Annotated in this window: 92 protein-coding genes and 2 tRNA genes (2 of these 94 cut by a window edge); 50 read left to right on the forward strand and 44 right to left on the reverse strand. The window is 52.8% G+C overall.

What is annotated here, in order from left to right:
- Nucleotides 1-343, forward strand: the 3' portion of a protein-coding gene (locus JWJ90_RS01400; RefSeq protein ID WP_205225385.1) for an ABC transporter permease. The gene continues 929 nt to the left of window position 1, outside the view; the window shows 343 of its 1,272 coding nt (coding positions 930-1,272); the start codon falls outside the window, past its left edge; the stop codon is at nt 341-343.
- A 143-nt stretch (nt 344-486) separates the two neighbouring features.
- Nucleotides 487-768 carry a phosphopantetheine-binding protein gene (locus JWJ90_RS01405; protein WP_205225386.1) on the forward strand — a complete coding sequence of 94 codons (282 nt, stop codon included), beginning with the start codon at nt 487-489 and terminating at the stop codon, nt 766-768.
- On the opposite strand, the gene JWJ90_RS01410 is transcribed toward JWJ90_RS01405, so the two are convergent.
- The 16 genes from JWJ90_RS01410 to JWJ90_RS01485 form a co-directional block, all read right to left on the reverse strand.
- On the reverse strand, nt 755-1,897 hold the full coding sequence (locus tag JWJ90_RS01410) for a beta-ketoacyl-ACP synthase III (RefSeq protein WP_205225387.1): 1,143 nt from the start codon (nt 1,895-1,897) through the stop codon (nt 755-757). The genes JWJ90_RS01405 and JWJ90_RS01410 overlap by 14 nt on opposite strands.
- Before the next feature lie 3 nt (nt 1,898-1,900).
- The gene (locus JWJ90_RS01415; protein ID WP_205225388.1) at nt 1,901-3,202 is read right to left on the reverse strand and encodes a B12-binding domain-containing radical SAM protein; all 1,302 of its coding nucleotides are present in this window, start codon (nt 3,200-3,202) and stop codon (nt 1,901-1,903) included.
- A gap of 41 nt (nt 3,203-3,243) precedes the next feature.
- Nucleotides 3,244-4,302: a radical SAM/SPASM domain-containing protein gene (locus tag JWJ90_RS01420; protein WP_205225389.1), complete on the reverse strand. Its 1,059-nt coding sequence runs from the start codon at nt 4,300-4,302 to the stop codon at nt 3,244-3,246.
- A gap of 2 nt (nt 4,303-4,304) precedes the next feature.
- Nucleotides 4,305-5,795: a B12-binding domain-containing radical SAM protein gene (locus JWJ90_RS01425; protein ID WP_205225390.1), complete on the reverse strand. Its 1,491-nt coding sequence runs from the start codon at nt 5,793-5,795 to the stop codon at nt 4,305-4,307.
- Nucleotides 5,792-6,610 carry a 1-acyl-sn-glycerol-3-phosphate acyltransferase gene (locus tag JWJ90_RS23130; RefSeq protein WP_205225391.1) on the reverse strand — a complete coding sequence of 273 codons (819 nt, stop codon included), beginning with the start codon at nt 6,608-6,610 and terminating at the stop codon, nt 5,792-5,794. Before JWJ90_RS23130 ends, JWJ90_RS01425 begins: the two co-directional genes overlap by 4 nt.
- Nucleotides 6,611-6,612: 2 nt before the next feature.
- The gene (locus JWJ90_RS01435; RefSeq protein ID WP_205225392.1) at nt 6,613-7,857 is read right to left on the reverse strand and encodes a beta-ketoacyl-[acyl-carrier-protein] synthase family protein; all 1,245 of its coding nucleotides are present in this window, start codon (nt 7,855-7,857) and stop codon (nt 6,613-6,615) included.
- Nucleotides 7,858-7,877: 20 nt separating this feature from the next.
- Nucleotides 7,878-8,132, reverse strand: a complete 255-nt coding sequence (locus JWJ90_RS01440; RefSeq protein ID WP_205225393.1) for an acyl carrier protein — start codon at nt 8,130-8,132, stop codon at nt 7,878-7,880.
- 210 nt (nt 8,133-8,342) lie between these two features.
- Nucleotides 8,343-9,233: a lysophospholipid acyltransferase family protein gene (locus tag JWJ90_RS01445; RefSeq protein WP_240194695.1), complete on the reverse strand. Its 891-nt coding sequence runs from the start codon at nt 9,231-9,233 to the stop codon at nt 8,343-8,345.
- Nucleotides 9,230-9,928: a glycosyltransferase family 2 protein gene (locus JWJ90_RS01450; RefSeq protein WP_205225394.1), complete on the reverse strand. Its 699-nt coding sequence runs from the start codon at nt 9,926-9,928 to the stop codon at nt 9,230-9,232. The genes JWJ90_RS01445 and JWJ90_RS01450 overlap by 4 nt, the downstream gene beginning before the upstream one ends.
- Nucleotide 9,929: 1 nt before the next feature.
- Nucleotides 9,930-11,639, reverse strand: coding sequence for a DegV family protein (locus tag JWJ90_RS01455; RefSeq protein ID WP_205225395.1), 1,710 nt, complete (start codon nt 11,637-11,639; stop codon nt 9,930-9,932).
- Complete coding sequence (locus JWJ90_RS01460; RefSeq protein ID WP_205225396.1) at nt 11,636-13,000, reverse strand: class I adenylate-forming enzyme family protein; 1,365 nt, start codon at nt 12,998-13,000, stop codon at nt 11,636-11,638. Before JWJ90_RS01460 ends, JWJ90_RS01455 begins: the two co-directional genes overlap by 4 nt.
- A complete protein-coding gene (locus JWJ90_RS01465) occupies nt 12,997-14,265 on the reverse strand; it encodes a B12-binding domain-containing radical SAM protein (protein ID WP_205225397.1) in 1,269 nt (422 codons plus the stop codon). Before JWJ90_RS01465 ends, JWJ90_RS01460 begins: the two co-directional genes overlap by 4 nt.
- 7 nt (nt 14,266-14,272) lie before the next feature.
- Nucleotides 14,273-15,076: a hypothetical protein gene (locus tag JWJ90_RS01470; RefSeq protein WP_205225398.1), complete on the reverse strand. Its 804-nt coding sequence runs from the start codon at nt 15,074-15,076 to the stop codon at nt 14,273-14,275.
- 20 nt (nt 15,077-15,096) lie between these two features.
- Nucleotides 15,097-15,696 (reverse strand): outer-membrane lipoprotein carrier protein LolA, encoded by a 600-nt coding sequence (locus JWJ90_RS01475; protein ID WP_205225399.1) that lies wholly within the window; start codon nt 15,694-15,696, stop codon nt 15,097-15,099.
- The gene (gene fabG / locus JWJ90_RS01480) at nt 15,693-16,430 is read right to left on the reverse strand and encodes a 3-oxoacyl-ACP reductase FabG (protein WP_205225400.1); all 738 of its coding nucleotides are present in this window, start codon (nt 16,428-16,430) and stop codon (nt 15,693-15,695) included. The genes JWJ90_RS01475 and fabG overlap by 4 nt, the downstream gene beginning before the upstream one ends.
- A 10-nt stretch (nt 16,431-16,440) precedes the next feature.
- Nucleotides 16,441-16,875, reverse strand: coding sequence for a hotdog family protein (locus JWJ90_RS01485; RefSeq protein WP_205225401.1), 435 nt, complete (start codon nt 16,873-16,875; stop codon nt 16,441-16,443).
- A gap of 316 nt (nt 16,876-17,191) precedes the next feature.
- On the opposite strand from JWJ90_RS01485, the gene JWJ90_RS01490 reads away from it, so the two are divergent.
- The 11 genes from JWJ90_RS01490 to JWJ90_RS01540 all read left to right on the forward strand — a co-directional run bounded on the left by JWJ90_RS01490 (nt 17,192) and on the right by JWJ90_RS01540 (nt 27,904).
- Nucleotides 17,192-17,458, forward strand: a complete 267-nt coding sequence (locus tag JWJ90_RS01490) for a phosphopantetheine-binding protein (protein ID WP_205225402.1) — start codon at nt 17,192-17,194, stop codon at nt 17,456-17,458.
- On the forward strand, nt 17,455-19,620 hold the full coding sequence (locus tag JWJ90_RS23705; RefSeq protein WP_205225403.1) for a beta-ketoacyl synthase N-terminal-like domain-containing protein: 2,166 nt from the start codon (nt 17,455-17,457) through the stop codon (nt 19,618-19,620). The genes JWJ90_RS01490 and JWJ90_RS23705 overlap by 4 nt, the downstream gene beginning before the upstream one ends.
- Nucleotides 19,617-20,963, forward strand: a complete 1,347-nt coding sequence (locus JWJ90_RS01500; protein ID WP_205225404.1) for a lipid biosynthesis B12-binding/radical SAM protein — start codon at nt 19,617-19,619, stop codon at nt 20,961-20,963. Before JWJ90_RS23705 ends, JWJ90_RS01500 begins: the two co-directional genes overlap by 4 nt.
- A gap of 365 nt (nt 20,964-21,328) precedes the next feature.
- Nucleotides 21,329-21,664, forward strand: coding sequence for an ApeI family dehydratase (locus JWJ90_RS01505; RefSeq protein WP_205225405.1), 336 nt, complete (start codon nt 21,329-21,331; stop codon nt 21,662-21,664).
- A gap of 19 nt (nt 21,665-21,683) precedes the next feature.
- Complete coding sequence (locus JWJ90_RS01510) at nt 21,684-21,950, forward strand: phosphopantetheine-binding protein (protein ID WP_205225406.1); 267 nt, start codon at nt 21,684-21,686, stop codon at nt 21,948-21,950.
- Nucleotides 21,951-23,018, forward strand: a complete 1,068-nt coding sequence (locus JWJ90_RS01515) for a radical SAM family protein (protein WP_205225407.1) — start codon at nt 21,951-21,953, stop codon at nt 23,016-23,018.
- Between the two features lie 16 nt (nt 23,019-23,034).
- Complete coding sequence (locus JWJ90_RS01520; protein ID WP_205225408.1) at nt 23,035-24,033, forward strand: radical SAM protein; 999 nt, start codon at nt 23,035-23,037, stop codon at nt 24,031-24,033.
- A gap of 6 nt (nt 24,034-24,039) precedes the next feature.
- Nucleotides 24,040-25,299, forward strand: a complete 1,260-nt coding sequence (locus JWJ90_RS23710) for a beta-ketoacyl synthase N-terminal-like domain-containing protein (protein WP_205225409.1) — start codon at nt 24,040-24,042, stop codon at nt 25,297-25,299.
- Nucleotides 25,300-25,329: 30 nt separating this feature from the next.
- The gene (locus JWJ90_RS01530) at nt 25,330-26,595 is read left to right on the forward strand and encodes a beta-ketoacyl-[acyl-carrier-protein] synthase family protein (protein ID WP_205225410.1); all 1,266 of its coding nucleotides are present in this window, start codon (nt 25,330-25,332) and stop codon (nt 26,593-26,595) included.
- Nucleotides 26,595-27,071 (forward strand): acyl-CoA thioesterase, encoded by a 477-nt coding sequence (locus JWJ90_RS01535; protein WP_205225411.1) that lies wholly within the window; start codon nt 26,595-26,597, stop codon nt 27,069-27,071. The genes JWJ90_RS01530 and JWJ90_RS01535 overlap by 1 nt, the downstream gene beginning before the upstream one ends.
- The gene (locus JWJ90_RS01540) at nt 27,050-27,904 is read left to right on the forward strand and encodes a hotdog family protein (protein WP_205225412.1); all 855 of its coding nucleotides are present in this window, start codon (nt 27,050-27,052) and stop codon (nt 27,902-27,904) included. The genes JWJ90_RS01535 and JWJ90_RS01540 overlap by 22 nt, the downstream gene beginning before the upstream one ends.
- Nucleotides 27,905-27,940: 36 nt before the next feature.
- Here the strand turns inward: JWJ90_RS01540 and JWJ90_RS01545 are convergent, their stop codons facing one another.
- Complete coding sequence (locus JWJ90_RS01545) at nt 27,941-28,330, reverse strand: hypothetical protein (protein ID WP_205225413.1); 390 nt, start codon at nt 28,328-28,330, stop codon at nt 27,941-27,943.
- 102 nt (nt 28,331-28,432) lie between these two features.
- Between JWJ90_RS01545 and JWJ90_RS01550 the strand changes: the two genes are divergently transcribed.
- From JWJ90_RS01550 to JWJ90_RS01570, 5 genes are all read left to right on the forward strand, one after another.
- Nucleotides 28,433-29,170, forward strand: coding sequence for a glycosyltransferase family 25 protein (locus tag JWJ90_RS01550; protein WP_205225414.1), 738 nt, complete (start codon nt 28,433-28,435; stop codon nt 29,168-29,170).
- Nucleotides 29,167-32,235 carry a methyltransferase domain-containing protein gene (locus tag JWJ90_RS01555; protein WP_205225415.1) on the forward strand — a complete coding sequence of 1,023 codons (3,069 nt, stop codon included), beginning with the start codon at nt 29,167-29,169 and terminating at the stop codon, nt 32,233-32,235. The genes JWJ90_RS01550 and JWJ90_RS01555 overlap by 4 nt, the downstream gene beginning before the upstream one ends.
- Nucleotides 32,235-33,044, forward strand: coding sequence for a polysaccharide deacetylase family protein (locus JWJ90_RS01560; protein WP_205225416.1), 810 nt, complete (start codon nt 32,235-32,237; stop codon nt 33,042-33,044). The genes JWJ90_RS01555 and JWJ90_RS01560 overlap by 1 nt, the downstream gene beginning before the upstream one ends.
- A 136-nt stretch (nt 33,045-33,180) precedes the next feature.
- Nucleotides 33,181-34,533 (forward strand): tetratricopeptide repeat protein, encoded by a 1,353-nt coding sequence (locus tag JWJ90_RS01565; protein ID WP_205225417.1) that lies wholly within the window; start codon nt 33,181-33,183, stop codon nt 34,531-34,533.
- Between the two features lie 28 nt (nt 34,534-34,561).
- On the forward strand, nt 34,562-35,707 hold the full coding sequence (locus JWJ90_RS01570) for a hypothetical protein (RefSeq protein ID WP_205225418.1): 1,146 nt from the start codon (nt 34,562-34,564) through the stop codon (nt 35,705-35,707).
- 148 nt (nt 35,708-35,855) lie between these two features.
- Here the strand turns inward: JWJ90_RS01570 and dmeF are convergent, their stop codons facing one another.
- Nucleotides 35,856-36,821 carry a CDF family Co(II)/Ni(II) efflux transporter DmeF gene (dmeF, locus tag JWJ90_RS01575; protein WP_205225419.1) on the reverse strand — a complete coding sequence of 322 codons (966 nt, stop codon included), beginning with the start codon at nt 36,819-36,821 and terminating at the stop codon, nt 35,856-35,858.
- A 401-nt stretch (nt 36,822-37,222) separates the two neighbouring features.
- On the opposite strand from dmeF, the gene JWJ90_RS01580 reads away from it, so the two are divergent.
- A complete protein-coding gene (locus JWJ90_RS01580; protein WP_205225420.1) occupies nt 37,223-38,011 on the forward strand; it encodes a DUF4197 domain-containing protein in 789 nt (262 codons plus the stop codon).
- 111 nt (nt 38,012-38,122) lie between these two features.
- Here JWJ90_RS01580 and JWJ90_RS01585 read toward each other — a convergent pair whose 3' ends face one another.
- On the reverse strand, nt 38,123-38,893 hold the full coding sequence (locus JWJ90_RS01585; protein WP_205225421.1) for a TatD family hydrolase: 771 nt from the start codon (nt 38,891-38,893) through the stop codon (nt 38,123-38,125).
- 277 nt (nt 38,894-39,170) lie between these two features.
- On the opposite strand from JWJ90_RS01585, the gene JWJ90_RS01590 reads away from it, so the two are divergent.
- Nucleotides 39,171-44,300, forward strand: coding sequence for a RecQ family ATP-dependent DNA helicase (locus JWJ90_RS01590; RefSeq protein ID WP_205225422.1), 5,130 nt, complete (start codon nt 39,171-39,173; stop codon nt 44,298-44,300).
- Nucleotides 44,301-44,451: 151 nt separating this feature from the next.
- A complete protein-coding gene (locus JWJ90_RS01595) occupies nt 44,452-47,481 on the forward strand; it encodes a DEAD/DEAH box helicase (RefSeq protein WP_205225423.1) in 3,030 nt (1,009 codons plus the stop codon).
- 177 nt (nt 47,482-47,658) lie between these two features.
- Here JWJ90_RS01595 and JWJ90_RS01600 read toward each other — a convergent pair whose 3' ends face one another.
- Nucleotides 47,659-48,996 carry an alanine/glycine:cation symporter family protein gene (locus JWJ90_RS01600; RefSeq protein ID WP_205225424.1) on the reverse strand — a complete coding sequence of 446 codons (1,338 nt, stop codon included), beginning with the start codon at nt 48,994-48,996 and terminating at the stop codon, nt 47,659-47,661.
- 452 nt (nt 48,997-49,448) lie between these two features.
- Between JWJ90_RS01600 and JWJ90_RS01605 the strand changes: the two genes are divergently transcribed.
- On the forward strand, nt 49,449-50,417 hold the full coding sequence (locus tag JWJ90_RS01605) for a calcium/sodium antiporter (RefSeq protein ID WP_205225425.1): 969 nt from the start codon (nt 49,449-49,451) through the stop codon (nt 50,415-50,417).
- A 44-nt stretch (nt 50,418-50,461) separates the two neighbouring features.
- Here JWJ90_RS01605 and JWJ90_RS01610 read toward each other — a convergent pair whose 3' ends face one another.
- From JWJ90_RS01610 to JWJ90_RS01625, 4 genes are all read right to left on the reverse strand, one after another.
- Nucleotides 50,462-51,166 (reverse strand): anaerobic carbon-monoxide dehydrogenase catalytic subunit, encoded by a 705-nt coding sequence (locus tag JWJ90_RS01610; RefSeq protein ID WP_205225426.1) that lies wholly within the window; start codon nt 51,164-51,166, stop codon nt 50,462-50,464.
- 1,014 nt (nt 51,167-52,180) lie between these two features.
- Entirely contained in the window at nt 52,181-52,681 is a 501-nt protein-coding gene (locus JWJ90_RS01615; RefSeq protein WP_205225427.1) for a NifB/NifX family molybdenum-iron cluster-binding protein, read from the reverse strand.
- A gap of 417 nt (nt 52,682-53,098) precedes the next feature.
- Nucleotides 53,099-53,512, reverse strand: a complete 414-nt coding sequence (locus JWJ90_RS01620; protein ID WP_205225428.1) for a GFA family protein — start codon at nt 53,510-53,512, stop codon at nt 53,099-53,101.
- Between the two features lie 125 nt (nt 53,513-53,637).
- Nucleotides 53,638-54,768 carry a GTP pyrophosphokinase gene (locus JWJ90_RS01625; protein WP_205225429.1) on the reverse strand — a complete coding sequence of 377 codons (1,131 nt, stop codon included), beginning with the start codon at nt 54,766-54,768 and terminating at the stop codon, nt 53,638-53,640.
- A 376-nt stretch (nt 54,769-55,144) separates the two neighbouring features.
- On the opposite strand from JWJ90_RS01625, the gene JWJ90_RS01630 reads away from it, so the two are divergent.
- The 3 genes from JWJ90_RS01630 to JWJ90_RS01640 all read left to right on the forward strand — a co-directional run bounded on the left by JWJ90_RS01630 (nt 55,145) and on the right by JWJ90_RS01640 (nt 57,929).
- Complete coding sequence (locus tag JWJ90_RS01630; protein ID WP_338032273.1) at nt 55,145-56,086, forward strand: IS4 family transposase; 942 nt, start codon at nt 55,145-55,147, stop codon at nt 56,084-56,086.
- A gap of 67 nt (nt 56,087-56,153) precedes the next feature.
- A complete protein-coding gene (locus JWJ90_RS01635; protein WP_205225430.1) occupies nt 56,154-57,422 on the forward strand; it encodes an IS256 family transposase in 1,269 nt (422 codons plus the stop codon).
- 39 nt (nt 57,423-57,461) lie between these two features.
- On the forward strand, nt 57,462-57,929 hold the full coding sequence (locus JWJ90_RS01640; protein ID WP_338032274.1) for a transposase: 468 nt from the start codon (nt 57,462-57,464) through the stop codon (nt 57,927-57,929).
- Nucleotides 57,930-58,183: 254 nt separating this feature from the next.
- Here JWJ90_RS01640 and JWJ90_RS01645 read toward each other — a convergent pair whose 3' ends face one another.
- The 4 genes from JWJ90_RS01645 to JWJ90_RS01660 all read right to left on the reverse strand — a co-directional run bounded on the left by JWJ90_RS01645 (nt 58,184) and on the right by JWJ90_RS01660 (nt 59,646).
- Nucleotides 58,184-58,879: a hypothetical protein gene (locus JWJ90_RS01645; RefSeq protein WP_205225432.1), complete on the reverse strand. Its 696-nt coding sequence runs from the start codon at nt 58,877-58,879 to the stop codon at nt 58,184-58,186.
- Nucleotides 58,880-58,944: 65 nt separating this feature from the next.
- The gene (locus tag JWJ90_RS01650; protein ID WP_205225433.1) at nt 58,945-59,136 is read right to left on the reverse strand and encodes a hypothetical protein; all 192 of its coding nucleotides are present in this window, start codon (nt 59,134-59,136) and stop codon (nt 58,945-58,947) included.
- 342 nt (nt 59,137-59,478) lie between these two features.
- Nucleotides 59,479-59,556, reverse strand: a tRNA-Glu gene (locus JWJ90_RS01655).
- A 14-nt stretch (nt 59,557-59,570) separates the two neighbouring features.
- A tRNA-Lys gene (locus JWJ90_RS01660) sits at nt 59,571-59,646 on the reverse strand.
- 339 nt (nt 59,647-59,985) lie between these two features.
- On the opposite strand from JWJ90_RS01660, the gene rdgC reads away from it, so the two are divergent.
- The 10 genes from rdgC to JWJ90_RS01710 all read left to right on the forward strand — a co-directional run bounded on the left by rdgC (nt 59,986) and on the right by JWJ90_RS01710 (nt 72,930).
- A complete protein-coding gene (rdgC, locus tag JWJ90_RS01665) occupies nt 59,986-60,591 on the forward strand; it encodes a recombination-associated protein RdgC (protein WP_205225434.1) in 606 nt (201 codons plus the stop codon).
- A 126-nt stretch (nt 60,592-60,717) separates the two neighbouring features.
- Nucleotides 60,718-62,658 (forward strand): tetratricopeptide repeat protein, encoded by a 1,941-nt coding sequence (locus JWJ90_RS01670; RefSeq protein ID WP_205225435.1) that lies wholly within the window; start codon nt 60,718-60,720, stop codon nt 62,656-62,658.
- Between the two features lie 84 nt (nt 62,659-62,742).
- Nucleotides 62,743-63,285 carry a hypothetical protein gene (locus JWJ90_RS01675; protein ID WP_205225436.1) on the forward strand — a complete coding sequence of 181 codons (543 nt, stop codon included), beginning with the start codon at nt 62,743-62,745 and terminating at the stop codon, nt 63,283-63,285.
- A 24-nt stretch (nt 63,286-63,309) separates the two neighbouring features.
- A complete protein-coding gene (gene gatB / locus JWJ90_RS01680) occupies nt 63,310-64,737 on the forward strand; it encodes an Asp-tRNA(Asn)/Glu-tRNA(Gln) amidotransferase subunit GatB (protein WP_205225437.1) in 1,428 nt (475 codons plus the stop codon).
- An 11-nt stretch (nt 64,738-64,748) separates the two neighbouring features.
- Nucleotides 64,749-65,486: a RadC family protein gene (gene radC / locus JWJ90_RS01685; RefSeq protein ID WP_205225438.1), complete on the forward strand. Its 738-nt coding sequence runs from the start codon at nt 64,749-64,751 to the stop codon at nt 65,484-65,486.
- Nucleotides 65,486-66,637 carry a radical SAM family heme chaperone HemW gene (hemW, locus tag JWJ90_RS01690; RefSeq protein WP_205225439.1) on the forward strand — a complete coding sequence of 384 codons (1,152 nt, stop codon included), beginning with the start codon at nt 65,486-65,488 and terminating at the stop codon, nt 66,635-66,637. Before radC ends, hemW begins: the two co-directional genes overlap by 1 nt.
- Before the next feature lie 364 nt (nt 66,638-67,001).
- Nucleotides 67,002-68,621: a fumarate hydratase gene (locus JWJ90_RS01695; protein ID WP_205225440.1), complete on the forward strand. Its 1,620-nt coding sequence runs from the start codon at nt 67,002-67,004 to the stop codon at nt 68,619-68,621.
- A gap of 254 nt (nt 68,622-68,875) precedes the next feature.
- Complete coding sequence (locus tag JWJ90_RS01700) at nt 68,876-69,547, forward strand: LOG family protein (protein WP_205225441.1); 672 nt, start codon at nt 68,876-68,878, stop codon at nt 69,545-69,547.
- Nucleotides 69,548-69,657: 110 nt separating this feature from the next.
- Complete coding sequence (locus JWJ90_RS01705; protein WP_275889049.1) at nt 69,658-70,155, forward strand: nitroreductase family protein; 498 nt, start codon at nt 69,658-69,660, stop codon at nt 70,153-70,155.
- Nucleotides 70,156-71,145: 990 nt separating this feature from the next.
- Nucleotides 71,146-72,930: a PKD domain-containing protein gene (locus JWJ90_RS01710; protein WP_205225443.1), complete on the forward strand. Its 1,785-nt coding sequence runs from the start codon at nt 71,146-71,148 to the stop codon at nt 72,928-72,930.
- 88 nt (nt 72,931-73,018) lie between these two features.
- Here JWJ90_RS01710 and JWJ90_RS01715 read toward each other — a convergent pair whose 3' ends face one another.
- The 4 genes from JWJ90_RS01715 to JWJ90_RS01730 form a co-directional block, all read right to left on the reverse strand.
- Entirely contained in the window at nt 73,019-74,341 is a 1,323-nt protein-coding gene (locus JWJ90_RS01715) for a (Fe-S)-binding protein (protein ID WP_205225444.1), read from the reverse strand.
- Nucleotides 74,342-74,343: 2 nt separating this feature from the next.
- Entirely contained in the window at nt 74,344-75,738 is a 1,395-nt protein-coding gene (locus JWJ90_RS01720; RefSeq protein WP_205225445.1) for an FAD-binding oxidoreductase, read from the reverse strand.
- 428 nt (nt 75,739-76,166) lie between these two features.
- A complete protein-coding gene (locus JWJ90_RS01725) occupies nt 76,167-76,889 on the reverse strand; it encodes a FadR/GntR family transcriptional regulator (protein ID WP_205225504.1) in 723 nt (240 codons plus the stop codon).
- Nucleotides 76,890-77,251: 362 nt separating this feature from the next.
- Nucleotides 77,252-78,946, reverse strand: coding sequence for an L-lactate permease (locus tag JWJ90_RS01730; RefSeq protein ID WP_205225446.1), 1,695 nt, complete (start codon nt 78,944-78,946; stop codon nt 77,252-77,254).
- Nucleotides 78,947-79,545: 599 nt separating this feature from the next.
- On the opposite strand from JWJ90_RS01730, the gene JWJ90_RS01735 reads away from it, so the two are divergent.
- The 4 genes from JWJ90_RS01735 to JWJ90_RS01750 all read left to right on the forward strand — a co-directional run bounded on the left by JWJ90_RS01735 (nt 79,546) and on the right by JWJ90_RS01750 (nt 86,137).
- Entirely contained in the window at nt 79,546-80,094 is a 549-nt protein-coding gene (locus JWJ90_RS01735) for a lactate utilization protein (protein WP_205225447.1), read from the forward strand.
- Nucleotides 80,094-82,244, forward strand: coding sequence for an L-lactate dehydrogenase (quinone) large subunit LdhH (ldhH, locus tag JWJ90_RS01740; RefSeq protein WP_205225448.1), 2,151 nt, complete (start codon nt 80,094-80,096; stop codon nt 82,242-82,244). Before JWJ90_RS01735 ends, ldhH begins: the two co-directional genes overlap by 1 nt.
- 412 nt (nt 82,245-82,656) lie before the next feature.
- Nucleotides 82,657-84,768: a phosphate acetyltransferase gene (gene pta, locus JWJ90_RS01745; RefSeq protein WP_205225449.1), complete on the forward strand. Its 2,112-nt coding sequence runs from the start codon at nt 82,657-82,659 to the stop codon at nt 84,766-84,768.
- A 160-nt stretch (nt 84,769-84,928) separates the two neighbouring features.
- Entirely contained in the window at nt 84,929-86,137 is a 1,209-nt protein-coding gene (locus JWJ90_RS01750) for an acetate kinase (protein ID WP_205225450.1), read from the forward strand.
- Between the two features lie 126 nt (nt 86,138-86,263).
- On the opposite strand, the gene JWJ90_RS01755 is transcribed toward JWJ90_RS01750, so the two are convergent.
- The 5 genes from JWJ90_RS01755 to gltB all read right to left on the reverse strand — a co-directional run bounded on the left by JWJ90_RS01755 (nt 86,264) and on the right by gltB (nt 95,609).
- Nucleotides 86,264-87,463 (reverse strand): hybrid sensor histidine kinase/response regulator, encoded by a 1,200-nt coding sequence (locus tag JWJ90_RS01755; RefSeq protein WP_205225451.1) that lies wholly within the window; start codon nt 87,461-87,463, stop codon nt 86,264-86,266.
- Complete coding sequence (locus JWJ90_RS01760; RefSeq protein WP_420828894.1) at nt 87,460-87,915, reverse strand: response regulator; 456 nt, start codon at nt 87,913-87,915, stop codon at nt 87,460-87,462. Before JWJ90_RS01760 ends, JWJ90_RS01755 begins: the two co-directional genes overlap by 4 nt.
- Nucleotides 87,885-89,465: a sensor histidine kinase gene (locus JWJ90_RS01765; RefSeq protein ID WP_205225453.1), complete on the reverse strand. Its 1,581-nt coding sequence runs from the start codon at nt 89,463-89,465 to the stop codon at nt 87,885-87,887. The genes JWJ90_RS01760 and JWJ90_RS01765 overlap by 31 nt, the downstream gene beginning before the upstream one ends.
- A 263-nt stretch (nt 89,466-89,728) precedes the next feature.
- Complete coding sequence (locus tag JWJ90_RS01770; protein ID WP_205225454.1) at nt 89,729-91,144, reverse strand: FAD-dependent oxidoreductase; 1,416 nt, start codon at nt 91,142-91,144, stop codon at nt 89,729-89,731.
- Nucleotides 91,145-91,160: 16 nt separating this feature from the next.
- Nucleotides 91,161-95,609, reverse strand: coding sequence for a glutamate synthase large subunit (gene gltB / locus JWJ90_RS01775; RefSeq protein ID WP_205225455.1), 4,449 nt, complete (start codon nt 95,607-95,609; stop codon nt 91,161-91,163).
- Between the two features lie 244 nt (nt 95,610-95,853).
- On the opposite strand from gltB, the gene JWJ90_RS01780 reads away from it, so the two are divergent.
- The 8 genes from JWJ90_RS01780 (at nt 95,854) to JWJ90_RS01815 (ending at nt 105,117) form a co-directional block, all read left to right on the forward strand.
- Entirely contained in the window at nt 95,854-97,152 is a 1,299-nt protein-coding gene (locus JWJ90_RS01780; protein ID WP_205225456.1) for a CBS domain-containing protein, read from the forward strand.
- Nucleotides 97,153-97,377: 225 nt separating this feature from the next.
- Nucleotides 97,378-97,722: a TonB-dependent receptor plug domain-containing protein gene (locus JWJ90_RS23480; RefSeq protein WP_205225457.1), complete on the forward strand. Its 345-nt coding sequence runs from the start codon at nt 97,378-97,380 to the stop codon at nt 97,720-97,722.
- Complete coding sequence (locus JWJ90_RS23485; protein ID WP_205225458.1) at nt 97,682-97,900, forward strand: TonB-dependent receptor plug domain-containing protein; 219 nt, start codon at nt 97,682-97,684, stop codon at nt 97,898-97,900. Before JWJ90_RS23480 ends, JWJ90_RS23485 begins: the two co-directional genes overlap by 41 nt.
- On the forward strand, nt 97,878-99,386 hold the full coding sequence (locus JWJ90_RS01795; protein ID WP_205225459.1) for a TonB-dependent receptor domain-containing protein: 1,509 nt from the start codon (nt 97,878-97,880) through the stop codon (nt 99,384-99,386). The genes JWJ90_RS23485 and JWJ90_RS01795 overlap by 23 nt, the downstream gene beginning before the upstream one ends.
- Nucleotides 99,387-99,460: 74 nt before the next feature.
- The gene (locus JWJ90_RS01800) at nt 99,461-99,673 is read left to right on the forward strand and encodes a hypothetical protein (protein ID WP_205225460.1); all 213 of its coding nucleotides are present in this window, start codon (nt 99,461-99,463) and stop codon (nt 99,671-99,673) included.
- Nucleotides 99,674-99,723: 50 nt separating this feature from the next.
- Entirely contained in the window at nt 99,724-101,757 is a 2,034-nt protein-coding gene (locus JWJ90_RS01805) for a TonB-dependent receptor plug domain-containing protein (protein WP_205225461.1), read from the forward strand.
- Nucleotides 101,758-101,777: 20 nt separating this feature from the next.
- Nucleotides 101,778-102,311, forward strand: a complete 534-nt coding sequence (locus tag JWJ90_RS01810; RefSeq protein ID WP_205225462.1) for a YfiR family protein — start codon at nt 101,778-101,780, stop codon at nt 102,309-102,311.
- A gap of 4 nt (nt 102,312-102,315) precedes the next feature.
- The gene (locus JWJ90_RS01815; protein WP_205225463.1) at nt 102,316-105,117 is read left to right on the forward strand and encodes a response regulator; all 2,802 of its coding nucleotides are present in this window, start codon (nt 102,316-102,318) and stop codon (nt 105,115-105,117) included.
- A 40-nt stretch (nt 105,118-105,157) separates the two neighbouring features.
- Here the strand turns inward: JWJ90_RS01815 and JWJ90_RS01820 are convergent, their stop codons facing one another.
- Nucleotides 105,158-105,499: a histidine triad nucleotide-binding protein gene (locus tag JWJ90_RS01820; protein ID WP_205225464.1), complete on the reverse strand. Its 342-nt coding sequence runs from the start codon at nt 105,497-105,499 to the stop codon at nt 105,158-105,160.
- Nucleotides 105,500-105,502: 3 nt separating this feature from the next.
- Nucleotides 105,503-106,138, reverse strand: a complete 636-nt coding sequence (locus JWJ90_RS01825) for a hypothetical protein (RefSeq protein ID WP_205225465.1) — start codon at nt 106,136-106,138, stop codon at nt 105,503-105,505.
- A gap of 224 nt (nt 106,139-106,362) precedes the next feature.
- Here JWJ90_RS01825 and JWJ90_RS01830 point away from each other — a divergent pair, with 224 nt between their 5' ends.
- From JWJ90_RS01830 to JWJ90_RS01840, 3 genes are all read left to right on the forward strand, one after another.
- Nucleotides 106,363-107,742, forward strand: a complete 1,380-nt coding sequence (locus JWJ90_RS01830) for a DEAD/DEAH box helicase (RefSeq protein WP_205225466.1) — start codon at nt 106,363-106,365, stop codon at nt 107,740-107,742.
- Nucleotides 107,743-107,968: 226 nt separating this feature from the next.
- Complete coding sequence (gene typA, locus JWJ90_RS01835; RefSeq protein WP_205225467.1) at nt 107,969-109,768, forward strand: translational GTPase TypA; 1,800 nt, start codon at nt 107,969-107,971, stop codon at nt 109,766-109,768.
- Nucleotides 109,769-110,344: 576 nt separating this feature from the next.
- On the forward strand, nt 110,345-111,202 hold the full coding sequence (locus tag JWJ90_RS01840; RefSeq protein ID WP_205225468.1) for a hypothetical protein: 858 nt from the start codon (nt 110,345-110,347) through the stop codon (nt 111,200-111,202).
- A 43-nt stretch (nt 111,203-111,245) separates the two neighbouring features.
- On the opposite strand, the gene JWJ90_RS01845 is transcribed toward JWJ90_RS01840, so the two are convergent.
- From JWJ90_RS01845 to glgX, 5 genes are all read right to left on the reverse strand, one after another.
- Nucleotides 111,246-111,686: an NUDIX domain-containing protein gene (locus JWJ90_RS01845; RefSeq protein WP_205225469.1), complete on the reverse strand. Its 441-nt coding sequence runs from the start codon at nt 111,684-111,686 to the stop codon at nt 111,246-111,248.
- A gap of 74 nt (nt 111,687-111,760) precedes the next feature.
- Entirely contained in the window at nt 111,761-112,339 is a 579-nt protein-coding gene (locus JWJ90_RS01850; protein ID WP_205225470.1) for a 5' nucleotidase, NT5C type, read from the reverse strand.
- 73 nt (nt 112,340-112,412) lie between these two features.
- Entirely contained in the window at nt 112,413-113,240 is an 828-nt protein-coding gene (locus JWJ90_RS01855; protein ID WP_205225471.1) for an OB-fold nucleic acid binding domain-containing protein, read from the reverse strand.
- 114 nt (nt 113,241-113,354) lie between these two features.
- Nucleotides 113,355-113,894, reverse strand: coding sequence for a GDSL-type esterase/lipase family protein (locus tag JWJ90_RS01860; protein ID WP_205225472.1), 540 nt, complete (start codon nt 113,892-113,894; stop codon nt 113,355-113,357).
- Nucleotides 113,895-113,901: 7 nt separating this feature from the next.
- Nucleotides 113,902-115,343, reverse strand: the 3' portion of a protein-coding gene (gene glgX / locus JWJ90_RS01865) for a glycogen debranching protein GlgX (RefSeq protein WP_205225473.1). It continues 643 nt past the right edge of the window; the window shows 1,442 of its 2,085 coding nt (coding positions 644-2,085); its start codon lies off the right edge, out of view; its stop codon occupies nt 113,902-113,904.

Here is a 115,343-nt window from a genome sequence, read left to right on the forward strand (position 1 = left end):
CCCATGGAATCTTCTCCTGCCTATCTGCACGAGCAGCCTGGCTGCCTGCGGTTTTGGCGTCTGGCTCGGTTCGATTTGTCGTTCGTATGAGCAGGCCTCCACTCTGGGGGCCACGGCCGTCGTTGCTGCCGCGGCCATGGGAGGTATCATGGTCCCGGTGTATGCCATGCCACCCCTGATGCAGCAACTCAGTATACTCTCCCCTCTCAACTGGGCCATTACCTGTTTTTCCGATGTATTAATTCGAGGAAATCCTTTGGCAGCGACGTTGAACGACCAGGGGCGGCTTTTGGCCTTTTCCCTGATCATGCTGATTCTCTCCTGGAAAAGAGCGTACAGATGAGGTAAGAAGCCTGTGGTAAAATTGTTTATATCGACTTGACTATACTGATAAAATTGTAATTGACGAAAGCTTAATGGGGTAGGGTAAGCGCGAACAAAGCGTCGATACCCCTTCTTTCTTTTTTGGGGAATACAGCACGACTTATGGGATTAGATAACCTCGAACACGAACTTCTTGAGGCAATCTGCAGTACATGTAACTTGCAGGATGTCGATATTGCATCCATTCAGGCTGATGCCCCGTTGATCGGGCCTGATTCAGCTTTGGGGATCGATTCTCTCGATGCTTTGGAAATTGTCGTTATGGTGCAAAAAGAATATGGTGTTCGCATTGAATCAGAAAATTCCAGCCGTATCGTCCTGGAAACGGTGGCAACTCTGGCAGCCCATATCCGCACGCATTCGCCGCAGCTTACACCACAGTAAGTAAGATATACCCCACTGAAAACCGACCACTTTCCGGAATAAACCCCAAAATACGTTCTCCAGAACGGAGCCGACCCGAATGCATGAGTTCCTCAAGCATGATATAAAATGAGGCGGCACCGGTGTTGCCCTTGCTGCTTAAATTGGTAAACCAGCGTTCCTGGGGAATAGAAAAACCGATAGCTTCAAGCTGGCGGGCAAGTGGCTCGCGGAAATAGGCTGAAGAGTAATGCGGTAAAAACCAATCAATTTGGTCCGGCGTTAACCTGTGCTTGGCAATGATGGGCGGCAGAGCAGTGCCAACCAAAGCAGCCAGCACCTCACGATTGAGCAGTTTGGCATCCTGCTTGATCGTGAAGATCCCTCCTGAATAAAGATTTTTCCTCAGATTTTCACGCCAGCCAACAGTGCGACCGTTGGGTCCTTTGCTGCAGCCAGCATACATGCACGTCTGCAGATGGTGCGCCTGGGAGCTCAGCTCTATCCAGTCGATCCTGAGGTTGCAGGCTCCACGTGGTTCCGGCTCAATGAGGGCGGCTCCCGCACCATCGGAAAGCATCCAACGCAAAAACTGTTCCTCAAAAGAAAAGGCCGGGTGGCTGGGCTCGTCCAAGCCCTGGTCGGTTTGCTGGCTGCAAACTCGGTTGAAGAAGTCCGTGCGCATGTAGGATGAGGCCAGTTCGGAACCTGTTGTTACAGCAAAACTAGCTGAGCCCAGTGCAACCGCCATGGCGCCGTACTTCAAGGCCATTATCCCGGAGAGACAGATTCCGGCGGTGCTGACAACCTCGCAGGGAAACTCGCCCAATTCACCATGGACCATGGAGGCATGTCCCGGCATGAGCTGATCCGGAGAAGAGGTCCCACAGGCCAGGCAGGAGTTTCCCTCTTCACTGGTAACATCGAGTTTACGGATTGCCTCGGCTGTCAACTGGGCATTGGTGTACGTCGGGGCACCGCTGTTCTTGTCTATGGCGTAATAGCGGCTTGTTATGCCGTTACTGGTGAGGATCTTTGTTTTTGTCCGATTGGAAATGCGATCAACCGGACCAAGATAGCGTTCGATGTCGTCGTTTGCTACAGGATCACCAGGAAGAAAAGAGGCGAGATTGGTAATGTATACGTTCATCACTTATATATGTGCGTGGCGATGGCTTTGGGCTATCAGCTCTGCATAGGCGCTGTAAAACCGATGCTCGTCAAGACGGGTCGGGGTGACGGCATTGGTCAGGGTATAATAATCAAGGTTGTGGTTGACGATCTTGGGGCGAAGTGACGCATGGAGGGGCGTTCCCGGCAGCGGGGTCATGACCGTGATCATTGGCAGGTCAATGGGGTGGTTCTGCAGATAGTGGCTGAGCTGATCAAAGTCATGCTCGTCGTAATCCGGATCGATGATGAAGTCCCCCACAATGGTGATGCCCAACTGATGCAGAATGGCGATTGCCTCGGTGTTCATTTTTGCCTTATTTGCCTTGTGCATGGAGAGCAGGCTGCTGTCGTCGATGGCCTCAAAGCCTATGATCACCGCCCGGAGTCCGGCCTTCTTCCAGAGCTGCAACATTTCAGGGTGGCGGACCACCGTATCGGATCTGATGTCGGCGAGAAACTGTTTGTTGAGCTGAGCATCAATTATGGCATGGGCCAGGGCCGTTGCTCGCTCGATGGAACCAAAGGTATTGGCATCAACAAGCCGAATCACGGGTATATCCTGCAGCAGGGCTAGATCTCGAACAACCGCCTGCGCTGATCTCACCAGGTACCTTCCCCCAGTTTGGCCTGCTATCGAGCAAAACGAGCATGCGTGGGGACAGCCGAATGCCGAGGCGACAAAACCCATACGAATCCCGAGTTTTTCCAGGATATAGTGGTCTCGGTACGGCTGGACGAGATTAAATGACGGGGGACGTTCCTCAACCAGATCCGCCTGGGTGGCAGGCGTTTGCTTCAGCGCCAATGCTTTTCCTGGGGTGACACGGTAGATCCCCCTTGGGAGGACTTCCTGGTTCTCTGTCCCCTTATCAAGCAAGGTGATGAGTTCGCTAAAGGATTGTTTGCCGAGGCCACGAACAATATAATCGACTTCCCTGCGGTTGAAAAAATTGGGGTCGTTGCTGGCATGGATGCCGCCGACAACAATGATCGCATCGAAGGTTGCACGTATTGTCGAGGCAATCTGGACGACGGTATTTGCCTCGCAGGTTACCCCCGTGATGCCGACAACATGCGGCGTATGTTCTTGCAGTGCAGTCAGCAGCCCATCAGGTTCTGCCTTGAGGTCGACCAGGTGGACGGAGTGCTCCAATAGATTGCCTGCAAGTTCCTCAAGCCCAAGCGGCTCTCCCCGAAAAATTTGTTTGATCGAAGTGATGCCATAGCGTTCTTCGGGAATACTGCGGCCACTATCAGGCGGATTGATTAAGAGAATATTCATACAGGTACAGTCATGCAGGCCGCTCAGCTGCCAGGAGTCCTTTATGCATTCGTTTTGGGCCGCAGAGCGCAGGCCGTTTCCGGATTTTTCCAGCAGGTGGGATCCGAGGCCAGGTAGTCACCGGTCATTTGGTAGGCGGCGCCACGGCAACCATAGCATTCTTCACTTTTTTCACAGGTTCCACAGGGCCCCTTAATCGTCGTGCGATAATTTTTCAAGTTTTGCACAATCTCGCTGTTTTTGAGGATCTCAGCAAGCGGCTGCTGGCGAATATTGCCCAGAGCAATGGTCACCCCCACGCAGGGCATCACATCACCACGCGCGGTGACAACGCAGGAGACCTGATGCCGCATACAGCGATTGCCGACCAGGGGTGGTTGCGGTTCCCAATCCCTGCCGAATTGTTCCCAATCAAGGGTAGAGAGTTGGGCGAACAGATCGTGGAGTTCCTGAGGACTCACCTCAAGCCAGCTGTTTTTCAGCGCATTGGCCTGGGGGGTGAGAACCTCAAAATAGGGTTCGATGTCGTGCTCCCGCAGCCATTGCCACAGGTCGACCAACTCCCTCAGGTTCGGCTGACAGATTACGGTACTGGCAGCGAGAAAGAGCTCGGCTGAAGGATAGCCCACGCGCTGCAACCGTTGCATTGCCTGGTTTATGATCGCAAAGGCCCCTTTTTTTCCAGCCAAATGGTCCTGGATGGCAGTATCCCTTGAATTCATCTTCACCACGACCCGTACCCTTTCCTCCGCCAAGACCTGTGCAAGCTCATCAGTGATGCCACTGCCGTTGGTGAAGAGTTCAATCTCTAAATCCAGGGAGCCGAGAAAGCGTATCATTTCTATGAGATGAGGATAAATAGAAGGCTCTCCCCCCAGGATGATTATTTTGCGGGCACCCAGTGCCCGGGCCTGGAGAATGACCTCTTTGATTTCCTGGCGTGACATCTCCTCTACAACCGAGGTCTGCTCTTCCACATAGCAGTATGTGCAGCGGAAGTTGCATTTGCGGCTGAATTCGATCTCCATGGACAGGAGTCGGTCGGCAGAGGCCGCGGCTCGTATCTCCTCTTCGGTGAATTCCAGGTTGTAGAGCTGCATAGTTAATATCCTTCAAGATCCATGAATGTATTGATCCTTTCCCAACGTTCGACTTCCCGTTGGTAGCGTCCCTCCCAACCTCCTTTGCGCATGATCCGCCAGTAGTGCATCTTGAGAAATGGCTTAAAGGCAAAGCGCCAGATCGAGGTCCAGAGTCGACCTTGTTTACGGGCCGGTTCCGGCGGATTCCACCAGCCGATAACCTGTTGCCGTTGCAGCCAGAACTGGTATTGCAAGGCCTCTGCACTCAGGAACTTGGTGCGGACATTGGCCCAGAGACCGCTGTATTTTTTGTAGTTGTTCTGGTTGTCGATCAGACCCTGTTCCAGGAGTTGCTGTCGCATTCCCGTCTTGGGATAGGGGGTGAGGATCTGGCAGTAGGAGGCATCGGCACCGAGTTCGACGAAAAATTCGTAATTTTCCCGGATCGAATCCTCGTCATCCTCGGGAAAACCGAAAATTAAGCCGCCAATGACCATCAACCCGTATTTATGACAATTTTCGATTGCCTGTTGCGAAGCGGCGACGATATCTCCCTTGCCGGCTGCACTCAAGTTTTTCTTTGAGCCGTTTTCTATGCCGAGAAATACGGAACGAAAGCCAGCCTGGGCCATCTTGGCAACCATGGATTCGTTGGTGGCCATGGAGATGCAATCTGCCTGAACCACCAGGTTAAGGCCCTTGTAGTTGCGAGCGATGATGGCCTCGCACAGTTCCATGACTCGGGACGGGTTGAGCACTATGTTGTCATCGGTGATGAAGACCCAACGCGTTTTGCGGTTATAATAGATGTCGTCCAGATCTTCCAGCACCCGACTGATGGGGTAGGTACGAAAGGTACGGCCGTACATATGCTTCATACTGCAAAAGTTACAGGAGCGAGTGCAGCCCCGTGATGTCTCAAGCAGCTCGATCTTGGAGTAGATGATATGGTAGCCCCAGGTCAGGCGGCGCTTATCACGAATCGGCAAACGCAGCGTACTCAGGTCAAGATTCTCGCCCCTTGGGTTATGCACAAACCTGCCTTCCTCTTTGTGGGAGAGGGAAGGGATCTCCTTGAGCTGGTCGTTTCCTGCCAGGGCATTGACCAGGCGACGACAGCATTCTTCACCTTCCCCACGAACGATGAAATCGATCCACTGGGCTTCCGGCGCGCTGGCGATCTCTTCGGCCATCAGGGTGGCATGATACCCCCCCAGGGCTATTTTAGCCGTGGGACAGATCTCTTTGAGGAGATGAGCTATTTTTATGCAGGTATCGTACTGCCAGGCCATGGCCGAAAGTCCGATCAGGTCGGGCTGGATGCGGTTAACGACTTTAGTCAGGTATTTTTTGATTGAGTGGCGTTTGCGGATCAGATCAATCAGAAAAACCTCATGCTCGGGATCGATGTTCCCGCCAACACAGGCAATGCCGTGATTAGGCATGTGCACCGCCATCTCGTGGATGATAATAGGCACCACGTCCGGCATGGAGATAAGAAGAACCTTCATCGTATGCTCTTTGAAGAGAAGGGGGGAGTGGGTGAGGGCGTGGCGACATCCAGAACGGAGTGCGCCACGCCATCTTCCATGGCCTGACGAATCCGCTTGCCAAGATCAGCCAGGCTGGATTGCATTTCCTCCACCGGGATTGTTTCGACCAGCTGGAGTTGAATAACGTTTTTGCGACTGGCTGCAAACCGAAAGACGCCCGGGGTAAACAGCCGTTCCGTGTTTGTGACGACAAGGACATGTAGGGGAACGTGAAATTGACGCGCAATCTTCAGAGCCCCCGGGTGCAGGGGCTTGATTCGTCCATCCCGACTTCTCGTACCTTCGGGAAAGACAAAGAGATTGCCTCCTGCCGCAAGGTATGCGGGCATGGTTTCCATACGGGAGAGCAGCAGATGGGCAAACGGCCCGCTGGAGGTGGATGGCAGGTACCCGGCGGTTCGAATGACCCTGCCAAAGATGGGCAGGGTAAAAAAAACAGATTTGACGACGGTGATCGCGCGGTCAAGATGGGCAATCAGCAGCAGGGGATCCAGGTAGGAGCGGTGGTTGCAAACGATTACCGAACCGCGAAGGGTGGCTATGCGGCTATCGATCTTCCACTGCTGTTGCGGGGCGATGGTCTGGAGCAGGTGAAAAAAAACTTGGTAGAATCGACGGTTGTAGCGCTGGAATGCAGCCTCTTTGTTTGAGGAAAAGAGTCCACTGAGGAGATAGCGCGGAGCAAAGAGGAGCAGGAATCCCAGGGTGAAATAACACCAGCAGGCCAGGGTCACAGTGAGGTCGAAGACGGTGTCCGGACTCCAACGCTGCACGTTTAATTGACCTCGAGACCGTTGCGCACCAGCAGGCAGGTGTTGACTCCGCCAAAGGCGAAATTCTGGATCGAGGCAATATGGGTCCTGGCCTCAATGACCTCTGGCGTATACTTGAGCCGGGCACAACGAGGGTCCACCTCTTCCAGGTTCAGGGTGGGGGCGAGAAAGCCTTCTGCCATCATGTAGAGGGTCATGATCAGCTCTATGGCGCCGCAGGTCCCCATGGTGTGTCCGGTATAGCTTTTCAAACCGGTGACATAAGGATGCTGGCCATAGACCGCTTCGATTGCCTGGGTTTCAATAATGTCGCCCATCTTGGTGGCCGTGGCGTGGGCGCTGATGTAATCAACGGCCTCCGCTTCGATGGCTGCATCGGCAAGAGCAAGGCGCAGGGTGTCGGTGATGCCCTGAAGGTTCGGCAGGATCAGGTCGCCTCCGTTGTTATTGCAGGCAAAGCCAATGACCTCGCCGAGGATGGTCGCGCCTCGTTTTTTGGCGGACTCATACTCCTCAAGCAGGACGGCGGCGCCGCCTTCTCCCACAACCAGGCCATCGCGTTTTTTGTCAAAAGGGCGGGGGGTGGAAGAGGGGGAATTGTTATAGGCGACCGAGCAGGCAAGGAGATTATCAAAGACCGCCACGGTGGTTGTATCGTATTCGTCGGCGCCACCGCAGAGCATGGCATCCTGCATGCCGTACTTGATCATTTCATAGCCAAAGCCAATGGCCTGGCTGCTGGTCGTGCAGGCGGTGGAAGAGGCGATGACGCGGCCGGTGATGCCAAACATGCGGGTGATGTTGACGGCGGTGGTGTGCACCATGGAGCGAAGATAATCAACGGCGCCTATGGAGGAAAATTCCGTTTCGAGATTCTGAAAAAAGGTTTTGTAGATTTCCCGTTGAACCGTTGGGCTGCCGTGGGTAGAGCCAAAGGCGACGCCCAACCGACCGGATTCGATGAATTCTTTGGAAAGACCCGAGGTCGCCAGCACATCCTTGGCGACCTGGCAGGCATAATAGGCCACCGGGCCCATGGTTTTGCGCTGCGAACGATTAAACTCGTAGGCGATCGGGTAATCGACGGTGCCAAAGACGCGAGAGTGAATGTGACCGCTCAGGAGTCCGTCGTCACGCAGGGGCTTGACACCGGAGATACCGTGGCGGAGACTCTGAACAATGGCTTCCTGACCATACCCGATCGGGGTGATGGCGGAGCAGGCAGTGATAACGACGCGACGTTTCATTGAAAAAATGCGGCGCCTACTTAAGCGCGACCCTGCTGTATCCTTTCCAGATAGTCAAGGATATCGTTGATTGTTCTGATCTCCATCGCTTTTTCCTTTTCTTCGCGGGTCAGGGAAAAGCCGAGGATCCGTTCGATTTTACCGAGCAATTCGATAGCGTCGATGCTGTCAAAACCGTGGTCGTCACGGAGATTATCATCCAGTCCCGGTTGCTGAAATTCGAAATCCTGAACAAGGATTGTGAGGATCTGCTCCTGCAGTACATCTCTAGTCATGGTTCTATTTTTTTAGACGAATCTTGAGTTCTTACGTTTTGTGAGAAAACGGCAATTGTACGAGCTAAAATCTGAAAAAAATTGAAATACTACTCCGAATTCCGCCAAAAAGAAAAGAAAATTCTCCTTGACGCTCTCTCCCTCTTTGAGCAGAGCAAAAGAGCCCGCTGGTCAGTCCAGGAACCGTCTGAACCTGATGAGAAATCCGGGTTAGGGAAATTCGTTGGGATCGTGGAAAAAACGCTCAAAGTGATACCATTCGCATGGATGGGCCAGCAGGGCCGACTCCAGGAGATGAGCGTACTGTTGGGCGGCCTCGACAATAACTCTGTGCCGCTGTTCCCGGCTCTTGCTTGTAACCCAGATAGGTGCGGAAAACGTAAAATGATAACGGTTGCGGCCGGTGCGAAAGGCAAAAAAAACAATGATGGGTGCTCCGGAGACCAGGGCAAAGACAAAGGGCGCCTCCGCAACATAGGCCCTATGCCCCAGTATATTCACCGGGATTTGGCGCTGATCTTCTCGCCAGCTTACATCTCCTGTCATGGAAACGAATCCTCCCTGCCGTAATACGCGTAATCCTTCGACCGCGGTGAAGGGGGATCCTTTGCCCTGATCAACGCCGATGATGGAGACGCCCGCCTGTTGCAATTCCTGCTTTTGTCGCCGTTCCACGCCTTCTTTTTCCTTGATACCCATATAGAGTAAAAGCGCGGTCTTCTGGCTTTTGCACATCAGCATTCTGGCCGCCATCTCCCAGTTGCCCAGATGGGACATAAGCAGTAAGGCGCCTCCCTGGCCGCTGCGAGCATACAATGCTTCTGCCCCGGTTGCGGTATAGGTCGGCGAGAGCCCCCTGTTGTTGAGAAAGCGATCAACATGGATAGTGGTGAAATTCTGGTATTGGCGAAAAGTGCACCAGATGTGAAACCAGCGGCTTCTTTGGGGAAAAACAAGACCGTAGAAGCGGCGACTCTCTTTCACCCTCGGGGAGAAGAGGAAGTAGCCCAGGGCAATGAAGCGCGCCACCCCGGTAAAAAACCAGGTGCCAAGCAGCAAGGAGAGGTGCACCAGGAAGGTGTAGGGATCAATGCGCATCATTTGCGGTCCAAGCCGAAGATGCGGCTGCAGATTAAACGGCAGAAGGTATTTGAATTGCGCAGAAAATCGCGCCAGGGGCGAAAATGACTGACACGAACCCCTTTGGGCTGATAGACCACGGAGACTGGAGCTTCGAGAGTTGCAATGCCTCGTCGTTGAGCCCGGACCAGTACTTCCACCTCAAACTGGTAGCGTCGGGCAACCACACCAAGTTCCAGGGTTTCCGGGAGCGGGTAGAGGCGGAAGCCTGATTGGGAATCCGCTATCCAGGGGCCACCGGATACCCAGACCCAGAAGTTGGAGAAGCCCCGGCCAAAGCGACTGGTCCAGGGAACGTGGCCCCCATCCATGCCTTGGCGCTTACCCACGACGATCACGCGGCCCTCTTTTTGAGCGCACGCAAGCAGGGGCCATGCGTCTGCCGGATCATGCTGTCCGTCGGCATCAAGGGTGAGCGCGTAGTCGTATCGGCGGGCCGCCTCGGCGAATCCGCTGAGCAGGGCCGCGCCCTTGCCTTGGTTGTGTGGATGATGCAGGACCGTGATGTCTTGTTGTTGCAGCAGTACTTCGGCGGTCGTATCGGTTGAGCCGTCGTTGACCACAATAATCGGTAATCCCAGGGAGCGGGCTGCGGCGATCACGGCCTGAATCTGTGGTCCGTGGTTGTAGACCGGAATAACGATAGCGGCATCCATCTTAGTGGCTCTCGGCAAAGGCTAAGGACCAGGTGCCCGGTCCCATATGAACCCCTGAGGTCAGGGAGAGGGGAACTCGCAGGATTTCTGCCTCTGGCAGAAGGCTGTGTAAGGCCGGTTGTACGTGTTCTTCAACCCAGGTTTCGTTGTCTGAATACTGGAGCAGGAGCACGGCACGGTTGGGCTTGATGATTTCAAGGTTGACCTTGTCGAGGGCAAAGTCGAGTTGCGCCTGCTGACTGCGGACAACGCCCATTTTTTTCACGCCCACAGGGGTTGGGCTGATAACCGGTTTGAGCCCCAACAGATTGACAAAGAGGCCGCTTGCCCTCGACACGCGCCCACCGGCTGCCAGGTAGTGCAGGGTGTCGATGAACACGTATTCCCGACAGGATTGAATCAGAGAACGGGCATAAGCCTTGACCGCTTCGCTATTCTCTGTCTGTTTTGCCAGGCGTGCACAGAGCAGTGCAATGAGACCCAGACGTCCCGAAGCGGCACCTGTGTCCAAAAGCGTCATTGGCTGTGTCCTGCCCTGTTTCCTATGCCAGGCACGCGCCACCTCGTAGTTGCCGGTAAAGGCTGAGCCAACGCAGAGGTAGAGGGTTTGGCCAAACTCCTCGCATACGTTTTGGTAGCGTTGATGCCGTTCTGCCAGGGAGGCTTGGGCCGTGGTGAGTCGCTGTTGTTGCCGCATCAGGCGATAGAGGTCTTGAGGACTACAGAGGCTTTCCGGTATGGCCTTGTCCCCATGGATGATGTAGCTGTCAAGCAAGCTGATCCCGTATTGTTGGGCCAGTTTTCTGGGCAAAGAACCGGCGGCATCGGTCATAATGTGCAGGCAACCAGGAGGGGGGGCTGTTTGCGTGGAGGGTAGGTCCTGGTGCAGTGGTTGAGCCGAGAAGTGAGCAACCTCTCCCAGCTCGGCCAGTTGCCTCTGCAGCCTTTGCGGATCAGGCGTGTGGATATGTATTTTGAGGCTTGCCTGCTTGGGAACGACCACCAGGCTCTCGCCTAGCTGGGAGAGGGAGGTTGCATCTAGAGGGGCTTCGTTGGCCGGAGCAAGGAGCACATCGACACAGTACGCAGCACTTGCCGGTGGCTGATATGCTTCTTTACAGGTAAGGCGGTCAGGAAAGAGGGTGAAGAGTGAAGGGCTGGGAGCTTCCAGTGGGATCAAGCTGCGAAAAAAAGCATCGAAAAAGATGTACATGCCAAGAGCCCCGGCATCAACAACCCCGGCCAAACGGCAAGTTTCCTGAAGTTTGGTCGTGTCGAGTACGCTCTGGTGGAGGGCTGCAAGGATGGTGTCTCCGCATGTGGCATCAAGGCTCCGGCGGGATGACAGAACCTCTGCCAGGGATGCAAAGACTGAGAGCATGGTGCCCTCTTTGGGATCGGCAACCGCCTCCCGTGCCTTGCTATATCCTGCAGTAACGCGTTCAGGCAACTCTTCAAGACCTGTCATTGTCAGAAGGGGGCTGAAAAATGCCGCCGCAATGTTGCCGGAGTTTCCTGTCGCAGAATGGATGATCTGGGCTGCGAGCTGTTCGTTATCCTGGCTGCAGGTGCGAAGAGGGCTTAAGCTGATGCGAAGGTTGGCACCGGTGTCGGTGTCAGCAACAGGAAAGACATTGATGCGGTCAAGCAGGTCGGACCAGGCGCTTAAGCTTTCGTAACCAGCACAGAATGCTTCGTGCAGAGGTGTCATGCGGCAAAAAGGCGGAGGACGGCCTCTCGGTCAATCTTGCCGTTGTCCTTGACAGGAAGACGTTCAATAATTTTGACGGCCCGTGGCAGGGCATAGGGCTCGAAGCGGCTCGTCAAAGCCTCCCGAATACGGTCAACTTCAAGGCCTAACGTTTCCACCAGGGCGACGATGCGATGCCCGCGGCCACTGGTATCAGGGAGTGCAAGCACCAGGCAGTCGGAAACATCGGGCATGTCCTTGATTGCGGTTTTGATCTCCTCCAGGTCGACGCGTTTTCCTCCCACCTTGGTGACGGAATCGCTGCGTCCCTTAAGCTGAAATCCCTGTGTACCGTCCGCCTCGACGCGATCACCGGTGCGAAAGAAGCCTTCCTGGCTTAGCTTCAGGCTGGGAGAAAGATAGGGAGAGCGGATCAGGAGTTGTGCATTGTCTATCTGCCAGTTGATGGTGGCATAGGGGGTAAAACCCGTTTCACCACGGGAACGGTTGCGCAGGGCGATGCCGCCGGTTTCGGTGGAGCCGTAGACCTCGACAATGCCACTGGGGTTGCAACGGCAGAACTCGGTGTTGTCGCTCAGATCGAGCATGCCCGCAGAGGAAAATGCAAGGCGGAGTGAGGGGGACAGGGCCCCTTTTCCCCGCAGCACCCGATAATGGGGCGGCACACTGACAAAGATGGTGGCCTCATGTTCTCGAACGGTACGCACGATTTCTTCGGGAAAGGAGGGCATGGAGGGGACAACCGCTGCTCCGGAGACCAGGGGCAGGAGTACAGAGTAGAGCAAACCGTAGATATGGGCGGGGGAGATGGTGGCGACAATGCGGTCTTGTGGAGTAACCGTGAAATGGTCTGCCAAAAACAAGGCCTCGCCCAAAAGGTTGGTGCCGGTTTTGGACCAGAGCTGAGGTGTGCCGGTGGAACCACCGGTGTAGAGACGGAGCAGTTCCTGTTCTGGCCGCAGGTCGGCCAGCAGGGTATAGTCTGCCTTTGCTCCTCCAGGCGGGGAGATTACCTCCATCTCGGGGGGCGGAGCTTGATTGGAGTCGACAAGCGCCAAGCTGCAGCCTGTTGCCTGATTGAGCCCTGCCAGCGCCTGTGCGGAAAAACTGTATGGTAGCAGGACGATGGGGCCACCGGCCAAAGAGGCGAGGATTGCCGCCGCAATCAGGGCGCGATTTTCGGTCGCCAGGCAGATCGTCTCCCGCTTTTCAGTCTTTCCTAAACGGGTTTGCAGCCAGGTCGCCATCCCATATACTTCGCCAAAGGTTACGCCACCGTCGATAAATGTTTCTGCCGCATCAAAGGGACGGGCAAGCAGGTGGGTAAGGTCCGGGCTGTAACAGGGGCGGGCCGAGTTCATCGTCCTCTTTGCTCCTTGCCAAAGGTTTGGCGTGCAAGTTCACGGTTTCTGGGCCTGAAGGTGTTGTCTGCCATTTCCTTGCGGACCACCTGCTGAAAAAGCTTGGCCATCTTGATGTTCTGCGATTCGTCCTGGTAAAAACTCTCCCAGGCGTAGGCGAGCAACTCCAGCAACCGCTCCGGCGACATATGCTTGGGTTGGTAGACAACTTTGTCCGCTGAGTACTCATCCCAGTCTGTGGAGAGAATGCGATTTTGACGCTGGAGGTCTTCGTAGGCTTTGGTATGGGGAAAGGGGGTGAGCACGGTGAACTCGGCCAGGTCCAGTTCTATATCAAGGAGGAAGTCAATCAACCGCTTGATGGAATCCTCGGTGTGGTTATCCAGGCCAAGCAGGATTGTTCCCTCGACCCCGATGCCATGGTCATGATAGCGTTTAATCCGCTCTCGAATATAGTCAGAGGTGTCGAACACCGCCTGGTAGACATACCAGGCACCGGCTTGGGCGGCGAGATCCAGCACCTTGGGCTTGTCTTCGATGGGGTGACAACACCATTTCTTTTTCAGGGGAATCATTTCCCGAAAGAGATCGAGTTCCCAGTCCGTGTTCTGGGCAAGGGAGTTATCGACCAGAAAGAGCCGGTTGTTGTCGATGGCCTCCAATTCGGCGATGGTTTTCTCAATGGGGCGCGGGCGAAACTCCCTGCCACCTAGATAGGCGACAGCGCAGGGATAGCAATGGAAGCGGCAGCCTCGCGAGGCATGGACCAGATCGACCATCTGCACCCCCTTGTGATTATAGAGGGGGCGGTTGAGAATATCGCGGCGTGCTGTCCCCACCAGGTTGATGTCAGGGCGTTGATCAAGAAAATTATAGCAGGGTTTGAGATCCCCCTGGTGGAAATCGGTAAAGACCTCTTCCATGCGTCCTTCGGCTTCTCCAAGAAAGACGGCGTCGGCGTGTTGCATGGTCTCTTCGGCATGGAGCATGGTAGCGATTCCACCAAAAATGACCTTGATCCCCTTGGCTCGGTAGGCGTCGGCAATGGCCCAGCCGCGCTTGACCTGCACGGTTAACATCATTGAAATACCGACAAAGTCGACCTGCTCGTCAATGTCCAGCGTTTCCAGGTTCTCGTCAACAAAGTCCACATCCACGAAGTCTGGCAGGGCGGCGGCAAAGACCACCGGGCCGTGGGGGGGCAGATGGAACTCGGTTTGCTGGGACAGTTTGGGCCATTTTGGATAGATCAGGCGAAATTTCATGGCAGGTTCATGGCCGGGCGGCCGGTAAGGGCTCGGCAGTAAGCAAGCGAAGGTTTAAGGTGTAACCGGCTCTTCCCAGACCGGTCAGGGTCAGGTTTTGGGCCAGTCGGCTGTTGTCTCTTTCGATGCAGGATCGAGCGTTCACGCTACGGGTTAGTACTGGGAGAGCACCGTCTGCCTTTGGCCTCAGAGCGTAGGTGGAGAGTTGAAAGCAACCGGCTGCGTCGGGGAGAATATCGGTTACTCGCTCTTGGTCTGTGTAGCGGCATAGTGGTTCCCCCTGAACCAGGCGACCGGTGCTGGCTACGCCTAATGGCATGAAAAACAGCGTTCGAATATCCGCGATGAGGCCTGCTGCAAAAGCCGGGCTGTCAAAGGGGGGCAGGGCGCGAAGAACCTCCAGGGAGCCGTCTTGTGCTGAGCTGGCCTCAAACAGGGTCAAGCCTTCAATGCTCAGCAAGGCGCAGTTGAGTGTGCTTCCCGCAATCGTCAGCACCCCCAGGGCATTGCCGTTGGTGCCGTCGGCGAGCTGGAAATGGATTGTGTGGGTGAGTTGCCAGTGCCCCTGAGGGAAGAAAACTCTGCAGCGATCGGCCAGGCCTGCAGAGGGCAAGGTCGCCATCTGCGGCAGAACCTTTGGTCTGAGCTCACCACAGGATGCAAGGAGAACGCAGAGCAGTGGCAGGAAAATCCACCATCTGTTAATCCACGGGTTGCGTCCGCTCCCTTTGTTCTTTTTTGCTAGATTGCTGCAATCTGCGCGATCTGCATGCACCATGAAAAACGTGAGGGCCTGAGAAAAACGGTTCATAATCATCACCCTGACTGTGATCAGGGGGTGGTAAAACGTTCCGCCGGGATGTCCTGGTTGACAACCACCTGGGAAAACGTGATCACCGTGGATGATTCAGCCGATTCGACAATGGTAACCCGGTCCACCACACCTTTTTCCTGGCCCAGGTGCAGTTCAATGCGTTGAATAACCGTTTCCATGCCCGGGTCTTTGGGGCTGAGGATCAGGTCCTCCGGCCCGCTGCGCCGGACGGAAAAGAGCGGGTTGTCATTGAAGCGGCCATCAAGCCAGCTGCCGATGTCCTGAAGAATAATCTGCATGGTCCCCACGCCAGCCCCATTATCCTGCTCAAAAGATCCATCACGTTCGATGCGTTTGTCGATATGACCATCGTGGAGGAGCAGCACTGAGTGGATGGGCTCCTGATATTCCCAGCGAAGCGATTGAGGCGCTTGAAACAGCAACGTACCTCGGGAGATCAGGGGGCGGGCCAGAATTCGCAGGTGTTTTTCCTGGGTGAAAACAGCCTGCACCGAGCGCAGTTTTGTGGCAGTGCTGTTTATTGTTGCTGCATGGCAAAGCATGCTGTTGGCACTCAGCAGGCTCAGTACAAGCACCAGAGCCGCGAGCTTGTTCACAGCATGCCACCGTTCACCGAGACAACCTGGCCCGTCACGTAGGAGGCCGCCTCCGAGCAGAGGAAGGCAACCACCTGGGCCACCTCTTCAGGTCGGCCGATGCGGGCCATGGGAATTAACCCTTTGATGTGCTCCTTGGGGGCCTTGGCTATCATTTCGGTCTCGATTAATCCGGGAGCGACAACGTTGACCCGGATGCCCATGCGGGCGACCTCTGAGGCAACAGTCTTGCTTGCGGCATTGAGCCCTGCTTTGGCTGCGGCGTAATTTGCCTGGCCCCGATTGGGCATGAGTGATGCCGCAGAAGAGATGGAGACAATGGAACCGCGTCTGGCTCGAACCATATGTTCCAGCACCGGGCGGGTCATGTTGTAAAAGCCGTGTAGGCTGGTCTCGATGACACCATGCCAGTTTTCAGGCGGCATCATCATGAAGAGACCGTCAGCCAGCGTACCGGCGTTATTGACCAGGATATCGATGGAGCCAAGCCGCTTGGCAATGTCTTCGATTGCCGCCTCTGCAGCAGCCAGGTCCCGGACGTCAAACTGATAGATCTCACCCCGGCCACCAGCCGCCTCAACTTCTGCCAAGGTTTGTTGGGCACCGTCTAGGTTGCGCATATAGTTGATAATGACGTAACAGTCGTGTTGCGCAAGTTCGGTACAGACGGCGCGTCCTATTCCGCCGCTGCCGCCGGTGACAATGGCCACCTGAGAGTTGTTCTTTGTGCTCATTCTGTGTTCTTTAGGCTTGGAAGAGTTGAAGAACCACCGAAGCCACAAGCTGGCCATCCTGGTGGAGTTGGCTTTCGACTTCTCGGAACTTATCGAAAACGAGGGTGTTCTTGGCGCTGGCCTCAATGCTGCCACCGAGGGGGAGATGATCGACAAAAAAATCAGCCCGTTTCACGGCGACCAACCAGCCCATCTGATCGGAGTCCAGACCTCGGTTTTGGATCCTGTCCCAACCGTTACAGACTCCTGCGGTCTGGGCTGCCAGCTCAACGCAGATCAGGGACTCTGCACCATCGGGGCCGGTGAGCGGCCAATCGGCACTGACCCTGCTCAGGGTCCTGGCCTGGACCGTATCCACCTCCAGCACCTCATCAATGAGCAGCATCCCGTCCCGATGGGGCAGGAGATCCTCAAGGCTTAACTGCGCGAGTTCCATGGCATTCATCTGTTTCTCCTCAATGTTGGCAGGTTCAAACCACCCGGCGCATGGACTTTCCGCAGTTTCAACCAAAGGGAAGCTCTTCTTTCCCCAGGACCTGGATTCCTGAGCATGTTTAGCGGTCTCGGATTCAGGCACGAATAAATAGTGAGTCTTGGTGACAAATGGGTAAAAACATATATAATAATCCTTTTTTTTGCATCATTGCATTACTTTTTCATTAACTCGTGTCCGTCCGGAAATTCAGGATGGGCACCAACTCATGGCTCATTTTCCCCAACGAGCCGATTGCTTACCGAGGCCAGCGTACGTGGACAGCACGATGAATGAACTGATTGAAGAATTGAAGACCAAACTGATCGAACTGCTCAACCTTACCACGCTCACCCCCGAGCAATTCGATGCCCAGGCCCAGCTGGTGGGTGGGGAGCTTGGCATTGACTCCATCGACGTCTTGGAGATGGTGGTCATGGTGGAACGAGACTATGGAGTCATGATCAACTCCCAGGAGGTCGGTGAAAAAGTCTTTGCCTCCGTGGCATCGCTTGCGGCCTACATCGAAGCAAACCGGGCCGGAGGAGATGCGTGAGCCAGGGAGCTGTCTTTATTGCTGCCGCTGGAATTGTCAGTCCTTTGGGCTGCGGACTTGAGGAAACCGATGCCGCCTTGCGGGCCCAGCGATCTGCTATCGCCCCTCTGGACGTTTTTTCTCTTCTGCAGGGAACGCCTTTACCGACTGGTCAGGTCAAGTCACTTGCCAATACAGAGTCGATGCCTCCCAGGGCGCATCGCCTTGCCCGAAAAGCCGCAGAAATGGCCATGGCCGGGCAAGCGCAACCGCCGGATACCATTGTTTTGGGGTGTACCACCGGCGGTATCCTGACCACGGAGGAGCTTCTCCGCCGACAGGAAAGTTCTCCTGCGGCATATCAGGCTCACGGTCTGCAGAGTCTGGCAGAAGATATCGCTACACTCTGCCAGTGTTCAGGCCCAGCCCTGACGGTTTCGACAGCTTGTTCTTCGGGGGCTGTGGCTATTGCCCTGGCCCTGAATTTGTTACGCACCGGTCAGGCTCGGCGGGTTCTCGCCGGTGGCGTTGATTCGCTCAGCCGCTTGACCTACTACGGTTTTCACTCGCTCCAGCTGGTCGACCGAAATGGTTGTCGCCCCCTTGATGTCACACGGCAAGGGCTTGCGGTTGCCGAGGGCGCAGGTATGCTGCTCTTGACAATCGATCCGCCCGAGAAACCTCTGGCAATGCTTCTAGGCGCAGGGCTCTCCTGTGACGCCTATCATCCCACCGCTCCGCACCCCGAAGGCAAGGGGGCGAGGGCAGCCATGGAGGCGGCACTTGAGGATGCGGGGCTTACTCCGAGTGACATCGATTATATCAACCTGCATGGTACTGGCACCCCGGACAACGATCTGGCCGAGACCCGTGCCATAAACGCACTTTTTTCCCCACCTCCGCCACTCTCTTCCATCAAAGGTGCCACCGGGCATAGTCTCGCCGCATCAGGGGCTATCGAGGCCGTGGTCGCCTCGCTCTGTGTCTCTCGCGGACTGGTGCCCGGTACCGTTGGTTGCACCCAACCGGACCCAGCCTTTGGCATTACCCCGCAGATGAGCTGTGTTGAGCAACCGGTGGGGACAGTTCTCTCCAATTCCTTTGGCTTTGGCGGCAACAATGGCTGCCTGGTCATCGGTGATGGGAAAACCCAGCATTCCACGACGGTACCTCAGGCAAGTGGGTACCTTGCCGTGCATGGCAGTGGCTGCCTCACTGGAGCGGGGCTGTTGCCGGTCACCCTGCAGCACCTGCAGAAGGGCCTGTCCGCTGCAGGTTTGCTGCCGGACGCATTCCTGGCTGAGCATCTACCCCCCAGGCTCATTCGTCGGGTCAAGCGTCTTGCCCGTCTTGCCCTTTTGCTTGGACAGGAGGCGGTTGACGACACCCAGGGAAAAGAGAATCCTGCCGCTGTTTTCATGGGAACCGGCTGGGGTGCGTTATCGGAAACCTGGGATTTCCTTGATCGGTTAACCTCTTCCGGAGAACAGTTCCCCAGCCCCACCGATTTTGTCGGCTCGGTTCACAACAGTCCTGCCGGACAGGTGGCGGTGCGGCTTCAGGCCAGGGGGGCCAATGTTACAGCCAGTGGCGGCGATTACTCCTTTGAACAGGCTCTGTTCACGGCCCAGACCTTGTTGCCTGCGACGGGGCAGTCGGCATTGCTTATCGGGGCGGATGAAGGCCATGCCCAGTTCTCCCGCTTGCTTGATCGATCCGTTGAGACCGGGAACCTTGCCGATGGAGGGGGCGCCCTCTATGTGAATCGAGACTGTGCGCAGGCCCGATGCCTGGCTCGTCTTGCCTTTTACGGTCGCGGGGGAGGGCATGATCTTCCAGAGCAGATGCTCGCAGCTTTGGGCGGGGTGGATTCCCTGCGACAGCAGCCGTTGCTTGTGTTTGCCGGGATACCGGCAGCCGACCGGGAGGTGGGGGATGAGCAGCTGAGCCGATTTTTGGACCTGGTGGGTGAGAGCACACCTGTTTGGCGCTACCGGAGTTTTACCGGTGAATTTGCTTCGGCCTCAGCTGTGGCAGCGGTTATGGCGGTGCAGTCGCTTGAGGCGGGCGCTTTCCCCGGTTCTTTGGTCGGAGGACAGGAGGTGCCGCTGTCTACCGGAAGCAGGATCCTTGTCCTGGGGACCGGTCAATGCCTCACGGCCATGGAGTTTCAACGGCCGTGAGAATTCTGCTTCTCTCTCCCAATACGCTGATCGCTCCCTATCCGGTCTATCCTCTGGGGTTGGATTATGTGGCTGCTGCACTTGCAGCTGAGCATCAGGTCGAGATAGTGGACTTTCATGTCGTTGACAGGGCGGCGCTGGCAGCGCTGCTGCAATCGTTTGTGCCTGAGGTTATAGGTATTGCCTGCCGCAATATTGACAACACCGATGCCACCGATTCGTTGTTTTTGCTGAAAGAGTACCGGGAGCTGGTGAGCTGGCTTCGCGACTGCTCCTCTGCGGTCATTGTCTGTGGCGGCAGTGGCTTTACCATCATGCCGGAGCGGATCTTGTCTTTTTTGGGTGCCGATTTTGGTATTGTTGGCGAAGGCGAGCGTTTCGCGCTTCTGGTTGATGCCCTGGCCGAGGGGCGCAATCCCGCTGCAGCTGCAGGGGTTCTTTGCGCTGGCGCTCACATGGAGCCGCCGCTCCCCTGGCAGGGGCGGATGGTGCGCAGGCTCCCCTCGACGGGAAGGCAGAGCAACTTCTACCTGCGGAATGGGGGAATGCTCAACCTCCAGAGTAAGCGAGGCTGCTCCTTTTCCTGCCTCTATTGCCCCTATCCCCGCATTGAAGGGCACGTGCACCGTTTGGTGGACCCCGACGAGGTGGCCCGTGTTGCAGTGGGGCTGCAGGAAGCAGGAGCCCGCTATCTTTTTATTACTGACTCGGCCTTCAACTCTGATGTGGAGCATAGCCTGGCCGTGGCCAAGGCCTTTCAGCGGCATGGCCTGTCCATCCCGTGGGGAGCCTTTTTTGCGCCAATCGCATTGCCTTCTCAGTATTTTGAGGTCATGGCGGCTGCCGGTTGCAGGCATGTTGAATTTGGTACGGAATCTCTCTCTGCATCAATGCTGAGAGCCTACCGCAAGCCCTTCCGGCCACCGGAGGTGTTGGAGGCTCACCGGCAAGCTCGATCAGCCCGGTTGCATGTCGCCCATTACTTTCTTCTGGGGGGGCCTGGAGAGAATGCGGCCACCGTGGAGGAAAGTCTTGATCTCATTGAGCAGCTGAAAAAAACCGTTTTCTTCTTTTTTATCGGGATCAGGATCTATCCCGGAACCGGCCTGTATGAGCAGGCCTTGGCCGAGGGCGTCATCGACAGGGAAACGGATCTGCTTCATCCGTTTTTTTATTCCCCCAAGCATATTACCCTGGATGCGATTGAAGCCCAAATCAGCCAGCGGGCCGGGCAAAGGAGAAACTGGCTGGTCGGTTCTGGCGGTGAAACGGCTTCAACGGTCATCCAGACCCTGCATCAGCGGGGAATGATCGGGCCTCTCTGGGAGTATCTGGCCGAATAAAACCAGATCTTTGGGCCATTTTTCTTGCTAGATGTGAAGAGAAGCATAAGGCGGCTCACAACCGTTTCGAAGACAGTCTCTCTCAAGAGAACTGAAGAGGCTATTTTGACACCTTGTATGAATCCGTGACAGCGTGTGATCGTTTGACAGTAGATCAACTTGAATAAAAGAGGATGTATGTATAATCACACTCCCTGTTCAGCTTCACCCGCCACCCCTTGGGGCATCATTGGCACGCCATATCCATTGTTCGTAACACGCCGATAAAGTGTGCTTTAATCGACATGTCACTATCAACGAAACTGACGCGCCGCTGAATGCTCACGGATTCAGATTGACATTTTACCTGGACATAAAATGATATCATGTGGTATTTGCTCCTTGATTTAGAAAAGCCTGCACCAGAGGAAATTCGGGCAGGGGTGATCGTCAACCACGACTCGCCTTGGTTTGACGGTCATTTCCCCGATACCCCCATTTTGCCGGGTATTGCCCAACTCAAGATGGTTGCCGATGTCATTGCGCAAGCACGGCAGACGCCCCTCTTCATCAGACGCTTGAATCGGGTGAAATTCAAACGGATTATCAAGCCGGGAGAACAGCTCGATATCCACGCCAAGGGCTCTGGCGACCTGTATTCGTTTCGCATAACTCATAACAAAGAGGATGTCTGTTCCGGCATGATGTCCCTTGATGTTTAAAAGCACACAGAAATAACTCATGAACACTACTCTTGATCAAACCATCCTTCGTATCGCCGAAATCATCATCAACGAACTGAAACTGGAAGATGTAACCCCGGAAACCTTTGACGCCGATCTTGACCTGGTTGACGAGGTGGGCATCGACAGCATGGACCTGGCGACCATTGCCTTGGTGATTCGCGACGAATTCGGTGTACGGATTGACGAGGACGACTATCCTAAACTGACCACCTTGCGGATCATCGGCGGGTATATTGCCGGGAAACTCCAGGGCGACGAATAAATGTCCCGTCAGGTGCCGCAGGCAGCGAGCTGGAAGTTCGCCGATATTATTGCGATTCCAACTGTCCGGGATCGTTGGGAAAAGGTCAGGAGGTACTTTTTTCTTCGGGAATCCACCTATGATATGACCCATCGGTGCAATATTCGCTGCGATGGGTGTTATTACTTTAACGGCGAAAAACAGTTCGCCCTCGAAAATGGTGATCCCGCTGCCTGGCGAGAGCTGATGGTGGCTGAAAAAGAGCGCGGCATCACCTTTGCCGTTCTTGCCGGTGCCGAGCCTTCTCTGGTACCCGAGTTGTGCCGCATCTGTGCGGACACGATCCCTCTTGGAGCCATCGCCACCAACGGGCTGAAGCCCCTCCCCCCGGAGATTGATTACCGCATCCACATTTCCGTTTGGGGCAACGATGCCAGCAGCAAGGCCGTGCGTAAGGCCGACGATATGCTCAAACGGCAGATGGCCAACTACCACAATGATCCCCGAGCGGTTTTTGTTTATACCTTTACCTCGCAGAATATTGATGAGGCCCAGGAGGTAACCGAAGAGTTGGCCAAGGGAGGGCAGAAGATAACCTTCAACATGTTCTCTGCGCCTGAAGGGTACAACGGGCCCTTGCGGCATACACCTGAGAGTCTGGCCAAAACAGGGGCTATGATGACCCAGCTGTTGACCCAGTATCCCGAGGCGGTGCTTTTTTCCCACTACAATGTCGTCGCCCATACCCATCGTTTAGGGTTGCATGCGCTTTACTCCTGTTCCTACCCGAGAATGAATCCGTCGGCCAATGTTGGGCTGGGCAAATCGTTTCGCCAATACCGGACCGATCTGCAATGGGATCGTGCCGCCGCCTGTTGCGTCCCGGATACCGACTGTGCCGATTGTCGACATTATGCAGCAGGAAGCGCAGTGGTTACAGCCCGAATGTACCGCCACGCTTCCAATCCCGAGACGTTTTCCGCCTGGCTCGATTATGTCGACACCTACCTGGCGGTCTGGGTCCAGGGATACGAAAAAAGTCCCAATCTCTGTGACCATGCCGTCACTCCTCCCTCAGACGGTCAATAGAGGCAACGTTACTCGTATGAAAACAGTCAGTTCACTTCTTAATCCTCAGTGGCACGAGCGTTATAAACGTATTTCCAAACTCAACATCCGCAGCTCCATCTATGATGTCACCGACCGCTGCAACCTGCGCTGCAAGGGCTGTTTCTTCTTTTCTTCAGATGAACACAAGGCGGCTTCGGAAGAAAAGGATGTGGCCAAATGGCATGCCTTTGTCGAGAGTGAAATGGCGCGCGGCGTGAATCTGGCCATTCTCATTGGTGGCGAGCCGACGCTGTGTATGGATCGGATCGAGGCTTTTTATACGCGTTTGCCCACCTTTTGCGCCACCAACGGCATTATCAAGGTCGATCGAGACCGGTTTCCCGATCTGATGGTCGGTATTTCCCTCTGGGGGGATCGCGAGGACGAAATTCTGCTGCGGGGTAAGGATACCTTTGCCATTTCCAGTGCGAACTATGCAGGAGACCCCAACGCCTATTACCTCTACACCATCACGCCGAAGCAGCTGGGGAAGATCGAGAATAACATTCGCCGCATCAAGGATGTCGGGCTCAAGGTCCATATGCAGCTGCTCTCTAACGACGAGGGGGTCGATGGTTTTTCCTGGCAGCCCGATGAGTTGGTTGCGGTCCGGGCAGAGATGGACCAGATGCTGGACAGTTATCCTGAGACCGTGATCTCTTCGAAGTATTACCACCAGGTGATCACCACCGGTACTATGTGTGGACGCACCTTTGGTTGGATGGAATGCCCTTCGGTCACCGATCCCATTGATAAACGTAACCCCCGGCCTAAACGATTGACCAACTTTATCCGCTGGGCATCAGATCTCAAGACCATGCATCGTTGCTGTACCTCCGAAACCCGTGACTGTTCCACCTGTAAGGATGGAGCGGCGCATATGAGCTGGGTCATGGTGAATAAGCGTGCCCATATGCAAAGCAGCCAAGATCTGCAGAACTGGGTCGAGGTCTACGAGATGTTTGCCAAGCTGTACCGGTTTATTCCTTGGTAGTTTTTTGTGCAGTTTTCGGAAGGAAAAACAGCCGTTATCGTTGGGTATGACGTCATTTCACCCTTGGGTGGCGATTTTGAGGAACAGTGGCGCAATGCAGTAGCAGGTCGAAGCGGTGTTGGCCCTCTGACCCGTTTTCCGCTCACTGAGAGCTTCCCGGTACGCATTGCTGGAGAGCTGCCAGAAATTGACCATCTCGACTACCCCTTTCTCACAGCCCGGCACCAGGCGGCCTGGCATTCCCCCATCTTTAAATACGGAATGCTGACGGTGGCTCGTGCCCTGGAGCAGAGCGGTATTCGTATCGATGCCGACTTGGCTCCGCGTGTTGCCATAACCTACAGCTCCGCGGTCGGCGGCGTTGATGCAGTGCTCACCGCAGACCGCCGCCTCCAGGCGGAACAGAAGCTGCCCCACCCCTACGCCAATCCCAACTCCTGCATCAATATGATTGGCGGCAAGATCTCCATGCTGACCGGAGCCCAGGGACCAATCCTTTCGACGATTACCGCCTGTGCCACCGGCCTTAGTTCGATCCTTGTAGGGGCCATGCTGCTGGCGCAGGGGCGCGCCGATGTCGCTCTCTGCGGCGCGGTTGACTGCTCGTTGGTTGAGCCGATTCTTGCCGGATTTCACACCATGAACGGCGCCTACTTCCCCCAGAAAGGAGAAGAAAACGATCCGCCGGAATGCGCCAGTCGACCTTTTTCCGTGCATCGTCGGGGATTTGTTGTCTCCGAGGGGGCAGGGGCGGTCATTCTGACAACCAGAGAATTTGCCGCTGCCCATGGCCTGCACCCTAAGGCAGAGCTGGCAGGGTGGGGCATGACCTCTGATGCCCACCACTTCGTTATGCCAGCCGAAGCCACGGTCCGGCGGTGTATGCTTGAGGCGCTTGCCGATGCCGGGGTGAGCCCCGCTGATATTGGCGCAATCAATGCCCATGCCACCTCGACCAAGGCCGGGGACCGGGTTGAATTCGATGCGCTCCACAAAGTCTTTGCAGGTTCCTTGCCGCCGGTGAGCGCCAATAAATCGCAACTCGGGCATGCCATGGGGGCCTCCAGTGTCATTGAGACCATCCTTACGCTTCGTGGCATGGAAGAAAACCTCATTTTACCCACGATTAATTATCAACCCGATCCCGAGATGGAACTGGACTGCGTTGCCCAAGGTACGCGATCGCTTGTTCAGGAACATGTGCTGAAAAATGCCTTTGGGTTTGGCGGCTGTAATGCTTGCGCGGTGTTGAAAAAAATTGATTGAAAAACACCGACTGAAAAGAGATACACCATCATGAAGGCACCGCTGAATCGAAAAGTCGTCGTTCTTGGCTATGGGGCCGCTTCCGCCCTGGGAAACACATTTGCCAGTACCTGGAAAGGGGCTGTGGCCGGAAAGGCTGGGTCCCGGGTCCTGAGCCGCTGTGAGGTTGAAACCCGCAGTCGAGTGGTCGGCGAGATACCGGATTGGGACTCAAGCACCTTGCCCTATGTCAGCAGAAAGGATGCATCACTCTGGAACGCGGATTTTGTATTCCTCACCATGGAGATCTGCCGCCAGGCACTGGAAGATGCGGGGGTGGTGATCGACGAGCAGGTCGGGGCGCGCACCGCCTGCCTGATCGGCTCGGCGCTCAACGGTTCAGACGCCTACCGGATCGCCATGGATAACTACACCCGCTTGGGGCCGACCAAGGTCAGTCCCTATCTCCTGCCCAACCTTTGCGCGAATCTTCCTGCCGGTAAGGCCGGTATGCTGCTTGGCTTTACCGGCCCGATTTTTTCCCCCCAGGGAGCCTGCGCCTCGGGCAACCACGCCATTGGTATTGGTGCCCGCATGATTCGAGACGGAGATTGCGACTTTGCCCTGGCCGGAGGGGTGGATACCTGTCTCATTCCGGAGATTATTCTCGGCTTTTCCAATATGTTGGCCACCATCAAAGTCGGTCCCAAGGACCGTTCCTTTGAGGATCCAACCCAGGCCTCTCGACCCTTCAGCATCGACCGCAAGGGGTTTGTTCTTGCCGAGGGGGCAGGAGTCCTGGTGCTGGCGGCTGAAGAGGTTGCCCGAGCCCATGGGCTGCTTCCCAGGGCCGAAATCGCCGGGATTGGCTGGAACTCGGATGCTCATCATTTCACCCGCCCCAATGAAGAGACGGTGACCCGGGCCATGCAGGATGCTCTGGAGGATGCGGAAATAACGGCCGGTGATATTGGCGCGATCAATGCCCATGGCACCTCGACCCCCACCGGTGATACTACCGAGGCCCAATGTTTGCGGACGGTGTTTGGCAAGCAGCTGCCGAAAATCCCTATCTCGGCCAATAAATCACAGGTTGGCCACAGCCTTGGCGCCTCGGCCGCGATTGAGGCTGCGCTGGGGATTGAGGCTATGCGTCAAGGGCTGGTTTTACCGACGGTCAACCATATCCCCGATCCGGCACTTGCCGATTTGGATGTCGTGCCCAATCAAAGTCGCAGGCATGCCCACGAATTTTTTCTGTCGAACTCCTTCGGGTTCGGGGGCACCAACTGCTGTATAGTTTTCAGAGGTCAGTAATGCGCCCTAAACCTTTTGTTCCCGAGCCTCATGAGCGTCCATCCTACGTACGCGACACCAAAACCGGATTGGTCTGGCATCGCTGCGAGCTTCGCACCTTGTATGCGGACACGGATCGTTCTCAGGTTGTGTATCATGCCAATTACCTGCGGTATTTTGAGTTTGGTCGCGCTTCGCTGATGCGCGAGGCAGAGTATCCCTATAAAGATATTGAGGAGAGTGGCTACATCTACCCCATCATTAAAACGGAGCTGAATTACCATTCGCCGCTGTTTTATGACGATTTGATGTATATCCATACCCGCCTCACCCGGCTGGAGCTGGTGAAGGTGCAGTTTGATTACCTTATCACCAAGGCTGATGATGGCGAGATTTGCTGCACGGGTATGACCCGCCACTGCGCAGTCAATGCCAAACATATTCCCGTGGAGATCGACGAGAAGACTATCGCCCTGTGGAACCAGTTTCCCAGCTGATGGCCACCACCCGGATAGATCACAGGCTCACCATTTTTCCCTGGATGGGCGATCACTGTTTTGCCGGTCGTACCGTCCTGGCAGCCGTGGAGGCCATGCAGCTTCTGGCCACCTGTGTACAGGCAGCAGATCCCCAGATGGGAGTGGGGAACATGGACGATGCCCGTTTTGCCAAACTTCTTGCAATTCCACCATCTGCGACCACGATGAAGGTTGTGGTTGAGCTGGAAAATCTGGAAAAAGAAGGAATCCGGGCCCGTTTGCTCAGCCGGACACAGGGAAAAGTCATGACCCGGCTGGTCAGCCATTGCGAGTTGAGTTTTATCAGGCAGGCACCACCCGTTCCTGAAAAAGACGTATGGGCGGAGACGCCTTGTGCCAAGGCATCACTGAGTGTACCTGTAGCAAAGATTTACCAGGAACTGGTTCCTTTCGGCCCTGCCTACCGAACCCTGCAAGATAAGCTCTTTCTGTCTGCAGAGAGGGCCTGGGGAAGTCTGCTGGCATACGATCCGGGAGAGTGTACTGCCACGCCGATGGGGTCTTCCTTTCCTTTGGACGGAGCCATGCATGCCGCCTGTGTGCACGGCCAACGCTTGGTTGATTTTGTTCCTTTTCCTGTGGGCTTTACCAGCCGCCATGTCGTCAAACCGACACGGGCGGGTGAGTTCTATCGAACGCAAGCAGAGCTTCAGTCCTTCACGGCTGACGAACTCATCTATAATATCTTCATTGTTGACCAGGAGGGAGAGATGCGGGAATGGGTGCAGGCATTGCGGATGCGGGATGTGAGCCAGGGGCGGATTAAACCTCCGGCCTGGATCAAGGCTTAAGGACCAGTAGCGACAGACCTGAATCTAGATTGAGTTTCAGCGGGGCAGCTCGGGTCGATGGCCCGGAAAGGCCCAGGCCAGGCAGCGTTCCACCAGCACACGGGCCAGCCAGCGACAAAAGATCAGGGAGTAGGTGGCGCCGGAGAGATACATTCCTCCAAGAAAGACAAGATGGGAAATTCCGTAGACCAGGGGACCACCAATAACGACGATCCAGGGGGTCTGCCAGTGCAGGGAAAGTATCCCCAGAGCGGTAACCGCGGGCCAACCGAGCAGAGAACCCAGGATGATGAGCATGACGCCGAGCAGCACCTTGGCCGTGGGTTTTTCACGAAAAGCGGAGAGATCAGCCTGTTCGGTGATTGCGGAGCGCACAAAGTTGGTGGACGCAACCCATAGAATCCATTTGGCACATACCTGTTTCATCTTTTTCTGATGAGCCTCAACAACAAGAAAGGGGAAAAAAATTTGGACGCTTTTGCGGCTGCCCAAAGAAATAGTATATCCCAGAGAGAATGGTGAGGCAAGATGGGAGTAGAGCGTGACAGGGAAAGCCAAGGAGACGGCTGGGATTTTTTTGATGCCATCTACTGCATTACGCTGGAAAGCCGACCTGATCGCATGCAGGCCGCCAAAGAGCAGTTTGCCCTGGTCGGGCTGGCGGCGCGGGTAGAGTTCATTGTCGTGGCACGAGACGAGGAAAATCCCGAGCGCGGCATCTTCACCTCTCATCAGCTGTGCCTCAGGAAAGCGCTCACTGCGGGGGCACGCCATATTCTCATCTTTGAAGATGACGTTTTTTTCCGCAAGTTTGACCACGAGCGACTCAGGAACGCCTGTCAATTCCTTGAACAGGGCCGCGGCTGGGATGGTTTTGCCCTTGGTTGTCTCACCTCAAGCAGCCAGCCGACCAGCCAAAAAGGCATGGTCCACATTGGGTATCGCTGTCTGACCCATGCCTATGCCCTCAATCGCCCCTTTGCAGAACGTATCGTGGAGGAACCCTGGCAAGGCGTTCCCATTGACGGTCTGTTCCATGCTCTGAAAGGTGATTTTTTTGCCCTCTATCCCATGTGCGCCTTTCAAGGGCAAGCCGCAAGCGACAACAAAACGGTCTGGATTGACCGGATGCGCACCCTTTTTGGCGGCCTGGCACGTATTCAGCGTGGAAACGAATTGTACTGCAACAACAGAGGACTCATTTTCTTGATCCATCTCGTTGGGGCCGTGGCTCTCATCGCTCTTTTTATTTTTCTCCGTTCATGAAATCCACCTCAGTCAATTACCCTGTTCTGCTGCTCGTTACCCTGGCGATCGCCCTCTGTGCCTATCTGGGCCTGACCCGCCTGCACATCGACACCGATATTGTCAAAACTCTCCCCACCCATGAGCAGGTCATTGGCGATGCCCTGGAGATTTTTAAGAACCATCCCATTCACGATCAAGTGGCGGTGGATATCCAGGTTGATCAAAAGGCTCCTGATTTTTTGGTTTCTTCCGGGAAAGCTCTGGAAGAAAAAATGCGTGCCAGTGGTCTGTTTGCCGAGGTCGGAGGAGGGGATACCAGCGCCTTGCTGCCGGAAATAGCCCAGCATGTGGCCTGGTCGCTGCCCATGCTCTTTTCCCGTGAGGAGCTGGCCAAAAGTATTGCGCTCCGTCTGACAGACGCTGCCATGAGGCAACGCTTGAAGGGGCTCATGGAGAAGATGTCCGGCTTGGACGGCATCGGGCAGGCGGCCTTTCTTTCCCTAGATCCCCTGGGTTTCAAGGATCAGATCCTTGCCAAACTCCTCTATCTTGCTCCGTCGCAGGAAGCTACCTTCTATAAAGGATATTTGCTGTCAAAGGATGGGCAACATCTCCTGGTCACCGCGCGCCCGGCCACTGCCGGAACCGATGGTGAGGCTGCGCGTCGGTTGGCCGATTTTTTTGCCGAGGCTGGGCGTGAGCTTGCCCAGAGCGGTACCGTTGCAGGCATGCAGGTGAGGCTGACCCCGGCGGGGGCCTTTCGAGCCGCCCTGGATAACGAGTCCATCATTCGCCACGATGTACAACTGGCTCTCGGGCTCACTACGGTGGGCATAGCCCTGTTACTGCTATTTGCCTTTCCCCGGCCTTTAATTGGCCTGCTCTCCCTTCTACCGGCGGTTGCAGGGACGGCCATGGCCCTGTTTTTCTATTCGTTGTTTCACGATTCGATCTCGATCATGGTTTTGGGATTTTCCGGGGCGTTGATTTCCATGATGGACGATCACAGCATCACCTACCTGCTCTTTCTCGACCGGCCTCATGCGACCCGTGGCAGTGAGACTGCGCGTGAGGTGCAGTCCGTTGGTGGCACCATGGCCCTGCTGACGACTATCGGTGCCTTTTTGGCTATTAGCCTCAGTGATTTTCCCGTCTTTCGTGAACTTGGTCAATTCACCGCCCTTGGTTTTATCTCCACCTATTTTTTTATCCACGTCATTTTCCCACGCATCTTTCCGCATATGCCCGCGGGAGGGAAACGTGTTTTACCCCTGCACTGGCTGGCTGAACGGTTCTTTAACACGGGGAGAATCGGGGTCGTCTTGGCCTTGGGCCTTGCCCTTGTCTTAATCTTTTTTGCCAAACCCGAGTTTCGTATCAGTTTGAGTGCGATGAACACGGTCAGTGCCCAGACCCAGGCCGATGATCAGATGTTTGCTCAGGTCTGGGGGAGCGGTGGTTCCAAGGTATACCTCATGACCACTGCAGGCTCTCTTGTTGAGCTGCAGAAAAAAAATGACCACCTGCTGGCACAGTTGGAGCAGGACCGGCAGGCAGGGCGGGTAGGCGCTGTGTTTGTCTCTTCTTTGCTCTTTCCCGGGCCAGAACGCAGCCAGGAAAACTTTGCGGCCTGGCGGGATTTTTGGTCGGAAACACGGGTGCAGAAGGTGGAAAATACGTTGATTGCGGAAGGGCAACGGTTGGGCTTAAAGAGCGATGCCTTTGCGCCTTTTTTTGCCCTACTTAGAGAGCAAACCCCGTCTGCACCACAGGTGCTTGAGAGTCGTTATGACAAACTCCTGGGGATCACCGCCCGGGAAGATGGCAAAATGATCCAGTTCACGGCGCTCACGCCCGGAACAACATACGATGCAGCGACCTTTCTCAAACGGTATGGTCAGGAGGGAAAGGTCTTTGATGGCAATTATTTTTCAGAACGTCTTGGAGCGACGCTGTTTTCAACCTTTACGACCTTGCTGCTTATTATAGCGGCCATGGTGAGCCTGTTGCTCTATCTGCAAATGCTCAACTGGCGGTTGACCTGCATTGCCCTTGCCCCTCTGGTCTTTGCCTTTATCTGCACCCTGGGAACCCTGAAATTGATTGGCCATCCACTGGATATCCCTGCACTGATGCTTTCCGTGGTTATTTTGGGCATGGGGGTGGATTACACCATCTATACGGTCTGTGGTTGCCAATGGTATGGGACGGTCGATCATCCGGGGCATGTTCTAGTACGCAGCGCGATCCTCATGGCGGCGGCTTCGACCTTTATCGGCTTTGGTGTGTTGTGCTTTGCCCAGCATAGCACCCTGAAGAGTATTGGCATCACCTCACTGCTTGGAATCGGCTATTCCCTGCTTGGCACCTTTGTGCTGTTGCCTCCACTGTTACGCAGATATTTTGACCCCGCCCGCGGGCAGATTCCCTCGACCGCATCCCTGAAGGAGCGGGTTCTGCATCGGTATCGCCTGGTGGAGGCCTATCCCCGGATGTTTGCCCGTTTTAAGCTCAAACTTGATCCATTGTTTCGCGAGTTGCCGCAGTGGTTGGACGGGAATGGGGAGGGCAAGACCATTCTTGATATCGGCTGCGGCTACGGTGTCCCTGCCTGCTGGTGTCTGGAGAGATACCCCTCAAGCAGGGTGATCGGTGTGGATCCTGATGCCGGGCGGGTACATGTGGCGGCTCGGGCTACAGGTGAGCGGGGGACCATGTTGGTGGGGGCTGCGCCAGAGCTGCCAGAGATTCCTGGCCCGGTCGATGTGATTATGCTTATCGACATGTCGCATTATCTTGATGAGCAGCAGTTTGCTGCCACCTGTGCCCGTTGTTGGGAATTGCTGGCCCCTGGCGGAAGCATGTTGATTCGCTTTGTGACCCGGCCCGAGGGGACCCTTTCGGCCACCTGGTATCTTGAGGATTGGCGGGTTCGCCTCGCTGGCGGCCAAACCTGGTATCGAACACCTGAAACGCTGCAAAGTACACTGGCGGCAATAGGCTTTACCGAGTTGGAGCTGGAGCCGGCAATAAATAGCGAACTCTTTTGGCTCAGCGGTCGGAAGGTCGGAGCGGCTTCATAATGAGCTGGCTGAAGAGACAACGGAAGGCAAGCCGGGCGGAAAAAACAGGCCTGGCCACCTTTCTCGCCGCGATCCTGCTGAGTTGTACCAGTTCTCCGCAACTGGCCAACCTCCCCTTAGCCCTCTTTCTTCTGATCTGCCTGGCGGCTCCGTTTTTTCCCCGATCCTCGTTTTTTCTTCCCGTGGTCTGGAGGGGGCGCCCGGACAGCAGAGGCATCGCACTCACCTTTGACGACGGTCCTTTTCCCGCCTCCACCCCGATTATACTGGAACTCCTGGCCCGTTACCGTCTTCCGGCGACCTTTTTTGTGGTGGGGAAGCATGCAGAAGCCCATCCGGAGTTAATCGCCGCCATCCTTGCTCAGGGGCACACTATCGGCAACCACTCCCTGCGCCACGATAATTTGCTTATGTTGCGCAAGGGCGAAGCGATCGAGGCCGATATCGCCCGAACCCAGGAAATCCTCGGCCAGATGGGCGTCCGGCCCCTTTTTTTCAGGCCGCCTATTGGCATTACCAGTCCCCGACTCCAATCCCCTCTTGCCAGCCAAAATATGCAGGCTATGACGTTTAGTAGTCGCATTTTTGATCATGGGAATCGCAGAATTCACAATTTTGCCTCAAGGGTGCTCAGGCAGGTCAATCCTGGTGATATCCTCCTTCTGCACGATAATCCTCCCCTGACGGAGGACCAGAGAAAATACTGGCAGGAGGAACTTGAGCAACTCTTTGCCCATTTTGCCCGGGAGAAGAAGGTGGTGCCACTTGCAGAGCTGATTGGGCAGCCAGTTATGCTGCAAGTGAAGTAGCCATATTTGTATCCCCTCATAAGCGAGATACAAAAATGGGTAGGGCTTTATGAGCAGCCAGAGTAGAGTCTGCTTTTGTTACAAAAAGAACCAAAGCCTTCTCTGATTTGGGAGGTGTAAAGAAATTTTCTGAATTATGACCAAAAAAAGAAAACAAAAGCTGATAGAGCTCGGCCCAGAAGTTCTGGCAACGGCTCTTTTGGAGTTGGCCGTCTATTCTGAAGCTGCTGCGGAAGTGGTCGAGCGCCTGTCGGCCACGCCTGATGAAAACTATACCCGTATCCGAGAGAGACTCTCCGCATTACAAGGGTTGGAACACTACTACAGTTGGCGAGAGATTATTGATTTTTCCAGGGAACTCGGCCTGCTGCTGCAGGATATTCGGGCAAGTGTTCCTGAGCCCACAATAGGGCTTTCCTTTGTAGCGCTCTTTTTTGAGGCGGACGCGAGTATTTTTGAGCACTGTGATGATTCCAGCGGCTATGTAGGTGATGTTTTTCAGGAAGAAGCTAAAGACCTCTTTGTTTATTATGGTTCACAGTGTGCCGATAAGCAGCAGGTCGCAGAACTCATCCTGCAATTGAGCCTTCAGGATGATTATGGTGTCCGAAATATCTTGATTGATTGCGCTGGTGAAGTGTTACCAAAGCCCGTGATGTACGAGATGATCGCTTCATTGCAGCAAATCGTAAAAGAGCAAACGGAGAGCCATGATAAACGTCACTTCCTCTACATGATCGAGTCGCTGGCCAGGCAGCTTAAAGATGCTTCTCTTTTTGAAAAAACGCGTACGGCTACATGGGGCACGCTCAGTGCGCCAGCGTATCTTGATATTGCCGAGGTGTATCTCGAGAGCGGCGACATTGATACGGCTCTTGAATGGCTTGATAAAGTCGATGAAAAAGAGAGTATGCACTCGTCAAAACGGGACGAATTACTGCTTGCGGCCTACAAAAAGCAGGGGGACTCCCAAAAAACGGAAGCCATGCTGCTGAAACTTTTTCGATCCTTCCGGTCTCTTGATGCATTGCAAGACCTGCTAGATGTTATCGGTCAGGACAAACGTGAAGCAGTCATTGCAAAAGAGACGGTAGAGATTCTGGCTTCAGATCGATTCCAGGAGTCGGATGCGTATTTCCTGGCCCTTATCGGAGCCGCTGATACAGCCGAGGAATACCTGCTCAAACACGCTGATCAGATTGACGGGAGTTATTACGGAGAATTACTCCACATAGCCGAGGCACTGGAGAAGACAGACCGCCCACTTGCTCTAAGTCTGATTTATCGCAGTCTGCTGCTTTCTATTTTGGAGCGAGGGTATGCCAAGGCCTATTCCCACGGCGTACGTTACTTGAAAAAATTAGACAGCTTAGCCATGCAGATTACCGATTGGAAAAATATCCCCAGCCATCAAGCAGTTAAAGAGCAAATTAAAGAGAGACATGGTCGTAAACGCAGCTTTTGGTCGAAGTACCAGGGAGAAGTATGAAAACGAGCAAGGATTTTGAGGTGGTGGGATGAGTGAATATCAGTATCTGGAATTTCTTGCTATTGACCGACCACTGACGGCACAGCAGGTGGAAGAGCTGCGCAATATTTCTACGCGGGCACAGATAACTCCGGTCAGTTTTGTCAATGAATACAACTGGAGCGGCTTGAAGGCCAGTCCTGTTGATTTCATGCGGCACTATTTTGATCTGCATGTTTTTCTTGCGAACTGGGGAGATGCTATCTTTATGGTACGTTTGCCAAGGGAAGCCTTGGAGCAGAATATACTCGATGTTTTTTGCAGCAGCCCCTATCTGAAATACGAAGCATTGGCCGAGCACTGGCTTATTACTTGGTCACTTGAGGTCAGTGATGATTACGAACGGTTTGAATTTGTTGAAGATACGGCCTGGATGTCGCGGCTGGCTCCTTTACGTGAGGAGTTATTGCGCGGTGATCTGCGAAGCCTCTATCTTGGCTGGTTACGTTACATCAGCAATGAGGATGGAGAACCGGATGAGCTGGAACCCATGGTTGTCGAGGGCTTGGGGCAGCTAACGGCTGCTCAGCGGTCCCTGGCGGAGTTTCTTGAAATCGATGTCGATTTGTTGACCGGAGTGGCGAAAGGGCAGGGCCCAAAAATAGAGCAGGCTGAAGATGAAACGGTTGTTGAAGCATGGCTTGATTCTTTGCACAAGGACGAACTGCGAGGATATCTGCGGCAAATGGTGCAAGGGCAAGGAGCGCAGGCCGAACGGACAGTGAGGGGAAAATATGCGGCTTGGCAGAGGCAGGTAGTGCCTGCACAAGTCGCACCTCGCTCTGTTGCACAGTTATGGCAGTTGGCAAAGCAGGCCCAGGAGATACGGATTGTTGAGGAGGCCAAGATGCTCCAACAGGCCAAGGCCGAGCGACAACAAAAGCGAAATGCCTGGTTGGCTCAATTGGCGTCAGATTTTCCCCAGGCCTGGAAAGGCGTCCATCAATATGCCAACAAAGGCCACGCCAGTGCCTACGACACGGCCTGTCAGCAACTCGTGGATCTACGTGATGCCTACAATCTGCATGACACTAAAGCCGCATTTCAACAACAGCTCCATGAATTCAGAATACAGCACCAGCGCCGTCGTGCCCTTCTGCAACGGCTCGATAAAGCTGGGCTGCACTCAAAATGATAGTTCGGCAGGGTGGGCACGGTCTTATCGAGCCCATCATCTGATATCGTCGCTCCTCCCTGCAGAGCGAGCGGCCAATAAAGAGTTCTCCGACTTATCCGCTGTACCCTCTTATTGGTATTTTTTTCTGATTTTGCATTGATCAGTTCTAAAGCGGCTGAGAAGAACAATCACAATTGGGGTCTGCGCACAGATGGGTTTCAATGGTGATATGCTTCACCCTGTGCAGATGAGCAATCCTGGAAAAGTACTCTCCTGGACTGCGTTCTTCCCGTGAGACCACGGTCAATGCCAGAGCTTGCGCATTGGCATCAATGGGCCAGAGGTGGAGATCTGCAACCACACTATCGCCATCGGCTTCGATAGAGGCGCGAACCTCCTGCTGTAGTGCGTTATCCTGTGTGCCATCCAACAAGATAAGGGCTGTACTTTTCAGGAGCCCCCAGGCCCACTTGCCGATCAAGAGTCCTCCCACAATCCCCATTACCGGGTCAAGAAAACTCCATCCCAAATATTTACCAAAAACAAGGGCGACAATGGCCAGAACCGAGGTCAATGCGTCGGTGGCAACGTGGAGATAGGCTGCTCGAAGATTATGGTCGTGGTTGTGATGGTGATCGTGATGATCATGTTCATGTTGCTCATGTTCGTGATGATGGTGGTGGTCCCCCAGCATCCACATACTTGCTACGTTGACTGCAAGGCCAGCGATAGCAACGAATATAGCCTCATTAAAGGCAATTTGAACCGGATGGATAAAGCGACTGAACGATTCCACAATCATGTACAGCGCAGTCGCACCCAAGAAGAGGGTGCTGGTATACCCTGCAAGAACACCGAATTTCCCGGTGCCGAATGCAAATTGGGGCGCATCGGAAAATTTTCGCGCCATGAGATAGGCAAAGTAGGTAATCCCCAAAGCAAAGGCATGGGTGGCCATGTGCCATCCATCGGCAAGCAGGGCCATGGAACCGGTCAGCATCCCGGTGATGATTTCCAGTGCCATGGTGGCGGCAGTCAGTATGATCACACGTAGCGTGCTCTTTTCATTGGCGCTGCTGTCCAGGCCAAAGGTGTGCGTGTGACGAAGGTCGGTAACGGTTTTGTCGTGCATGGAATTGGTGCCTTACTATATGAATATGATTGCGTTGCGCGTTGATTACCCAAGCAACTTTAATCAGTAAAATAAAATTAGGGTACCCCAAAAAAAACGATGTGCCAGTTTTTCTTTTAGCGTAAAGGAACGTGGAAAAACTGAAAATTTTGCAAGGGTTTGGAGAATATGCTGTTTGATTTTTTTTGTCTTTAATGTTCTAAAACTTGAAGACGCTTGAATCGCTTTTCGACGATACCTCTCATAAGGGCTCTATGCTTCTAGAGGTGTAACGTGTTCTTGCAGGCTGCAAAAATCTATGAAGAGACTGGAGAATCTGCGTCCAATGACTTCAACCTGAGTTGCGGGCTGTGTCTTCTTGCGGTTCAGGTCACACTCACTTTAGTGGAGAATTGTTGAACATGCGTACACAAAAAAATGGTCTTTCCGTTGCAACCCTCGCTTTTGCATTGGCTTTTGGGCTGCAGACAACTGCAGTGGCCGGGACCTCATTGCTCGATCAGGGCTCAAGTTTGTTGAACTCGCTCAATACAAGCAAAACAGAGAGTTCATCCAGTCGTTCCACCAGCTCGACAAGTAGTTCGGACAGTCTCTCTTCCAGTGAGATCGTCTCCGGACTTAAACAGGCCCTGGAAACCGGATCCAGTACTGTTGTCGGCCAATTGGGAACTCAAAATGGGTTTAATTCTGATTCTGCTATTCATATTCCCCTGCCAAGTGGACTTTCCAAGGCTAAAGCATTGATGGACCAGACTGGCTTGGGATCGTATGCCGAGGAGGTGGAGCTGAAACTGAATCGGGCTGCGGAGGCGGCCACTCCCAAGGCCAAAGAGCTCTTTGTTAAGGCCATAACCGAGATGACCTTCAGCGATGCCACCTCGATTCTTAACGGCGAGGATGATGCAGCCACGCAATACTTTAAGAAAAAAATGTCGCCGGACCTGACCGAGGCCTTTACCCCGGTTGTTGAGGATTCTCTGGGAGAGGTTGGGGCAGTGCGAGCCTATGATGCGATGGTTGCACAGTATAAAACCATGCCTTTTGTGCCGGATATTAAGGGAAACCTGACCAGCTATACGGTGGAGAAAACCCTGGACGGAATTTTTTATTACCTGGCCAAGGAAGAGAAGGCGATTCGCGAAAATCCTGCGAAACAAACCACTGCTTTGCTGAAAAAATTGTTCAACTGATGTCCTTGCCTGTGGCAGAGGTATTGGTATACCCGATTTGGAGGCATCTGTTCCCCTCCTGCCAAGGTGGAAAACAAAATCCCCGAATGCCTTTGAGGTATTCGGGGATTTTTATTTCAACCTGAGAATACGCCGAGCATTGTTCGTGGTATAGGAGGCGGTTTTCTCAGGTGGTTCATTGCGCAGGGTGGCCAGCTCCATAAGAATTTCAGGCAGGTATTCGGGGCGATTGCACTCCTCATCTCTGTGCCTAGCCACAATTATATCCGGTGCATCGGTTTCCAGAACCAGCCATTCCTGGGGTAGGTCACGACAGTTTTCGCGAATTTTTGTTGCCCGGTCATAGGTGATCGTGCCGCCAACTCCAATGCCAAAACCAAGTTTAATATACTCCTTTGCCTGTTGGTAACTTCCTGAAAAGGCATGGACTATCCCGCCATGAGGGAACTTTGCGCGGCGCAGGGTCGCAAGCACCTGATCATGGGCCTTGCGTGCATGGAGCAGGACCGGCAACTGGGTTTTATAGGCGATGCTCAGTTGCGTCTCAAAAAGGTGCTGTTGTACCTGGCGATCAAGGCCGGGAACGAAATAATCCAGGCCGATCTCCCCTAAGGCGACAATCTGACCGCTCTTTGCCAGGGCTTCCAACTCATCAAAATACAAAGGTTGATGAAGGTCCAGGTACATGGGGTGCAGGCCTGGTGCTGCATGAAGTCCTGGTTCATCTACGCAGAGTTTGAGCAGGCGTTGCCACCCTCCCTGATCCACTCCGGGGATAACAAAATCCAGAACACCAACAGCTCGAGCCCGTTGTAGCACCTGGTTTACCTGGTCATAGAGTGGGGCAACATCGAGATGGCAATGGGTATCAAAAAGGTGCATAAGACTCCAGGTGGATGGTGTCGGACTCCGTCGTCAGGTCTGTCAGGCGGGGTGGGAGCCAGCCTAAAAAACAAGTGTATAGAAAAAATCGATCGCTCCCAATATAATTTTTTGGCATGATCTACAGGATAAAGTAATCAATTATCGCGCGTTGGACATTCTATATATGAACTTCCTGCGTCCTTTTGTACCAATCATATCCCCGGCTGATCTTAAAAAAAATACTTGTCTGTTTTCTATGTCCGATGCCGCCAGAAATTTTCTCCAACAGTGCCTTTTGCTTGATATTGAAGTCAACGAGAAGAATGAAATCTATTCTCTTGGCGCAGTGTATCAGGATCAGCGGTTTCTCTGGAAGGGCAAAGGGCGCATCGAGCAGGTTCTGATCCAAGAGTTTGAGACGTTCTCCCGCGACGCCTCGTTTGTTTTAGGCCATAATATTCTGGTTCATGATCTGCCCCGACTTGAGCGAGCTGTACCTGGCTTGTCCCTGTTCGCAAGACCCGGTGTCGACACCCTCTTTCTTTCCCCCCTGGCCTTTCCCGCCAACCCTTACCACCGGTTAGTCAAAAATTATCAGCTGGTGAGAGATTCGATCAACAATCCGGTCCAGGATGCCCTCCTGGCTGGAGAGGTGTTTGGTGAGCAGTGGCAGGCGCTGATTCGTCTGCTTGCCGACAATGCTGATCTGGTCAGGCTTTATCACGGCATGTTGGCTTTGGATGGCAGGTTCCCAGGGCTTGTGCAGGCCTTGGCAGCCATGAATATTCCTCTGCTGACCGGGAGTGACTTGCTTGAAACCTTTGCCCGGTTTGCCCGCAGGTATGCCTGCTCCAAGGCGGTTGACCAGCTTGCGGCGCAGGTGCTTGAGCGCACTGTCAGTGGTGCTTCCCTTGCCTATGTTGTGGCATGGCTTTCGGTTGCCGACGGCAATTCGGTTCTCCCATCCTGGGTTCGCCACCAACATCCCCAGGTCTCGGAGCTCTTGCATCAGTTGCGGGAAAACAACTGTGGAGACGCTGCCTGTGGCTATTGTCACAGCCATCATGATCCTCTTCAGTTTCTTGAGCGGTATTACGGCTTCCCATCCTTTCGATCCGAGCCTGCCACCGTTGAAGGCAAGAGTCTGCAGGCCGAAATCGTGGGTGCGGCCGCTCAAGGGGGCTCCCTCTTTGCCACCCTGCCAACCGGCGGTGGTAAGTCGCTCTGTTATTTGCTTCCCGCCCTGATGCGTTACCTGCGTCGCAATATGCTGACCATCGTTATTTCGCCGCTTCAGGCCTTGATGAAGGATCAGGTGGACAATTTTGCCCGTTTAACAGGGACGAAAATCGCGGCTGCGCTCTATGGTTTACTCACCATGCCGGAACGTGCCGAAGTTCTGGAAGGGATTCGCTTGGGGGATATAGGTATTGTTCTTGTTTCCCCGGAACAGCTGCGCAACGCATCCTTTCGAGCGACGATCAGCCAGCGTGAGGTTGGTGCCTGGGTTTTTGACGAGGCCCATTGCCTTTCCAAATGGGGCCATGATTTTAGGCCGGATTATCTCTACGCCATTCGTTTTATACAGGAGTTTTCCGAGCAGGAGCATGTACCGATTCCGCCTGTCCAGTGTTTCACCGCGACCGCCAAAAAAGATGTGCGCGCTGAGATCGTCGATATTATTCAGAGCCAGCTCGGTTTACGGATGCAGCTGTTTGCAGGGGGCCATGATCGGACCAATCTTCATTACGAGGTCTGGGCTGTGGAGCGGTACGAAAAATATCAGAGTGTTCTTGAGCTCCTGCGCGCCCGGTTTGAGGATGAGGGCAGTGTGGTCATCTACTGTGCCACCAGACGTAACACTGAGCTACTAGCGGAATTTCTCCAGGAAAACGGATGGAATGCGGAAGCCTTTCACGCCGGACTGGAACCGTCGTTGAAAAAACGGATTCAAGATAATTTTGTGAGCAATGTCACTCCCATTATTTGTGCCACCAACGCCTTTGGCATGGGGATCGATAAGGAAGACGTCCGCCTGGTCATTCATCTCGATATTCCAGGCTCCCTGGAAAATTACCTCCAGGAGGCTGGACGTGCAGGCCGCGACCGGCGGGAGGCGGAGTGTGTGCTCATTTTCAATGAACAGGACATTGAGGGACAGTTTCGGCTCAGTGCGGGCTCCATGCTCAATCAGCGGCAGATTGCCCAGTTCCTTCGGGGGATTCGTTATGCAGCTCGTGGTACGGGCTCGGTGGTGTTGACCGCAGGTGAGTTGCTGCGCCAGGATGTGGTGGAAATCGAGGCCGATATGTATGACGGTGACACACGGGTACGCACCGCTCTTGCCTGGTTGGAGCGGGCTGGCTACCTGCGGCGTAACGGAAATAAAACCCAGGTTTTTCAGGGAAAACCAACGCACAGGAATCTCGAGGAGGCCAAGGAGGCGCTTGCCAAGCTTGATTTGTCGGCACGGCGTCAGGATCAGTGGCTGGCCATACTCGAAGCCCTGATGGAACGAGGTCGTCCCAACCAATCCTTCAGTGCCGACGAATTGGCCGGGCTTCAGGCTTTTGCTCCGATGGATGAAGAGGGAGATACGGTCTCTGCAACCCAGCGGGTTATCCGTACCCTTCATGATATGGCAACGGTTGGTATGCTGGAGCAAAAAATGCTGCTCAGCGCCTATGTTCGCTATAAGGTGGCCAAAAGTTCCAAGCAGCAGCTGCAGCAGGTCGTGGAGATGGAACAGGCGTTCCTGGCAAAACTTGGCGAGCTCGCACCCGATATAGAGGCGCAGGACCATGTGCAGCTTGATCTGCGTGCCGTGAACCAGCTCATGATTGATGAGGGCTTTAGCGACAGCTCGCCCCAGATATTGAAACTGTTTCTCTACGGACTGAGTCGGGATGGCAAAGGATTGGCCGGAGCCAGGGGCAGTCTTTCCTTTCGGGCCAGTGGCAACAATCGGTTTACCATATTTCTGCACCGCGACTGGTCCATCCTGATCAAGACCGTTAAGCTGCGTCAGCTTGTAGCGCTGCGAACCCTGCAAACCATCATTGATGCTATACCAGCTGAAATAAATTCCGGGGCCAACTTGTTGGTCGAATTTAGTCTGGAGCAGATCATCAGTGCTCTGCGTGGGGATCTTTTGCTTGCGGACAAACTCAAAGACCCTCTGGCTGCAGCGGAACGGGCGCTGATGTTTTTGCATGAACAGTCGGTGATCAATCTGCAGCAGGGGCTGGCCGTGTTTCGCCAGGCGATGACCATTGAACTTGATGAGAGCGCAAAGGGCCGGCGCTATTCCAAACAGGATTTTTTACCTCTGAAAACCCACTATGACGAGCGTACCTTTCAGATCCATGTGATGAACGAGTACGCACACCTGGCTCTCGATAAACTCAGCAGCGCCTGGCAGTACGTGGCCTCTTATTTTGAGGATGACAAAGATCAGTTTTTGAAACGGTTTTTTGCCGGTAAGGAAAAATTTTTTGAGCGGGCGACGAGCAAACAGTCCTACCAGAGAATTGTCGAAGACTTAGCCAATGCAGCTCAGGAAAAGATCGTCACAGCCGACCCGGAGAAAAATCTTTTGGTGCTGGCAGGTCCCGGCTCCGGGAAAACCCGAGTGGTGGCGCACCGGGTTGCCTACCTCTTGCGGGTGGTTCGGGTCGCACCGCGGGCGATCCTGGTGCTCTGCTTTAATCGCAGCGCCATTCAAAGTCTGCGGCAACGTCTTTTTGATCTCGTCGGTGAAGATATGGCCGGTGTCACTCTGTTGACCTTCCACGGCCTGGCCTTACGCCTGACCGGCCAGTCACTGGTGACCAAAAAACAGCAGGGAAAGAGTGAGGAAGTCGACTTTTCCACACTGATACTGGATGCTATCGCCTTGCTCAAAGGGGAGAAAACTGTCCTGGGGTTGGAGGAGGTACCGGCAGATTTTGCTTTGATTGGCCGGTTCAGTCATATTCTGGTGGATGAATACCAGGATATTGATGCCGACCAGTATGAACTGGTTTCGCTGGTTGCAGGAAAAGGGTGCAAAGAAAGAGAAGAAAAAATGGCCATTCTGGCGGTTGGAGATGATGACCAGAACATCTATCGCTTTCGCGGAGCAAGCGTTGCTTTTATTCGCAGGTTTCAAGAGGATTATGATGCAGAACTCCATTACCTTATGGAGAATTATCGTTCAACCGACCATATCATCCAAGCCTCCAATCAGTTGATTGGACACAACCAGGACAGGATGAAAAACGGCCATCCGATTCGGCTGAATTCGGCCCGGGCGTCTCTGCCCCCCGGTGGCAACTGGCAACGGCTCGATTCGCTGGCGCAGGGCAGGGTGCAGATTCTTGAAGTGGAGGATACTCTTAAGCAGTCTTTGGCGCTTTTACAGGAGCTTGAACGGTTGCAGGGCTGCGGTTCAATTGATTTGGGACGCTGTGCCGTGCTGGCTCGGGAATGGAAGGACCTGGAGCAGGTTCGATGTCTCTGTGAGCAAAACGGCATACCGGTGCGATTGTGTTGGGGGCGTCAGCAGGGATTTCCACGTCTGACTAGAATACGCGAAAATGCGGATCTGCTGGCCTGGCTGCGCCCGCAGCGAGCGCAGGCGTTGACTGTCACGTCGGTTGAGGCCTGGGTGCACGAACAATTTCCCCGGTCAACGATCTGGAGTAAAAATCTCTGCCAGGTTCTGCAACGTTTTCAAGAGGAGACTGGCACTGCTGCCCAGCCTGTATCGGCGATTGAAGACTATCTCTATGAGATACTTGCAGAACAGGGGCGGGGGAAAAGTCTAGGGGAGGGGCTCTTGCTCGCCACGGCCCATGCGGTGAAAGGGCTTGAGTTTGATCATGTCTTTATTCTGGGGGAGAACTGGCGCGAGGCCACGGCACATGAGCTGGAAGAGGAGAGACGGCTGTATTACGTATCCATGTCACGGGCCCGGGAGAGCTTGCACCTCTTTTCTCTGGCCCATCGGGTCCATCCCCATGTGGCACTGCTTGCGGGGGACTGGATCAAGCGCAGAACGGTCTTGCCTGGAGAAGAGAGGTCGCAGCAGGTGCGTTTCTACCATCTGCTGGGGCTTGAAGACGTATTCCTCGATTATGCAGGGCTCAAACCTGAAGGACATCAATCTCGTCAGGCCCTCGAACAGCTGGTTGCCGGGGATCGGGTCGAACTCAGGCTAGCTCAAGGAGCGGTGGAAATATACGACAAGCACCAGGTTGTCTGCGGGCGATTGTCAAAAAAAGCCCAGGCCGAGTGGGAACCAAACATGAGCCGTATCCGTGAAGTTCGGGTTGTGGTCTTGGTGCGGCGCTATCGAGAGGATCTCTTGGATAAGGCGTTTGCAGCTTCCTGCAAAGGGGAAGCATGGCTTGTGCCGATCATTGAAATAATCCTGAATCCGTGAGCATTTGTCGGGGCGTCCGTTTCGCGGAGTGTGACATATAAATGAAAGTATATTATATCGATATGTCACAGACCTCGTTGATTTTTCCTGGAAAAAATTGGAGAAAGTGGGCGCAAACTCGGCAAAGTGCCCGCATATAAGGAGTTATTCCATGCACTGTTCGATTACCCCTCAGAATGACGATCCCTTTTATTTTGATCAAGAGGGACTTGTAGCCGTGGCCGGTTCCGCAGTTGTCTCTGAAGGGCTGCGCTACTTTAAGGAACATCGAGTGATTTCGGTTGATCAAGACCGGGATAGACTCTGGGCGGAAGTTGAAGAGGACGATCAGGATCTTCCCTGTGGTGTGGATGTGATGGCGGAAGAAGAGACTCTGCAATTGAGTTGCACCTGCCATGCAGAACAAGCCGTCTGTTGTCATATGGTTGCGGCACTGTATGCCTATGCCGAGCAAAAGGAGGCGGTGGGGCAGCTGTTTTCTGCCGCTGATGCCGCCATTCGAGATCGAATCAAACGTGGACGCAGTGAGGTCGTTGTCAAGCATCTGAGTGGGAAACACTGGTTCGGTCAGTGGCAGGCGGAAACACTCAGTTCAGCGACACATTTTCCGCAGCAATACCAGGTAACCATCCGCAGTCTCACCCAACGGGCCAATATCTGTACCTGTCCTGATTTTACCCTGAACCAGCTTGGTACCTGCAAGCATATTGAAGCTGTCCTCCACAAAATCAGCAAACGTCGGGATTACAACACAATAAAGGTGCTCCCAGCCCCGTCTTCCTACATTTATCTTTCCTGGGAGGGAGAAGATGCTCCCCAGATTCGTTTGCACCGATCTCCTTCCCTGCCACCGGATTTGGAGAAGTTGCTAACTGGCTCTTTTGATGGAGCTGGCTGCTTTCGCGGCCGCTTTCCAGATGATTTTTTTCGTCTGCTCGAGCAGGTGGAAAACCGGGAAGATCTCCATATTGGTGAGGATTGCCTTGCCCATGCCCGTACGCTTTCAGCACAGGCTACTCAGCAGCTGCGGGCTGAAAAGATTCGTGCGCAGATTTTGGCGACCAATGGCCATCTTGCTGGTGTCAAGGCCCGGCTCTACCCGTACCAGATAGAGGGTGTGGCTTTTCTGGCAGGATCCGGTCGAGCCCTTTTGGCTGATGACATGGGGCTAGGCAAGACCCTCCAGGCGATAGCCGCCGGTCAGTGGCTCTGTACCAATGAAGGGGTCGGGAGAATTTTAATCATCTGTCCAGCCTCGTTGAAACATCAATGGGCGCGTGAGATCGAGCGGTTTACGAATCTTCAAGCCCAGGTCGTTCAGGGGCCGGCACAAGATCGGGGCGCGCAGTATCGCAGGGAGGCTACTTTCTTTATTGTTAATTACGAGTTGATCTTGCGCGACCTTTCGGTGATCAATGAGCTACTTTGTCCTGACCTGGTGATTATGGATGAGGCCCAGAGAATCAAGAACTGGAGGACCAAGATCGCTACAGCAGTCAAGCTGATTCCCTGCCGTTTTGCCTTCGTCCTTTCCGGGACACCGTTGGAAAACAGGCTGGAAGATCTGTATAGCCTGATGCAGGTGGTTGACCCCAAGGTGTTGGGACCTCTTTGGCGGTACATGGTCGATTTTCATGTAACCGATGACCGGGGAAAGGTTCTGGGATACCGCAATCTTTCCGTTTTACGCAAACGACTGGCACCGGTGATGCTGCGTCGCGATCGTCGGCTGGTGCGCGATCAGTTACCAGACAAGATCGTCCAGCGGCTGGATGTCGGTATGACCCCAAAGCAGTGGGAATTGCATGACTCTGCAATGAGTGCTGCCGGGCAACTGGCGAAGATTGCTCGAACTCGACCGCTCACGCCCAATGAGCAGAATCGTCTGCTGGCGTCCCTGCAACAGGCCCGCATGGCCTGTAACAGTGCTGGATTGATTGATAAGGAAACCACCGAATCTCCAAAACTCGATGAGTTGGAGGATATTTTGGGGGAGCTTTGTCTGCAGTCCGGGCTGAAGGCTGTCGTTTTTTCCCAATGGGAGCGGATGACCCAGCTGGTAGAAATGCGGCTTACACGGATGGGGCTGGGCTGCGTTCGGCTTCATGGCGGGGTCCCGACCGCGAAACGGGGGGAGCTCATGGACCGATTTCGTGAAGACGATGCGGTTCAAGTGTTCATCTCCACAGATGCCGGTGGTGTGGGATTGAATCTGCAAAGCGGTGCGGTCTTAATTAATCTGGATGTACCCTGGAATCCTGCAGTCCTGGAACAGCGTAATGCTCGTATTCATCGTCTTGGCCAGAAAAAAACAGTCCAGATTATCACCATGGTCGCCACCGATGCCTACGAGCAGAAGGTTTTTGCCTTGGTGCGTACCAAGCAGAACCTGTTTGATAATGTGGTGAGTGAAGATGCCACAGAAGATGTGGTCGGGATTTCCAAAAAACTGCTTGAAACCCTGGTCGAGGACCTGGCTGACCCCAGGGAGCCTGGTTTACCTGTGACGAAAGAAGAGAGTGGCGAAACGGAGGAGGCTGCAATGACTGCAGAGACTCGAGCCTCGGCACCCTCCTCGGAGGATCACACAGCGAAGGCAATCCGCCTTTGTATAGAAGAGCTACAGCGGGCTTTCGGCTCAAGAATTGAACGGATTTTTGGATCGGGCGGGGGCCTGGTGACCGTACTTGATCGGGTTGATGCGGAGGCTGATACAGTGGCCGAGCAACTCTCGACCGAGGTACCGGTGGCCCTTATCGACCGGCTTGCATTGAAGGGCTTGCAACGGCTAGGGACAGGTTCACCTTTAGCTGAGGAGGAAACCTATTTTAATGCTGGAGACAGAGCTGAGCAGTCCGGTGTGTCGAGACTGCAACGTCTCTCCGAAGAAAAACTTGCCGCCACCCAATTGCTCTTTGAACAGGGAATGTCTGAGAGTGCTTTGGAGATGGTCTTTGCTGCCCTGCTCGCCTGGGCAGCAGACAAGGCAGGGATGGAGGCACCGATTGAACGTTCTGAACTCGGTGTCTGGGTCTATGGCGAGGCCTTGCCCCAGGGATTACTCAATCAGGAACAGGTTGGCCTGCTGATGCGGGCCCTTGGGTTTGTCCAGGGGGGCGTCGCCCCTGAAAATCTGGTACGGGCATTGATCGATGATGCCAGCGCTTTTATCGCCTCCTGAATCCTGCCGTCCTCGTAAAAAGCTTCTTGTATGTTTGCCTGTGGATATTTATCGATTGTGGGGTGAGTACATAAAAGCCCGTCTGAACCAGCGAAGGTACAGACGGGCTTTTGATTTATTGGGTATTAACAGCTTGAGATTCCGCCAGTGGCCTATGTATTCAAGACAGCCTCAAGTTTATTGAAAGTATTTCCTGGTTTCCTGGACAATCACCGGGGTCAGGAAAATCAGACCAATGAGGTTGGGGATCGCCATCAAGCCATTGAGGGTATCGCTGATGTTCCAGACCAGACTCAGTTTAGCCATGGCGCCTACGCCGATAAAGACGATGAAAACCAAACGGTACGGTAGAATCGATTTTACGCCAAAGAGGTACTCCATCGATTTTTCACCATAATAAGACCAGCCCAAGATAGTGGAGTAGGCAAAGAGTGCGATGCCGATGGTAACTACATGGGCGCCGCCCGGCATACCAGCCGCGTAGGCTATGGTGCTCAACTCGGCACCGGTGGCACCGTTGGACCAGCTGTTAGTCAGAATCAGAACCAGACCGGTCATGGTGCAGACCACGATGGTGTCGATAAAGGTCTGGGTCATGGAAACCAGAGCCTGGCTGATGGGGCTGCGTGTCTGGGCCGCAGCGGCGGCAATGGGCGCGCTGCCAAGACCTGATTCATTGGAAAAAACACCCCGGGCAACACCAAAACGAATGGCCATCATCACCGTCGATCCGGCAAAGCCCCCCACGGCTGCAGTGGGACTAAAAGCCTGGTTGATAATGAGCATAAAGGCATCAGGCACTGCACTGATATTGGTCAAAATGATGTAGCAGGAACCAACGATGTAAAAGATGATCATAAAGGGGACAAAGATGCCGGTGAACTGGCCGATTTTTTTTATGCCGCCCAGTACAACCAGGGTGGTTCCCGCCATAAGCACAAGACCTGAGACCCAGGTGGGGATATGATAGGTGGCCTGCATGGCATCTGCCACCGAGTTGGCCTGCACCATGTTGCCGATGCCAAAGGCGGCACAGGCGGCAAAGATGGCAAAAATGGTGCCCAGCCAGGGCATGTTGAGCCCCCTGGAGATGTAATACATCGGGCCACCGCTCATCTCGCCGTTTTCATCGACCACTCGGTATTTGACAGCGAGTACCGCCTCAGAATACTTGGTAGCCATGCCGACAAGGCCTGTGATCCACATCCAGAAAAGAGCACCGGGGCCACCCGAGGCGATAGCGGTGGCCACGCCAGCAATGTTACCGGTGCCAACCGTTGCCGAAAGAGCGGTCATTAATGCCTGAAAATGGGTGATGTCGCCTGGTTGATTGGTCTTTTCTTTGCGTTTGATCAGGGCAAGGTAGAGGGCGTGCCCAAGTTTTCTAAATTGGAGACCGCGTAAGGCGATGGTTAACCAACATCCCGTCCCAACAAGTAATATCAACATTGGGGGACCCCAGGCAAAAGAGCCAATTTTTCCCACAATGGCATCCAGTTGATTGTAAAAATCCATTCCAGCACTCCTCGGTTGAATTATGAAAGCCTTGAAAATCATACAAGGCCCTGTCGCGTATCACCAAACCCGTTTCTCGGACAGCCTAAGGCAGCGTCCTCAGTGTCTTTACGAGAAAGACAAATGTCGTTGACCCATATCAGCGCGTCAAAAAGAAACTACCATACCGAGGTTGATTCCATTCGTCAAAAAAATGGAACTTCAGATGTCCAAATTTTGAACCTGATGGTGGAAGACCCTACCGTCGCAGGCACTGTCAACCGATAGAAACAAAAATGAATTTTTACATTGGACACAGAAAAACGCAGTGACAACTGAAATTAATGCATAAGGTAGAGTACGATGCGCCCTTCTGGGCCTCTCTCTGATACTGCTTGCCTGGAACCTGGCCTTAGGTTGTTTGTCGCTGGCATGCTGACTGTGAAAATTTTTCCTTACTTATTCCTCTTCGTATGTTTACTGCTTCTGTTGCCCTGGCGGTTGGGCTGGTTCTCTTGATTTGGAGTGCGGATCGTTTTGTTGAAGGGGCGGCTGTCACTGCCCGTCATCTGGGGATGCCCTCTCTCTTGATCGGAATGGTCATTGTCGGATTTGGAACCTCAGCGCCGGAAATGGTGGTTTCGGCTCTGTCTGCATCCCAGGGAAATCCAGGTATTGCTCTGGGAAATGCCTATGGTTCCAATATTACCAATATTGCTTTGATTCTGGGCTTGACCGCGGTGATACGTCCCATCGTTGTCCATTCCCAGGTGTTGAAAAAAGAGTTGCCCCTGTTGCTTGCGGTGACGGTTATGGCGGGCTGGCAACTCGCTGATGGGGAGATCTCCCGCATCGATGGTTGGAGCATGTTGGCAGTATTTGCGATATTGATGGGGTGGGCTATCCGTCAGGGGCTGCAGTCTTCCGGAGACTCTCTGGGGGTTGAAGTGGAGCACGAAGGGGGGGAGCTGAAAATGTCTCTTGGGCAGGCGCTTATCTGGCTTCTTGTCGGCCTGGTTGTTTTGGTTGTCAGCTCACGTATGCTTGTCTGGGGGGCAGTGGAGGTCGCCCGTTCACTAGGAGTCAGTGATCTGCTTATCGGTTTGACCATTGTTGCCATCGGTACATCTCTGCCGGAGCTGGCAGCAGCGATTGCGGCGACGAGAAAAGGAGAACATGATTTGGCTCTGGGCAACGTCATGGGGTCGAATCTTTTCAATACCTTGGCTGTGGTTGGTATAGCCGGCACCATACACCCCATGTCTGTGGGGCCCGAGGTGTTTTCCCGTGATCTTATGGTGATGGCCGGGCTGACCATCGCACTCTGTGTTTTTGGCTATGGATGGCATGCGCCGGGGCGCATCAATCGCTGGGAAGGTGCCTTCTTATTGCTTGCCTATGTCGGCTATACCGGATACCTGGTACAGCATTTATTGAGCTAGTTGACTCTTTAACCTGATTGAGGAGGTCTTCTGATTGCCTATTCTCACGAGTGAATCGTGCAATGATAACGATCGCACCAGGACAGCTTCAGGCGAAGGTTGTGGATATGGGCTTCAATACGGTTAGACGCTTGAGCTGAGGCCCGGGCTGTGTCGGACTCAAGAAATTGAGTCAGTTCAAAAGTCGCACAGGCACTTATTTCTCCCAACTGGCTCCCGGGAGTCAGAAGGGCGAGGGGCAAATTTGCACAGGTTACATCTGCTTGCAGGGCTAGCGTTGTCCAAAATTGTATGATGCGACTGCTTTTGGAACAATGGCCGATGTTGATCACCGGTGAGAGAGCAAGGTAATCACAGCTTTCTGCCAAACCATCTCCGGCAAAGGTAAAAACATCCTCTTCCAGCAATCCTGCTCGGGCTGCGGTACAGTCTGAAACCAACACAAGAATGTCGCGCTGCAGCAACTTCCGCATGAGTGCTGCCTGAAAAGCGTCGAATTCGGCAGTGGGGGCATTCCCGTCGTCACCCACCATGCAAACCATCCCCCGTAAGCGGCCTGCTTTCAGAGCGTTGAGTAGAACCTTGGGCGACTCCAGGTATGCTTCCAGAGCTGTCTCTTCCTGAAAAGCGTTACAGGCGCATGCACTGCACTCCAGAAAGGGGAAATCAATGTGGGGATCCATGCTGGAAAAAACAGCTGGGCTCTCTTCTCTCTGTTCGCACACTACGTTTTGACATTCTCTCGTCATGGAGCTTCTCCTACTCTTTGTCTGTGCCACAGCCGGAAACTCTCTTTTGTTGGATGTCTGAGGAATTCGGCGGTCAGGTGTAGATTGTTTATATTTCGCTAAACACTACAACGAATTCTGTGAGAATGTCTGTCATCTGTGTGACAACTGTTTAAAAATATGTTCAAATATTGATTCGTCTTTCCGGATTTTTTCTTACAAATATGTTGGTTTTGTTCAAGCGAGAGGAAAGAACAGGCCCCATAAGTAATGATTGATGGGGCCTGTTTTCAATAGATGGGCAGCAAGGCTCAGTTGAAAAACGAAAAAATTTTCCTGGTTACTCCTTCTCCAAGGCAAGTGGCAAAGACCTGAAAAAATGTTCGTCCTGTAGCGGGACCTGCCCGCGACAAATTTTCGATCGTTTATCGGTGGGGCAGCTTACCGTTCCCAATACGCCTTTTTGACCTTACCCTCAGGCGGTTTGTCACCTGGTCCCTCGGCAACTGAGTGGTATCTGGGGAGTCTAGATTTTGACTCCGTGAGTTTGAGAAAAACGGATCTCTGCATGATGCTTCTGCTGTTCCAGATTCAGGACGAATACACTTAGGGCTCATATCCTTGAGGAAGATGGGCGCTGCCCAGAACACAGGGCAGGCCCGTGGCCTGAGTAATTTCTTTGGCAATACGATCAATGTGATCGCAAAAACCACCTGGGGTAAGATCCCATCCTTGATCTGTCTTTCGGGCAAATGTGCAGGTGCAGAGGTGAATTGCCTATGCTCCCTTGGACTTTAATATTTTTTCCAGGTCCGAGGTGTTCTTCCCGGGGACAGCGGCAGGTAAAGACGCCAACAGGGGCGCAGCTTTCATAGTCTGAGAAGCCCTGGTTCGTTTCGGCCAAGGCTTTAGGCAACTGGTCAGCGGACATCTGGTCTCATTTTTTCACAGCGGGTGATTGCACCCCCTGTCATTTTGCCTCCCTGCAGTGCATTCAGAATCGCTGGCTCCACAGCCGTTGTCGCAGCAATTAATCTAAAATCGACGTCCTCCCTTTCCTCCTCCGCACATTCCACGGCCACCTCCTCCCCCCATGCCTCTACCGCCGCCCATACCGCGACCACCACCTCCCATTCCCATGCCTGCACCGGCCATGGAGGGGGATTCACTCCCTTCAGTTGCAGGTGCCGTTGATTGGGAAGATGTCCCGCCGGTGGCTTGTCCACTGGTTTTAAACTGCTCAACCGCTTCTCGGACCGTGCCGGATTGGCCAGTGATTAGCTGAACCCCGGATCCACTGAACACATCTCCGGCCTTGGGGCCCACGCTGCCGGTGAGGACCGCTTGCACGCCTTTGGAAAGGACAAAGCTTGCCGACTGAATTCCAGCCCCACCTGAGGCATTCATGTTTTCATTGGGGTAGGCGTCAACTTGGTTCGTTTCCGTATCTACGATAAGAAAATAATCACTTCGGCCAAAACGAGGATTGATCATGGCGTCAAGATTGGCACCATGAGCACTGATTGCAATTTTCATAAGATCTCCTGGTCTTTGTTATGGTTTTCTGGAGTTGTATGGTTAAAGAAAAGTAAGCTACGTCTAAAATTTTACATACAATCTACAGGAAAAAGCAAATATTAGCAAAGACAATCAGTTGTGGTGCCTTAGAAGGGGAAAGGATAGTTGTTGCGTCACTCGCTATGAGATAGAGGCTAAGGAAGAGAGGTGGGTAAAACAAAAAAGCCCGTCAGCAAAACTGACGGGCTTTTCTCTATATGGCGTTCCCAACCGGATTTGAACCGGATTTGCCGGCGTGAAAGGCCGTCATAAATGGTGTGTTAAACGAAACTACAATAAGATAAGATGAATAAAACTAAAAAAACTATCAAAAAGATAGAGCTAACTCACCAGTCTGCCTAATTCTCCCGCTAACCAAGAAATCGCGGTCTGGTCCTATTCATTCTCTTCATCTGGAAATCGCTCAAATTTTTTCACCGTTTCCAAAGCATCATCCCAGTTCGCTTTGTTCGAAATGAAAATATGTCCATCTGGCTTTTTTTCCAATTTACAATCCAGGCTTCCCGCCGGTACAACCAGAAGCTTGCCGTCCATTTGTACATTGGGTAGAGCAGACCCACATGTCACGCAGAATGCTTTTACATGACTGGATTTCTTCACTTGAAATAATCGTACATTGTTTTCGCCTTTAATCCATTCAAGTTTGGCTGATGACGAAAACAAATTTGCTGCATGTGCAGATCCTGTATCCTTCTGGCAGTAGCGACAATGACACAAAAAGAAACTTTCAAATTCACCGACAACTTTATATTTAACAGTTCTACATAAACATGATCCCAAATATTCCATTTAACCAAATCTCCAACACACAATCAAAACTCAAAAAGGATCTTCAACAATTTAACCATGAACGTACGCATAACCGTACGTGGCGGAGTTAATGCGATGGTTAACTGGTTATTATTTATTCTCAATTATTTCAATGTCTGACCATTTTCCCTTGCCCCCGACTTAATCCAGTTTTTCAAATGTGACTTGGCCCGTTGGTATAAAATTTTATCGAAAATTTCTGGGTCGTACAGATAAAGGCAATGCCGAATGGACGTATAAGGGCTGAATGTTCTGTTTGGATTTTTCGATAGAAAATAATCACGGTATTTTTGAACGGTTTTCAAATATTCTGCCAGGCATTTGTGAAGATGGGACTTATGAAACCGACTGTCCAGCTTCAAGATATCATGAACAAAATCGTCGACTTTAAGGTCTTCAAATTCGAATCCCCGGAAGTAATGGCCCGCAACGCGCAGAAAACTAAATGCGTTAAGCGTATTTTCACCGGCTCCGATCGCAAAGCGGGAAGGTGAAGTTACGATTTCTTCCGTCGGTTCAATGGATGATGCCTCCGTTTCTTGTTGAATGAGCGCCTGTGTTGCATTGCGAATTTCTTTGAACTCGCGGTCGGCCAATTCAAACAAAGCCGACAGTGCATTAATCCGCCTTTTCAGATCGTTGGGGATCGATTTTTTATATTTGATTTGGTGATCAAGCACACTCCAGGCATCCTGAATCAAGGTTCTGATCTGCACTTCGACGGGAAAATCGGCATAAGTTTTTTCCGACAGGTTTCTCATCCGGTCACTAATGGTTAGGTCCATGTGAAGGCCTTTATAACCGAATGCATCCTCCGTACTTTCCATCGCCGAAATTTTGTCTGTTACGTCTATAATTTCAAAATGCTGTTTCAGCTCCTCGAATACTCGTTCGATCTGGTCTTCATAAAGGCAGATCACCCTGATGCCGAGCAAGTCAGTGATATAATCCTTAATCTCGTATGCTTGTTCGCGCTCTTCGAGATCATTACGATACTTGCGCCTGAATTTCCGGAGGCACTCTTCTTTATTTTTAACCCGTCCTTCTATTTTTTTTACAACATCGATATTTGATTTTTTTAGCAATGACCTGATGGTATTGCTGTAAGACCTTATAGCTTTTGATAAAAGCTCCTTGTTGCTATCGTAATAGTTCTCAAAGGCGTACTTTTCTTTTTCAAAATCAAGTGAGGACAATTTGGGCCCCTTTTCTATAAACGTCAACTCCTCGTTCATTTATTTCATTTTGCAAGGTCATACAGTTAATGCGATGATCACCGGTTTATCCGGTGTATTATTTTGTGTACGCCCGGCATGGGCGTGATCTAATGGGGTGCATGTCCCCTGTATGTAACCCCATAGCCGTCAGGCTAAGGTATTTTTTTTCAAATTAAATACGAAAGAACAGTAAAATAGTCGCAAAAAAACTTTCAAGGCCCCAGCCTCATAATGGCATTCCCTTTTACCGAGAATGATTACTAATCATTCTCGGAGGTTAGTGGTGGATTGGCTTGATGCTTTTTAGGGAATATACTCGTTTTTTCAGTAAGTTGCATCGTTTTTCGCCATTAAGAGAGTAGAAAAAAACGAATATCAACTAATTGAAGAATCGATTCGGAAACAGCTATCTTGCTTTTTTACTAAGCAGGAAATCGAATCTTTAGCCCGTGAGAGCAAGTTTGTTCAGCGCTCAGGCCAGTTGGGCGGATTCACCTTCCTTTGTCTGCTGGCTTTTAACAGTGATGCATTGGCATTTGAGAGTCTCAATGATCTCACCGTCAAACTGGAATTGGATCACGACATATGCATCAAAAAGCAATCGCTGGACGAGCGCTTTAACCAGCGTGCGGTTTCTTTTCTCACGGCAGCCATCGCTGAACTCTTTAGCAAACAGCTGGCCGGGGGGATGGCGACGTTGATAAGCTGCGACCAATTTGAAAGAATTTTGATTAAAGATTCTGTTTGTTTTCAAATAGATCAATCTTTATCCAAGTTTTACCCCGGTAGTGGCGGCAGTGGATCCGCAGCCAGTGTCAGGATCCAATTTGAATATGATTTAGTCTCCGGCAGTATCGTTGATCTCAGCCTGAATGCGTTTAACGACCAGGATGCAACCAATTCAACACTGACCATTGATGTTGTCAGAGAAGGTGACCTTGTTATTCGTGATCTCGCGTACATGCATCTATCAGCATTGCGAGGTGTCCTGCAGAACCTCGGTGATTTTTTATGCCGTCTGCAAGCCAACAAAAACGTGTATCAGCTTCGTGGAAAGAAAAAGGTTAAGCTGAATTTTTCCCGTATCGTTCGAGCCATGACCGATGCCGGACTCGAAAAATTCGAAGACTGGGTATTTCTTGACCAAAATCTGACATTACAGGTTCGCCTCTTCGTTTATCTGCTCCCTGAAAGGGTTTATCAGGAACGAATACGTAAGGCTCATTTGAATGCCCAAAAGAAAGGGCGGCAATTAGGTAAAGAATTCAAAGCCCGAGCGAGGCTCAACCTATTTATCACGAGTTATGCTCGAAAGTGGTGTTTGAGGGGACTCTAAAAGAAAAATGACGTATCCTGTTGGAAACAGTTCGCCAAAACTCACTTCCAACAAAAAAGGATACGTCATGAGTGAAGGTAAAATCATTTCCCTGAAAAAGCGAGAAGAGATTTCTGAGGATCCGTTAACCGAATTGCTTCGCACCGGTGCCCGGCAATTGATTGCTCAAGCCGTTGAAGCAGAGCTACATGGTTTTCTTCAGGAATTTGCAACGTGCACAGATGCCAGTGGCCGTCGCCAGGTAGTTCGCAATGGCTACTTACCAGAACGGAAAATTCAGACCGGTATAGGCTCCGTGAGTGTCAGGGTGCCGAAAGTTCGGGATAAACGGGGGAAAGGCGTCAAATTTAACTCAGGACTCTTGCCTCCCTATCTTCGAAAAACAAAGAGCATTGAGGAAATGCTGCCTTGGCTTTACCTCAAAGGGATATCTACCGGTGATTTTCAGGAAGCTCTTCAGGCTCTTCTTGGCAAGGATGCCTCCGGGCTTTCGTCCACTACGATCAGCCGTTGCAAGCGTCTTTGGGAAACAGAGCATGAGCAGTGGAGCCGACGCAGATTTGAGAACAAGCGCTATGTGTATATCTGGGCCGATGGCGTGTATTTTAATATCCGCAGCGATGATACCAGGCAATGTATCCTTGTGATTATTGGCGTGACGGAGCAAGGGAGGAAAGAGTTTGTTGCCATCGAAGATGGATACCGGGAATCTGAGCAGAGCTGGACAGAATTACTGGTACGCGTCAAAGAGCAAGGGCTCATCCACTCCCCTAAGTTGGCTATTGGTGACGGTGCCTTAGGATTCTGGAAATCGTTGCACAAGATTTTCCCACAAACAAAACATCAGCGATGTTGGGTACATAAAACAGCTAACGTGCTCAACAAACTGCCTAAAATGGTTCAACCAAAGGTCAAGCAGGCGTTGCACGAAATATGGATGGCGCCGACAAAAAAGGACGCCTTTGAGGCCTTCGAAACAACCATCCAGGCTTATTCGGGAAAATATCCCAAAGCTATGGAATGCCAGGAGAAGGATAAAGAGCAATTGCTCGCTTTCTATGATTTCCCAGCACCACATTGGCAACACATTCGGACATCCAATCCGATTGAATCAACCTTTGCCACAGTACGGCTAAGAACAGATAAGACCCGGGGCTGTGTTGCCCGCCGAACAATCTTGGCCATGGTCTATAAACTGGGAATGAGTGCAGAAAAAAAGTGGCAAAGGCTACGAGGATTCAAGCTCCTTGCAGAGATTATCCGGGGCGTCAAGTTCAAGGATGGGGAGCCTGTCACCCCTTTAACAGAAGACGAACTGAACAGGGCTGTCATTTGAGAGCTATTCTTAAACACCAGACTTGACCATAACTCATTTATCACCTCTGCATCTGAAAAGTTGCTCGATATTCAGAATGCGTGGAAGGCGTACACCTTGCGCTGGCAGATTGAGCTCGTCTTCAAAACCTGGAAATCGCTCTGGAAGATCGATAAGGTCAAGAAGGTGAAAAAGCATCGCCTTGAGTGCTATATTTACTCGAAATTATTCATCATAGTACTCACCCTGAACTGTTTATGGATAACGCATAACCTCATGCGTGGGCTCTATGGTAAAAATCTCAGCTTCTATAAAGCGTTAAAGACCTGGATGAGGTCGATTGACCGGTTCAAAGAGGCATTTTTTAACAAAATAGAAGCTGCGACAGATTTTCTGGTTAAATTCCTCAAATTGAGTTGCCAGAAGCATTTGCTAGAGAAGAAGAAAAATGGAAACTATTCTCCTGAAATCATTCAAGATATTTTGGTTTTGAGAATCGAAGGTGAGCCAATACCTGGTGTGGCTTAATCAGGGCCTCACGGCTTAACCTGACGGCTATGGACCAAACCCCTTGATGCCGTAGCTGGTGTACTCTGCCTGTATCGCATTGATTGCAGTTGATTTGTTGCCAGCATCATGGAGGGTGAGTGCTACGCCCCAGGCAAACGGTTGGGCTGCACCATTGGTATAACCGACAAGAAGTCCGGTGTCCCAGCTTTGAAATGCCTGAGAATTGTTCTCTTTGCCACGATCAAACCGGGTGCATCCGATACTTATGGGATTTACAGGCTCGCCGCCATATACAGTGGCTGCTTTTTATGCTGCCCCCTACATGAAGTATAGCGAAAGCTATTTGCCATAAGTATCGGATGCACCCGATCAAACCCGTAGTTCCCTCCATCAATAAAAAATCCCTGCTGAGAGCTTCCTATGTGTTTTTGCAGTAATTCTGTATCAAAACGTGAAGCGTCAGCCATGGCAATATGCTGAAATTGGACCGAAGACAAGGAGGGGCCAAGGAGATCGAAGATATATGCAACCATGTTTGCAGCATAGAGCTGAAATTCTGGAGACATGCCCCCTGAGGTGTCCAGGTAGAAATCGAGAGGGATGGTGGAGTAGTAGACGGTTCCGCCTCCTAGGCTGTAGTAAAAATCAACGACCTCGGAACTGGTGTCCCGGGTGAGGACGATAACGGAGCCAGCTGGTAGAGTGCTGGCTACTGCGTACCCATGGTTGGACGAGTATACGCCATCCAGTGTGCTGTCATCGATGGTTCCTCCCGGTCCGCTGATGAGCGTCCCTATTGCACCAGGTCCCAGGTCAATGGACGAAGATGTACTGCGCACAAAAGTGATTGAGTTTGCCCCTGGTGGAATGACGGTGGCTGCATCAGTAACATAACGATCGTGAAAGAGCAGGGTGCCGCCGCTCTGTATATAACTGTCGATGCTTGCCAGGTTGTCAGTGAGTGCCAAGGCATAGTTGTCATTGCTGGGGTTAAGAATCCAGAGGGCTTTAATCCCGTTCAGGCTAGCCGCGCTTAGGTCGTTGAGAAGGATAGGTGTGAGCCTGCCAGGGTGATGGCTGTGGCTGCATTGGTATTTGCGGGGTATTCGAGATTGTAATAGCCGATGGATTCCGCTTGTGCTGTCCCCGTAGCGACAATGGTGGCAAGACTTGCGGCTTGTAATGCTTGGGAGAATTTTCCTTTCGTTTGTACCGATTTTTTCATGAATCTCTCTTTTTTTTGGTTGGGTCTGGGAGGGTGAAATGTTCTTTGTTATGCCACAACGTGGCCAAAAGATTTTTTCCGAAATCAGCTAGAGTACTTGATTTCCCAAGATGATTTGGGGGGGGGAATCAATGCGTTTATCAATTGTGTGGAATTTTTATCATCTCCGTCAAGGACTAAAAAAATAGGCTCAGAGGGAAAAGGAAGATTTGGACGCTACATGAGGGAGATGTGGTTCAGGAATATTTTGTTGTGGAATTTCAACCAACAGGGGCAGGGAGGAAGGAGGCAGGAATAAAAAAAAGCCTGTTAACCTTCAAGAGGCTAACAGGCTTTCATATATGGCGTCCCCAACCGGATTTGAACCGGTGTTGCCGGCGTGAAAGGCCGGTGTCCTGGACCTGACTAGACGATGGGGACAGGTCTTGTAATCGTGGTGGGTCGTGCGCGGCTCGAACGCGCGACTCTCTGCTTAAAAGGCAGATACTCTACCGGCTGAGTTAACGACCCCCGTGATTTGGAGAGGCCTATTTACCATGTTCTCTGAAAGGTGTCAATTTAAAAGTTGAGTTGGATACAGTTTTTTTGATTTTTTGAGCGGTAGGGAGCGTTATTTTACTGAATTCTTTGTGGTCACTAGGCCGTATTGCTTGTACAATTCATATATCTTGCGCCTGGGAAAGCCAGGCAGTTCATCAATACAGGGAACCTTGAATAATTGCTTTTTCTACCAATCTCCCGGAGTCTAACGCTTACCTCGTAATTCTCGAAGTCTTCGCTTAGCTGACCTTGATTGAAAAATCTAATTCTTCAAGACACCCTACAGACATTAATCTTTTTAGGAAAATTATGGGGTTATTATCGGGTTCCGCATCGTTGACACGATTTCAGGTTACAGGTGAGCTTCCGGAGTCGTTCTGGGAATTTGCTGCACAGCGTGTTGCGGCATTAAGTTTTAAGGATATCGACGACACCATGGACGAATATTCAATCGGGTGGGTGTCTGTGGCCGACATGTTTGACAGCTCTTTTGCCTACAGCTCCTATGCAGCAGGTGATTACATCACCTTGACCATGCGGGTTGATGAGCGCAAAGTGGCTCCGGCTGTGCTGAAAAAGTATGTGATGAAGGAAGAAGAGCGGATCAAGCGTGAAAAGGAGTTACCGAAGCTGAGTCGCGCTGTACGCCTGGAAATCAAAGAGCGTATTCGTGCCGAGCTTGTTCGTAAATCTCCACCTGTTCCCACAACCTACGATCTCTGCTGGAATCTGGCAGACAATACCTTGCTTTTTTTTTCCACCAGCAAAAAGGCCATGGCCCTGTTGGAAGATCTCTTTAAAGAAACCTTTAATCTCTCTCTTATTTTACAGATTCCCTGGTTGATTGGTTTGCAGATGGTCGATGGGGAGGCCGCGGAAAAATATGAGGAGATGCGTCCTGCCGTTTTACTCTGATTTAAATTCTAGAACGTGCACCTGCATCTGGCGGTGTCGTTGCAGACAATGATAAAGTGCTGTGCGGTGCTGAGCCACTGTCACGGATTCGGGTACCTGACATACTGATTGTATGATGGAGGTAATATGAACAGTTCTTTGCTTGCAGTTCTGGGGGGTGTTGTTGTCCTTGTAATCGTTCTGGTTTTTGTGCTGGTTTTAAAAAAGAAATCTGGGCAGACGTTACCGGAGGTGCAGCCGGAGAGCGAACAAAAAAGTTCTGAGGAAGCGGTAGAGTCGATTCCCCAAGAAGAGGTTTCAGAGCATATCAGCCGGGAAGCGGTGAAGGAAGAGGCTGAGCCTGATGCTGTTGTTCAGGAGGCGGATACCACTGAACAGGTTGGAGTGGATGAAGCAGTCTCAGAGTCGATTGTTGCCAAGTCTGAGCAGGAGATTTCCCCTGTGGTTGAAGAACCGGCTGCTGAACCGGTACCTGTAGAAGAGGAAGTCGCTCTTGATGTTGAACCGGAAAAAGCTCAGGCTGAACCCATTGAAGTAGAGGCACCAGAGCCGCCTGCAACAGATTCAGAAGCGGTCGCTGTGGCTGTCGAAGAAGAGCCGGAAGAGGCCAGGGCTGAAGAAGAGTTGGTTATAGAGCCTTCTCTTGAGGGAGAAGGAGAGGTTACGGCATCCGCTGCTGTCGAGGCGGCCGTCGCAATTGAGGAGCAGGAGGCAGCTGCTGCTGAAGCGGTTGTTGAACCAGAAGAAGAACTCCCAAAAACAGAGGATCTAACCGCTCAGCTCGAGGCACAGCTTGAAGAGGAGCCCTCCGGAAAATCGGCAGACACTGAGATGATGCTGGTTCGTTTGAGCATGGAGGAGTATGCTGAGCGCCTCAATAATCTGGAAAAAAAGCAGCGTGCCGAGCTTGCCGAAGCCATTGCTGCCAACGATGAACAACGTCGGGATCAGCTCCAGCGGGAGCTGGTGGTGATGAACGATCGCCTGGCATTGATTGCCGATACCTATGCGGAGGAGATGGCCCGGTATCAGCAGGTTTTGGATGCCTTGGTCCTCCTGCAAGCCGATGATACGAGCCCCGAGCTGGCGGAAGCCATTGAAGAACTCCAAACCGGTACAACGGAGGCAGCGGCGCAGTATCTTGAAACGCTGAGCCAGAAGGAACATGCTACACATGGACAGGCTGCCTTTTTAGGTGGTCAGCTAGCCGAAAGTCGAGTTGACCTGAACAAGGCCATGGCGCTATATCGCCAGGCTGTATCGCAAGAACAGGATAACCCGGAATTCTTGCGGGCAGCAGGACTCATGGCCCGGAGCCAGTACCGGTATAAAGAGGCACTGCCTTGGCTTGAGCGCTATTGTCAGCTGCTGAAGGCGGACGAACAGGTCGAGCCGACGACCGTGGCCCTCGCCCAGCGGGAGGTGGCCTATACCTTTGTATTAAGCGGCAACTACCAGAAGGCAGGCCCATTATATAAGGAGTCCATGACCGTTCTGGCGCAACAACTGGGGCAGGATCATCCGGAGATGGCACTGAGCTGGCAACAGATCGGTGAGTTTCAGGAGACCATGGGCGAGTATGATAAGGCTGTCTCTCTTTATAAGAAAGCCTTGGCTATTTTAGAGAAGAAACGTGGTTCCGAACACCCGGCGTTGGCTGGAATTCTTCGCAAGCTGGCCGCCCTCTGTGTTGAGTTGGAGCTTGAGCCTGAGGCCGTTCCTTTGTATGAACAGTTGGTTCGTATTCAGGAGAAGGCCCTGCGACCGACCCATCCGCAGCTGGTGATCAGCCTCAACGCCCTGGCTGAGGCCTATCGGCTGCAGGGGCGTTACGCCGAGGCCGAGACCTGCTACGTGAAAACGCTGGCGATCAACGAAGAGTTGCACGGAAAAGAGCACCCCAGTGTTGCTGCCATCTTACAGGAACTGGCCAAGCTCTGTACAAGTCAGAAAAAAACAGACGAGGCGCAGGCCTACCAGGATCGGGCATCGGCTATTTTTCAAAAGACCGTTGAGGCTATGGAAAAACAGGAAGGTAAAGAGGAAGCACTGACACTCGAGTTGTAGTAAAGGATTTTTGCGCAAATGGCGTATTCGTGTTATTCAGAGCACCCAAGAAGGTGGCTGTCAGCCCAGAGGTATGTTTAATTTATGGATCTTGTTGATCTTATTCAGGAAAAGAGATTTCTAGGTCAGGAATTCCTGGCCTGGCTGTGGTTTAAGTCGGAGGAGCGCGGCGGGAGTGTGGATGTTCCCGGTCGGGGCGATGTGCTTGTTATTTTTGAAAAGCACATGCTGCTTGAGTATGGCGAAGGAGAAGCCAGTGAAAAGGTTATCTGCCGCGGTCTGCAGACAGAATTGCGCGAGGCACGCGCCGGGCTTGGCCTGGCCAAAAAGCCGGAGCAGGCTCGTATCCGCCTGGGATATGGTGAATACGAGTTTGGGGTGACTTTATCTGCCGCCATATTTGAGTTTCGTAATATCCGCCTGCCCAAGACTGTGGACTCTGCCGATGAAGGCAAGGATGCCGAAAGTACAGAGGGGCGCATCTTAGAGCGAATCGCACTGTTTGAGCAACTCACCGGGTTGATTGGTGATCTTTTTCGCATGTTTATCAAAATCAGGGCCTCAAATCTTTGGAATGAGGAACTTGTTAAAATTCGCGCCTGGATAGAATCAGGCACCCACCAGTGATACTATTTTAACCGCATATAGACTATGGAATTTGAAACCGTGATCGGGCTGGAAATCCATGCCCAGATGAAGACCAAAAGTAAAATTTTCTGCGGCTGTTCCACCGAATTCGGCGCACCGCCCAACACGCATACCTGCCCGGTTTGTCTGGGAATGCCCGGATCTCTCCCAGTGCTCAACCGGCAGGTGGTGGAGTCGGCAATTAAACTTGGCCTGGCCACGGAATCGACCATCAATCAGGAAAACCGGTTTGCCCGGAAAAATTATTTTTACCCGGATCTCCCCAAGGGGTACCAGATCTCCCAGTTTGAGCTGCCTATTTGCGAGCACGGCCGTCTGGAAATCGAGGTTGAGGGGCAGGATCCCAAGGTCATTGGTATTACTCGCATTCATATGGAAGAAGACGCGGGCAAGCTGGTGCATGATGATCGCGACCCCTACAGTTACGTGGATCTGAACCGGACCGGGACCCCCTTGCTGGAGATTGTCAGCGAGCCGGATATGCGCTCACCCGAGGAGGCTGCGGCTTACCTGAAAAAACTGCACGCCATTGTCCGCTATCTGGACATCTGCGATGGCAACATGCAGGAAGGCAGTTTTCGTTGCGATGCCAACATCTCGCTGCGCCCGGTCGGCCAGAAAGAATTTGGTACCCGTACCGAACTCAAAAACATGAACTCCTTTCGTAACGTCCAGCTGGCTCTGGAGTACGAGGTGCGCCGTCAGCGCGACCTGCTTTTGGAAGGTGGCCAGGTGATTCAGCAGACCCTGCTCTGGGATGCGGATAAGGGGCGGACCGAGTCCATGCGTGGTAAGGAGGAGGCCCATGATTACCGCTACTTCCCGGATCCGGATTTGATTCCGGTGCAGGTCGATGATGCCTGGATTGAACGGGTGCACGCGGTCCTGCCGGAGTTACCTGATAAACGATGCATGCGTTTTGTTCGCGATTTTGAACTCAGTGAGTACGATGCCGCCATTCTCACCGGATCGCGCGAGTTGGCAGATTATTTTGAGACCGCCTATCGTGCCTGTGGCAATGCCAAGAAACTGGCCAACTTTATCGGCACCGAACTGCTGCGTGACTACGGAGCCGAGCAGATCGGCCAGTGCCCGGTGAAGCCCGAGGAGCTGGCAACCCTTCTGGTGATGATTGACGAAGGGAAAATCTCCGGGAAAATCGCCAAGACCGTTTTTGCCGAGATGCTTGAAACCGGCAAAGATCCCAAGTCCATTGTCAAAGATAAAGGCTTGGTGCAGATGAGTGATGAGGGCGAGTTGACCGCCTTTGTCCAGGAAATCATTGACGCCAATCCGGATCAGGTGCAGCAGTTCCGTGAAGGCAAGACCAAGGTTATAGGCTTTTTTGTTGGTCAGTTGATGCGTAAGACCAAGGGGCAGGCCAACCCGCAGATGGCCAATGAGCTCTTTCAAAAGGCGCTTTCTGAGTAACCCCTTGGCTCGTGGATAAAGGTCAGTGGCAGCAGAAGGGCGCTGGGCACCGCCAGCGTCTTCGTGATAAATTTCTGGAGTTGGGCATTGACGGCCTCAGCGACAGCGAAATCATCGAATTGCTGCTGACCTTTGGCACACCACGCTCTGACTGTAAAGAGGCCGCGCGGGCAGCCCTTGCACGCTTTACCACCCTGCCTGCAGTGCTTGATGCTGCCCCCACCGAGTTGCAGCAAATCAAAGGCATTGGGCCCAAAAATGTTTTTGCCCTCCAGTTTATCCAGGGCGTTGCCCGCAGGTACCTTAAGCAACGCATTGTTGGGAAGAAGTACGTCCATTCTTCTCGTGCGGTGGCCGACTATCTCATTCATGCTATGCGCGGCCTTGAGCATGAGGTGCTGATGGTGGTCTTTCTTGATGCCGCCCACGCAATCATTGAATCATCGGTGGTCAGCCAAGGCACTGTGACCGTCAACACCGTCTATCCGCGCGAGCTGGTGAAGGCCGCCCTGGCCCGTAACGCCAGTGCACTGGTTCTCGCCCATAATCACCCCTCCGGCAGTCTTACCCCTTCACCCCAGGACCGGCAATTGACCCGTTCCCTGCATCTGATTTGTTCGTTCATGCACATCAACCTGCTTGATCATTTGATTATCGGTAGTGGTGAACAGGTGTACAGCTTTGCCGATCAGGGCATCATGGCCGAGATCCGTGAAGAGTGCCTCCGTATCCTCCAAGAGAACCCGTGATGGATCTTGTGCGCCAGGCCGGACTCTATATTCATATTCCTTTTTGTCAGAGCAAGTGCCACTACTGCAGTTTTTTTTCTTTTGTCCCAGGAGTGGGGCAGCGCCAGAAATTTATTGCGGCCTTACAAGCGCAGATAGAGCAGGCGGCCACCCTTACCGAGGTGGCTCCCCTGTCTTTTGCGACCCTGTTTTTCGGGGGCGGCACACCCTCCCTGCTTGCACCCACCGTCCTGGCGGAGCTGCTCGGACTCTGCCGCCAATTGTTTTCCTGGAGTTCACAGGTCCCTGAAATATCAATCGAAGTAAATCCCGGCACTATTGATGCGAGTGGGCTGGCTACGCTACGCCAGGCTGGATTCAATCGTCTTTCCATAGGCATTCAGTCCTTAAACGATGCTGAACTTGTCCGTTTGGGGCGCATCCATTCGCGGGAGCAGGCCCTCTCCACAATAAAGACGGCCCGTGAGGTCGGTTTTGACAACATCAGTTGCGATCTGATGTACGGGCTGCCGCTTCAGTCGCCAGCGTCCTGGCGCACAACGCTTGCTGCGTTACTTGCCCTCCAGCCTGAACATCTCTCCCTCTATGAGTTGACCCTGGAGAAGGGGACGCCATTTGGGGAGTCGCTGCAAGGCGGTAGCGGTCAGATTCCTGAGGAAGAGGCTGTGCTGGAGATGATGGAAGACACCCAGCGGCTCACCGCTCAGGCCGGATTGGAGCGCTATGAAATCTCCAATTATGCCTGTCCAGGCAGGCAATGCCAGCATAACTGCAATTATTGGCACAATGGAGAGTATCTGGGGCTTGGCCCGGGTGCTGTTTCCGGGCTTGCTGGACAGCGTCTGGTTGCTGTGACCGATCTAGAGGCGTATGTGCATCGGGTCCGGCAGGGAGAGTCGGTCTGGATCGAGCAAGAGCAACTCGAATCTGAGGCCGCCTTTCGCGAAACCGTGGTTATGGGGTTGCGTATGACCACTGGTGTCTCTGTCTCAAGGCTGCATGCCCGATTTGGTATAGACCTCGTCCCCTATTACGGTGACACGCTCAGGCAACTGATCCGGCAGGATCTGCTGAGCTTGCAGGGAGACCGCCTCTTTCTTACTCCCTCAGGTCTTCCCTTGGCAAACAGGGTGATGGCCGAGTTGGTTTAATTCTGTATTTCCTCTTTTTCTCTCCCGTCTTGCAAGAAAACTGAATCACTCCTCAGTCAAAACAACCGCTAAATGCGGCAATTACCTGCTGCTCTCTCTTGCCTTCTCGGCCGGTGCGGAGTAAAAGATACGGTTGTGTCGTTTACGCTCTCTTGAATGAGGGCGCATTCATTCTTTTTGTAACGGCCAATAGAGGCGTAGCCTTCGTACGCCAAGAAGTGGAAGTAGAGATGAAAGCCCCTGCGGATTGATTGAGCGTAGTTCGTCCCAGGGAACCCAGCTGGTGTGTTGTTTGTCTGTCGGATGGTCCGGGTTTACCGGTCCCCCTCATAGTCGTCGTATCATTCAAACAAGGAGCAACATTATGGCAGGTTTTGTGTATCAGGATCCCTTCCCCCTCGGTAAAGATGAGACCCAGTTTCGTTTGTTGGAAGGTTCCGACAAGTATGTTTCCACAGAGACCTTCAACGGTCAGGAAGTACTCAAAGTTGACCCCGAAGGTCTGAAAGTATTGTCCAATCAGGCCATGCGGGAGGTTTCCTTCCGGCTGCGTCCGGCCCATAACGAGCAGGTCGCCAAAATTTTTGCAGACCCAGAGTCCTCGCGTAACGACAAAGAAGTGGCCTTTGCCATGCTGCGCAACGCTGAAGTTGCTGCAAGCTATGTACTGCCCGTCTGTCAGGATACCGGTACCGCCTGCGTGGTGGCCAAAAAAGGTGAGAATGTCTTCACCGGCTGTGATGACGCCGAAATGATTTCTGCCGGTGTCTACACCACCTACACCGAAGAAAACCTGCGCTACTCCCAGAATGCGCCGGTGAGCATGTACGAAGAGGTTAATACCAAGACCAACCTTCCGGCTCAGATCGATATCTACGCCACCCAGGGTGCGGAATACAAGTTCCTCTTCCTGGCAAAGGGTGGTGGCTCAGCCAATAAAACCTATCTCTATCAGGAAACCAAGGCACTGCTGAATCCCGGCACCCTGAAAAAATTCCTGGTCGAGAAAATGAAAACCCTGGGCACCGCTGCCTGTCCGCCCTACCATATCGCCTTCTGTATCGGGAGCACCTCGGCTGAGAGCTGTCTCAAGACCGTGAAGTTGGCTTCAGCTAAATACCTGGACAACCTGCCCACCACTGGCAATGAGCTTGGTCGTTCCTTCCGTGACCTGGAGCTTGAGAAAGAGCTGCTGGAAGAGGCCCAGAAGCTTGGCCTGGGCGCTCAGTTTGGTGGTAAATACTTTGCCCATGACATTCGCGTGATCCGTATGTCCCGCCACGGCGCATCCTGTCCGGTGGGCATGGGCGTTTCCTGTTCTGCAGACCGTAATATCAAGGCCAAGATCAATAAAGACGGTTTGTGGATTGAGCAGATGGATGCGGATCCCGGTCGTCTGATTCCTGCTGAATACCGCGATCGCACAGGTGGGCATCAGGTCACCATCGATCTCAATCAGCCCATTAAAAATGTCCTGGCCGAGCTGACCAAGCATCCGGTTTCAACCGTGCTCTCTCTGACCGGCACCATTATTGTTGGTCGTGATATTGCCCATGCCAAATGGAAAGAGCTGCTCGATGCCGGCAAGCCATTGCCCGAGTACCTCAAAAATCATCCGGTGTACTATGCCGGTCCTGCCAAAACCCCGGAAGGTAAACCCTCTGGTTCCTTTGGCCCGACCACGGCTGGCCGCATGGATAGCTATGTGGGCCTGTTCCAGGAAAATGGTGGTTCCATGGTAATGATCGCCAAAGGAAACCGCTCACAGCAGGTAACCGATGCCTGTCAGAAATTTGGTGGCTTCTACCTGGGCTCCATTGGTGGCCCGGCTGCCCTGCTTGCAGAAGAGAACATCAAGAAAGTTGAGTGTATCGACTATCCTGAATTGGGCATGGAAGCGGTTTGGAAAATCGAAGTGGTCAACTTCCCGGCCTTTATCCTGGTGGATGACAAGGGCAACGACTTCTTTGACGGTTTGCTGTAAGCATACAAAGACTGTGAGCACCTATTCATGGTGTTCATCATATGCATATTGAATGTGCCGGCAGTGGGGAGAGCTCTCGCTGCCGGTTTTTTTATCTAGTGTCCGTTCAGAAACGGTCTTTTTGCCCAATTTCTACGTTATGCTTAAAATTTTATCCTCGAAATATTTGTCATATGCCTGCGGTAAAATTTTGCGCATGCCTTGAACTTGAACAAAAATCCTCATTTCTGAACGGACACTATTAAGGATGGAGTATGGATGACTTAAAGACCTCCGAAGCCTGGCGTATCTTTCGTATTCAGGCGGAATTAATTGATGGCATTGAAACCTTGAATGATCTTGGTCCGGCCGTTTCTATTTTTGGTGGGGCCCGCTTTGCAGAGGATTCCCAATACTGTGTTGCTGCGCAAGAAACGGCCACCCTGCTCACGAAAATGGAGCTTGCGGTCATAACAGGTGGTGGCCCTGGGATCATGGAGGCCGCCTCGCGCGGTTGTTTTGAGGCGGGGGGAACCTCGGTGGGGCTCAATATCATCCTGCCGCGCGAACAACATCCCAACCATTTCCAAAATCGCAGCCTCACCTTTCGCTATTTTTTTATTCGAAAACTGATGTTTGTCCGTTATGCTATGGGCTATGTGATTTTTCCCGGTGGTTTCGGGACGATGGATGAATTTTTTGAGTCGCTTACCCTGATGCAGACCAAGAAGATTCGCCGCTTTCCCATTATCCTCTACGGAACCGAGTACTGGCAGGGGCTTGTCGACTGGATCCGCGCACAACTTCTCCCCCATAAATCCATCGCAGAAGACGATATGCATCTGTTTCACCTGGTGGATTCGCCCAATGAAGTGGCTGAGATTATGAAAGAATATATCAAACAATGCCAGCAGTATGAGGGAGATCAACGGCGAATTACCTTTTAGACATATCCTGGATGCGCAGTGGAGCTGCCGGTGCTTCTTGTCGAAGATTGTCGTTATAAACAAGAAAAAAATTGTATCTGGAGGATGCGTTGAATTCAAAGCTCACAAGTTTGTTTGCGCGTAGAAGTATTCGAAAATATACCCAGGAGCCTATCCCTGCTCCTTTGATAAACGATCTACTGGAAGCCGCCATGGCTGCACCATCGGCAATGGGCAAGAATCCCTGGCAGATTGTTGCACTCCAGACACGCGAGAGTATTGATAAGCTTGCCTTCTGTTTACCCAACGGCAAGATGCTTGCTGGAGCCACAGCGGCCCTGTTAGTTTGTGGCGACATTAATCAGGCCCATGACAAGGAACTCTCCTTTCTCTTGCAGGATACCAGCGCCGCCATCGAAAATATTCTTTTGGCTGCAAGTATGCTGGGACTCGGTGCCTGCTGGCTGGGGATTCATCCCAGAGAAGAACGAATAGAAGCCGTGCGTACAACCTTTTGTTTACCTGAAGGGATACTACCCGTGGCTGGTATTTCACTGGGGTGGCCAGATGAAGAGAAAGAACCTCGAACCCGCCTGCAAGCAGAGCAGGTGCATTTTGAACAGTGGTAACCAGGAAAGGAGGTTTTTGCTGAAAGCTATTTGGGGCAAGTTTCAGGTCTTACCGATCGGAAAATATAATTATTTAAAACACCTGCATAGGGTGGTTTTGTCGTTTCCGGAGAGCTGAAAAACTTGATTTGAACGTGGCTATCCTTTAAATTGCCTGGGAGAGAACACACCTTCGGTGTGATGAAAAATTCCGCTTGTTTTTTCACAAATTTGACTGTCGGTTCATTGCGACATTCGACTGTAGGCTGCATCGTGCTCTTTCGTATGATCTTGGAGTGTTTTTCACCGTTTTTAACAAGCAAAATAAAGCGTTAGCTTATTTCTTTTTGTTCTGAAGCTTTGCACGCGCTTGGCACTCAGCTCAAGCACTGGTGGTGTCTGTTGCACGGAAAAGCCTGAGCTGGGGTGCGGGGCGTAGATAAAAAAGCAGCATACAATTTGTTGCTTGTGGATAATTTGGTAACTACTTGGAAAAACATCTTATTTTTTAATGGATTGCTCGGTGGGAATTTGCATTCGCACGGTGTTTTTCCATGGCGTAACCGTTCTTCAAAAGCAGGATATAGAGATATTTTTTGGCATACTTACTGCTGAGGTCCTTTGGTGCCCCCGTCAATCTAAAGGGCATCTTGAATAATTGCTTTTTCTGCCAATCCCGGCGTCATACGTAAAATTTTATCCTCGGAATATTAGCTATATGCCTGCGGTAAAATTTTACGCAATCCTCGAAGTCTGCGCTTATCTGGCCTTGATTGAAAAATCTAATTATTCAAGACACCCTAAAATCCAAGGAAAAGAATGTTTTCTCTCTTCGTTAGAGTTCTTGCTTTCATATTTTGTTGTTTGCCTGCCCTTATTTTTGCATCTGAACCCCAGTCCATCCATATCGAATGGGGGTATACCCCTCCTAGTGAACCAGCAGTAACTGGTTTTAACCTCTATCAGGAGGGGGTATGTGTCTGCGAGGTGGAAGATGGTGAGGCGAGTTCAATGGACTGTACCGTTACCTTGGAATCCGACCCAACCAATTTCACCCTGACAGCAACCTTTGCCGACGGCACCGAGAGCCCCCACTCCGCCCCGTTTGCTTTTTTCAAAACCGGGAGTACCGATACCGATACAGTAAATGCGAGCGAAGGTACTGATTCTGCCCCCGTTATTGTGTTAACGGCCAGTCTGGCCGAGGACATCTCCCCTCTCACCGTCTCTTTTGATGCCTCTAATTCATATGCCCTTTTACAGGGGGGGCTCTCGAGTTATACTTGGAATTTTGGCGATGAAAACAGTGGAGAAGGTGCACTCATTACCCATACATATACTACAGCCGGTACCTATACGGTTTTGCTCGTAGTCACTGACTCCCTTGGCAATCAAAGCTCCCTGAGTAAGCAGGTTGTTGTCTCCGATGTTGATTCGACGACTGTGCCGGAAAATGCTGCACAGGCCTCTGATCCTGAAAATTCAGATGCGAGTGATGGGGGGACGACAGACTCCGCATCTGGTGACTCCGCTCTGGTCAATCTGCACCTTGAGGTCGGAGATGTCGTGGTCACCACTGCCTGGAATCATGTCAGCTTTGAAGAGCCGTACGAGCAGCCCATTGTAGTTACAGGACCGCCGAGTTCGCGGGATGCTGATCCCTGTGTGGTGCGTATTCGCAATGTTACCTCAGAGGGGTTTGATATACGCATTGCAGAATGGACCAATCAAGATGGAGTGCATGATGCCGAACGGCTCAGTTATCTTGTCCTTGAAGAGGGGAGGAGCCTCCTGGAGGATGGATCAATGGTAGAGGCGGGAGCATTTGCCGGAAATACAACATGGCAGAATATTCCCTTCTTGAGCTCATTTCCCTCTGTCCCCGTGGTTTTGGCAAGTGTGTGTTCGATAAACAATGATCTTCCCGTAATCGGCAGGGGTGTCCCGTCGACCTCAGGGTTCTCTTTTCTCCTGCAGGGGGCGGAAAGTGAGAAAAATACGGAGAAAGCAGAGGAGATTGTCCATTATGTCGCCTGGGAACCTGGGCAGGGAGAGCTCGGTGATGCCCAGGTTGAGGCGGTTTCAGAAGCAGCAACCTTGACTGATGCGTGGGAGGAGGTTGCGTTTGCTGAAAATTTTTTACAGGCACCAGCACTTTTTGTCGCAATACAGTCAAAATTAGGAATGGATACAGTGACGCCTCGTCTCGGGAATATTTCTCGAGAGAAATGTAAAGTACAGCTCCAGGAAGAACAATCTTTGGACGAAGAGACGAGCCATATAGGCGAACAGGTTGCCTATCTGGCTTTTGCCGCCACTGCCCCTGTTCGTCTTGCAACATTCAATTGGACGTATAATCAGGATTATAAAGATGAAATCCTCGGGTTCCGTGTTTTTGCAAATGACGAGGAACTTTGCGATACCTATGATATTGAAGCACGTTCTTTGAGTTGTATCATGATCGAATCAGCAGGAGAAACCCGGTTTTCTATAGCCACCATTGACGCAGAGGATGATTTGGGGGCAACATCCAACATTATCTCGTACAATACTGGTGCAGCTTCCCCCCGTTTGGCCACTTTTTCTTGGGATTTTGAGCAAACTGAGGAAAAGAGCATTGCAGGATTTGCAATACTTGTGGATGGAAAAACGCTCTGCTCAACCGATGATCCGAGTGCAAGGGAACTCACCTGCACAATGAACCAGCCAACAGAGACCGCTTCCTTTACCGTTCGGGCAATCGTAAACGAGGGCGAACTCAGTGCTTCATCCAACAGTATCACCTACACCCCCTGAATCCGTAGCGCTATCGAAACAGGAAAAGGGCCAAGGAATGCAAATTCCTTGGCCCTTTGTCTTTGAATCCGTAACAGCGAGCGGGGAGTTACGACTGGCTGTACTCTTTGCGGTAGGATTCAGCCAGGAGGGAAATGTAATGAACCACGTCCTGTTCACCACCACAGCGGTTCACATTATCTAAAAGCTGCATCATGCAGGCGGGGCAACCTGTGGAAACGGTATCCGCTTGGGTTGCTTTGATATCATCAGCTTTTTTCTGGCCAATGGCTGAGGCGGTCTCGTAATGGGAGATAACATAGGAACCACCACTGCCGCAGCAGGCATCCGGAGCCTTCATCTCCTTAAAGGTCAGGCCGGGGATGGATTTGATGATTTCCCTCGGCTCGACAAACACCTTCATCGACTTCTTCAAATGACATGAGTCATGGTAGGTTACTGTTTTCTCAATACGACCTTTGGGCTGACGCAGCTTGATGACTTTGGTCAGAAAGGTGGAGATGTCGCAGGTTTTGGAGGCCCACTTTTGTGCCTTGGGACCATAGACCGGGTCACTTGCGAGCAACTCTACGTAATCATGCTGCCAGGCTCCGCCGCAGGAACCGCAACCGGTAATCAGATAATCGCAGCCTGTAGCCTCCATGGTGTCGATGTTTTTTCGTGCCAGCTTGCGGACAGTGTCGATGTCGCCATGAACCAGAACCGGTACACCGCAGCAGTTCTGCTCTTTGGGGATATGCACCTCCACATGATTGGCGGTCAACACATCAATCAGGTCTTTTCCCGCATCCGGGTAAAAATAATTGAGGGAATCGCCCGTGAAAAAGGCAACTTTAATAGTCGAGCCCGGCGCACGAACGACTTCAGGCACCTTATCACGCAGAGGCATGATGTTCAGTGAGGGCATCTGACGTCCGTCATCAAAACCAAACTGCGAGCCTACCTTGGTAAAGGGGGAGCGGGGAGCTATCGCTTTGCCGCCTTTCTCGGAACGAAATGCTAAACCCTGCATTGCTGCCCCGACACGAAGTCCGGCATCAAAAAGTTTGGGGTGCTTGAGGGTTGAGAAAATAGCCTTTTTGAGCCAGGGAAGACCATTTTTCCGTACCAGTGCAGCACGCAGGGCCAGCATAATGCGATCAAAGTTGACCTTGGTCGGGCAGTTGGTCATGCAGGACTTGCAGACCAGGCAGTTGAAGAGCATCTCATAGACCTGGGGATCGTCGAGTTCAAGATCTCCTGCCAGCACTGCTTCGGCCACGGCAATTTTGGAGCGGGTTACTGCTGACTCGACCTTATCTGCCCCGTAAACAGGGCAGACGGCCATGCAGTTTCCACACTTCATGCATTTGTCCAGTTCTTCCTGAACAATGGCAAGTTCGTCGTGATAGGTTTTATCTGTTACCGCCATGATTAATTCCCCCGTACAGGAACCATTTTTCCGGGATTGAGCAAGAAGTCAGGGTCCAGGGACTCTTTAAGGAGTGCCATCAGATCCACACCGCTCTGTCCCAGTTCATCACCGAGATATTTCATCTTGGCCACGCCAATGCCATGCTCGCCGGAAAGAGTGCCGCCAAAATCAAGGGCTGCCTTGAAGATCTCGTCAACAGCTTTGTGCATACGGCCCATCTCCTCCTCATTGTTTTTATCGCAGAGGATCGTTGGATGCAGGTTCCCGTCGCCAGCGTGACCAAAGGTACCCAGGGTCAGATCATATTTTTTGCCAATCTCCTGGCAGATGATCAACATGTCGGTGATGCGGGAGCGGGGGACGGTGGCATCTTCAAGGATAACTGTGTTGTTGAGTGAAGCCAGCGCGGGCAGGGCGTTGCGGCGGGCGGTCCAAAGCGAATCGCGCTCCTGGTCAGATTCGGCTGCCTTGAGATCACCGTTATTTTCAGTCACCACGCGCATGACTGAATCTGCCTCGGTGGTGACCACATCCTCAGACATGCCGTCTACCTCAATCAAGAGCAGAGCCTCTGCATCGGTGGGCAGGCCGATATTGGCGAAATCTTCAACGGTCTTGATGGTCATGCGGTCCATGATCTCAAGGGTCGCGGGAATGACCTGGGCTGCAATGATGCCGGCAACCGCGTTGCCTGCATCGGTCAAGGTTTTGAAAACACCCATCATGGTGCGGCGGTATTTAGGCGCAGGGATCAGTTTTGCAGTGAGTTCAGTGATGATTCCCAGGGTACCCTCGGAGCCTACGAACAGGTTGGAGAAATCATAGGCCGTCACGTTTTTAACGGTCTTGCCGCCAAAGCGTACTTTTGCTCCGTTGGCCAGCACAACTTCCATGCCCATGATGTAGTTTTTGGTCACACCGTATTTGAGGCCACGCAGCCCGCCGGAGTTCTCCGCTGCTGAACCGCCCATGGTGGCCGTGGCAACGGTACCGGGATCCGGCGGATAGATCAGGCCGTGCTCAGCAACTGCAGTGTTGAGCGCATTGATAACCACACCGGGCTGCACAACAGCGGTGAGATTGGCGGCATCGATGTCAAGGATCTGGTTCATCTTCTGGAAGGAGAGCACAATGCCTTTTTTCAGCGGAACTGTCCCACCGCTCAGATTGGTGCCTGCGCCACGGGGGTAGATGGCAATATTGTTCCGGCGGGCCAGCCTGACAATTTCCTGAACCTTTTCAGTGCTGGTGGGCAGGACCACGACATCCGGGGTCTGTCGGGGCAGGTCGGCGGTTGCATCGTAACTGTAGGCGACCAGGTCTACCTTACCGGTCAGTACATTCTCTTTTCCTACCAGGGCTTCAAGCTGCTCAATGATCGATTGGTCAAGCATTGCGACGGTTCTCCTCTGCTGCGGACACATTTGCAATTCGTCTTTTCCGCCGCAATCACCAGAAATAAACAAGTTAGCCAGCGACGGTTTATTTGTCTTACCAATTATCATCTGAAAAATGATCTGTCAAATAAATTATCGCTTGCACAGGGCTCAATTCGCTGACCTGCATCACTGTGGATCCTTGTCGTTGCGCAATTTTTGCGCACTGCAGAGAGCGGTAGTGTTCGAAAATGAGTCAGATATCTCAGGATATTCTCTGAGTCAGCGGACAGTTATCGCTTGGTTTAGAACAAGAAATATGAGGCCATTGGGGGGAGAGACAAGCGTGTGGGGTGCATCAGGGGGATGCCATGGAATAGAGCTGGAGGTGAAAAGAAGGATGCACTGCAGTCTCATCGGTGGAGCAAACGTCCACCGATGAGAAGTTATTTGCTTACGCGATGCGAAACATAGGCGATGGAGCGTTGTTCGGCAAAGTTGAGATGGTGCATCATTGCCTCTCGGGCCGCCTCGGGGTTCTTTTGTTTGATGGCATCGACAATGGCGGCGTGGTGCCTGAAGAGCAGTTGTTGATCGTCCTGGGTGAGATAGACCGCTCGCCATACGCCCCGCTGAAATTCTTTCATAGCGTCAAAGAGGCTCTGCATCAGGTGGAGCCAGACAATGTTGTGGGTCGAGCGGGCAATAACAATGTGCAGATTTGCATCCAGGTCTTCCGAAGGCAGTTGACCGGAGAGGTTTTTTTCCATACCCTTGATGATTTCATCCATTCGGCGCTGGTCCTCCGGCAGGGCCCGTTCCGCTGCATAAAAGGCTGTCCAGGATTCCATGCATTTACGAACTTCTATAACTTCCAGGGCTCGATCCTGCTGGCTGCGAATGAGGTCGCTGAGGGCATTCCCCTGGCTGGGATCCACCAGGCTGAGGACGACGGTGCCACCTCCTTGATAAGACATAACCAAGCCTGCGGTGGCAAGAATATTCAGTGCTTCACGCACGGAGGGGCGAGAGACTCCAAACATTTCTGCAAGCTCTCGTTCCGGAGGAAGTTTGTCACCAGGTGCAAAATCACCGCCAAGAATAGACTCTCGAATCTGGTCGGCAATCTGACTGGAAACCTTCTTAGGCTTGATCGGTTTAAATCGCATGGTCATCCAATAAGGCATAGAAAACATTGAAGAGACTCCTTTCTACTCCATAACTTAGGGGATTGCAAGTCAGTGTGAAAGTGATAGAGCAGGGATATTGAGGTGATACACAGTGTTGGGAATTGAGGGGCATGATCAGGGGCACTACGAGCGCGTCATGAAGACAGAAGAAACCCCGGACGGCATGACCACTGCCGTCCGGAGTTGCGCGCGTCCCTTTCTTCGGGGGGCGTATCGGTCGACCAGGGGGAATTGGCGGCCGATCTCAGAAGAAAAGAGACTGGAGGTAAGAAGATGGGGCGGAGAAAATGGACGCACTCTAACAGCAAGAAGGCAACTGGAGTGCGCCCGAAAGGTAACTTTTAGAACAGTCCCGGGTAGAGGACGTAGACAAACAGGGAGCCGAGCCCGCCAGCGACCAGGCCGTAAACCAGGAGCGGCAGCGCATTTCTGCGGATGAGCATACCTTCCATACCGGCAAGGCCGACGGTTGCAGAGGCGGCAACGATGTTGTGGATACAAACCATGTTCCCCATGGCGCCACCAACAGCCTGCAGGGCAACGACGATCTGATGGGAGATGCCCAGCTGGGATGCGGTTGCATACTGGAATTCTGCAAAGAGCAGGTCAGATACGGTGTTGGAGCCGGTGATGAAGGAACCAAGGGCGCCAACAAAGGAGGCAAACATGGGCCAGGTGTTTCCGGTCAGGGCCGCAGCAGTCTGCGCCATGGACAGCGGCATGGAGGGAATGCCGATGGTGTTTTTGGCAGACTGTTTGAAAATCTCAACCAGAGCAACGGCGAAGAACAGGGCAATGGCCGGGTTTTTCATACGTTTGATGGAGTCGGTCCAGGCTGCGGCGACTTTCTCGCCAGACATCTTGTGGATGCCGATGGTGAGGATGGCCACCAGCATGAAGGGGATGGTGCCCGGAAGGTAGAGCGGTTTCATGGCGAAATTAACCGACTCGTATCCCATGATATGCGGGATGGTGAAGCTGATGGATTTCAACCAGGCGTTGAGGGGGAGAGCTTTGATGCGGGTTACAACCAGGATGGCGCCGATAAGGATATAAGGCAGCCAGGCTCTGAACTGGCTCATGTGCGCTTTGAACTCGCAGTTCTCAGAGGTGGCAATCTCGCCGGTCCATTCTTTTTCCCAGGTGGACTGCGGACCAAAGTTCCACTCTTTTTTCGGCAGGAGGAAACCTTTTTTTGCAGCGGCGACAACCAGAGCGGTTGCGACCAGGCCGCCGATGAGGCTCGGGAACTCTTCACCGATGAAGAAGGCGGTTGCGGCATAGGGGACGGCAAAACAGGTGGAGGCGAACAGAGAGAATTTCCATGCTCCCAACCCCTCGGTCCAGGATTTTTTTTCACCGAAGAAGCGGGTGAGCATCATGTTGACAAACAGCGGCAGGAGGTAAATCATCGGCAGGTGCAGCAGGGTGGACCACTGGGCGATGACCTTCAAGAACATGCCAAAAGAGGTAATGTCGCCAGCCTGACCAGCGGCGATGGCCGCATCAATCTGCGGTTTGAGGTTTTTCAGGCCAAACCATACCGGGGTGCCAACTGCGCCAAAGGTTACAGGAAAGGAGTTCAGGACAAGGCAGACCATGGCTGCGGCCAGTGCCGGGAAACCGAGACTTAAAAGCAACGGTGCTGCAATGGCTGCGGGGGTGCCAAAACCGGCAGCGCCTTCAAGGAAGGCGGAAAAGACGGTGGCGATAATGATAACCTGAATACGGCGGTCGCGGCTGATGCCGTGAAAGCCATGGTTGATGGTCTCCATGCCGCCGCTGTCGCGCAGGGTGTAGAGAATGAGGATTGCCCCAAAAACAATGATGAGCACGTTTACGGCCCCGCCAAAACCCGCAAGGGTGGAGGCGAGTACAAAACCAACGTTCATTTTCCAGACGTAGACACCCGCCAGGGCAGTGGCCAGCCAGGCCAGAGGCATGGCTTTGGTGGCGGGCCAACGAAGGCCGACCATGAGTACGAGCGCCAATGCAATCGGCAGCAGGGCGACAAGGGCTAGCAGTTGAAGCGACATTTCAGAACTCCTTTAAAACGTTTACGCCTTTCAGCGCGTTCATGTTGGCAGGGCGTGGGGGCCACCGCCGACGAGCCATCTCCTTTCACCTTTCCCAAGCGGTAAAGAAAATGACCGGGGTCCAAAGTACTACCGGGTACTTCCCTATAGAGAAGCCTTGAATCTGTGCTTTTCCAGCCAATCTTGACGTCATGCTTTAAATTTTATTCTCGGCCTATGTTGTTCCTCATGTGCCGGAAGTAAAATTTCTCTCATGCCGTAATCTTGATTAAAAAATCCCGTATCCAAGGCAGTCCATACCTGAATTTTTTCACTGATCCCCTTTCGGAGAGGGTAACGGGGGCTGGAAGGGTATGTCTTCCTGTTGTCCGCTAATTGGTAATACCAGTTATCTTACGAGGGAAAACTTGTCAACTTTTTTTTAGAATTGATTTCAAAAAACCATGTTGACAAAGGGTGATAGTTTGAAATATGGTATTTTAAAATTTGGTTTTACAATTTGAGAAAAAATGACCAATGCTGTACGCAGGGCTCTGGAGACCTGCCCAATAGCTGGTCGAGACTTCACCGAATATGATTCGGTTTGAAGGAGGGTGCCGATGTTTGAGGAGTTCAAAACCAAGGCCGAAGGGGTGAGTGCCGAGGTTCATCGTTTTGGAAGTGCTGAAGAGGCGCTTGGCTTTCTGGTCGATTTCATGGCCAAGGAAGGCGTGGCCGAGCAGGAAGGGCAGTATGGCGTTATGGCAGATTGTCCTTTTTTGTCCAGTGTAGACCGTGCTGTGCTGGAAGGTGTTGAAGGGCTGAGTTTTGATCTCAGCCGTGATCGCGCTGCGAAGGCGCTGGTCGGTATCTCCCAGGTTGACTGGGCCATGGCCGATACCGGAACCCTGGTGCAGGATGCAACCGCCATTGATAAACGCCTTGTCTCCACTCTGCCCACCATTCATGTGGCACTCATTGCCACATCGGGCCTGCGAGCCGATATGCCCAGCGTGTTGGCCGAGGCTGACCCGCAAACCGCCAACTATATCGCAATGATCACCGGCCCCAGCCGGACAGCGGATATTGAGCGGGTTCTGACCATAGGAGTCCATGGTCCGGAACGTCTTGTTATTGTGTTCATCGATGAGCTGGGAGGGATCAACTAATGCAGAAGGAATTTAAACAATCCATTGATCGCGCCCTGCATAACGCCAACCTCACTGGGGCGCTCGGCAAATTTTCAGAAGCCTATAAGGTCAACCGCGCAAAAGCCTATGAGGGAATCGATTTCGAAGCCCTGCGCACAACCATCGCCGACCTGAAAGGTGACGCCGCCTCCCACATCGATGAACTCTGTGATCTGTTCCAGAAAAACGCCGAGGCCAAAGGGACCAAGGTCTTTCGTGCCAATGATCCTGAAAAGGTACGTGAGTATATACTGAAAGTGGCCCGGGAAAATGGTGTGAAATCCATTGTTAAATCAAAATCCATGGCCACTGAGGAGATTCATCTCAATCCCTACCTGGAAAAGGCCGGGATCGAGGTCAACGAGACCGACCTTGGTGAGTGGATTATCCAGCTCGCCGGTCAGACCCCTTCCCATATGGTTATGCCTGCCATCCACATGACCAAGGAAGAGGTTAGTGATATCTTTTCCAAGGAAGTGGATGAGCGCCTCAGCTCTGATATTCCCCGTCTGGTCAAGGTAGCGCGCAATGAGATGCGGCCTAAGTTCCTGCGTGCGGATATGGGGATCTCCGGCGGTAACATCGCCGTTGCCGAGACTGGTTCAGTAGCCTTGGTTACCAACGAGGGAAATGCCCGCATGGTAACCACATTGCCCAAAATTCACATTGCCGTTGTTGGTGTGGAAAAACTGGTTGAGAAGTTCAGTTCAATCGCTCCGATTTTGAAAGCGCTGCCCCGTTCCGCCACCGCCCAGTTACTGACCTCCTATGTGACCATCGTTTCCGGGCCGACCCCCACCGACGATGGCGGCATGAAAGAGCTGCACGTCATCCTCATGGATAACCACCGCTCCGACATGGCAGCCGATCCGCTCTTTAAAGAAGCGCTCCAGTGTATACGCTGCGCCTCCTGTCTCAATGTCTGCCCCATCTTTCGTCTGGTCGGTGGGCACGTTTTTGGCAAGGTCTACACCGGTGGCATCGGAACGATCCTCACTGCCTGGCATGATGAGCTTAAAAGCTCTGAAGATATTCAGGGCCTCTGCATTCAGTGTGGAGCTTGCAAAGATGTCTGCCCAGGCAAGATCGATATCCCTGGTCTGATCATGGAGATTCGTCGTCGCCTGGTGAAAGACAAGGGCATGTCCATGGTTCAGAAGTCGATTTTTACCGTGGTCAATAACCGTCGCGTCTTTCATGGCATGCTACGTGCAGCATCTGTTGCCGGGAAGCCCTTTACCAAGGGCACCAAGTTCATCCGCCACCTGCCCATGTTTTTGGCAGATTTAACTGATGGACGTAGCCTGCCTGCAATCGCAGCCAAGCCTTTTCGTGATATTTTCCCCACGATTGAGCAACCCAAAGGACTTCAGGAGAAAGCGGTCTTTTATGCGGGCTGTCTGATTGACTTTGCCTATCCTGAGATGGGTGAGGCACTGGTGAAAATTCTGAATAAGGGCGGAGTCGAGGTCCTTTTTCCCGAAGGTCAAACCTGTTGCGGAGCACCGGCACGGTACAATGGTGCCTATGAGACGGCTGCTGGCAATGCTGTCGATAATATCGATGCACTCTTGGCTGAGGAGGCGGACTACGTGGTTTCTGCCTGCCCGACCTGTACTGTTGCCCTGGATCACGAGTTCATCGCTACTTTTGAGTCTCTTGGGCGCAAAAAGTATTTACCCAAAGCACGTGAGCTGGCGGCAAAAACCATGGACTTCTCCACCTTGGTGAAAAAGCTGGTCGATGAAGGCCGTTTGACCCTGAAAGAAGGTGAGCAGCTTGGTAAGATCACCTACCATGACTCCTGCCATCTCAAACGGACCCTCAAAGCGGATCAACCGCCACGTGAGTTGCTCACGAAGGCTGGCTACGAGGTCACTGAAATGTTTGAGTGTGACATCTGTTGTGGTATGGGTGGTTCGTATACGGTAAAACTGCCGGAAATCTCGGCCCCCATCCTCCAGCGGAAACTGAAAAACATCAAGGATACAGAGGCGCCGGTCGTGGCCATGGATTGTCCTGGTTGTGTCATGCAGATTCGCGGTGGTATGGATCAGGATGGCGCTGGTGTTGACGTTCGCCATACTGTCGAGCTGATTGCCAAGCAAATTGTAGGGAGTCTTGAATAATTGCTTTTTCTGCCAATCCCGGCGTCATGCTTAAAATTTTATCCTCGGAATATCAAACATATGCCTGCGGTAAAATTTTGCGCAATCCTTGGCCTTGATTGAAAAATCTAATTATTCAAAACACCCTGTAGACTGATGATTGTTTTGTTTCCGGTCGTGGCTTGTCGCGGGCCGCGGCCGGGGACAGCAGTCTGAAGTCATTTTTTAAACAAATCCTTGTTTATGTAAAAGGATTCGTCGTTCAGCTTTCATCCACCCTCATGGATTCAGGTTGAATGAAACCTAGAAGAACTATAAACTAAAACCTAATCAAACACCGGCCTCCGCTCGGGGACAATCGTCGCTTCGACGGGGCCATTTTGTATTTCCCTCATTACCCTGCCCATTTTCTCGGGTCAGGAGGTCCCATTTCATGGCAAATAACTTGTATGTAACCGCAGCGGAAGAGCGAAGCGGTAAATCGGCAATTATCCTTGGAGTCATGCAGATGATTATCAAGGAGATCAGCCGGGTTGCGATTTTTCGCCCAATTATCAATGATCATGTGTTTGGCCGGGTCGATCACGACCTCAATCTGGTCTTGAAGTATTTCAAGCTCGATATCGAGTATGAAGAGACCCATGCCTACACCCTGAGCCAGGCCCGTCAGCTCATCACCTCCGGCCAGGAGGAGATCCTCTACGAAAATATCCTTAAAAAATATAAACAGCTCGAAGCCAAGTATGACTTTGTTCTCTGTGAAGGAACTGATTTTCGTGGGAAGGATCCGGGCTTTGAGTTTGATCTCAACGCCAATATTGCCGCCAACCTCGGGGCACCAGTCCTGATCATTGCCTCCGGTCGCGACAAAACCACCGAGGAGATCTGCTCGCACACCGCGATTACCATTGACACCCTTGAAGAGCAGGGGCTTGATCTTGCCGGCTGTATCATCAACCGCGCACCGGAGACCTTTCTCCGCGATACCGCCTCCAATGCCAAGTGCCGCGAACAGTTTGGGCGGAATTTTCCGCTTTATGTCATTCCGGAGAACAAGGCTCTGGGCAACCCCACCATCGATGATGTGAAACGGTGGCTGGGCGCCGAGGTCCTCTACGGCAAACCAAGCATGCTTAACCTGGTCAACAATTACCTGGTTGCAGCCATGCAGATCAGCAACTTCCTGGAGTACCTCAAAGAAGGCAGCCTGATTATTACCCCTGGTGATCGCTCCGATATTATTATCTCCAGTCTTGCCAGCCGTATTTCCTCTGCCTACCCCAACATCTCCGGTATTCTTGTTACCGGTGGTATCGAGGTGAGCTCAAGTGTGCAGCGATTGATTCAGGGCTGGACCGGTATTCCAGTCCCGGTGCTCTTTGTTGAGTCGCACACCTACGATACGGTGCAGAGTGTGAATGAGCTTTACGGTCGCATCGAACCCACCGATACCAAGCGGATCGCCACTGCCCTTGGTTGGTTTGCCAAATACGTTAATGTGGCCGATCTCTCCAAACGGGTGGTTTCCCAGCGATCCACCAAAATTACCCCGCGCATGTTTGAATACTCCCTGGTGGAAACCGCCGCGGCCAATCGCCAGCGTATCGTTCTGCCCGAGGGGACCGGAGAGCGTATTTTGAGCGCGACGGATATTGTCCTGCGTCGCGGTATTGCCGATATCACCCTGCTTGGCAAGGAAGAGGAAATTCGTACCAAGGCCAATGCCCTCAACCTGAATATTGAAGGGGTAGAGATCCTTGAGCCCTGTTCAGCCGAGTGCTACGATGACTTCGTCCAGACCTACTTTGACCTGCGCAAGCATAAGGGTATTGTCATGGATGTGGCCCGCGACCGTATGTGTGACCCAACCTATTTTGGTACGATGATGGTCCATAAGGGGCTGGCAGGCGGTATGGTCTCCGGTTCGATCACCACTACCGCGCAGACCATTCGTCCGGCCTTTGAGTTCATTAAAACCAAACCCGGCGTCTCCGTTGTCTCCTCAATCTTTATCATGTGCCTTCAGTCGAAGATTCTCGCCTTTGGCGACTGCGCGGTTGTCCCCAACCCGGATGCGCGTCAACTGGCTGAGATTGCCCTGAGTTCTGCTGAAACCGCGCAGATCTTCGGGATTAATCCCAAGGTGGCGCTGCTGAGTTATTCCACCGGTGGCTCCGGATCCGGACAGGATGTCGATAAGGTGGTCCAGGCCACAGCCATTGCCAAAGAGCTGATGGCGGAGCGTGGGCTCAACTTCCCGTTGGAAGGTCCGTTGCAGTATGACGCGGCCTTTGATCCCTCGGTCGCTCAATTAAAAATGCCCAACTCCGATGTGGCCGGACAGGCAACCGTCTTTGTCTTCCCGGATCTCAATACCGGTAACAACACCTACAAGGCGGTGCAGCGTGCAGCCAATGCTGTGGCCATGGGGCCGGTTCTCCAGGGGCTGAACAAACCGGTCAACGATCTCTCCCGTGGCTGTACGGTCGCGGATATTGTAGATACGGTGGCTCTGACAGCGATACAGGCCCAAACAATTGCCTGATTCCGTGACAGCGGATTTTCCCAAACAACGAACCTGACGCACCGATGAATGCTCACGGAGTCAGGTATAAAATACGGCGACCCAGCGTTGTTTTGAAAGAGAAAAAAACGTTGTTTTGCCCACTTTTTTAATGCTCTTGGTTACCAGGAGAAGGTAAGAAATGAAATTTTTTGTCATTAACTCAGGAAGTTCCTCGATCAAGTTTCAGGTGATCGAGATGAAAACCGAAACCGTGCTCGCCACTGGTCTGGTCGAGCGAATCGGTGAGGATACCGGCCGTCTGAAAAATACCTTTTTGCCGGGCAGTGCCACTGCGCGTGAGGTTGTGATTGAGCAGCCCATCGCCGATCATTACACCGGTATGATGCTGGTGGTGAACCTGCTCACAGACAAGGAGCAGGGGATTATCAAAGATGCCTCCGAGATAGCGGCCATCGGCCACCGCGTGGTCCATGGCGGAGAGGATTTCCGTGAATCCACCCGCCTGACCCCCAAAGTAATAGAAGCCATTCAGCGGAACGTACCCCTTGCCCCGCTGCATAATCCCGCGAACCTGGATGGGATCAAGGTAGCCATGGAGCTCTTCCCCACTGTCTTCCAGGTAGCTGTCTTTGACACCGCTTTTCACCAGACCATGCCGGAAGAGGCGTACATGTATGCGCTGCCCTACGAGCTCTATGAGCAGGATCGGGTGCGCCGTTATGGATTCCACGGTACTTCACACCGCTTTGTTGCCGGTGAGTGCGCCCGTCTGCTGGGCAAAGCCCTCCATGAAACCAACCTTATCACCGTGCACCTTGGAAACGGTTGCTCTGTCACTGCCATTGAGAAAGGCCAGAGTATCGATACCTCTCTGGGGATGACCCCGCTGGAGGGGCTGGTCATGGGGACCCGTTGCGGTGATCTTGACCCTGCTATCCACCTGTTCCTGAAACAGAATAAAGGAATGGACCTGGAAGCCATCGACACCATGCTCAACAAAGAGTCCGGTCTTAAAGGTCTCTGTGGCATGAACGACATGCGCGATATTCACCAGGCCATCGAAGAAGGTGACGCCAAGGCTAAAATGGCCCTGGATGTTGCCACCTACCGCAACCGTAAGTACATCGGCTCCTATATGGCAGTCCTTGGTCAGGTTGATGCCATCGTCTTCACTGCCGGTATCGGCGAGAACGACGACATTGTCCGCGCCGAGTCCCTCAAGGGGCTCGGGGCCTTTGGTGTGCGCCTCAACCTCGAGGAAAATGGCAAACGTTCCAAAGAGCCGCGCTGCATCTCCACCCCGGACAGCGCAATCAAGGTCTTCGTTATTCCGACGAACGAAGAACTCGCCATTGCCCGCGAGGTTGCCAACGTCTTGCGCGGATAAGCAATGCTCGTTTATCAAACGTGCTTAAAACAACACAGCCCCTTCTCCGGCATTTGGGAGAAGGGGCTGTGTCTGTGTTGTCACGGATTCAGGTACAAATGATCGTAAAACCGATGCCTTTCTTCCTCAGAGTTTAGCCAGCGAGACATAAAAAACAGCCCCTTGATCAAGAGCTGGCTGCATCCATACTTCCCCCCCATGCTGTTCGCAGATCTCTCTGACAATGGCCAAGCCCAGGCCGGATCCTTCTATCTCTTCCACGGCACACTTGCGTTGGAAGACGTTGAAGATTTCTTTTCGGTCCTGGATCTCAATCCCAACGCCGTTGTCTCTGATGGAGATAATATGGTGCTGCGGTGTTTCCTCATAATCTACAGCTATTGTACTCAATTCGTCACCGCCATATTTCAGGGCATTGTCCACCAGATTACGCAATACCCGGAGGAGGGAGAGACGATCGGCCTTGATGACCGGGCAGCTATCCGGGACTATCCACTGGATAGAGCGGATACTGAAACGGGTGGAGAATTCATCTTTGATAATCTGAAAAAGCCGGTGGAGTTTGATCTCCTCGATTGCCAGCGGTGATTCCTTGGTGGATATATAGAGGTTGATTTTATCGACCAGGGCAAGCAGCTGCTCGGCAGATCGCTGGATCTGTTCACAGTAGGTCTTTCCTTTTGTTCCCAGTACAGAGGCATAGCGCTTAAACAGCAGTTTTGTCAGGCCGTGCAAGCCGATTGTAGGGCTTTTTAAATCGTGAGAGACCGAATAGGCGAAGCGTTTCATCTTATCGGCGCTTTTCTGCAGGGCCTTTTCTGCCTTGCGCCTTTCGGCGATTTCGCTACGGAGCTCTTGGTTGGCCTTTTCGAGCTCCTCGGTCCGTTTCCGCACCCTGCGTTCCAATTCGTTTTGAATCTTGAGCAGGACTTCCTCGGTCCGCTTTCGCTCAATGGCATACAGTATTGCCCGCGCCAAAAGATGGCTCCCCACCAATCCTTTGACCAGGTAGTCCTGTGCCCCTTGCTGGACCGCGTTAATGGCAAATGATTCATCATCAAATCCTGTCAAGATGATGATAGGAACGCGGGGGCTCTGTTGGTGAATCGTGGCAAAGGTTTCAAAACCCTGGCTTTCTGGGAGGGAGAGGTCGAGGAGAATGGTATCGATTTTTTCCTCGTCGAGGATAGCGGATCCCTTGGTAAGGGACTCGGCCCAGTGTAATTCGAATGCTCCAGGAGCACATTCGGAGAAGAGTTCTTGTATGAGTCGAGCATCACCGGGGTTATCCTCAATCAAAAGGACCCTGATGGCCTTGGAATTCATTTTTCTGCGTCTCGGGGAAGTTTTACAATTGTAAACCAGAAGTCTTCAATCGATTCCACCACAGAGATGAATTGGTCCAGGTCAACTGGTTTGGTGATGTAGCAGTTTGCATGCAGACTATAGGCTTTGAGGATGTCCTGCTCCGCCTTCGAGGTTGTCAGCACGACAACTGGAATATGGCACAGGTCGTTGTCAGATTTTATTACCGTGAGCACTTCCCGACCATCTTTTTTGGGCAGATTCAGATCAAGTAAAATGAGATCAGGTCGGACTGCATCTGCATACTTGCCTTCTTTGTGAAGAAAGGACAGGGCCTCTACCCCATCCTCCACCACATGGAGGTTATTTTTGACCTTTCCTTCTTTCAGACCTTCGATGGTCAAACGCACATCACCGGGATTATCTTCGACCAGGAGGATTTCTACGGGTTTACCTTGTTGCATGGAGAACATTGTTGGGGTCCTTGCTGCGAAAGGGGAATAGAGAAAGAGAATGTGGCGCCTTTATCCGGTTCTGCCTGCGCCCAAATTTGTCCTCCATGGTATTCAACTATTTTTTTACAAATGGCAAGCCCTATTCCGGTTCCTGGATAGGAACCTTTCCCATGAAGACGTTGGAAAATAATGAAGATGCGGTCGGTATATTGCTCGTCAAAACCAATGCCGTTGTCACGGACCGTAAAGAGCCAGGTATCTCCCTTTCTTTCAGCGGAGAGAGCAATATCAGGGGGAGAGGAACCTTGAAATTTGAGGGCATTACCGATGAGATTTTGGAAAAGCAACCCCAAAAGACTGGGGCTGGCGACCAAGGTGGGCAGGGGAGAGCGGGTGATGGTGGCCTGGCTCTCTTCAATGACTCCGCTCAGATTTTGAATGGCCCAGTCAAGCACCTTGTCACAATCTGTTAGTTCAAATTCTCCGCCGAGGCGGCCGACACGTGAGTAGGCCAGCAGATCATTGATCATGGTCTGCATCCGTTTGGCACCATCGACCGCGTACCCGATGAACTCGTCTGCATCTTGATCCAGTTTCCCCTTATACCTGCGGGCAAGAAGCTGGACATAGCTTGCAATCATACGCAGCGGCTCCTGCATATCGTGAGAGGCCACATAGGCAAATTGCTGGAGTTCCGCGTTGGATCGTTCCAACTCCTTGGTTTGGCGGGCCAACGTATCTTCGACCTGTTTGCGGCTGGTGATGTCGGTCAAAATACCGAAACTGCCTTTGAAGTTCCCCTGCTCATCAAAGACGGCTTTGGGGGACATGATCGTCGGGACCTTGCTGCCATCCTTCGTGGTCCAGGTAATTTCATAGGGCTCATGGAACCCCTGACGCCTTTTGATGCGTTGCTCCCGAAGAATATGTTGGTTGGGGATGTCGAGAAAATCTGTGGAGGGATGACCAATAATTTCCTCTCGGGAATAGCCCCACATCTGGCAGAGTTTTTCGTTGACGTAGGTAATGGCATCCCGCTCATTACGGATCAACAGTCCTTCATTCATGGTTTCGACCAGTGTCCGGTAACGTTGTTCGCTCTCTTTGAGCGCCTCTTCTGCCCGTTTGGTTTCCGAGATATCTTCAAAGAGGGCCACCGCCCCGAGAAACTTCCCCTCCTCGGATGTGAGACTGTTATAAATGGCTCGCAACTGTGTGCTTTTTTTGCCTGTGACAGAAAGGTATTCCCCTTCATAGAGGCCTAATTCTCCCCAGAGGGCTGCTTGTACTGCAGCGCGCATTGCCGGGTCGAGCGTTGAACTCACCATGTTGAAGCCGAGGACCTTTTCTCGAGAAGCGCCCATAATTTTGAGAAAGGGATCATTGCAGTCCAGGATGACGCCGTCTTGATCAAAATGAACAATGCCCAGCGGCGAATGGTTAAAGATCATCCGGTATCGTTCTTCGCTTTGAATCAGGGCCTCTTCGGCACGTATCCACGAGAGTCGTTCTTTTTCCAGGGTTTCAATGCGCTGTTCCAGCTCGGCGTAGGTCGGTTTTCGTGACATATGTGTGTATCCGTTAAGATTACTGGGAATCTTGAATAATTACTTTTTCTGCCAATCTCCCGGAGTCTGACGCTTACCTCGTTATGCTCAAAATTTTATCCTCGGAGGTAAGCGAAGACTCCGATATCAAGTATTATGCCTGCGGTAAAATTTTTCACATGCCTCGGAGTCTACGCTTACCTGATCTTGATTGAAAGATCTAATTATTCAAGACACCCTACTGTGTTGGAGCGTATCTCGCTTTGTTGGAGAGCAGAGGCGAGTCAGTTTCGTTCCAGGTAGGCGAGTATGCCTTGCGCGGCCTCCCTCCCTTGCCAGATAGCGGTTACCACTAAATCTGATCCCCGCACCATGTCTCCACCCGCAAAAACTTTTGGATGGCTCGTCTGCAGCGAAAATTCACTCTCTTCTCTGGCAACAATCCGCTGACGCTCATTCACGTCAATACCGCTTTTCACCAGCCATTGCGGTGGATTGGGGCGAAAGCCAAAGGCAATCAGCACAATATCAGCGGTGACGGTCACCTGTGATCCATTGACCACCACGGGGCGTCTGCGACCACTGGCATCGGGCTCTCCCAGTTCGGTGGTCGCCAGTTCGACACCTTCCACCTCATGTTCCCCCAGAATACCAATGGGCTGCTGATTAAAGAGAAACTGGACGCCTTCTTCACGGGCATTGGCCACCTCTCGCTTGGAACCGGGCATATTGGCCTCGTCACGGCGGTAGGCACAGGTCACCGAAGCCGCTCCCTGGCGAATGGCGGTGCGGCAGCAGTCCATGGCGGTATCGCCCCCGCCGAGCACAACCACCCGTTTGTCAGCGGCATCGATAAAGGGAGCCATATCGTCGTAGCTATGATAGCGGCAGGTGTTGCCAATCAGAAAGGGGAGGGCGTCGTAAACCCCGTCCAGATCCTCTCCGGGAAAACCACCCTTCATAAACCCATAGGTGCCCATGCCCAGAAAGACGGCATCAAAGTCGTGCAAGAGGTGTTCAAAATTGAGATCCCTGCCGATTTCGACACCCAAACGAAATTCAATACCCATTCGGGTGAAGATTTCTCGTCGTCTTTTGAGCACGGATTTTTCCAGTTTGAACTCAGGAATACCAAAGGTGAGCAGACCACCGATCTCGGGGTAACGGTCAAAGACCACAGGCCGAACTCCGTTTCGCACCAGGATATCGGCACAGCCCAGCCCCGCCGGTCCGGCGCCGACAATGGCCACCCGTTTATCGGTCCAGACGACGCCGCTCATATCAGGCTGCCAGCCCTGGGCCAGGGCCTGCTCGGTGATGTATTTTTCCACATTGCCGATGGTGACCGCACCAAAACCATCATCCAAGGTACAGGCACCTTCGCAGAGGCGATCCTGGGGACAGACCCGACCGCAGATCTCAGGCAGGCTATTGGTCTGGTGGCAGAGTTCCACCGCCTTGATCAAGTTCCCCTCGCTGATGAGTTTGAGCCAGTTGGGGATATAATTATGTACAGGGCACGCCCACTCGCAGTAGGGATTGCCGCAGGCAAGGCAACGGTGGGCCTGGTGCTGAATTTCGCTTTCCCCAGACTTTTCGTAGATTTCGCTAAACCCGGTCTTGCGGGTGATCACGCTGATCTTTGGCGGGAGTTTGCGTTCGACATCAAGGAACTGGAAGACATTGTTTAATCGTGTCATAGCATTATCTCAAATATTATTCGCTTCGCTCTTGCAGCCGCTCAAGCAAACTTGAGAGATCAGCAGCCTTGGGTTTGACCAGCCAGAATTTGCCGATGAAGTCAGGGAAATCATCAAGGATTTTCCAGCCCCAGTCACTGTTGGTCTCGCGGCAGAATTCCTCGATGACCTGATTGAGATGGTTGCGGTACTCCTCCATGTAGCCGGAATGGACCCGCTGAATTTCCACCAACTCATGGTTGTATCTATCAACAAATGCGTTGTCCAGATCAAGCACGTAGGCAAAACCACCGGTCATACCAGCCCCGAAGTTGGTGCCGGTTGGACCAAGTACGGTGACCAAACCACCGGTCATGTATTCACAGCCGTGATCGCCCACGCCTTCCACCACAGCAAAAGCTCCGGAGTTACGGACCCCAAATCGCTCGCCAGCACGTCCTGATGCATAAAGGCGGCCACCGGTTGCGCCGTAGAGGCAGGTATTCCCCATGATGCTGGTGTTCTGGCTTTCAAAGGTTGAACGGTGGGGGGGGCGAATGACGATCTTGCCACCTGCCATACCTTTGCCCACATAGTCATTGGCGTCGCCGCTGAGATACATTTCCAGGCCACCCACGTTCCAGGCACCGAAACTCTGCCCGGCAACACCGGTCAATTTAAGCTTGATCGGCTTGTCCGCCATGCCCTGATTGCCCCAGGCTTTGGCAATCTCACCGCTGAGGCGGGCACCGATTGAGCGATCACGGTTTCCCACAAGGTAGGAAAAAGTGCCACCCGCCTTAGAGAGAATCGCCGATTGCATATCGTTGACCATCTGTTCGGCAAGCACGCCTTTATCAAAGGGTTGGTTGCGGGTAATGGTGCAGTGGCGGGGCTTTTTGGCCAACCGTTCATCGGTGTGGAGCAGGGGGCTCAAATCCAGCCGTTGCTGGCGGTTGGTATTGCCGGCAAGCGGCTCAAGCAGGTCTACCCGCCCTACCAATTCTTCCAGGCTGTGCACGCCGAGACCAGCCATACATTCCCTGGTTTCCTCAGCCAGAAAGGTGAAAAAGTTGACCACCTTGTCCACGGTGCCCTTGTAGTGATCCCGACGCAGGTCAGCCCGTTGGGTGGCAACACCGGTGGCGCAGTTGTTGAGATGACAGATACGCAGATACTTGCAGCCCAGGGAGACCATGGGCGCCGTACCAAAACCAAAGCTCTCCGCCCCGAGAATAGCGGCCTTGACCACATCCAACCCGGTTTTGAGGCCGCCATCGGTCTGCAAACGGATCTTGTCGCGCAGGTCGTTGGCCTGCAGGGTCTGATGCACCTCGGCCAGGCCCAATTCCCAAGGGGAGCCCGCATGGCGGATGGAGGAGATCGGGCTCGCCGCCGTACCGCCATCATAACCAGAGACCGTAATGAGATCGGCATAGGCCTTGGCCACACCGGCGGCAATGGTACCGATACCGGGGCGGGAGACCAGCTTGACCGAGATCAGGGCCTCGGGGTTGACCTGCTTGAGATCAAAAATCAGCTGGGCGAGATCCTCGATGGAGTATATATCGTGATGCGGTGGCGGTGAGATCAGGGTAACGCCGGGCACACTGTAGCGCAGACGGGCAATCAGTTCATTGACCTTGGTCCCCGGCAACTGGCCGCCTTCACCGGGCTTGGCTCCCTGGGCTATCTTGATCTGCAGCACCTCGGCATTGACCAGATAATGCGGGGTGACGCCAAATCGGCCTGAGGCGATCTGTTTGATCTTGGAGACCCGGTTGGTGCCGAAACGGGCAGGATCCTCACCGCCCTCTCCACTGTTGGAACGGCCGCCAAGGCTGTTCATGGCCTCTGCCAGCGCCTCATGGGCCTCAGGCGAGAGGGCACCAAGCGACATGGCCGCCGTATCAAAGCGGCGAATGATGGCCTCTGCCGGTTCGACCTGATCCAGAGGGATGGGGGCCTGTTTGGGGTTCAGCGCCAAAAGGTCCCGCAGGGTTGCTGGTGGACGGGTGTTAATAGCTTTGGAGACCTGCTGCCATTTGTCCTTGTCTCCACTGTTGACCGCTGCCTGCAACCCCATGACCACATCCGGATTGTAGGCGTGGTACTCCTGCCCGTAGACGAATTTGAGCAGTCCTCCCAGTCGAATCGGTTGCTGGGCTTTTATCGCCTCTGCCGCGAGAATCTTTTGGTCAACCTCCAGGTCGGCAAAGCCCGCTCCCTTGATGCGGCTGGTGGTTCCCGGAAAGCAGAGATCGACCACGTGCGGATTCAGGCCAACGATCTCAAAAAGCTGGGCACCCCGGTAGGATGCAATGGTGGAGATACCCATTTTGGAGAGGATCTTCAGCAACCCCTTGTTGAGCCCCTTGCGGTAATTTTTCAGGGCCTTATCCGCTGCTATTTCCATTTCCTGGCTGCGACCGAGATCGGCTATAACCGCATAGCTCAGGTAAGGGTAGATGGCAGTGGCGCCACAACCGATCAAGCAGGCGATCTGGTGTGAATCTCTGGCCGTTGCTGTGGAGACGATCAGGTTGGCATTGCAACGCAGCCCCTCCGCGCAGAGGTGATGATGCACCGCCCCGGTCGCTAGAAGGGCATGGATTGGCAGGTGCGGTGGCTGGCAGTCCTGATCGGTGAGCAGCAGGAGCACGCAGCCCGAGCGCACCGCTTCCGCAGCCTGGGTGCAGAGTTGCTCAATGGCCTGACGCAAACTCTGTGTCCCTGGATCATAACTTAGAGAGAGGCGGCAGAGCTTGTAGCCCCAGCGATCCAGATGGAGCAATGCCCGGTATTTAACCGGGGAAAGGACCGGCGAGGTAAGAATGACCCGGTTGGCGTGTTGCTCGGTCTCCTCAAAGATGGACTGCTGCTCCGGGCCGATGGTGGTTTCCAGCGACATGACCACCGCTTCGCGTAGCGGATCGATCGGCGGATTGGTTACCTGGGCAAACTGCTGGCGAAAGTAATCATAGAGTGGCCGTTGTCCTTGGGAGAGCACAGCCATGGGGGTATCATCACCCATGGAGCCGATGGTCTCCTGGCCGGTTTCAGCCAGGGGGCGGAGTAACTGGTCACGCTCCTCGAAGCTGACCTGATACATCTTCATGGCCATTAACAGGCTCTCTCCCTCCAGCTCCGGGGCGGCCTTATCCTGACTGAGCGTTCCTTCTAGGCGCAAAGTGTTATCCTTGAGCCATTGCTTATACGGGTGGCGCGCTTTCAGGGCATCGTCAACCTTGTCGGTATGACGAAGGGTTCCGCTTTCGGTATCCACCGAAAGAATTTGCCCTGGTCCAAGCCGCCCCTTGGAGACCACCTCTCCAGGATCGTAGGTGTAAACTCCGATCTCAGAGGCCACGGTGAGTAGGTTGTCCCGGGTCAGGACCCAGCGCGAGGGGCGCAGGCCGTTACGATCAAGAGCGCAGACCGCGTAACGACCATCGGTGATGACCAGGCCAGCCGGACCATCCCAGGATTCCGTGTGCATGGAATTGAATTCGTAAAATGCGCGGCGATCGGCATCCAGTTGTTCTGCGTTCTGCCAGGCTGGCGGGATCAGCATACGCACGGCCCGGTGCAGGTCCATACCGCCTGCAACCAGAACCTCCAGCATATTATCCAGGCTGGAAGAGTCGGAGCCAGTGCGGTTGACCAGGGGAGTAATGGCCTCGATATCGGGCAGCAACGGCGTCTGAAATTTGGAGGTACGGGCCTCGGCCCAGTTGCGGTTGCCGGTGATGGTGTTGATCTCACCGTTATGGGCCAACAGGCGAAAGGGCTGGGCCAGGGGCCAGCGCGGCATGGTATTGGTGGAGAATCGCTGGTGAAAGACGCAGATCGCGCTCTCCAGCTCAGGATCGGCCAGGTCTGGAAAAAATCCGGGGAGATCTGCAGGCATCATCAAACCCTTGTAGACGATCACCCCCTCGCTGAGACTGGCCACATAAAATTCTGTATCTTCTTCCAGCTGTTTTTCCACAAGACGTCGGGCGATGAGCAGGCGGGCGCGCAGTTGCTCCCGGTCCATCCCCTCAGCAGTGATAAACACCTGGGCAAAATGGGGGAGCGAATCCAGGGCAATGGGGCCCAGGCAATCGGGATTGGTAGGGACAGTACGCCAACCGGCCACTTTCAGCCCCTGATCGGCCAGGGTTTGTTGAAAGAAGTTCTGTGCCTTGTGCTGCTGCTCGCTTTTGGTGCTGAGCATGAGGCTGCCCACGCCGTAGATTTCTCCCAGTTCACCAGCCCCACAATCAAAGGCAGCCTTGCGCAGAAAGGAATCTGGTTTTTGCAGGAGCAGGCCGCAACCATCACCGGTGCGGCCATCGGCGGCAATGCCTCCTCGATGGGTCATGCAGGTGAGCGATTCGATGGCGGTTTGCACCAGCCGGTGGCTGGTTTCACCTTTGGTATGTGCAATCAGGCCAAAGCCGCAGTTATCTTTGAATTCGTTGAGATCGTATAGCCCTTTCATAGTCCTCTACACGGTTGAAGTCCTGAATTCCCCCCTTGGCGTGCACTGCCAGGCGCCCAAGGGAACAGGTGATATTCTCCCACTAAAGCACTGGAACCGTCCTGCTGCAACAGGAATTATTCCTGAATACGTCAAGTTCTCTGGCTGTTTACGATCTTTTTGGGGTATTACATAGACAAGTAGAAAATGTTGACCCTCTTGCCATGGCCTCTTTTCATCCATCTCTACCTAACGTGATATTTCTATGCACATTGCCACCACCCATCGTAACACCGATTTTGACGGCTTGTCCTCCATCATAGCAGCGACACTGCTTTATCCCGGAACTGTCGCCGTTTGCCCGAAAAATGTGAATCCTAACGTGCGCCGATTTCTTTCTCTGCACAAGACCTCCATAGACATCATTCTCTGCAAGGAGGTCATCCTTGAAGAGGTGCAACGGCTGATCGTCGTGGATACCAACCAGTGGCGACGTTTGGAACGGTTGGACAAACTCCGGGAGCGGGAAGATATCGAGCTGATCCTCTGGGATCACCATATGGGCATTGGTGACATCAATCCGCATTTTCAGTGTGTGGAAAAAATAGGGGCCACCATAACCTTGCTGGTCAGGGAGATGCGCTCTCGGCAAATTGAACTCACCCCCTTGCATGCAACGCTTTTTCTTATCGGCCTCTATGAGGATACCGGCCAGTTGACCTTCAGTTCCACCACCGCAGAGGATGCACGGGCAGCAGCCTTTCTCCTGGAACAGGGGGCGGATCTTACTATCGCGGCTGATTTTTTGAACATGGCCTATGGCGAAGTCCAAAAAAAGGTGCTTTTTCGCCTGATGCGGGATGCCGAACTCCATGAGATTAAAGGAAAGATGGTCGGGCTGGGTGTGGTCCAGATGCATACCCATGCAGAGCTTGCCATGGTGGTCCAGTTGTATGCAAAGATCATCAACGCGGATGCGGTCTTTGTTATCTTTATCAATGAAGGCGGTGATTATTTCATCATCGGTCGCAGTGCGACAACAGAGATAAATGTCAATTCCATTTTACAGCGATTCGGTGGTGGCGGGCATCCCGGAGCGGGTTCAGCCACCATTCGTGATGACGCGGTTTCGGCGGGGGCGCTACGTCAGCAGATCCTGACAGCCTTAAGTAAAGAACAACGCGGTGCAGCTCTGGTGGGAGATATGATGTCATTCCCCGTGACCACTGTCGCTCCCTCGACACCGATGCTTGAGATACAGCGGATCATGGAGGAGGAAAAAATTCGAGGCATCGTGGTTGAAGAGAACGAACAGATTCAAGGCATCATTGTGCTCTGGGATATGAAAAAACTTCGTCAGCAAAAGCAGTGGAACGCCCCGGTGAAGGCATTTATGAGTCGCAGCGTTACCACTATCGGTCCGGAAGCGCTTGCCAGTGAAGCCGCCGAACTGATGGTCCAGAAAAATATCGGTCACCTGCCCGTAGTTCAGGGGGAAAAGGTGATCGGTATCGTCACCCGGACCGACATTATCAACTATCTTTACGGCATGCTTCCTGCTTAATAATGCAAAAAAATGGCCAGAATAATTTATTATTTCTATTCAGAAAACGTCTGTGATACAATTTTTTGCACACTCAAGAACAAAAAATAACGCTCTTTACAAAAAACTGAATCCGTGACGGCGGGTGAAGCTGAACAACAAATGAATTAATTTAAAAATTTTTGTCCCATTAATTTGATATGCTGTCCAGTGACCACCCGCCGTCACGGATTCAGGAAAAACTCTTTGTTGCCTCCCAAGATGACCCCACAAAGGACAATAATACCGTGGAAAATACTCTTTGGTCTGGCATTGGTCGCCTTCCCCTGCAGTGGGGCGGTGGCCGAGCCCACCATGAACGAATATTTTGACATGGATATTGCCCAGTTGATGAACATCACCGTAACCTCCGCCTCCAAAAAAGCGCAGAGTCTCTCTGATGTGCCTGCCGCTATCTATGTGATCTCCCAGGAGGATATTCGCCGCTCAGGGGTGACCTCTATTCCGGAAGCCCTGGCCATGGCACCAGGTATTCAGGTGAACCGCATCAATGGGTATCGATGGTCGTTCGCTCTATTCCCCGGGCTATAGCGGGACATTCTGGGATTCTCAGAACACAATGCTTGAAGATATCGAGCGTATCGAGGTTATTCGAGGTCCAGGGGCAACGGTTTGGGGTGCAAACGCGGTCAACGGCATTATTAATATTATCACCAAAACTGCCCAAGATACCCAGGGGGGGGCTGGTGCGGGTTGGTATGGGCAATGAAGGCATGTTCACCAGCGCCGCCCGTTATGGGGCCAAGTTGGGAGAAGACACCTTTGGCCGTGTCTCTATAGCCTTTGACTCCTATCCCAGCAATACCCTGCTTAATCCTGATATCACCACAGGAAGTAAGGATGGCAATGACAGCTCGCGTACCGGTCAGGCAGGTTTTCGTTTTGAAGGAAAAAATTCCAGCCATGGTGAATGGACCCTTCAGGGTGATCTGCTGCGCAACAAAGAGGAAAATCTGGTCTTTCCCTACTGGCTTGATCACCCTCCCTATCTCAGTTCCTTGTATGACAGTGCCACCATTACCCGGGGAAATCTACTTGCGCGCTGGCATCAGGAGCTGGGGAAGGGGAGGGCCTTGACCGTCCAAAGTTACTTGGATCTGAGCAATTACGAAGCGGAAAAAACCCCTTTTGAACAGGAGTTTAAGACCCTGGATCTGGATCTGCAGTACGAGACATTGGTTGGTGACCAGCATAATTTTGTTTTGGGTGCCGGCTTTCGGCAGACGGAAATTGATTTTACCTCTATCGACCTGCTTGAATTTTCCGATCGAGATGACAGTCTATATAGTGCCTTTATCCAGGATGAGATCAACCTGGTCCCCAATACCCTTTGGCTGACCTTGGGCAGCAAATATGAACATAACGATTATACCGGTAGCGAATGGCAGCCCAGCGGCAAGTTGTTGTGGAAGCCCAGACCGCACCATTCGCTCTGGGCTTCGGTTGCACGAGCTGTGCGGACACCGACGGTATTGGAGCAGAGTGGCCGGGTTACCATGGGGACCTTTCCAGGGGGACGGGCATCGCTTCAGGGGACAAGTGGCTTTGATTCCGAAAAGTTAGTGGCCTATGAAGCTGGCTATCGCTGGCAGGTCAATCCTACGCTTTCCTGTGATTTGGCGTTTTTTTATAATAATTACGATGATCTTTATGTTCTCGTTCTCGCCCCTCAGCCTGTCTTCGAGCCGGGTAGCGGCTGGAACTATTATGCCCAATTCAGAAATGGCATGGACGGCAGCAGCTATGGGCTTGAGGCGGCTCTGGATTGGAAGGCCGCCTACTGGCTGGCGTTCCACCTCAGCTATTCCTGGCTTCAGCTAAATCTCAGCCAGGCCGATCTGCCTGGAGCCCTTGATACGGACCTGTATTTTGAAAACCTGAGTCCTGCTCACCAGCTGTCCTTGCGCAGCTCGATCTCGTTATCGAGAAGCCTCGAGCTGAACCTTTGGCTTCGCTATACAGATCAGATTATTTCACGGGACAGTACCGACCTGATCGGTGCTGCCGAGTTGGAGATCGACGGTCACACCACGTTCAATGCCAATATTATCTGGACTCCGACACCAAACCTGGAGCTTATGCTCTCGGGGCAAAATCTTTTTGATAGCTCGACCCTGGAATACGGTATGGAATATCTCGGTGCCCCAACAGAAATAGATCGATCTATCTATGGCAAAGTTACCTGGCGTTTCTGACATTTTCCTTCGATGCCGCTGGATCGTCTTCTTGTGGATATGCATCTTGGTTGTGCTCGTGTCGGGAGCAATGTGTGATGCCTACGCCAATCACAGACAGGAACGTGGAAAATAAACTCAAGGTCGCTTTTCTTCCCAACTTCGTTACAGCACCGGGAGTGCTGGTTGTGGTCATTGACGATTATTTCCTTTTCAGTGATGGGCAGTGGCAGTACTCTTCAGAATATTCAACACCACCAACTGAAATTGATCAAAGGGTGTATGGAAAACTCACCTGGCATTTTTAGGGGCGACGAGGTTTCGAGTTGCTGAGATTTATCTAACTAGCTAGCTACCTATGATGAAATTAAAATCTTGTTTTTGCGGAATTACTGCCACAGCACTGCTCGCCTTGAGTGAAGCGGCACCCATGGCTTATGCTGCAGTGGCCAACGAGTATTTTGATTTAGATCTCAACCAGTTAATGAATATCACCATCACCTCGGTAGCCAAACGGGATCAGCAGCTGGTCGATGCGCCGGCTGCGGTGTTTGTCATCACCCAGGAAGATATTCGCCGTTCGGGCGTAACAACGATCCCCGATGCCCTGTCCATGGCGCCGGGGATCCAGGTGGCGCAGATTTCGGCTTCTAAATGGTCCATCTCCTCCCGTGGCTTTGCCGGATTTACCTCCAACAAGCTGCTCGTGCTCATTGATGGTCGTTCGGTTTACTCACCGGCCTACAGTGGTGTTTTTTGGGATGCTCAAAATACTCTGTTGGAAGATATCGACCGCATTGAGGTCATTCGTGGTCCAGGTGGTACCCTCTGGGGAGCGAATGCGGTCAACGGCGTCATTAATATTATCACCAAAAATGCAGAGACGACCCAAGGAGGCTTGGTACGAGCCAGTTTTGGCGGTGAGGGGGCCTGGTCCCTTGCCGGGCGTTATGGTGGCCGACTCTCCGAGACCACATTTGCCCGTTTGTATCTTAGCGCCGATCAGTTCGGGGGCAATCGGCTTGCCGAAAGTGAAGCGGATGGCAACGACTCCTGGCATCCGACCCAGGTCGGGTTTCGCATGGATGGCCGTCCCGATGATGACAACGAGTGGACACTCCAGGGAGATCTGTATGAGAATGAGGGGGATCAGTGGGTCATTCCCTACTGGACCAGCTCGTCTCCGTATTATTCAACCTTAGATGATGATTTTGATGCCAAGGGGGGCAATATTCTAGGCCGATGGCGACGGGAGCTAAGCCCAGACCAGGCGATTACCTTCAAGGCCTACTACGATTATAACAAACGTCAGGACGCCGTCTTTAATCTTGAGTTTTCGACCCTGGATCTTGATTTGCAGTACGAGACCCCAATTGGTGCCCGGCAGAAGCTCACCATGGGAACCGGGTACCGATCGGTTCAGGGAGATTTTGATGAGACCTATCAGGTAAACCTGCCGGATCGAAACGATTCGCTCTATAGTGTGTTTATTCAGGATGAAATCAACATGGTGGAGAATCGGGTCTGGCTGACACTGGGGACAAAATATGAATACAACGATTATACTGGCAGTGAATGGCAACCCAGCGCCAAGTTGCTGTGGAAACCTGCGGAGAATCATACCCTCTGGGGATCTGTAGCCCATGCAGTGCGTACGCCTTCTATTGTTGAGCAGTATGGGCGAGTTCTTATGGCCCGGTATCCGGTATATATGGGGGGCGTCTATGTTGGAGCGGGGAGTCTGAATTTTATAGGAAACCAGGACTATGATTCTGAAGAGGTCAATGCCTATGAATTTGGCTACCGCTGGCAGGCCTTACGTAATCTCTCCTTTGACCTAGCCCTGTTTTATAATGATTATGATGAAGTGTATACGGTCTTTCCCGAACAGTCGAATTTGGATGTCAACAGCACCTTTGTCAATGCTCAATCAGGCAACGGCAAGGGATTTGAACTGGCTATGGACTGGCAACCCCGCACTTGGCTGTCTTTTGCTCTTGCCTACTCCTACCTGGAAACAGACCTGACCACCGAGGCCTGGGTGGGAACCCAGGCGGGAAGTGACTGGGTCGCAAAATCGGCGCCAAAAAATCAATTTTCCCTACGATCTTCTCTTGCCCTAGCTGATGACTGGCGCCTGAATCTCTGGTTGCGTTATGTGGATCAGGTTTCCTGTCGGAATACCGTTAATTTGTTGGGCGATCCGGTAACCATTGACGATTATTACGTGTTTAACGCAAATCTTATTTGGAGCCCGAGCGAAAACCTTGAACTGATGCTTGCAGGTCAAAATCTTTTTGACAGCGGGCAACTACGCTATCTTTCCGAATATCAGACGCCGGCCACCGAAGTGGAGCCTCTGGTGTACGGAAAGATCACCTGGCGGTTTTAACCTTTGCCCCTTGCGTGCTGATGCGAACTCGAATTCTCCATATATTAGCGTTGCTTGTGTTGCTGGGGGTGAATACCCTCTCTGCACACGCCGCGCAATCTGGCGTCGAGTACAAGGTTAAGGCGGCCTTTCTGCTGAACTTTGCCCACTTTGTCACCTGGCCTGCCCAAAGTAGCTCCAGTGAGAGCTTTCCTCTTTGCGTGTTGGGAGAGGATCCCTTTGGGGAAGCGCTGACAGGGATTGAAACCAAAAAAGTGGGGGGCAAACATGTTTCCATCCATTATCTCAAGTCCTCCAGCAGCAAACTGGGCCAGTGCCGTATGGTTTTTATCAGCCGCTCGGAAAAGAACAATCTCAGCCGTATTTTGGGACGGATAGCAGGGAAGCCCGTGGTAAGCGTCAGTGATATTGACGGATTTTCCGCTGCAGGCGGACTCTTTGAGTTTAAGGATCAGCGTGGCCGTCTTTCTTTTATCATCAACAACACCCAAGCTAAGAGTATGGGGCTCAGCATCAGTTCTTCCTTGCTCAATCTGGCGGTTGACGTACTCTAAACCTATGAAAACCTGGTTTGCACATCTTCCCATACGCTCAAAGCTGCACCTGATCGTACTGCTGGCCTGTACCCTGGCTCTTTTTTTGGTCATGGTATCCTCCTTTGTTGGCCAGTGGACTATGGTCCGCCAGCAGACGGCCAGCGAAGTTCAGACGCTGGGGCGAGTCATTGCCGGAAACTGCAGTGCTGGTGTCGCCTTTGATGATCGGGCTACACTGCGTGGTATTATCGGTACACTTTCGGCCAAACCTAACATAATCCTCGCCCGAATATATTCTGCCGGGGGGGAATTGCTGGCAAGTTACAATCGTGCCGAACTGTTAGACAAAGAGCACGATGATGGCAGCTTTGAAGCGCTCTCTGTCAATGGATTTCGCTATGCAGGGCAGCGTGCCGAGCTGCTTGAGCCCATACTTCTGGAAAAAGAAACCATCGGCTCCCTTTACCTGCGGGTCAGTATGCAGGAGGTCAACAATAACTTGCTCTGGCTTGGCCTGATGATGGTCGGCATGTTGTTTTGCGGGTTACTTTTTGCCGGTCTGTTGTCCAGCCGTTTATTGCGGGTGATTAGCGGCCCGATTACCCAGCTTTCTGAAATCATGCAGCATATATCCCAGGAGCGTGATTATTCGGTCCGTTCTCCGCTTACCAGTAAAGACGAGCTCGGATTGCTGGCACGCGGCTTCAACAGCATGATTGCCCAGATTCAACAGCGTGATCTGTATCTTGAAGAGCAGGTTGAAACCCGGACCCACGATTTACTCAAGGCTAAAGAAGCCGCCGAGGCAGCCAACCAGGCAAAAAGCCTGTTTTTGGCCAATATGAGTCACGAGATCCGTACACCGATGAATGCCATTATCGGCATGACCCGCCTGGCTCTGGATCAAATCACCGATGAAACCCAGCGTAATCTTCTGAAAACAGTGAAAAACTCGGCTGATAGCCTGCTGGGGATTTTGAACGATATTCTCGATTTTTCCAAAATTGAGGCGGGACAGTTTCTGCTGAGCAAAAAATCGTTTGTTCTGCGGCAGTTGATAGAAACTGTGATCTCCACCATGCATGTTCCCGCAGTGGAAAAGGGATTACAGCTTGAATTCATTGAAAACGGCAAGCTGCCCAAGGTCCTCATCGGTGATGATCTGCGGTTGCGCCAGATTTTTTTTAACCTGGTTGGCAATGCTATTAAATTCACTGAAAATGGGGCTGTCACTATCTCGCTTGTGGAGCTTGAAGAAGCCTCCGAGGCTGGCTGGTGTATGCTGCATGCCAGCGTCCATGACACCGGTATCGGTATCGATGAGGAAAAACAGGAAAAAATTTTTAACACCTTTGAACAGGCCGATGGCTCCTATGTCCGCAAGTACGGAGGCACGGGGCTGGGCTTGGCTATCAGTCGCCAGCTTGCGGAAATGATGGGAGGCCGCATGTGGGTGGAAAGTGTCCCTGGAGAGGGCTCCACCTTCCACTTTACGTTGAACATGGAACTGGGCGAGGAGCAACAGGTTCAAGACGAAATCGATGAAGCTCCCACTCAGCGCATCGTCGGCCTGAATATTCTGGTGGTGGACGATAATGAGGTCAATCGTGATCTCGCGCGCATGGTTCTTGAGCAGGACCATCATGTGGAGGTGGCGGGCAATGGTCTTGCTGCCCTGGAAATGCTGGCCCGAGGCATTAAGGCTGATGTTGTGCTTATGGATGTGCAGATGCCGGTCATGGACGGCCTGACAGCCACTCGTATAATTCGTGCCCTTGAGCTGGGAAAAAATGCGGCTTCGCCCATTGAAACAGAGCTGGAGCAGGCCCTGGCACGAAGGCTTGCTGGAAAATCCCTTCCGATTATTGCCATGACTGCCCATGCCATGGGCGGTGATCAGGATATGTGTTTACAGGCCGGTATGGATGCCTATGTAACCAAGCCTTTCCACCCCGAGCAACTGATCGCCTCGTTGATGTCCCTGGAAAATCTCCACGCCGGTACTTTCTGCACTTTGGATGAAAAACCAGCAGTCCAAAAAGCGGAAGAAACTGAGCCGTTAAGTGAAGAACCGGTCAGTGTCGGCCAGGTTCGATCGCACCTACATGCCTCGGCTAACTTTACTCTGGAGCAGGTAGAACGTTTGTTGTCCACTTCCAGAAAGAGTGTGGGGAAACTCCTGGCAAACAGTAAAGATGCCCTGAAAAAACGTGATTTTGATGAGTTGGGGTTCGCCGCTCATACCCTCAAGGGAACCTTGCTTCAATGTGGATTGCAAGGCTGGGCTGCCCGGGCACAGAACCTTTTTGAGCTGGCAAAAAAAGAAGAGCACCAAGCCGCTATCGACGAATTGGACTCTATTCAACAAGGTATTGCCAATCTTGTGCTGGAACAGGAGCAGGGTGGCGATTCCCAGGTGGCTGAACAGGCACAGGAGAGCCGTGGTCATATTCTGGTGATGGAAGACGAGGAGGTCATTCGCGAGGTGGTTTGCGGAATGTTGCAGTATCTGGGGTACAGCTGCGACCTAGCCAGCAATGGAGAGGAAGGGGTTGCACTCTACGCAAAAGCGCTGGAAACGGGGCATAACTATGGACTGGTTATGACCGATCTTCATGTTGCCGAAGGCATGGGCGGGCTGGAGATGGCACAACAGATCCTCGAGCAGGACCCGCAGGCCCGACTCTTCGTCTCCAGTGGCGACCCTCAAAATTCGGTCATGCAGGGCTATCGCGAGTACGGTTTTTCCGGCAAGGTGAAAAAACCGTACTCGGTCCAGAATCTGGCCGCTATGTTGGAAGATATGTTCGGCCAATCCGAGTAAGGGACTGTTCAGCGGTTACCAGCCGTCACGGATTCAGGTATCAGCCTGGAGGCCAGTTGAGCGCGCGTCCACCCAGGATGTGCATGTGCAGATGAAAAACGGTTTGCCCGGCCTCGGCACCGTTGTTGAAAACTACGCGAAAATGCGGAATGCCCTCTTTCTGGGCAATCTCGTTACCTACCCGCATCATCTTTCCAAACACCTGTTCATCCTCAGGTTGCACCGCTTCCGGCCCCTTGATATGCTTTTTCGGGATCACCAGAAAATGCGTAGGAGCTTGGGGCGCAATGTCCCGAAAGGCGAGGACATCGTCGTCTTCATAGAGTTTTTCCGCAGGAATCTCACCGCGAATTATTTTGCAGAATAAACAGTTGTCAGGCATGTGTCACCTCCGTTGCTGTGATGCGTGTTTGCTGCCGACACGCGGCAACAAATACAATGTAAGCTTGTTGTTCGTGGCATCTATTCGGATTGGGTCCAGTGCGACCGGTATGGTCTCGTTGCCCAAATCGATATTGAGTGCTTTGAGCCGGTCAAGGTCCAGCTCATACTCGCGGTCGGCCAGGGCTCCAAGCATGGAAGTCAGGTCGTCCCCTCCATTTGCAGAATCTGGAAAGGTGGGAGTCACATACAGTTTGCGTTGTTTGGATGCAAAGCGGGTTTTCAGGCTACATTTGATCGGCAAGCGTACCTGGCCCACCTGGACCTGGAAATCCTGGCCTGCCAAACGCGTGGTCAAGAGCAAATTACGACCAGAGAGGGTCCCGGCCACGGTGATGGTGTTGTTGTGAATGGAGAGTCGGTCAAGTGACTCCAGGACGATATCCCCCTGAAGACGATGGCCTTGGGCAGGAATGGGCAGAGGCAGCATCTGCTGCACTGCGCTCAGCAGTGTTTCTGCGGGCAGGGTGAGGACCATGCTTTTGGCCTGTCCACAGTAAACTGGCCCACTTGGAAGGAAAACGGCTGCGAGAACAACAAGCAGCACCTTGAAAAAAGAGAAAGTTTTTTGCTTGACCATGAGCTGAAAACAGGAAAAGGTGAAGGCCAGCCACACGCCAGAAAATGATTATGAAGGTGCCGTGGCATAGGGGGCTTTCTTTTTGTCTTGAGGGGGAAGCCGCCCAGCATACTCTGCGAACAGCCCAACGTTAAAACAAATTAAAATGCTCTATTTTCGCTCCTCTGTCAAGTTGGCCAAGGCTGGGATTATGAAAAAGAACGCCACCTGCCACGGGACTAACCATGGTTGAACAGCCCTCCCTACCAACAACGCCTCCGCTCATGGAAGTCGGCAGTTGCTGTCGCCTTAAGGGGGCGGACCTTCGTTTGCTTGCCGCCTTACGCGTTGAGCTCACCATCGATAATCCAAAGTATCAGGCAGCAAAGCAGTTTGGCCGCTGGATCGGGAAGAAGCTTAAACCCCAATTATTTTTTTTTACAGAAGAGCTGGGAGATATTGTTTTTCCCCGTGGTTTTGCCAATCAGGCGGTGCGACTCTGCCGAAAGATCGTCGGGCAAAGTCCGGTTTTGGTGGATAATAGAACTCAGCAGATCGAGATCGAGAATTCGTTTCAAGGGATTTTGCGGCCCTACCAGGAGCAGGCGGTTACAGCCGTGATGCGGCATAGCTTCGGTGTGCTTGAGGCGGGCACAGGCTCTGGAAAGACTATTATGGCATTGGCCATTATTGCCCGGCGCAGACAGCCGACGCTCATCGTGGTGCATTCAAAGGAGCTGATGTACCAGTGGCAGCAGCGGATTGCCGAGTTTTTAGGCGTTGAGGCCGGTCTTGCCGGTGATGGCAGGCTGCAGCTCAAGCCTATCACCGTTGCCATTGTCAATACCGCTAAAAAGCATCTGGATACCTTGCCAGGAAAGTTTGGTCAGATTGTGGTTGATGAGTGTCACCGGGTTCCGGCCAGTCTCTTTACCGAGGTGGTGGCCGCTTTTGACTGCCGCTATATGCTTGGGCTCTCCGCGACCGCCTTTCGTCGGGAAGACGGAATGACCAAACTCATTTACATAACCATGGGCGATCGGATCCACCAGGTGGACAGCCGTGTGCTGGCGGCCAGTGGTGCTGTGGTGCGGCCTGAACTCAAGCAGCGATCGACAACATTCACCTACAGATACCAGGGAGAATATGCCAAGCTGATCAAGACGTTGACCCAAAATGAAGAGCGCAACAAACAGATCGTCCATGAATTGCAGACGCTGCTGGCTGCGGGGCACGATGGGACCGTACTGGTCGTCTCTGATCGGGTTGGGCATTGCCGGGCATTGGCTGAAATGCTGGTGTCCGACTCAGTCCCGGTGGCGGTCCTCACCGGGCGAACCCCTCCGGATGAGCGGACTCGGATCGTTGCGGATGTGCGTGAAAATAGGGTGCAGGTGCTCATATCGACTTTGCAGCTCATTGGCGAGGGATTTGACTGTCCGGGATTGTCCACTCTGGTCCTGGCCACTCCCATTAAATTTGAAGGACGACTGCTCCAGGTTGTGGGGCGAATCATGCGTCCGGCGGAGGGAAAACGGGCTCTGGTCATCGATTACGTGGATGAGCAGATTGCTGTCCTACGTCGCTCGGCTGAGAGCCGCAAAGCGGTCTTTCTTGCCTGGTGATCGGTATAGTGATCAATCTCCTTGTCTTTTTGTCCTTCTTGAGGTAAATTAACTCCTTTTTTATCCTACCGTCTGGAAAAGCTGAGAAAATCAGTCTGATGCATGTTGCCTTTCACTCGGTACACACTCTCCGCAGAGTTCATTTTCCCGTGAATTCCGGGATTCCTCGAAATATCAATTTTAAATTTTATATACATGTAACCCCCTAGCGTGGGGGAGGAGCAGTATGGATCAGCAGTTTATTCGTAATGTCGCTATTATTGCCCATGTTGACCATGGCAAGACCACCCTGGTTGATCAATTATTCCGCCACAGTGGCATGTTTCGCGAAAATCAGCAGGTGGAAGAGCGGCTCATGGACTCCATGGACCTGGAGCGTGAGCGTGGTATCACCATTGCTTCGAAAAACGGCTCCTACATGTATGGAGACTATCAGGTCAATATCATCGACACGCCAGGCCATGCCGACTTTGGCGGTCAGGTGGAGCGCGTCCTGCGCATGGCTGATGGGGCGGTGTTGCTGGTCGATGCCCAGGAAGGTCCCATGCCCCAGACCTTTTTTGTGGTAAAGAAGGCCTTAGCTGCCAACCTGCCGATCCTGGTGGTTATCAACAAGATCGATAAACCCGCTGCCCGCTGTGACTGGGTTGTTGATCAGGTGTTTGATCTGCTTGACCGACTGGATGCTCCGGACCACATCCTTGATTTTCCCGTGGTCTATGCCTCTGCCAAGGCCGGTTATGCCATACTTGAGCCCGAAGATGAGGTCACGCCGGAGACGGGTATGCATGCTGTGTCCGATATGATTATTAAGCATGTACCGCCACCGGCTGGAGATCCCAGTGAGCCGTTGCAGTTGCAGGTCAACACCATTGATTACTCACCCTATCTGGGGCGCCTGGGGATTGGTAAAATTGTCAACGGCAGCCTTGATCTGCGCACTCCCCTGGCGGTTGCCCGTCGTGATGGTTCTATTTCTCCGGTACGCATCAATAAGATTTTTGGTTTTAATGGCTCCACCAAGGTACCGCTGGAGCGTGCTTCCGTGGGCGACATCGTCGCCGTCGCCGGTATGGAGGATGTGACCGTCGGGGTGACCTTTACCGACCCGGCTGATCCCAGGCCGTTGCCACTCATTGAGATCGATCCGCCGACCATCTCCATGAACTTTATTCCCAACGACTCGCCCTTTGCCGGGCAGGATGGCAAATTTGTCACCTCTCGTCATCTGGAGGAGCGCCTCACCCGCGAGACCCTCTCCGATGTGGCACTGATGGTGGAGCCGCTCACCGATGGTGTCGGCTATCGGGTTTCCGGTCGTGGTGAGCTGCACCTCTCCATTCTTATTGAGAAAATGCGGCGTGAGGAGTATGAGTTTCAGGTGACTCGGCCCCAGGTTATCATGCGCGAGATCGACGGCCAGCTCATGGAGCCCTACGAAGAACTCTCCGTGGATGTGGATGAGCAATATCAGGGTGTGGTCATTGAGAAATTGGGTAAGCTCAAGGGCGTGATGACCGAGATGGTGGTGGAAAAAGAGATGGCCAAGATGAAGTTCAAGGTCCCCACCCGTGGGTTATTAGGGTATCGCTCCGTCTTTATGACCGATACCCGCGGCATGGGGGTGATGAACTATATCTTTGCCGAATGGGGGCCCTATGCAGGCGAGATCCAAAACCGGATCAACGGTGTGATGATCGTTAAAGAGCCCTGTACCACGGTGGCCTATGCCCTGTTTAACCTTCAGGACCGCGGGAAGCTTTTCCTGCCGCCCGGTATTCCGGTCTATCCGGGCATGATCATCGGCGAGCACTGTCGGCCCGCCGATCTAATCGTCAACCCCGCGAAAGGAAAAAAATTAACCAACATGCGAGCCTCGGGTTCAGATGAGGCGGTTATCCTCACTCCTCCGGTTGACATGAGTCTGGAGGACTGCATATCGTATATCAATGATGATGAGCTGGTCGAGGTTACTCCCAAGGCCATTCGTCTGCGCAAACGCAAGGATGCGAAGATCCGGGGCTAATACCTTTACCGGTTAGGACGTATCGGCCGCCATCCCCCATGGGGATGATGGCGCCGTGGTAGTGCTTCAGCTGAGAGGCGGCCGAATCAAGGCCCCCTTTTGGGGGAGGGCGTATGAATGAGTTGATTGGGATTGGTGTCGCCATTGTGGCGGCCATACTTACTTTTGTGATCATCATGCGCCGCACCGGTGGCGAGTGCATGCCCTGACTGCTGATGTATGGTTCCGCAGGTGCGGGACTTGTTGCTTACCTGCTCTTACAGGCGCTCCTGAACCCATAGGGCATCTTGAATAATTGCTTTTTCTGCCAATCTCGGCGTCCCGCGAAAAATTTTATCCTCGGTATATCTTGTATATGCCTGCGGTAAAATTTTTTCGCAATCCTTGGTCTTGATTGAAAAATCTAATTATTCAAGACACCCCATAGCAGTAATTGGGGGAAAGTGGCAGGGCATCCTTTGTATCTCCCCCCTGAAGTCGGAACATGTATCGGTGCATTGCAGACGGCTTTTCATGTGCTGAAACATGTGCCCGGAGTCGGGGATATTTTTTAAGAATGGATTTTTGTGAGGGGCCATGAGTGCCGGTCATTCATCCCAGCCACTGCTTTCTTCGCGGGAGACGCTGGCGGTTATAACAGCACGTGTGAAGGAGCGACGGCTGTATGAGGCACGATTCCTCAGCCGTCAACTGGGACAGGGGTTGACAGCGGAGCAGCGGGCAACACTGGATGAGCAACTCAATAAAAGTCTGGGCCAAGTCGAACAACTGCACGCCGAGGCAAAAGCAGCGTTTACCTCGGGCAACTATGAACGTGCAGGAATCCTGTACAGTCAGATAAAAGCTGTGGCCATCGATGTGCCAGGCGTCAGAGAAGAGCTTCAGGCCTTGCGCGGTGCCACGGCTTTGGCGCAACGCTTTGTCCCGGCCGAGAAGCCGGTTGCACAAGATAAACGGCAAGATGATGCAGAGGCTTCAGCGTCTATGGAGATTCTTACCGCTCCTGGAGCAACTCAGGAGCCTCCCCCCGTATCCCGAAAAAAAAATGTGTCTTCCGGGACCTTCTTTCTCCTTCCCCGGTCCATTGATCGCAAATGGCTGCTTAGCGGAATCGGCCTCCTGCTTCTTGGGGGGGGATTCTTTGTTCTTTTTCAGCAGGGAGATGCGCCACCGTCTAGCGCCTCTTCCACCCCTGATACACCTCCCTCCAAGGCTGTTGCACTCATCAAGTCGGTACCCAAGCAGGCGAAAGTCATCAAGGGGGACTCGGATGCAAAGGTGACAGTAACAACAGCTGAAACCCACGCAGAGGCTGAGGCTCCTTCGATTTCCCAGGAGCCTGCCTCCCCCCAGAGCGAACCAGTGGAAACGCCTGAAAAACCAGTGGCCCCCACCAGTCCTGCACTCAACCTAGGTGGATTGCAGATCGAGTAGTGTGACGTTGGCTTTATCCCCCTCAAGGGGATACTGCCCAATCTTATTTGGGCAGCTCACCTGTTTCTTTATAGTTGAAATAATCGCTGAGTATCTGGGCGTGATCAAAAACAAGGGAGGGCAGGGTGTCGGCGAAGAAAATATCCGCTTTTTGGGCATCGTCGGCTGCCACCGGTTTGCCACTTGCTGTGGCAATAAACACGGTTGAGGCGGTATGCTGACGGGCATCCCGCTTCGGGTCGGAGTAGGTGTGCAACTGGCGAATCAGTTCAACCTCTAACCCCGTCTCCTCTTTGGCCTCTCTTTGGGCCGCATTTTCATAAGATTCCCCATAATCGACAAAACCACCAGGGATGGCCCAGCCATAGGGTGGGTTTTTGCGCTCTATGAGAACGATACCACCTTCGGTCTCAATGATGATATCAACTGTAGGCGTAGGGTTGCGATAGACAGTAATCGAGCTGCCGCAGCTGGGGCATTGCATGATGGAACTCCTGGGAAAGGTTCTTTTTTGTCGGGAATCTTGAAGACGGGGTGAGCTTCCAGAGCCCCGCGAGGTTAAAAGCAAAGCGTGCGAATTTCCTCCCAGCTCTCCACCGAGGGAAGTTCATGCTTGTGTTTATTCCAGGGCTGGCTGAAAACGATTGACTGAATCCCTGCCTGGTGCATCTGCATGCAGGTTTCGGCGCGGTCGTCGATAAAGGCTCGAAGTCCGAGCTGGCGGATATGGCGCACCTTGTCATCGTGATCTCCCATGGCCACAACCTGCATTTGCTGGTAGATCTCGGGGGCAAAGAGCTGCGCAAGCCAGTCATGCACAGGCTGAGCCAGGGGGCGGGCCGTGACGATGGTGACCTTGGCTCGAGCACTGAGTTCACTCAACACCTCCACCGAACCGGGCATGGGGAGTAGTCCTGTGCCCACCGAGTCTTTTAAGATCTGGTAAAAGATCGCCTCGGCAATATCCGTTCGCATGTCCAGGCAGTGTTCCACCGTGAAATCAGTTATGTTCTCAGGGAGAATACCACAGAGATCGTACTGCTCGCAGGCAAGGCGAATAAAGGCTTCTACGGTATCTGCGATAACCCCGTCAAAATCAAAGCCGATTTCAGCGGGATGAATTTTTTCAGTGACCATGTCTTGTTTCCTGCTATAAAAAAAACGGATCCCGTGGGGATGGATCCGTTTCGTTGGTGTCATGGATTCAGGATTATTCTTCGATAGTGGCATTCTCAACAATGACTTCGTACTTGTAACCAGCCCCAAAATCACGCTCAAAATTGAGTGTGCCCTTGATGGTAATGATCGAGCCTTCAGTTGGATCATCCATGGAGGTCACCACCAGGTCGTGGTGGTTCTTTAAGGGGTTACCGGTCCCATCCTGGAGGTGAATCCAGTTTTTTCCCATGATCATACGGGAGACCTTCATGACCTTGCCGCGAACCCGAACATCTTTCCCCTGTAGTTCTTTGCCTTGTTCAAAGCATTCCCCCACCGTGTAGCTGTTCTCTCCGCTTGCCTTGACCACGCTGACATCGGCGGAGGGGACGATGGCACCCGCGCTGCCGGCGGAGCTGCCGGAGGCCATGACATTGCTGCTACCATGGGGTTGCTTCTGCTCGGCTGCCAGAGCTGCGGCAAAGCCACCCTCCGCTTCGGCAGGGGCTTTCGCGCTGCTCGTCTTCTTTTCGACTCCAGGCGAGAAGATAATCGTCTCAAAGGTGCGGTTCAGGGTTTTTGAGGTGAAATTGGGCATGGTCATGCCGGGGGCGCAGCTCACCGTTTCTCCTACTTTCACCGGTGTCTGGGGGATGGCCACCCATATGTTCCCCTGCTTGGCGTGTAATAGCAAATAGGTATAGCCGCCGCTGTCCATTGTTTCTGTAATTGTCCCCTGAAGGGCCACACCATCCAGTGGGGCCTGTATTGGCGGTTTGCCGACCTCGGCTGAAACGGGCGAGGTGGCCAGCGCCACGGAGGGGGCTACAAGGCTGAGGGTGAGTGCGGTATGGATCAGTATTTTAGGCATAGAAGACATGAAACTCTCCAGGTGAAAGAACGTGGGTAAATCTGCAGGGACTTCAGCAGACGATGCCCCTGTGGAATTCGTATCGCTTCAAGCTATTTCTTGTAAGGAGACCTGTGATGCCTGTCAACCAGGGATGGCATTCGGAAAGAGCTCATCGAGTTTGGCTTTGATCGCCCTGCCCCAGACCTGATAGCCTCGGGTGGAGAGGTGAACCTGATCGTTGAGAAAGCCTGGATGGGTGATGGGGAGACAGTGTTCATTGAACGGTCCAACCGTATCAAGAAAGTGACAGTTTTCAACACCGGCCGCTGCCTCGGCCAACTCCTGGTTGACCTCTTCCAGGTCATGGGTGGCAACAATGGGCATGGGCATAAGCGAGTTGACGATAATGGGACTCTCTGGGTAACAGAGGCGCAACCGTTGCAGCATGGTGGTGAGGATGGTGGGAAACAGGCGGTAGCCAAAAAGCAGGTTGTTGGTTCCCGACTGGATCAATATCACATTCGGGTCAGGGTAGGCTTCTATCTCATCCATCAGACGGGCAGACAACTCCTCGGTCATCTCTCCGGCAATCCCCCGGTTGATGACCGCAACCTCCGGAAGGTGGCTTGGCCAGTCCCCCCATTCCACCAACGAATCTCCAAGCATGAGTAAGGTAATCATAAAATTCCTATGGTTGTGACTGCAGGACAACACAGCCCATATTGGCGACAGATGCTTTTTGGCCGCACTTTACCGTATTCGCCCGGTCCGGGTCAACGAAGTCTCGAGGTCCACTTTTGCCGGTATCGATAAGACGCACCCAGTGACGGTTCCGTGGTGCCAGGGGCAGGGTAAAAACCGCGGGTGTATAGGGGTGCATGTTGAGCATGACAAAAAAATCATCATCGGTGGGCGTGAGGGACTCGCCGCTTAAGAGAAAGGCCAGGGTACGACACCCTGGCGACCAGTCCTGACTTCCTGGCGTAAGCCCTTGCCAGGTTATCTGCAGCCCATGTTCGTCAGCGTGACTTTCGGTGGAGTGAGGGAAAAAATCCTCACGTCGAAAGATAGGATGCGCTTTGCGCAATGCTATGAGTTTTTGAAAAAATCGTCGCAAGTAGCGATTTTTTTTCGCAAGGCTCCAGTCAAGCCAACTGATGGGGTTGTCCTGGCACCAGGCATTGTTATTTCCTAACTGGCTGCGTCCAAATTCATCTCCAGCCACCAGCATAGGAACGCCCTGGGAGAGCAGCAGGATCGTGGCCATGGTCCGTTGGCGGCGAGAGCGTAGCCGCAGAATTGCCTTGTTGGCTGTTGGTCCCTCAATGCCCGAATTCCAACTGTTGTTGTTATTGTCACCGTCCCGGTTGTGTTCCCCGTTGTCCAGGTTGTGCTTTTCGTTAAAGCTGACCAAATCAGCAAGGGTAAAGCCGTCGTGGCTGGTGATGAAGTTAATCGAGTTAGCAGGGCTGCGGCCGTTTGCCTGATAGAGATCAGAACTTCCGGCTATACGTGTGGCCACAGCAGGTACCAACCCCTCCCGGCCGCAACAGAATCCTCGAATGTCGTCACGAAAGCGTCCATTCCACTCGGCCCACCTGGGATGGGGGGAAAAACTCCCCACCTGATAGAGGCCTGCAGCATCCCAGGCTTCAGCAATGATTTTGGTGTCGGCCAAAATCGGATCTTCGGCAATCATCTCCACCACCGGAGGATTGGCCAATACCTGCCCTTGCGAGTCACGACCAAGAATGGAAGCCAGGTCAAAGCGAAAGCCATCCACATGCATTTCCATGACCCACCAGTGCAGCGCATCGAGGATCAGGTTGCGGACTATGGGCTGGTTACAGTTACAGGTGTTGCCGCAGCCAGAGTAGTTGAGATAATCCCTGGTCCAGGGATCAAGCAGATAATAGATGGTGTTGTCGATGCCTCTGAAGCTGGTGGTGGGGCCATCCGACCCGCCTTCAGCCGTGTGGTTGTAGACAATGTCTAAAATGACCTCGATGCCAGCCCGGTGCAGGGCTTTGACCATATCGCGGAATTCGTTGAGGGGTGCTTGCAGGTCGCTGCTGTAGCCTGACTTGGGGGCAAAGAAAGAGAGAGGGCTATAGCCCCAGAAATTTTTTA

Origin of the sequence: Desulfobulbus rhabdoformis, assembly GCF_016919065.1 — a bacterium.
GTDB lineage: Bacteria > Desulfobacterota > Desulfobulbia > Desulfobulbales > Desulfobulbaceae > Desulfobulbus > Desulfobulbus rhabdoformis.

What these genes read in the sequence shown, in the direction of transcription:
- JWJ90_RS01405 (WP_205225386.1), top strand. Translation starts at nt 487, where the DNA reads ATGGGATTAGATAACCTCGAACACGAACTTCTTGAGGCAATCTGCAGT.
- JWJ90_RS01410 (WP_205225387.1), bottom strand. Translation starts at nt 1,897, where the DNA reads ATGAACGTATACATTACCAATCTCGCCTCTTTTCTTCCTGGTGATCCT.
- JWJ90_RS01415 (WP_205225388.1), bottom strand. Translation starts at nt 3,202, where the DNA reads ATGAATATTCTCTTAATCAATCCGCCTGATAGTGGCCGCAGTATTCCC.
- JWJ90_RS01420 (WP_205225389.1), bottom strand. Translation starts at nt 4,302, where the DNA reads ATGCAGCTCTACAACCTGGAATTCACCGAAGAGGAGATACGAGCCGCG.
- JWJ90_RS01425 (WP_205225390.1), bottom strand. Translation starts at nt 5,795, where the DNA reads ATGAAGGTTCTTCTTATCTCCATGCCGGACGTGGTGCCTATTATCATC.
- JWJ90_RS01435 (WP_205225392.1), bottom strand. Translation starts at nt 7,857, where the DNA reads ATGAAACGTCGCGTCGTTATCACTGCCTGCTCCGCCATCACCCCGATC.
- JWJ90_RS01440 (WP_205225393.1), bottom strand. Translation starts at nt 8,132, where the DNA reads ATGACTAGAGATGTACTGCAGGAGCAGATCCTCACAATCCTTGTTCAG.
- JWJ90_RS01445 (WP_240194695.1), bottom strand. Translation starts at nt 9,233, where the DNA reads ATGATGCGCATTGATCCCTACACCTTCCTGGTGCACCTCTCCTTGCTG.
- JWJ90_RS01450 (WP_205225394.1), bottom strand. Translation starts at nt 9,928, where the DNA reads ATGGATGCCGCTATCGTTATTCCGGTCTACAACCACGGACCACAGATT.
- JWJ90_RS01455 (WP_205225395.1), bottom strand. Translation starts at nt 11,639, where the DNA reads ATGACACCTCTGCACGAAGCATTCTGTGCTGGTTACGAAAGCTTAAGC.
- JWJ90_RS01460 (WP_205225396.1), bottom strand. Translation starts at nt 13,000, where the DNA reads ATGAACTCGGCCCGCCCCTGTTACAGCCCGGACCTTACCCACCTGCTT.
- JWJ90_RS01465 (WP_205225397.1), bottom strand. Translation starts at nt 14,265, where the DNA reads ATGAAATTTCGCCTGATCTATCCAAAATGGCCCAAACTGTCCCAGCAA.
- JWJ90_RS01470 (WP_205225398.1), bottom strand. Translation starts at nt 15,076, where the DNA reads ATGAACCGTTTTTCTCAGGCCCTCACGTTTTTCATGGTGCATGCAGAT.
- fabG (WP_205225400.1), bottom strand. Translation starts at nt 16,430, where the DNA reads ATGAGCACAAAGAACAACTCTCAGGTGGCCATTGTCACCGGCGGCAGC.
- JWJ90_RS01485 (WP_205225401.1), bottom strand. Translation starts at nt 16,875, where the DNA reads ATGAATGCCATGGAACTCGCGCAGTTAAGCCTTGAGGATCTCCTGCCC.
- JWJ90_RS01490 (WP_205225402.1), top strand. Translation starts at nt 17,192, where the DNA reads ATGAATGAACTGATTGAAGAATTGAAGACCAAACTGATCGAACTGCTC.
- JWJ90_RS01505 (WP_205225405.1), top strand. Translation starts at nt 21,329, where the DNA reads ATGTGGTATTTGCTCCTTGATTTAGAAAAGCCTGCACCAGAGGAAATT.
- JWJ90_RS01510 (WP_205225406.1), top strand. Translation starts at nt 21,684, where the DNA reads ATGAACACTACTCTTGATCAAACCATCCTTCGTATCGCCGAAATCATC.
- JWJ90_RS01515 (WP_205225407.1), top strand. Translation starts at nt 21,951, where the DNA reads ATGTCCCGTCAGGTGCCGCAGGCAGCGAGCTGGAAGTTCGCCGATATT.
- JWJ90_RS01520 (WP_205225408.1), top strand. Translation starts at nt 23,035, where the DNA reads ATGAAAACAGTCAGTTCACTTCTTAATCCTCAGTGGCACGAGCGTTAT.
- JWJ90_RS01530 (WP_205225410.1), top strand. Translation starts at nt 25,330, where the DNA reads ATGAAGGCACCGCTGAATCGAAAAGTCGTCGTTCTTGGCTATGGGGCC.
- JWJ90_RS01535 (WP_205225411.1), top strand. Translation starts at nt 26,595, where the DNA reads ATGCGCCCTAAACCTTTTGTTCCCGAGCCTCATGAGCGTCCATCCTAC.
- JWJ90_RS01545 (WP_205225413.1), bottom strand. Translation starts at nt 28,330, where the DNA reads ATGAAACAGGTATGTGCCAAATGGATTCTATGGGTTGCGTCCACCAAC.
- JWJ90_RS01550 (WP_205225414.1), top strand. Translation starts at nt 28,433, where the DNA reads ATGGGAGTAGAGCGTGACAGGGAAAGCCAAGGAGACGGCTGGGATTTT.
- JWJ90_RS01555 (WP_205225415.1), top strand. Translation starts at nt 29,167, where the DNA reads ATGAAATCCACCTCAGTCAATTACCCTGTTCTGCTGCTCGTTACCCTG.
- JWJ90_RS01560 (WP_205225416.1), top strand. Translation starts at nt 32,235, where the DNA reads ATGAGCTGGCTGAAGAGACAACGGAAGGCAAGCCGGGCGGAAAAAACA.
- JWJ90_RS01565 (WP_205225417.1), top strand. Translation starts at nt 33,181, where the DNA reads ATGACCAAAAAAAGAAAACAAAAGCTGATAGAGCTCGGCCCAGAAGTT.
- JWJ90_RS01570 (WP_205225418.1), top strand. Translation starts at nt 34,562, where the DNA reads ATGAGTGAATATCAGTATCTGGAATTTCTTGCTATTGACCGACCACTG.
- dmeF (WP_205225419.1), bottom strand. Translation starts at nt 36,821, where the DNA reads ATGCACGACAAAACCGTTACCGACCTTCGTCACACGCACACCTTTGGC.
- JWJ90_RS01580 (WP_205225420.1), top strand. Translation starts at nt 37,223, where the DNA reads ATGCGTACACAAAAAAATGGTCTTTCCGTTGCAACCCTCGCTTTTGCA.
- JWJ90_RS01585 (WP_205225421.1), bottom strand. Translation starts at nt 38,893, where the DNA reads ATGCACCTTTTTGATACCCATTGCCATCTCGATGTTGCCCCACTCTAT.
- JWJ90_RS01595 (WP_205225423.1), top strand. Translation starts at nt 44,452, where the DNA reads ATGCACTGTTCGATTACCCCTCAGAATGACGATCCCTTTTATTTTGAT.
- JWJ90_RS01600 (WP_205225424.1), bottom strand. Translation starts at nt 48,996, where the DNA reads ATGGATTTTTACAATCAACTGGATGCCATTGTGGGAAAAATTGGCTCT.
- JWJ90_RS01605 (WP_205225425.1), top strand. Translation starts at nt 49,449, where the DNA reads ATGTTTACTGCTTCTGTTGCCCTGGCGGTTGGGCTGGTTCTCTTGATT.
- JWJ90_RS01610 (WP_205225426.1), bottom strand. Translation starts at nt 51,166, where the DNA reads ATGACGAGAGAATGTCAAAACGTAGTGTGCGAACAGAGAGAAGAGAGC.
- JWJ90_RS01615 (WP_205225427.1), bottom strand. Translation starts at nt 52,681, where the DNA reads ATGAAAATTGCAATCAGTGCTCATGGTGCCAATCTTGACGCCATGATC.
- JWJ90_RS01620 (WP_205225428.1), bottom strand. Translation starts at nt 53,512, where the DNA reads ATGGAATATTTGGGATCATGTTTATGTAGAACTGTTAAATATAAAGTT.
- JWJ90_RS01625 (WP_205225429.1), bottom strand. Translation starts at nt 54,768, where the DNA reads ATGAACGAGGAGTTGACGTTTATAGAAAAGGGGCCCAAATTGTCCTCA.
- JWJ90_RS01635 (WP_205225430.1), top strand. Translation starts at nt 56,154, where the DNA reads ATGAGTGAAGGTAAAATCATTTCCCTGAAAAAGCGAGAAGAGATTTCT.
- JWJ90_RS01650 (WP_205225433.1), bottom strand. Translation starts at nt 59,136, where the DNA reads ATGAAAAAATCGGTACAAACGAAAGGAAAATTCTCCCAAGCATTACAA.
- rdgC (WP_205225434.1), top strand. Translation starts at nt 59,986, where the DNA reads ATGGGGTTATTATCGGGTTCCGCATCGTTGACACGATTTCAGGTTACA.
- JWJ90_RS01670 (WP_205225435.1), top strand. Translation starts at nt 60,718, where the DNA reads ATGAACAGTTCTTTGCTTGCAGTTCTGGGGGGTGTTGTTGTCCTTGTA.
- JWJ90_RS01675 (WP_205225436.1), top strand. Translation starts at nt 62,743, where the DNA reads ATGGATCTTGTTGATCTTATTCAGGAAAAGAGATTTCTAGGTCAGGAA.
- gatB (WP_205225437.1), top strand. Translation starts at nt 63,310, where the DNA reads ATGGAATTTGAAACCGTGATCGGGCTGGAAATCCATGCCCAGATGAAG.
- hemW (WP_205225439.1), top strand. Translation starts at nt 65,486, where the DNA reads ATGGATCTTGTGCGCCAGGCCGGACTCTATATTCATATTCCTTTTTGT.
- JWJ90_RS01695 (WP_205225440.1), top strand. Translation starts at nt 67,002, where the DNA reads ATGGCAGGTTTTGTGTATCAGGATCCCTTCCCCCTCGGTAAAGATGAG.
- JWJ90_RS01700 (WP_205225441.1), top strand. Translation starts at nt 68,876, where the DNA reads ATGGATGACTTAAAGACCTCCGAAGCCTGGCGTATCTTTCGTATTCAG.
- JWJ90_RS01710 (WP_205225443.1), top strand. Translation starts at nt 71,146, where the DNA reads ATGGACTGTACCGTTACCTTGGAATCCGACCCAACCAATTTCACCCTG.
- JWJ90_RS01715 (WP_205225444.1), bottom strand. Translation starts at nt 74,341, where the DNA reads ATGGCGGTAACAGATAAAACCTATCACGACGAACTTGCCATTGTTCAG.
- JWJ90_RS01720 (WP_205225445.1), bottom strand. Translation starts at nt 75,738, where the DNA reads ATGCTTGACCAATCGATCATTGAGCAGCTTGAAGCCCTGGTAGGAAAA.
- JWJ90_RS01725 (WP_205225504.1), bottom strand. Translation starts at nt 76,889, where the DNA reads ATGCGATTTAAACCGATCAAGCCTAAGAAGGTTTCCAGTCAGATTGCC.
- JWJ90_RS01730 (WP_205225446.1), bottom strand. Translation starts at nt 78,946, where the DNA reads ATGTCGCTTCAACTGCTAGCCCTTGTCGCCCTGCTGCCGATTGCATTG.
- JWJ90_RS01735 (WP_205225447.1), top strand. Translation starts at nt 79,546, where the DNA reads ATGTTTGAGGAGTTCAAAACCAAGGCCGAAGGGGTGAGTGCCGAGGTT.
- ldhH (WP_205225448.1), top strand. Translation starts at nt 80,094, where the DNA reads ATGCAGAAGGAATTTAAACAATCCATTGATCGCGCCCTGCATAACGCC.
- pta (WP_205225449.1), top strand. Translation starts at nt 82,657, where the DNA reads ATGGCAAATAACTTGTATGTAACCGCAGCGGAAGAGCGAAGCGGTAAA.
- JWJ90_RS01750 (WP_205225450.1), top strand. Translation starts at nt 84,929, where the DNA reads ATGAAATTTTTTGTCATTAACTCAGGAAGTTCCTCGATCAAGTTTCAG.
- JWJ90_RS01755 (WP_205225451.1), bottom strand. Translation starts at nt 87,463, where the DNA reads ATGAATTCCAAGGCCATCAGGGTCCTTTTGATTGAGGATAACCCCGGT.
- JWJ90_RS01760 (WP_420828894.1), bottom strand. Translation starts at nt 87,915, where the DNA reads ATGTTCTCCATGCAACAAGGTAAACCCGTAGAAATCCTCCTGGTCGAA.
- JWJ90_RS01765 (WP_205225453.1), bottom strand. Translation starts at nt 89,465, where the DNA reads ATGTCACGAAAACCGACCTACGCCGAGCTGGAACAGCGCATTGAAACC.
- JWJ90_RS01770 (WP_205225454.1), bottom strand. Translation starts at nt 91,144, where the DNA reads ATGACACGATTAAACAATGTCTTCCAGTTCCTTGATGTCGAACGCAAA.
- gltB (WP_205225455.1), bottom strand. Translation starts at nt 95,609, where the DNA reads ATGAAAGGGCTATACGATCTCAACGAATTCAAAGATAACTGCGGCTTT.
- JWJ90_RS01780 (WP_205225456.1), top strand. Translation starts at nt 95,854, where the DNA reads ATGCACATTGCCACCACCCATCGTAACACCGATTTTGACGGCTTGTCC.
- JWJ90_RS23485 (WP_205225458.1), top strand. Translation starts at nt 97,682, where the DNA reads ATGGGTATCGATGGTCGTTCGCTCTATTCCCCGGGCTATAGCGGGACA.
- JWJ90_RS01805 (WP_205225461.1), top strand. Translation starts at nt 99,724, where the DNA reads ATGATGAAATTAAAATCTTGTTTTTGCGGAATTACTGCCACAGCACTG.
- JWJ90_RS01810 (WP_205225462.1), top strand. Translation starts at nt 101,778, where the DNA reads ATGCGAACTCGAATTCTCCATATATTAGCGTTGCTTGTGTTGCTGGGG.
- JWJ90_RS01815 (WP_205225463.1), top strand. Translation starts at nt 102,316, where the DNA reads ATGAAAACCTGGTTTGCACATCTTCCCATACGCTCAAAGCTGCACCTG.
- JWJ90_RS01820 (WP_205225464.1), bottom strand. Translation starts at nt 105,499, where the DNA reads ATGCCTGACAACTGTTTATTCTGCAAAATAATTCGCGGTGAGATTCCT.
- JWJ90_RS01825 (WP_205225465.1), bottom strand. Translation starts at nt 106,138, where the DNA reads ATGGTCAAGCAAAAAACTTTCTCTTTTTTCAAGGTGCTGCTTGTTGTT.
- JWJ90_RS01830 (WP_205225466.1), top strand. Translation starts at nt 106,363, where the DNA reads ATGGTTGAACAGCCCTCCCTACCAACAACGCCTCCGCTCATGGAAGTC.
- typA (WP_205225467.1), top strand. Translation starts at nt 107,969, where the DNA reads ATGGATCAGCAGTTTATTCGTAATGTCGCTATTATTGCCCATGTTGAC.
- JWJ90_RS01840 (WP_205225468.1), top strand. Translation starts at nt 110,345, where the DNA reads ATGAGTGCCGGTCATTCATCCCAGCCACTGCTTTCTTCGCGGGAGACG.
- JWJ90_RS01845 (WP_205225469.1), bottom strand. Translation starts at nt 111,686, where the DNA reads ATGCAATGCCCCAGCTGCGGCAGCTCGATTACTGTCTATCGCAACCCT.
- JWJ90_RS01850 (WP_205225470.1), bottom strand. Translation starts at nt 112,339, where the DNA reads ATGGTCACTGAAAAAATTCATCCCGCTGAAATCGGCTTTGATTTTGAC.
- JWJ90_RS01855 (WP_205225471.1), bottom strand. Translation starts at nt 113,240, where the DNA reads ATGTCTTCTATGCCTAAAATACTGATCCATACCGCACTCACCCTCAGC.
- JWJ90_RS01860 (WP_205225472.1), bottom strand. Translation starts at nt 113,894, where the DNA reads ATGATTACCTTACTCATGCTTGGAGATTCGTTGGTGGAATGGGGGGAC.